This window comes from Streptomyces sp. NPDC046379 (assembly GCF_055587785.1).
In genome coordinates this window covers 1-115,343 of the sequence record NZ_JBVJFP010000002.1, presented here as the reverse complement: position 1 = coordinate 115,343, position 115,343 = coordinate 1, and the positions used below count along the sequence as shown (strand labels likewise).

The 115,343-nt window shown below is 72.7% G+C and carries 90 protein-coding genes, 1 tRNA gene, 1 rRNA gene and 1 riboswitch (1 of these 93 running past the window's edge); of the genes, 32 read left to right on the top strand and 60 right to left on the bottom strand.

All coding sequences use genetic code 11. The features are described 5' to 3' along the window. On the top strand, positions 1-144 hold the 3' portion of the coding sequence (locus tag ACZ6KF_RS04520; protein ID WP_356633209.1) for a VOC family protein. It extends 660 nt beyond the left edge of the window; only the last 144 of its 804 coding nucleotides appear in the window; its start codon lies beyond the left edge, outside the window; its stop codon occupies positions 142-144. A 24-nt stretch (positions 145-168) separates the two neighbouring features. Here ACZ6KF_RS04520 and ACZ6KF_RS04515 read toward each other — a convergent pair whose 3' ends face one another. Further along, entirely contained in the window at positions 169-636 is a 468-nt protein-coding gene (locus ACZ6KF_RS04515; protein WP_469158338.1) for an ATP-binding protein, read from the bottom strand. Between the two features lie 148 nt (positions 637-784). Between ACZ6KF_RS04515 and ACZ6KF_RS04510 the strand changes: the two genes are divergently transcribed. Genes ACZ6KF_RS04510 through ACZ6KF_RS04500 form a run of 3 tightly spaced genes read left to right on the top strand, consistent with a single transcriptional unit; the run spans position 785 to position 2,833 of the window. After that, positions 785-1,714: a helix-turn-helix domain-containing protein gene (locus ACZ6KF_RS04510; protein ID WP_469237258.1), complete on the top strand. Its 930-nt coding sequence runs from the start codon at positions 785-787 to the stop codon at positions 1,712-1,714. Further along, positions 1,711-1,920: a DUF397 domain-containing protein gene (locus ACZ6KF_RS04505; protein ID WP_469237256.1), complete on the top strand. Its 210-nt coding sequence runs from the start codon at positions 1,711-1,713 to the stop codon at positions 1,918-1,920. Before ACZ6KF_RS04510 ends, ACZ6KF_RS04505 begins: the two co-directional genes overlap by 4 nt. Positions 1,921-1,957: 37 nt before the next feature. Next, entirely contained in the window at positions 1,958-2,833 is an 876-nt protein-coding gene (locus ACZ6KF_RS04500; RefSeq protein WP_356633201.1) for a PhzF family phenazine biosynthesis isomerase, read from the top strand. A 115-nt stretch (positions 2,834-2,948) separates the two neighbouring features. Here the strand turns inward: ACZ6KF_RS04500 and ACZ6KF_RS04495 are convergent, their stop codons facing one another. From ACZ6KF_RS04495 to ACZ6KF_RS04480, 4 genes are all read right to left on the bottom strand, one after another. After that, complete coding sequence (locus tag ACZ6KF_RS04495; protein WP_356633199.1) at positions 2,949-3,596, bottom strand: thymidine kinase; 648 nt, start codon at positions 3,594-3,596, stop codon at positions 2,949-2,951. A gap of 40 nt (positions 3,597-3,636) precedes the next feature. Next, positions 3,637-4,830, bottom strand: a complete 1,194-nt coding sequence (locus ACZ6KF_RS04490) for an alkaline phosphatase family protein (protein WP_356633197.1) — start codon at positions 4,828-4,830, stop codon at positions 3,637-3,639. Continuing rightward, positions 4,830-5,426: a DUF5998 family protein gene (locus ACZ6KF_RS04485; RefSeq protein WP_356633195.1), complete on the bottom strand. Its 597-nt coding sequence runs from the start codon at positions 5,424-5,426 to the stop codon at positions 4,830-4,832. Before ACZ6KF_RS04485 ends, ACZ6KF_RS04490 begins: the two co-directional genes overlap by 1 nt. Before the next feature lie 136 nt (positions 5,427-5,562). Then, entirely contained in the window at positions 5,563-8,490 is a 2,928-nt protein-coding gene (locus tag ACZ6KF_RS04480) for a bifunctional acetate--CoA ligase family protein/GNAT family N-acetyltransferase (RefSeq protein WP_469237254.1), read from the bottom strand. Between the two features lie 191 nt (positions 8,491-8,681). Between ACZ6KF_RS04480 and ACZ6KF_RS04475 the strand changes: the two genes are divergently transcribed. Next, entirely contained in the window at positions 8,682-8,963 is a 282-nt protein-coding gene (locus ACZ6KF_RS04475; RefSeq protein WP_356633191.1) for an HPr family phosphocarrier protein, read from the top strand. 221 nt (positions 8,964-9,184) lie between these two features. Here ACZ6KF_RS04475 and ACZ6KF_RS04470 read toward each other — a convergent pair whose 3' ends face one another. The 4 genes from ACZ6KF_RS04470 to ACZ6KF_RS04455 all read right to left on the bottom strand — a co-directional run bounded on the left by ACZ6KF_RS04470 (position 9,185) and on the right by ACZ6KF_RS04455 (position 14,056). Continuing rightward, complete coding sequence (locus ACZ6KF_RS04470; RefSeq protein WP_469158343.1) at positions 9,185-9,880, bottom strand: GntR family transcriptional regulator; 696 nt, start codon at positions 9,878-9,880, stop codon at positions 9,185-9,187. Between the two features lie 190 nt (positions 9,881-10,070). Continuing rightward, positions 10,071-10,835, bottom strand: coding sequence for a M23 family metallopeptidase (locus ACZ6KF_RS04465; RefSeq protein WP_356633187.1), 765 nt, complete (start codon positions 10,833-10,835; stop codon positions 10,071-10,073). A 12-nt stretch (positions 10,836-10,847) separates the two neighbouring features. After that, positions 10,848-11,015: riboswitch (cyclic di-AMP (ydaO/yuaA leader) on the bottom strand. Between the two features lie 273 nt (positions 11,016-11,288). After that, the gene (locus ACZ6KF_RS04460) at positions 11,289-12,677 is read right to left on the bottom strand and encodes a M16 family metallopeptidase (protein WP_469237252.1); all 1,389 of its coding nucleotides are present in this window, start codon (positions 12,675-12,677) and stop codon (positions 11,289-11,291) included. Beyond that, positions 12,674-14,056: a M16 family metallopeptidase gene (locus ACZ6KF_RS04455; RefSeq protein ID WP_469237244.1), complete on the bottom strand. Its 1,383-nt coding sequence runs from the start codon at positions 14,054-14,056 to the stop codon at positions 12,674-12,676. The genes ACZ6KF_RS04460 and ACZ6KF_RS04455 overlap by 4 nt, the downstream gene beginning before the upstream one ends. Before the next feature lie 632 nt (positions 14,057-14,688). Between ACZ6KF_RS04455 and ACZ6KF_RS04450 the strand changes: the two genes are divergently transcribed. Further along, a complete protein-coding gene (locus ACZ6KF_RS04450) occupies positions 14,689-17,145 on the top strand; it encodes a DNA gyrase/topoisomerase IV subunit A (RefSeq protein ID WP_469237242.1) in 2,457 nt (818 codons plus the stop codon). On the opposite strand, the gene ACZ6KF_RS04445 is transcribed toward ACZ6KF_RS04450, so the two are convergent. Further along, the gene (locus ACZ6KF_RS04445) at positions 17,142-18,245 is read right to left on the bottom strand and encodes a CobW family GTP-binding protein (RefSeq protein ID WP_356633179.1); all 1,104 of its coding nucleotides are present in this window, start codon (positions 18,243-18,245) and stop codon (positions 17,142-17,144) included. The two genes, ACZ6KF_RS04450 and ACZ6KF_RS04445, sit on opposite strands and share 4 nt — an antisense overlap. Before the next feature lie 320 nt (positions 18,246-18,565). Here ACZ6KF_RS04445 and ACZ6KF_RS04440 point away from each other — a divergent pair, with 320 nt between their 5' ends. Then, a complete protein-coding gene (locus ACZ6KF_RS04440; protein ID WP_356633177.1) occupies positions 18,566-19,123 on the top strand; it encodes a DUF6082 family protein in 558 nt (185 codons plus the stop codon). A 319-nt stretch (positions 19,124-19,442) separates the two neighbouring features. Next, positions 19,443-19,679 (top strand): hypothetical protein, encoded by a 237-nt coding sequence (locus ACZ6KF_RS04435; RefSeq protein ID WP_356633175.1) that lies wholly within the window; start codon positions 19,443-19,445, stop codon positions 19,677-19,679. 182 nt (positions 19,680-19,861) lie between these two features. Here the strand turns inward: ACZ6KF_RS04435 and ACZ6KF_RS04430 are convergent, their stop codons facing one another. After that, positions 19,862-21,043: a citrate synthase gene (locus tag ACZ6KF_RS04430; protein WP_469237240.1), complete on the bottom strand. Its 1,182-nt coding sequence runs from the start codon at positions 21,041-21,043 to the stop codon at positions 19,862-19,864. A gap of 109 nt (positions 21,044-21,152) precedes the next feature. Between ACZ6KF_RS04430 and ACZ6KF_RS04425 the strand changes: the two genes are divergently transcribed. The 4 genes from ACZ6KF_RS04425 to ACZ6KF_RS04410 all read left to right on the top strand — a co-directional run bounded on the left by ACZ6KF_RS04425 (position 21,153) and on the right by ACZ6KF_RS04410 (position 25,918). Continuing rightward, positions 21,153-22,412, top strand: a complete 1,260-nt coding sequence (locus ACZ6KF_RS04425) for a citrate/2-methylcitrate synthase (protein WP_356633171.1) — start codon at positions 21,153-21,155, stop codon at positions 22,410-22,412. 64 nt (positions 22,413-22,476) lie between these two features. Continuing rightward, positions 22,477-23,436, top strand: a complete 960-nt coding sequence (locus ACZ6KF_RS04420) for a sucrase ferredoxin (protein WP_356633169.1) — start codon at positions 22,477-22,479, stop codon at positions 23,434-23,436. Positions 23,437-23,537: 101 nt separating this feature from the next. Further along, positions 23,538-25,223: an ATP-binding protein gene (locus ACZ6KF_RS04415; RefSeq protein WP_469237238.1), complete on the top strand. Its 1,686-nt coding sequence runs from the start codon at positions 23,538-23,540 to the stop codon at positions 25,221-25,223. Further along, entirely contained in the window at positions 25,220-25,918 is a 699-nt protein-coding gene (locus tag ACZ6KF_RS04410; RefSeq protein ID WP_469237236.1) for a response regulator, read from the top strand. The genes ACZ6KF_RS04415 and ACZ6KF_RS04410 overlap by 4 nt, the downstream gene beginning before the upstream one ends. A gap of 115 nt (positions 25,919-26,033) precedes the next feature. Here ACZ6KF_RS04410 and ACZ6KF_RS04405 read toward each other — a convergent pair whose 3' ends face one another. The 3 genes from ACZ6KF_RS04405 to ACZ6KF_RS04395 form a co-directional block, all read right to left on the bottom strand. Continuing rightward, entirely contained in the window at positions 26,034-27,626 is a 1,593-nt protein-coding gene (locus ACZ6KF_RS04405) for a solute symporter family protein (RefSeq protein ID WP_469175205.1), read from the bottom strand. Then, positions 27,623-28,138 carry a DUF485 domain-containing protein gene (locus ACZ6KF_RS04400; protein WP_469237234.1) on the bottom strand — a complete coding sequence of 172 codons (516 nt, stop codon included), beginning with the start codon at positions 28,136-28,138 and terminating at the stop codon, positions 27,623-27,625. Before ACZ6KF_RS04400 ends, ACZ6KF_RS04405 begins: the two co-directional genes overlap by 4 nt. Before the next feature lie 93 nt (positions 28,139-28,231). Beyond that, complete coding sequence (locus ACZ6KF_RS04395) at positions 28,232-30,355, bottom strand: DNA gyrase/topoisomerase IV subunit B (protein WP_356633159.1); 2,124 nt, start codon at positions 30,353-30,355, stop codon at positions 28,232-28,234. A gap of 441 nt (positions 30,356-30,796) precedes the next feature. On the opposite strand from ACZ6KF_RS04395, the gene ACZ6KF_RS04390 reads away from it, so the two are divergent. Then, positions 30,797-31,024 (top strand): DUF7455 domain-containing protein, encoded by a 228-nt coding sequence (locus ACZ6KF_RS04390; protein ID WP_356633157.1) that lies wholly within the window; start codon positions 30,797-30,799, stop codon positions 31,022-31,024. A 249-nt stretch (positions 31,025-31,273) separates the two neighbouring features. On the opposite strand, the gene ACZ6KF_RS04385 is transcribed toward ACZ6KF_RS04390, so the two are convergent. From ACZ6KF_RS04385 to ACZ6KF_RS04360, 6 genes are all read right to left on the bottom strand, one after another. Continuing rightward, positions 31,274-32,101, bottom strand: a complete 828-nt coding sequence (locus ACZ6KF_RS04385; protein WP_356633155.1) for a S1 family peptidase — start codon at positions 32,099-32,101, stop codon at positions 31,274-31,276. Positions 32,102-32,316: 215 nt separating this feature from the next. Beyond that, positions 32,317-33,864 (bottom strand): RNA polymerase sigma factor, encoded by a 1,548-nt coding sequence (locus ACZ6KF_RS04380; protein WP_356633153.1) that lies wholly within the window; start codon positions 33,862-33,864, stop codon positions 32,317-32,319. A 1,001-nt stretch (positions 33,865-34,865) separates the two neighbouring features. After that, positions 34,866-35,753: a FadR/GntR family transcriptional regulator gene (locus ACZ6KF_RS04375; RefSeq protein WP_356633151.1), complete on the bottom strand. Its 888-nt coding sequence runs from the start codon at positions 35,751-35,753 to the stop codon at positions 34,866-34,868. 161 nt (positions 35,754-35,914) lie between these two features. Then, positions 35,915-37,816, bottom strand: a complete 1,902-nt coding sequence (locus ACZ6KF_RS04370; RefSeq protein ID WP_469237232.1) for an ABC transporter ATP-binding protein — start codon at positions 37,814-37,816, stop codon at positions 35,915-35,917. A 69-nt stretch (positions 37,817-37,885) separates the two neighbouring features. Beyond that, positions 37,886-38,644, bottom strand: a complete 759-nt coding sequence (locus ACZ6KF_RS04365; RefSeq protein ID WP_356633147.1) for an NUDIX hydrolase — start codon at positions 38,642-38,644, stop codon at positions 37,886-37,888. A gap of 175 nt (positions 38,645-38,819) precedes the next feature. Next, entirely contained in the window at positions 38,820-40,394 is a 1,575-nt protein-coding gene (locus ACZ6KF_RS04360; RefSeq protein ID WP_469237230.1) for a DUF4192 domain-containing protein, read from the bottom strand. A gap of 118 nt (positions 40,395-40,512) precedes the next feature. Here ACZ6KF_RS04360 and ACZ6KF_RS04355 point away from each other — a divergent pair, with 118 nt between their 5' ends. Together ACZ6KF_RS04355 and ACZ6KF_RS04350 are read left to right on the top strand one after the other, a co-directional pair. Continuing rightward, positions 40,513-42,678 (top strand): RecQ family ATP-dependent DNA helicase, encoded by a 2,166-nt coding sequence (locus ACZ6KF_RS04355; RefSeq protein WP_469175197.1) that lies wholly within the window; start codon positions 40,513-40,515, stop codon positions 42,676-42,678. A gap of 254 nt (positions 42,679-42,932) precedes the next feature. Next, on the top strand, positions 42,933-43,568 hold the full coding sequence (locus tag ACZ6KF_RS04350; RefSeq protein ID WP_356633141.1) for a hypothetical protein: 636 nt from the start codon (positions 42,933-42,935) through the stop codon (positions 43,566-43,568). A 471-nt stretch (positions 43,569-44,039) separates the two neighbouring features. On the opposite strand, the gene ACZ6KF_RS04345 is transcribed toward ACZ6KF_RS04350, so the two are convergent. The 5 genes from ACZ6KF_RS04345 to ACZ6KF_RS04325 form a co-directional block, all read right to left on the bottom strand. Then, a complete protein-coding gene (locus ACZ6KF_RS04345) occupies positions 44,040-44,681 on the bottom strand; it encodes a hypothetical protein (protein WP_356633139.1) in 642 nt (213 codons plus the stop codon). Between the two features lie 68 nt (positions 44,682-44,749). Then, positions 44,750-45,451: a ribonuclease HII gene (locus ACZ6KF_RS04340; RefSeq protein WP_356633137.1), complete on the bottom strand. Its 702-nt coding sequence runs from the start codon at positions 45,449-45,451 to the stop codon at positions 44,750-44,752. Positions 45,452-45,865: 414 nt separating this feature from the next. Beyond that, complete coding sequence (locus ACZ6KF_RS04335) at positions 45,866-46,768, bottom strand: ADP-ribosylglycohydrolase family protein (protein ID WP_469237229.1); 903 nt, start codon at positions 46,766-46,768, stop codon at positions 45,866-45,868. 12 nt (positions 46,769-46,780) lie between these two features. After that, on the bottom strand, positions 46,781-47,440 hold the full coding sequence (locus tag ACZ6KF_RS04330) for a histidine phosphatase family protein (protein WP_356633133.1): 660 nt from the start codon (positions 47,438-47,440) through the stop codon (positions 46,781-46,783). Between the two features lie 73 nt (positions 47,441-47,513). Next, positions 47,514-48,119 carry a YdbC family protein gene (locus ACZ6KF_RS04325; protein WP_469175194.1) on the bottom strand — a complete coding sequence of 202 codons (606 nt, stop codon included), beginning with the start codon at positions 48,117-48,119 and terminating at the stop codon, positions 47,514-47,516. 147 nt (positions 48,120-48,266) lie between these two features. Here ACZ6KF_RS04325 and ACZ6KF_RS04320 point away from each other — a divergent pair, with 147 nt between their 5' ends. Further along, on the top strand, positions 48,267-48,800 hold the full coding sequence (locus ACZ6KF_RS04320; RefSeq protein WP_356633129.1) for a TerD family protein: 534 nt from the start codon (positions 48,267-48,269) through the stop codon (positions 48,798-48,800). Positions 48,801-48,915: 115 nt separating this feature from the next. On the opposite strand, the gene ACZ6KF_RS04315 is transcribed toward ACZ6KF_RS04320, so the two are convergent. Beyond that, the gene (locus ACZ6KF_RS04315) at positions 48,916-51,810 is read right to left on the bottom strand and encodes a vitamin B12-dependent ribonucleotide reductase (protein ID WP_469237226.1); all 2,895 of its coding nucleotides are present in this window, start codon (positions 51,808-51,810) and stop codon (positions 48,916-48,918) included. Between the two features lie 160 nt (positions 51,811-51,970). Then, complete coding sequence (nrdR, locus tag ACZ6KF_RS04310) at positions 51,971-52,558, bottom strand: transcriptional regulator NrdR (protein ID WP_356633125.1); 588 nt, start codon at positions 52,556-52,558, stop codon at positions 51,971-51,973. 561 nt (positions 52,559-53,119) lie between these two features. Here nrdR and lexA point away from each other — a divergent pair. Next, positions 53,120-53,899, top strand: coding sequence for a transcriptional repressor LexA (gene lexA, locus ACZ6KF_RS04305; RefSeq protein ID WP_356633123.1), 780 nt, complete (start codon positions 53,120-53,122; stop codon positions 53,897-53,899). A gap of 174 nt (positions 53,900-54,073) precedes the next feature. On the opposite strand, the gene ACZ6KF_RS04300 is transcribed toward lexA, so the two are convergent. Genes ACZ6KF_RS04300 through ACZ6KF_RS04290 form a run of 3 tightly spaced genes read right to left on the bottom strand, consistent with a single transcriptional unit; the run spans position 54,074 to position 58,674 of the window. Next, positions 54,074-56,047, bottom strand: coding sequence for an ATP-dependent DNA helicase (locus ACZ6KF_RS04300; RefSeq protein ID WP_469158357.1), 1,974 nt, complete (start codon positions 56,045-56,047; stop codon positions 54,074-54,076). 47 nt (positions 56,048-56,094) lie between these two features. Next, positions 56,095-56,883 carry a GNAT family N-acetyltransferase gene (locus tag ACZ6KF_RS04295; RefSeq protein WP_469237225.1) on the bottom strand — a complete coding sequence of 263 codons (789 nt, stop codon included), beginning with the start codon at positions 56,881-56,883 and terminating at the stop codon, positions 56,095-56,097. 21 nt (positions 56,884-56,904) lie between these two features. Beyond that, positions 56,905-58,674 carry an IucA/IucC family protein gene (locus ACZ6KF_RS04290; RefSeq protein ID WP_469237223.1) on the bottom strand — a complete coding sequence of 590 codons (1,770 nt, stop codon included), beginning with the start codon at positions 58,672-58,674 and terminating at the stop codon, positions 56,905-56,907. A 1,088-nt stretch (positions 58,675-59,762) separates the two neighbouring features. Between ACZ6KF_RS04290 and ACZ6KF_RS04285 the strand changes: the two genes are divergently transcribed. Then, positions 59,763-60,986, top strand: coding sequence for a trypsin-like serine peptidase (locus ACZ6KF_RS04285; protein ID WP_356633117.1), 1,224 nt, complete (start codon positions 59,763-59,765; stop codon positions 60,984-60,986). Between the two features lie 87 nt (positions 60,987-61,073). Here ACZ6KF_RS04285 and hflX read toward each other — a convergent pair whose 3' ends face one another. The 9 genes from hflX to ACZ6KF_RS04240 form a co-directional block, all read right to left on the bottom strand. Next, on the bottom strand, positions 61,074-62,567 hold the full coding sequence (hflX, locus tag ACZ6KF_RS04280) for a GTPase HflX (RefSeq protein ID WP_356637014.1): 1,494 nt from the start codon (positions 62,565-62,567) through the stop codon (positions 61,074-61,076). 154 nt (positions 62,568-62,721) lie between these two features. After that, complete coding sequence (locus tag ACZ6KF_RS04275; RefSeq protein ID WP_469237221.1) at positions 62,722-64,218, bottom strand: M1 family metallopeptidase; 1,497 nt, start codon at positions 64,216-64,218, stop codon at positions 62,722-62,724. 202 nt (positions 64,219-64,420) lie between these two features. Beyond that, entirely contained in the window at positions 64,421-66,691 is a 2,271-nt protein-coding gene (locus ACZ6KF_RS04270) for a RelA/SpoT family protein (protein WP_469237219.1), read from the bottom strand. A gap of 229 nt (positions 66,692-66,920) precedes the next feature. Beyond that, entirely contained in the window at positions 66,921-67,808 is an 888-nt protein-coding gene (gene dapF / locus ACZ6KF_RS04265; protein WP_469237217.1) for a diaminopimelate epimerase, read from the bottom strand. 256 nt (positions 67,809-68,064) lie between these two features. Then, on the bottom strand, positions 68,065-68,568 hold the full coding sequence (locus ACZ6KF_RS04260) for a hypothetical protein (RefSeq protein WP_356637049.1): 504 nt from the start codon (positions 68,566-68,568) through the stop codon (positions 68,065-68,067). A 108-nt stretch (positions 68,569-68,676) separates the two neighbouring features. Continuing rightward, positions 68,677-69,615, bottom strand: a complete 939-nt coding sequence (gene miaA / locus ACZ6KF_RS04255; protein WP_469158362.1) for a tRNA (adenosine(37)-N6)-dimethylallyltransferase MiaA — start codon at positions 69,613-69,615, stop codon at positions 68,677-68,679. Between the two features lie 177 nt (positions 69,616-69,792). Continuing rightward, positions 69,793-70,506 carry a class III extradiol dioxygenase subunit B-like domain-containing protein gene (locus ACZ6KF_RS04250; RefSeq protein ID WP_356637024.1) on the bottom strand — a complete coding sequence of 238 codons (714 nt, stop codon included), beginning with the start codon at positions 70,504-70,506 and terminating at the stop codon, positions 69,793-69,795. A 259-nt stretch (positions 70,507-70,765) separates the two neighbouring features. Continuing rightward, on the bottom strand, positions 70,766-72,298 hold the full coding sequence (gene miaB, locus ACZ6KF_RS04245) for a tRNA (N6-isopentenyl adenosine(37)-C2)-methylthiotransferase MiaB (protein WP_356637026.1): 1,533 nt from the start codon (positions 72,296-72,298) through the stop codon (positions 70,766-70,768). Between the two features lie 48 nt (positions 72,299-72,346). Continuing rightward, positions 72,347-73,114 (bottom strand): SDR family oxidoreductase, encoded by a 768-nt coding sequence (locus tag ACZ6KF_RS04240; protein ID WP_469237215.1) that lies wholly within the window; start codon positions 73,112-73,114, stop codon positions 72,347-72,349. Positions 73,115-73,240: 126 nt separating this feature from the next. Here ACZ6KF_RS04240 and ACZ6KF_RS04235 point away from each other — a divergent pair, with 126 nt between their 5' ends. Both ACZ6KF_RS04235 and ACZ6KF_RS04230 read left to right on the top strand, forming a co-directional pair. Continuing rightward, positions 73,241-73,849: a TetR/AcrR family transcriptional regulator gene (locus ACZ6KF_RS04235; protein ID WP_356637030.1), complete on the top strand. Its 609-nt coding sequence runs from the start codon at positions 73,241-73,243 to the stop codon at positions 73,847-73,849. 74 nt (positions 73,850-73,923) lie between these two features. Continuing rightward, positions 73,924-74,919, top strand: a complete 996-nt coding sequence (locus ACZ6KF_RS04230) for a TAXI family TRAP transporter solute-binding subunit (protein ID WP_356637032.1) — start codon at positions 73,924-73,926, stop codon at positions 74,917-74,919. On the opposite strand, the gene ACZ6KF_RS04225 is transcribed toward ACZ6KF_RS04230, so the two are convergent. Continuing rightward, positions 74,909-76,315 (bottom strand): sensor histidine kinase, encoded by a 1,407-nt coding sequence (locus ACZ6KF_RS04225; protein ID WP_356637034.1) that lies wholly within the window; start codon positions 76,313-76,315, stop codon positions 74,909-74,911. The two genes, ACZ6KF_RS04230 and ACZ6KF_RS04225, sit on opposite strands and share 11 nt — an antisense overlap. Before the next feature lie 9 nt (positions 76,316-76,324). Continuing rightward, positions 76,325-77,011: a response regulator transcription factor gene (locus ACZ6KF_RS04220; protein ID WP_356637036.1), complete on the bottom strand. Its 687-nt coding sequence runs from the start codon at positions 77,009-77,011 to the stop codon at positions 76,325-76,327. Positions 77,012-77,298: 287 nt separating this feature from the next. Between ACZ6KF_RS04220 and ACZ6KF_RS04215 the strand changes: the two genes are divergently transcribed. The 8 genes from ACZ6KF_RS04215 to ACZ6KF_RS04180 all read left to right on the top strand — a co-directional run bounded on the left by ACZ6KF_RS04215 (position 77,299) and on the right by ACZ6KF_RS04180 (position 84,105). Next, the gene (locus ACZ6KF_RS04215; protein ID WP_356637038.1) at positions 77,299-78,075 is read left to right on the top strand and encodes an amino acid ABC transporter ATP-binding protein; all 777 of its coding nucleotides are present in this window, start codon (positions 77,299-77,301) and stop codon (positions 78,073-78,075) included. Between the two features lie 86 nt (positions 78,076-78,161). Then, positions 78,162-79,010: a glutamate ABC transporter substrate-binding protein gene (locus ACZ6KF_RS04210; RefSeq protein WP_356637040.1), complete on the top strand. Its 849-nt coding sequence runs from the start codon at positions 78,162-78,164 to the stop codon at positions 79,008-79,010. A 126-nt stretch (positions 79,011-79,136) separates the two neighbouring features. Next, positions 79,137-79,814: an amino acid ABC transporter permease gene (locus tag ACZ6KF_RS04205; RefSeq protein ID WP_356637043.1), complete on the top strand. Its 678-nt coding sequence runs from the start codon at positions 79,137-79,139 to the stop codon at positions 79,812-79,814. Next, the gene (locus tag ACZ6KF_RS04200) at positions 79,811-80,719 is read left to right on the top strand and encodes an amino acid ABC transporter permease (RefSeq protein WP_356637045.1); all 909 of its coding nucleotides are present in this window, start codon (positions 79,811-79,813) and stop codon (positions 80,717-80,719) included. The genes ACZ6KF_RS04205 and ACZ6KF_RS04200 overlap by 4 nt, the downstream gene beginning before the upstream one ends. Positions 80,720-80,896: 177 nt before the next feature. Beyond that, on the top strand, positions 80,897-82,750 hold the full coding sequence (locus tag ACZ6KF_RS04195) for an FAD-dependent monooxygenase (RefSeq protein ID WP_469237212.1): 1,854 nt from the start codon (positions 80,897-80,899) through the stop codon (positions 82,748-82,750). Between the two features lie 176 nt (positions 82,751-82,926). Continuing rightward, positions 82,927-83,013, top strand: coding sequence for a putative leader peptide (locus tag ACZ6KF_RS04190; protein ID WP_469237579.1), 87 nt, complete (start codon positions 82,927-82,929; stop codon positions 83,011-83,013). Positions 83,014-83,098: 85 nt separating this feature from the next. After that, positions 83,099-83,689: a cupin domain-containing protein gene (locus ACZ6KF_RS04185; RefSeq protein ID WP_356636807.1), complete on the top strand. Its 591-nt coding sequence runs from the start codon at positions 83,099-83,101 to the stop codon at positions 83,687-83,689. Beyond that, positions 83,686-84,105: a rhodanese-like domain-containing protein gene (locus tag ACZ6KF_RS04180; protein WP_356636809.1), complete on the top strand. Its 420-nt coding sequence runs from the start codon at positions 83,686-83,688 to the stop codon at positions 84,103-84,105. The genes ACZ6KF_RS04185 and ACZ6KF_RS04180 overlap by 4 nt, the downstream gene beginning before the upstream one ends. A 19-nt stretch (positions 84,106-84,124) precedes the next feature. On the opposite strand, the gene recX is transcribed toward ACZ6KF_RS04180, so the two are convergent. The 4 genes from recX to ACZ6KF_RS04160 form a co-directional block, all read right to left on the bottom strand. Beyond that, a complete protein-coding gene (gene recX / locus ACZ6KF_RS04175) occupies positions 84,125-84,904 on the bottom strand; it encodes a recombination regulator RecX (protein WP_356636811.1) in 780 nt (259 codons plus the stop codon). A gap of 3 nt (positions 84,905-84,907) precedes the next feature. Beyond that, a complete protein-coding gene (recA, locus tag ACZ6KF_RS04170) occupies positions 84,908-86,035 on the bottom strand; it encodes a recombinase RecA (protein WP_356636813.1) in 1,128 nt (375 codons plus the stop codon). A 226-nt stretch (positions 86,036-86,261) separates the two neighbouring features. Continuing rightward, complete coding sequence (locus ACZ6KF_RS04165) at positions 86,262-87,560, bottom strand: AI-2E family transporter (protein ID WP_356636815.1); 1,299 nt, start codon at positions 87,558-87,560, stop codon at positions 86,262-86,264. 60 nt (positions 87,561-87,620) lie between these two features. Beyond that, complete coding sequence (locus ACZ6KF_RS04160) at positions 87,621-87,815, bottom strand: DUF3046 domain-containing protein (protein WP_356636817.1); 195 nt, start codon at positions 87,813-87,815, stop codon at positions 87,621-87,623. An 82-nt stretch (positions 87,816-87,897) separates the two neighbouring features. Here ACZ6KF_RS04160 and ACZ6KF_RS04155 point away from each other — a divergent pair, with 82 nt between their 5' ends. Continuing rightward, positions 87,898-88,842, top strand: a complete 945-nt coding sequence (locus ACZ6KF_RS04155; protein ID WP_469237209.1) for a hypothetical protein — start codon at positions 87,898-87,900, stop codon at positions 88,840-88,842. 12 nt (positions 88,843-88,854) lie between these two features. Here the strand turns inward: ACZ6KF_RS04155 and ACZ6KF_RS04150 are convergent, their stop codons facing one another. The 3 genes from ACZ6KF_RS04150 to ACZ6KF_RS04140 are packed head-to-tail and all read right to left on the bottom strand — an operon-like array spanning position 88,855 to position 90,754. Continuing rightward, entirely contained in the window at positions 88,855-89,163 is a 309-nt protein-coding gene (locus ACZ6KF_RS04150) for an AzlD domain-containing protein (RefSeq protein WP_356636821.1), read from the bottom strand. Continuing rightward, positions 89,160-89,888 carry an AzlC family ABC transporter permease gene (locus ACZ6KF_RS04145; RefSeq protein WP_469237208.1) on the bottom strand — a complete coding sequence of 243 codons (729 nt, stop codon included), beginning with the start codon at positions 89,886-89,888 and terminating at the stop codon, positions 89,160-89,162. Before ACZ6KF_RS04145 ends, ACZ6KF_RS04150 begins: the two co-directional genes overlap by 4 nt. Beyond that, the gene (locus ACZ6KF_RS04140; RefSeq protein ID WP_469158373.1) at positions 89,858-90,754 is read right to left on the bottom strand and encodes an AraC family transcriptional regulator; all 897 of its coding nucleotides are present in this window, start codon (positions 90,752-90,754) and stop codon (positions 89,858-89,860) included. Before ACZ6KF_RS04140 ends, ACZ6KF_RS04145 begins: the two co-directional genes overlap by 31 nt. Positions 90,755-90,874: 120 nt before the next feature. Here ACZ6KF_RS04140 and ACZ6KF_RS04135 point away from each other — a divergent pair, with 120 nt between their 5' ends. Further along, positions 90,875-95,845, top strand: coding sequence for an ATP-dependent helicase (locus tag ACZ6KF_RS04135; protein ID WP_469158374.1), 4,971 nt, complete (start codon positions 90,875-90,877; stop codon positions 95,843-95,845). A gap of 28 nt (positions 95,846-95,873) precedes the next feature. Then, entirely contained in the window at positions 95,874-96,680 is an 807-nt protein-coding gene (locus tag ACZ6KF_RS04130) for an Fpg/Nei family DNA glycosylase (RefSeq protein ID WP_356636827.1), read from the top strand. A gap of 11 nt (positions 96,681-96,691) precedes the next feature. Here ACZ6KF_RS04130 and ACZ6KF_RS04125 read toward each other — a convergent pair whose 3' ends face one another. The 9 genes from ACZ6KF_RS04125 to ACZ6KF_RS04085 form a co-directional block, all read right to left on the bottom strand. Then, the gene (locus ACZ6KF_RS04125) at positions 96,692-96,955 is read right to left on the bottom strand and encodes a hypothetical protein (RefSeq protein WP_356636829.1); all 264 of its coding nucleotides are present in this window, start codon (positions 96,953-96,955) and stop codon (positions 96,692-96,694) included. 391 nt (positions 96,956-97,346) lie between these two features. After that, positions 97,347-97,727 carry a helix-turn-helix domain-containing protein gene (locus ACZ6KF_RS04120; protein WP_356636831.1) on the bottom strand — a complete coding sequence of 127 codons (381 nt, stop codon included), beginning with the start codon at positions 97,725-97,727 and terminating at the stop codon, positions 97,347-97,349. A 109-nt stretch (positions 97,728-97,836) separates the two neighbouring features. After that, entirely contained in the window at positions 97,837-98,382 is a 546-nt protein-coding gene (locus ACZ6KF_RS04115; RefSeq protein WP_356636833.1) for a CinA family protein, read from the bottom strand. Then, complete coding sequence (pgsA, locus tag ACZ6KF_RS04110) at positions 98,379-99,185, bottom strand: CDP-diacylglycerol--glycerol-3-phosphate 3-phosphatidyltransferase (protein WP_469158375.1); 807 nt, start codon at positions 99,183-99,185, stop codon at positions 98,379-98,381. Before pgsA ends, ACZ6KF_RS04115 begins: the two co-directional genes overlap by 4 nt. After that, positions 99,182-100,699, bottom strand: coding sequence for a 30S ribosomal protein S12 methylthiotransferase RimO (rimO, locus tag ACZ6KF_RS04105; RefSeq protein WP_356636837.1), 1,518 nt, complete (start codon positions 100,697-100,699; stop codon positions 99,182-99,184). Before rimO ends, pgsA begins: the two co-directional genes overlap by 4 nt. Positions 100,700-100,792: 93 nt before the next feature. After that, the gene (locus ACZ6KF_RS04100) at positions 100,793-101,635 is read right to left on the bottom strand and encodes a helix-turn-helix domain-containing protein (protein ID WP_356636839.1); all 843 of its coding nucleotides are present in this window, start codon (positions 101,633-101,635) and stop codon (positions 100,793-100,795) included. Positions 101,636-101,885: 250 nt separating this feature from the next. Beyond that, complete coding sequence (locus ACZ6KF_RS04095) at positions 101,886-104,630, bottom strand: DNA translocase FtsK (RefSeq protein ID WP_356636841.1); 2,745 nt, start codon at positions 104,628-104,630, stop codon at positions 101,886-101,888. Between the two features lie 139 nt (positions 104,631-104,769). Further along, positions 104,770-105,450, bottom strand: coding sequence for a response regulator (locus ACZ6KF_RS04090; RefSeq protein WP_356636843.1), 681 nt, complete (start codon positions 105,448-105,450; stop codon positions 104,770-104,772). Between the two features lie 237 nt (positions 105,451-105,687). After that, positions 105,688-111,159, bottom strand: a complete 5,472-nt coding sequence (locus ACZ6KF_RS04085) for a HAMP domain-containing protein (protein WP_469158377.1) — start codon at positions 111,157-111,159, stop codon at positions 105,688-105,690. 393 nt (positions 111,160-111,552) lie between these two features. Between ACZ6KF_RS04085 and ACZ6KF_RS04080 the strand changes: the two genes are divergently transcribed. Continuing rightward, a complete protein-coding gene (locus ACZ6KF_RS04080; protein ID WP_356636847.1) occupies positions 111,553-114,303 on the top strand; it encodes a SpoIIE family protein phosphatase in 2,751 nt (916 codons plus the stop codon). A 43-nt stretch (positions 114,304-114,346) separates the two neighbouring features. On the opposite strand, the gene ACZ6KF_RS04075 is transcribed toward ACZ6KF_RS04080, so the two are convergent. From ACZ6KF_RS04075 to rrf, 3 genes are all read right to left on the bottom strand, one after another. Continuing rightward, a tRNA-Thr gene (locus ACZ6KF_RS04075) sits at positions 114,347-114,419 on the bottom strand. 41 nt (positions 114,420-114,460) lie between these two features. Continuing rightward, entirely contained in the window at positions 114,461-115,138 is a 678-nt protein-coding gene (locus tag ACZ6KF_RS04070) for a DegT/DnrJ/EryC1/StrS family aminotransferase (protein ID WP_356636851.1), read from the bottom strand. A gap of 114 nt (positions 115,139-115,252) precedes the next feature. After that, positions 115,253-115,343 (bottom strand): 5S ribosomal RNA (rrf, locus tag ACZ6KF_RS04065); the annotation flags it as partial.

The window sequence follows — 115,343 nt, the reverse complement described above, 5'->3', positions numbered from 1 at the left end:
GCCGACCCGGACGCCGCGGCGGACCTGGTGACCGACCTGGGCGGACAGGTGCTGGATCCGCCGCACGAGACGGGGCGGGGCAGGACGGCGACGGTGACCGATCCGGCGGGGGCGCGGTTCTCCCTGATCCGGAGCGGGCGGTAGCGCTCTCCGCTCGGCCGCCCGGCGTCAGCCCGTGACCGGCCGGGACCCGAGCGCGTACTCCGCCCACACCGTCTTGCCCGGCCCGTCCGGGCGCGGATGCCAGTCCCAACGGGCCGCGAGCTCCGACACGAGGAGCAGCCCACGGCCGGTTTCCCCGTCACCGGCGTCCCCCTCCCGGAGCGCGGGGCGGCGGGGAACGCGCTCCGCGCGGGCGTCGGTGACCTCGACACGGACGGCTCCGCCGTGGGGCGCGGCCTGCAACCGCAGGCGGAAGTCCCGGCCGGGGACGTGTCCGTGCCGCACGGCGTTCGCGGCCAGCTCCGCGACGATCAGGGTGATTTCCTCGTGCGGCTCGGTGCCGTACGGAATTCCCCACTCGTCCAGCCTGACGGCAGCCAGTCTCCGGGCGAGGCGCGCCCCGCGCGGTGTGGAGGTGAAGCACATCGCGAACGTGCGCGCCGCGGTCGGGGCCGCCATGGGGTTCGTCGTCATGCCGACCAAGATGCCGCCGGTCGCGTAGCGTTACCATCGGTCACGCTACGACAGGGGGCGGCTGTACGCGCGGTGTCGGCGCGTGTCTGCGCCGCGGATCGTGACGGCGTCCACTGCGGGGCGTTGGTTCGAGGAGGCGGTGATGCGGATGGCCGAGCGCAAGGGTGCTACGGGGGCCGGTGAAGTGCCGGGACAGCGTGAGAACGACGGCACCGGGTCGGTCGTGGGGCTCGGGGACGGCTGGGACGACGACGGGGCGGGGCGGCGTCCGGAGGACGAGGCCGGGCACGGAGTGGTCGTCGCCTTCGGGCAGACGATGAAGGCGCTCCGGGTGCGGGCGGGGCTGGAGCGCGAGGAGTTCGGGCGGCTGCTCGGGTACTCCGCGTCCACGGTCGCGTCGTTCGAGCAGGGGCGGAGGATTCCGTCGCCGAGGACGATCGACCGGGCGGACGAGGTGCTGGGGGCCGGGGGGTTGCTGTGTCTGTGGAAGGAGGAGGTGGAGCGGGCGCAGTATCCGACCTTCTTCCAGGGGATGGCGGCGCTGGAGAAGACGGCCGTCGAGCTGCTCTCCTACGACACCCTCGTGGTCAAGGGACTGCTTCAGACCGAGGAGTACATGAGGGCGTTGCTGGGCATGCGACGCCCTCCTCTGGACCAGGAAATCATCGAGCAGCGGGTGGCAGCGCGGCTGGTCCGGCAAGCCATCTTCGACCGACGGCCCGCCCCGTTGTTCAGTTCTGTGATGGACGAGTCGGTGCTGCGACGTTGCTACGGCGGTCGGGGCGTGCTGCGTGGGCAGTTGGAGCATCTCCTCCTGATCGGTCAGAAGCCCCACGTCGAGATCCAAGTCATGCCGCTGTGCAGCGAGGAAAGCGCTGGCGTGGACGGGCCGTTCACCGTCGTCACGCAGAAGGGCGGCAAAAAGTTCGTGTATCTCGAAGCCCAGGGCACCAGCACTCTTCAGACCGACCCGGATCACGCGGCTCTCGCCGCCGCCCGCTATGGGATCATCCGATCGCAGGCTCTCACTCCGCGAGAGTCACTGAGGTTCATCGAAGGGTTGCTGGGAGAGCTATGAACAACGCCGAGTCCTCAACCGCCTCCGGCCTCGTCTGGTTCAAGAGCAGCTACAGCGGAGCCGAGGGCGGCGATTGTGTCGAGGTCGCTGACGCCACGGCAGTCGTGCACGTCCGCGACTCCAAGGCCATAACCGGCCCCGTCCTCACCGTCTCGCGCCAGGCGTGGGCGGAGTTCGTCGGGCCCGTCTCAGCGGGGCGTCCGTAGCCGGAATAGGCCCGCCCCACCCCGCGTTGCCGCGATCATGACGACGAGCGCATCCAAGCCCGAGGTACTGAAGTACACCGCCTTCTCCGGCGATCCCGAGGGCGGGAACCCCGCCGGTGTCGTGCTGGACGCCACCGGGCTGGGCGACGAGGACATGCTGGCCATCGCCGCGGACCTCGGTTACTCGGAGTCCGCGTTCCTGACCGCTCCCCCGGAAGGGCTCGGCGGTCAGGAGGGGCGGGCGTTCGGGATCCGTTACTTCAGTCCCAAGGCCGAGGTGCCGTTCTGCGGGCACGCCACCGTCGCGACCGCCGTCGCGCTCGCCGAGCGGATCGGGCCCGGGGAGCTGGTGTTCGCGACGCGGGCGGGCACCGTGCCGGTGGAGGTGGCCGAGGTGGACGGGGCCCTCCGGGCCACGCTCACCAGCGTCGAGCCGCACGTCGAGGGGATCGCCGACGCCGACCTCGCGGAGGCGCTCGCCGCGCTAGGGTGGCCGGCTGCCGATCTCGATCCTGCCTTCCCGCCCCGGATCGCGTTCGCCGGCGCCCGTCATCTCGTGCTGGCGGCGGCGACGCGCGCCCGCCTCGCCGATCTGGCCTACGACTTCGCGCGGCTGGAAGCACTGATGCACCGCTTGGACCTGACCACCGTCCAGTTGGCATGGCGGGAGTCGGCCACCGTCTTCCACGTCCGCGACCCGTTCCCCGTGGGCGGTGTCGTGGAGGACCCGGCGACCGGGGCCGCGGCCGCCGCGTTCGGCGCGTACCTCCGGGAGCTGGGCCTGGTCCCCGAGGATGCCGTGCTCACCCTGCATCAGGGCGAGGATCTCGGCCGGCCCGGCGAGCTGACGGTGACGCTGCGCGCGGGCGACCGACGGGTCCGGGTCGGCGGCGCCGGGGCCCGCATCGGCTGATCAACTGCCGGGCGAGGCCCATCGTTCAGGTGTCGGCCGGACGGCGGCCCCCTCGTCCGGCCGACCGGGCGGCGGGTCGGGTCGGCCGTCGTCCCCGTGCCGGCCGGGCCGCGGGTCAGGCCGAGGTGATCGGCAGGACGTCCGGCGACAGCGCCGCAGCGCGGGCCGATGCGGCCGTCATGCGGCGGCGGTGGTGACGCCGGCACAGGACCTCGTAGCCGATCGTGTCACCCTGGTCGACGTCCCCCACGACCACCTGCGCGCCCTCGACCACCATCACCCCGCCCACCGTGCGGGCGTTGTGGGTGGCGCGGGCGCCGCACCAGCACAGGGCCTCCACCTGGAGCACCTCCACCCGGTCCGCCAGTTCCACCAGCCGCTGGGAACCGGGGAACAGCTTGGTGCGGAAGTCGGTCGTGATGCCGAAGGCGTAGACGTCCACCTCCAGGTCGTCCACCACGCGCGCGAGCTGGTCGATCTGTGCCGGGGCGAGGAACTGCGCCTCGTCGGCGATGACGTAGTCGGCGCGGCGGCCCCGGGAGAGGTGGTCGACCAGATACGCGTACAGGTCCATGCCGTCCTCGACCTCGACCGCGTCGGTGACCAGGCCGAGCCGTGAGGACAGTTTGCCCTCGCCGGCGCGGTCGTCGCGGGTGAAGATCATGCCCTGGAGTCCGCGCGCGGAGCGGTTGTGCTCGATCTGCAGTGCCAGCGTCGACTTCCCGCAGTCCATCGTTCCGGAGAAGAAGACCAGCTCGGGCATGGGGGGTTGAGCACCTTTCGGCATCACGGGTCGGGAAACGTCAGGAGCGTACTTCGAGCAGCGGGACCAGCTGCTCGGCCGGGGTCATCGAGCCGTGGTTGCCGACCATGGACGACTCCTTGGGCTCCCGCTCGGAGGCGATGAGCAGCACGTCGTCCCGCGCGGCGGCCACCACGTCGCCGATCCGGGCGTACACCCGCTCGTCGATGTGCGGACCGAACCAGCCGGCCGCGATCGCCTCGTCCCTCGAAGCCACCCAGAACTGCTCGCCGAGCACCTCGCGCCAGCAGGTCAGCACGTCGTTCGCGGCGCCCGGCACCGCGTAGACGTGACGGGCCCGGCCCTCGCCGCCGAGCAGGGCGACGCCGGCGCGCAGCTCCCAGTCCTCGTCGAAGTCGATGCGGTGCTGCTCGTCGAAGGGCACGTCGATCATGCCGTGGTCGGCGGTGATGTAGAGGGCACTGCGCGGCGGCAGCTGCTCGGCCAGCCGCTGGGCGAGCCGGTCGACGTACATGAGCTGGCCGCGCCAGGTGTCCGACTCGACGCCGAAGCGGTGCCCGGAGCCGTCGACCTCGGCGTAGTACGTGTAGACCAGGCTGCGGTCGGCGGCGGCGAGCTGCTCGGCGGCGACGTCCATGCGCTCCTCGCCGGACAGCCGCCCGAGGAACGTTCCGCCGCTGAGCGCGACCTTGGTCAGCGGGGTGTTCTGGAAGGTCGGGGAGGTGACCTGGGCGGCGTGCACACCGGCGGCGTCGGCCAGCTGGAAGAGGGTGGGGTACGGCTGCCAGGCGTCCGGGGCGGTCCACGGCTGCCAGCGGAGCTGGTTCATCAGCTCGCCGGTGTCGGGGTTGCGCACCGTGTAGCCGGGCAGGCCGTGCGCGCCCGGCGGCAGTCCGGTGCCGACGGAGGCGAGGGAGGTGGCGGTGGTCGCCGGGTAGCCGGCGGTGATCGGGCGGCCGGTGCCGCCGCGGGAGCTGCCGAGGAGGGAGTGGAGGAAGGGAGCCTCGTCGGGGTGGTCGCGCAGCTGTTCCCAGCCGAGGCCGTCGATCAGGAAGACGCAGGCGCGGTCGGCGGGGGCCAGCTCGGGTATCGCGGCGGTCACGCCGGGCACGCCCATGCCGGCGGCGAGGGTGGGCAGCAGGTCGGCGAGCGATCCGGCGCCGTACTCGGGCACGGGCGCGGAGGCGACGGCGAGGGGTTCCGGGTGGGCGTCCCAGGCGGTGGGGTGCGCCATCAGCGGCCGACGTTCGCGGTCGCCTCGGAGATGGCCTGCGCGAAGGCGAGGGCCTGGCGCACCGTCTCGGGACCGTCGCCGGCCTCGCTGACGCGCAGGCTGAGGTCGTCGGCCGTGGAGTTGCCGGTGTAGCCGTGGTCGGCCTCGCAGTTGGGGTCGCCGCAGGCGGCGGGCTCCAGGTCGATGCGGGAGACGGCGCCCCAGCCGATGGTCAGCACGACCTCGCGCGGCAGGGTGCCGGGCGTGTACGACTCCGGGTTGGCGACGACGCGGCTGAGCACGACCGAGGAGATCCGGCCGAGCTTGACGGATTCGGTGGACGTCGTGGCGTACGGGGACGGGGAGGTGTCGTCGGCGGCCTGCTCGTCGGTGTGGCTGACGATGAAGCGGTTGTCCGTGAGGACCAGCACGGTGACGTGCCGGCGGACCTCGTTCTGGTCGAACGTCGTCTCCTGGTGGACCAGGTACGACCGGATGGGCTCGCCGCCCACGGCGGTCTCCACCGCCTCGGCCACGAGGGCCGGGTAGTAGCCGCTGCGCTCGATCGCCGCACGCAGCCCCTGGGTCGTCGTACTGGTCTTGGCCATGCGGTCCATCCTACGGGGGCCCACCGACTGCGAGGCACCGCTCGCGCCACCCGCCCGCTCGCGCCGGTCCGGGGTGGGCGGGCGGGGCACCGGGCTGCGGGGGCTGTGCTCGGGTGTCGTGCTCGGCCGACGGGCGGGGCGGGGCTCAGTAGGCGGGCAGGGTGCGCGGGCCGAGGTCGCCGCGGGCGGGCGGGGGCGCCAGCCGGACGGAGGCGCCGAGGACGCTCAGGCCGTGCGGGGCGACGACGACCGGCTCCAGGGTGACCGCGACCACCTCCGGGTGGTCGTCGACCAGGCGGGACACCCGCAGCAGCAGTTCCTCCAGGGCGGGGGTGTCGACGGGGGTCGAGCCACGCCAGCCGAACAGCAGCGGCGCGGTCCGGATGGAGCGGATCAGCGAGGCCGCCTCCCGGTCGGTGACGGGGACCAGCCGGTGCGCCATGTCGCCGAGCAGCTGGGACGCGGCTCCCGCGAGCCCGAAGGAGAGCACCGCTCCGGCAGCGGGGTCGATCACGGTCCGTACGACGGTGTCCACCCCGCGCGGCGCCATCCGCTGCACGACCGGCCGCAGCTCCCCGGGGTCGCCGAACAGCTCCGTCAGCTCGGCGAAGGCGCGGCGCAGCTGCTCCTCGTCGGCGAGGTCGAGCCGTACGCCGCCGAGGTCCGCGCGGTGACGCAGATGCGGGGCGGTGGCCTTGAGGGCGACGGGGTAGCCGAGCGTGCGGGCGGCGGCGACGGCGTCGTCCGGGGCGGGTGCGGGCAGGGCGCGGTGGACGGCGATGCCGTACGTGCCGAGCAGGTCGCAGGTCTCGTCCGTGCCGAGGGTGAGGCCCTGTCCGCGCGCGAGGAGGCCGCCGATCAGCTCGGCGGCGGCGCGCTCGTCGATGTCCTCGTACTCGGGGACCTTGCCGGGGTCGGCGTTGTCGCGCCGCCACTGCGCGTACTTGACGGCTTCGGCGAGGGCGCGGACGGCCCGCTCGGCGGCGGGGTAGGCGGGGATGAGGCGGCCTTCTGCGGGGGACGGGGTGGGGGTCGGGTGCGTGGCAGGGGCTGTGGCAGGGGCTGGGGTCGGCTCAGGGGCCTGCGGGCCGGTCGGCGCGGCCGGTGGCGGTACTGCGGGCGCCGGCGGTGATGCCGCGGGCGCCGGCGGTGGTGGCGCGGGCGCCGGCGACTGCGGGACCGCAGGCGCGGCCGGCTGCGGCGCCGTGCCGGCCGCCGCGGAGAGCGCCGCCGCCAGGCCGCCCAGCTCCACGTGCACGACCAGCACCGGCTTGGACGGCACCGCGGCGGCGGCCGACCGGAGCGCCTGCGCCAGCGCCGCGTCCTCGGCCGGCGCCTCCCCGATGGCCGGGATCGCCGTCACCACGACCGCGTCGCAGGCCTCGTCGGCCAGCGCCCGGGACAGGGCCGCGCGGAAGTCCTCCGGTGACGCGCCCGTGGTCAGGTCCAGCGGGGGCAGCGGACGCAGCCCTTCGGCGAGGCAGGCGTCGTACGACAGCAGGCCGAGCGACTCGGAGTTGCCGAGGATCGCCACGCGCGGGCCGGCGGGCAACGGCTGGCGGGCGAGCAGCAGGCCCGCGTCGACCAGCTCGGTGATCGTGTCCACGCGGATCACCCCGGCCTGCCGCAGCAGCGCGGAGACCGTGGCGTGCGGGAGCCGGGTCGCCCGGACGGCGTGTCCCTGGGGGGCGGCTCCGCCGTGGCGCGCGCCCTGCACCACGACCAGCGGCTTGACGGCCGCCGTGCGCCGCGCGAGACGCGTGAACTTGCGCGGATTGCCGATGGACTCCAGGTACATCAGGGCGACGTCGGTGTCCGGGTCGTCGTACCAGTACTGGAGGACGTCGTTGCCGGAGACGTCGGCGCGGTTGCCGGATGAGACGAAGGTCGACACACCCGTGACGCCGGTGACTCCGCCGCCGCGCCGGTGCAGCCGGGACAGCAGCGCGACGCCGATGGCCCCGGACTGGGCGAAGAGACCGATCCGGCCGGGGCGCGGCATCTCGGGCGCGAGCGAGGCGTTGAGCCGCACCTCCGGGGAGGTGTTGATGACGCCGAAGGCGTTGGGGCCGATGATCCTCATCCCGTACGCGCGCGCGTGCCGCACCAGTTCGCGCTGGCGCTCGCGGCCCTCGGGCCCGCTCTCGGCGTACCCGGCGGAGATCACCACGAGCCCCTGCACGCCGTGTTCGCCGCACTCCGCGACCACCTCGGGCACGTGCCGCGCGGGCACCGCGACGACGGCGAGGTCGACGGGCCCCTCGATGTCGCGCACCGAGCGGTGGGCGGGGACGCCGTCGATCTCCTTCCGCCCCTCGGGCAGGGCGCGGTTGACGGCGAACAGCGGGCCGGTGAAACCGGCCTCCTTGAGATTGCCGAGGATGTCGCGGCCCACGCCTCCGGGGGTGCGGCCGACGCCGACGACGGCGACCGAGCCGGGCGCCAGCAGCCGCCGTACCGACCGTCCCTCGGCGCGCTGCTCCCGCGCCCGCTGGACGGCGAGCGACCGGTCGGTGGGTTCGAGGTCCAGCTCCAGGCGTACGACGCCGTCCTCGAAGCTGCGCTTCTGGGTGTACCCGGCGTCCGTGAACACCTTGATCATCTTGGTGTTGGCGGGCAGCACCTCGGCGGCGAAGCGGCGGATGCCGCGTTCGCGGGCGACGGCGGCGATGTGCTCCAGCAGCGCGGAGGCGACGCCCCTGCCCTGGTGGGCGTCCTGGACGAGGAAGGCGACCTCGGCCTCGTCGGCGGGCGCGGAGGCCGGCATGCCGTCGGCGCCGATGCGGTCGTAGCGGACGGTGGCGATGAACTCGCCGCCGACCGTGGCCGCGAGGCCCACGCGGTCCACGAAGTCGTGGTGGGTGAAGCGGTGGACGTCCTTGGCGGACAGGCGCGGGTAGGGGGCGAAGAAGCGGTAGTACTTCGACTCGTCCGACACCTGCTCGTAGAAGCTCACCAGGCGGTCGGCGTCGTCGACGGTGATGGGGCGCACGCGCGCGGTGCCGCCGTCGCGGAGCACCACGTCGGCCTCCCAGTGGGCGGGGTACGCGTGCCGGTCCGACGGGCTCTGCATGGGCCCCAGGGTACGGCTCGCGCCCGGTGGCGGCGCGGGGCAGTCTGGGGCTGCCGGGCCGCGCGGCGGTCCGGGGGCCGGCAGACCGTGGGCCGGCCCGGGGGTCGGACCCGGCAGGCCGCGCGCCGGGCAGGGCTCACCGTATGGGAAACTGGTCTAGACAACCCTGAACACCTGAAGGGCAGCATCGCATGGCTGAGCGCCGCGTCAACGTCGGCTGGGCCGAGGGTCTCCACGCCCGCCCCGCCTCCATCTTCGTCCGAGCCGCCATGGCCGCAGGCGTCCCGGTGACGGTCGCCAAGGCGGACGGCAACCCCGTCAACGCGGCCTCCATGCTGGCCGTTCTCGGTCTGGGCGCACGGGGCGGCGAGGAGATCGTGCTGGCTTCGGACGCCGAGGGCGCGGACGCCGCCCTGGACCGGCTGGCCAAGCTGGTCGCGGAGGGACTCGAGGAACTGCCCGAGACGGTCTGAGCCCTCGGTGATACCTCGGGAATCCCTCGGGGGCAATGCCATGAACCGCGTCGCCCGTTCCGGGTGGCGCGGTTTCTGCTCTGCGCCCGGCGCGACTTTCTCTCCGCCCGGCGCGACTTCCACTCTCCGCGACGGGCGTGCGGGAAGAATTCGACGCACCCGGAAAGGGCAGCGGAAATACGCCTCCGCCGAATTGCTTCTCTTTGTATACGGCCCTCTTGTTAATATCGGAGGCCCGTCACGTTTACGGGATGTTGCGAAGTCCTCACACGCTCCGCGCGGTCGGCGCCGCCCGAGAAGCGCAGCCGGTGCGCACCGGTCGCGCGCTCGGTGTGCAGCGCCGTGAGCGCCCGCGCGCGCTCGCTGTCGCCGCGCGCCACGGCGTCCACGATCGCCCCGTGCTCCGTCCAGGACTCCAACGGGCTGGCGGGCGCGTCCACCGCGTACATCCAGGCGATCTTGTGCCGCAGCTGGGTCAGCATGGAGGTCAGGGCGGGGCTGCCGGAGGCCTGGGCGAGCGTCTCGTGGAACCAGCCGCCCAGGGAGCGCAGATCCTCGCTGCTGCCGCGCCGGGCCCGTTCCTGGCCCAGCCGGACCAGCCCGCGCAGCACCTTCAGATGGGCCTCGGTGCGGCGCTGGGCGGCGCGGGAGGCGCCCAGCGGCTCCAGCAGCATGCGCATCTCCAGCAGGTCGGCGGCCTCCTGCTCGGTGGGTTCCGCGACGCACGCGCCCGCGTGCCGCCGGGTCACCACGAAGCCCTCGGCCTCCAGCGTGCGCAGGGCCTCGCGGACGGGGACGCGGGAGACGCCGTAGCGGCGGGCGAGGAGTTCCTCGGTGAGCCGGCTGCCGCGCTCGTAGACACCGGCGACGATGTCGTCCCGGATCGCCGTGCATACCGAGTGCGCCGGAATACGCATGACCGACCTCCGCCTTAATCCCCGTGAAACGTCGACGATTGACGTGTGTTCAGTGACTCTATGGCAGCGGGCCGGAATTTCCGATGGCAGGCCGGAATCCAGGGATATTTTTTGGACAACGCACGTCCGAAAAGACCGAAAGCCCCGGCTCGGGGAGCCGGGGCCGCGGGTGTTTCGGGTTGGGGCGCCGTCAGAGGCTCACGCCGTGCGCGCGGAGGTACGCCAGCGGGTCGATGTCCGAGCCGTACTGCGCGCTCGTGCGGGCCTCGAAGTGCAGGTGCGCTCCGGTGACGTTGCCGGTGGCACCGGACAGGCCGATCTGCTGCCCCGGTGTGACGCTCTGGCCCACGGACACGGCGACGGAGGACAGGTGGCCGTACTGGGTGTAGGTGCCGTCGTTCATCCGGAGGACCACCTGGTTGCCGTACGCACCTCCCCAGCCGGCCTCCACGACGGTGCCGGAGCCGACCGCGCGGACGGGCGTGCCGCTCGCGGCGTGGAAGTCGATGCCCGTGTGGCTGCCGGAGGACCACACCGCGCCGCCCGCCCGGTAGGCGGTGGAGACGTAGGAGCCGGCGATCGGCGCCACGTAGGTGTTGAGGCGCAGCCGCTCGGCCTCGCGGGCCGCTCGGGCCCTCTCCGCGCGGGCCTGCTCGGCCCGGGCCTCGGCCCGCTTCTTCGCGGCGGCCTCCGCCTTCGCCTCGGCGGCGGCGCGCTCGGCGGCCTGGTGCTGCGCGGCGGCCTGGGCGTCGATCTGCTCGGCGACCGAGTCGCCGATGGTGACGACCGGCAGCAGGCCGGTCTGCCCGGCGGCGGGTTCGGCGGCGCCCGCGGGGGCCGCGAGGATGCCCATGACGCCGCTGGTGGTGAGGGCGGCGGCGCCGGCCATACGGGCGGTGGTGCGCTGCATACGGCCGGGACGACGGTGCTTCCCGGTGGCGCAGGTGAACGCCATGGAGTGGCTTGTCCTTTCCTTCCCTCTCGCCTACCGGGTTAGCTGACGGGTTCGGAGCAGGAAGGTCTCCTACGGACTCCCTCGCCGTGCGCGCGGGCGTCCGATTCACCCCAGGGACTTGGTGGTTGGGTCCCCGGCTCCCCTGGCTCGCGCCGTACGGGGACTCGGCGATGACTGTCCGGTGCCGCGGGTGCGGCGCACTGCCTGACGGACAGCCCGCAAGACGCTAAGCGCGGCTGTCTTCAATTCTCAAACGCAGCCGGGGGTTTGTAGCGCATCCCACAGGGCAGAGCGGCATCTCCTGGATCAATTCGGGCATACGTCGGCCCTGGTGACACTCGGGGCGTCCCGGGTCACCAGGGCCGTCACGCGCTTGCGTGCCGTCGGGCGGGCCGCACGCGCGGTCGTACCGCGCAAGCCGCCCGGCGCGGTCGTCGCGTCCGCCCGGCGCGGTTACTCGGCCGACACGACGGTGACCGGACCGATGCCGAGGGCCTCGACGGGCGCCTTGATCTGCGCGGCGTCGCCGACCAGGATCGTCACCAGCCGGTCCACCGGGAAGGCGTTGACCACCGCCGCGGTGGCCTCGACGGTGCCGGTCGCGGCCAACTGCCGGTAGAGGGTGGCCTGGTAGTCGTCCGGGAGGTGCTGCTCGACCTGGTCGGCGAGGGTGCTCGCCACGGCCGCCGCCGTCTCGTACTTCAGCGGCGCGACGCCGACGAGGTTCTGCACGGCGACGTCCCGCTCGGCGTCGGTCAGGCCCTCCGCGGCGAGCGTGCGCAGCACCTTCCACAGGTCCTCGAGCGCCGGGCCGGTGTTGGGCGTGTCCACGGAGCCGCTGATGGCGAGCATCGCGGCGCCCGAGCCGTCGGGCGCCGAGCGCAGCACCTGGCCGAAGGCGCGCACCCCGTAGGTGTAGCCCTTCTCCTCGCGCAGGACGCGGTCCAGACGGGAGGTGAGGGTGCCGCCCAGGCAGTAGGTGCCGAGCACCTGCGCGGGCCACACGCGGTCGTGCCGGTCGGCGCCGATCCGGCCGATCAGCAGCTGCGTCTGGACGGCGCCGGGCCGGTCCACGATCACGACGCGGCCGGTGTCGTCGGCGGTGACCGGCGGCACCGGGCGGGGCTGCGCCATGGAGCCGGTCCAGGCGCCGAGGGTGTCGCCGAGCAGCCCGTCCAGGTCGACGCCGGTGAGGTCGCCGACGACCACGGCGGTGGCGGTCGCGGGGCGGACGTGCTTCTCGTAGAAGGCGCGCACGGCCGCCGCGTCGATGCCGGAGACCGTCTCCTCGGTGCCCTGACGGGGGCGCGACATGCGTGAGGTGGCCGGGAACAGCTCCTTGGACAGTTCCTTGGCGGCGCGGCGGGAGGGGTTGGCCAGCTCGTGCGGGATCTCGTCGAGGCGGTTGCGCACCAGGCGCTCGACCTCGCTGTCGGCGAACGCGGGCGCCCGCAGCGCGTCGGCGATGAGGCCGAGGGCCTTGGCCAGGCGCGAGACGGGGACCTCGAGGCTGAGGCGGACGCCGGGGTGGTCGGCGTGCGCGTCGAGGGTGGCGCCGCAGCGCTCCAGCTCGGCGGCGAACTCCTCGGCGGAGTGCTTGTCGGTGCCCTCGGAGAAGGCCCGCGCCATGATCGTGGCGACGCCGTCGAGGCCGGTCGGCTCGGCTTCCAGGGGGGCGTCGAGGAGGACCTCCACGGCGACGACCTGCTGGCCGGGGCGGTGACAGCGCAGGACGGTCAGGCCGTTGTCGAGGCTGCCGCGCTCGGGGGCCGGGAAGGCCCACGGCTTGGGCTCGCCCGCGCGGGGCTGGGGGTGGAATTCCATGGTGGCGAGCTCGGTCACTTGGCCGCCTCCTCGTTCTCGTCGTCGGACTCGGCGGCTTCCGCGGCATCGGCGGCATCGGCCGGGGTCTCTGCCCCGGGGGTGGGCTCGTAGACGAGCACCGCGCGGTTGTCGGGGCGCAGGCGGGCCTCGGCGACCTCCCGGACCTCCTCCGGCGTCACCTCCAGCACGCGCTGGACGGCGGTCAGGGCGAGCTGCGGGTCGCCGAACAGGACGGCGTACCGGCACAGTTCGTCGGCGCGGCCCGCGACGGTGCCGAGCCGGTCCAGCCACTCGCGCTCCAGCTGGGCCTGGGCGCGCTCCATCTCCTCGGCCGTAGGGCCCTCCTCGGCGAACCGGGCGAGCTCGTCGTCGATCGCGGCCTCGATGACCGGCACCTCGACGTCGCCGGAGGTCTTCACGTCCAGCCAGCCCAGGGAGGGCGCGCCGGCCAGCCGCAGCAGGCCGAAGCCGGCCGCCACCGCCGTACGGTCGCGGCGCACCAGCCGGTTGTAGAGGCGGGACGACTCGCCGCCGCCGAGGACGGTCAGGGCGAGGTCGGCCGCGTCGCACGCGCGCGTGCCGTCGTGCGGGAGGCGGTAGGCGGCCATCAGGGCGCGCGCCGGGACCTCCTCCTCGACGACCTCGCGCAGCTGCTCGCCGATGACGTCGGGCAGCGAGCCGTCGCGCGGGGCGGGCTTGCCGTCGTGGGCCGGGATGGAGCCGAAGTACTTCTCGATCCAGGCGAGGGTCTGCTCGGGGTCGATGTCGCCGACGACCGACAGCACGGCGTTGTTGGGCGCGTAGTAGGTGCGGAAGAACGCGCGGGCGTCCTCCAGCGTGGCCGCGTCCAGGTCGGCCATGGAGCCGATCGGCGTGTGGTGGTACGGGTGGCCCTCGGGGTAGGCGAGGGCGGTCAGCTTCTCGAAGGCGGTGCCGTAGGGGACGTTGTCGTAGCGCTGGCGGCGCTCGTTCTTGACGACGTCGCGCTGGTTCTCCATCGACTCGTCGTCGAGGGCGGCGAGCAGGGAGCCCATGCGGTCGGCCTCCAGCCAGAGCGCGAGCTCCAGCTGGTGGGCGGGCATGGTCTCGAAGTAGTTGGTGCGCTCGAAGCTGGTGGTGCCGTTGAGCGAGCCGCCGGCGCCCTGCACCAGTTCGAAGTGCCCGTTGCCCTTGACCTGGGCGGAGCCCTGGAACATCAGGTGCTCGAAGAGGTGAGCCAGGCCGGTGCGCCCCTTGACCTCGTGACGGGAGCCGACGTCGTACCAGAGGCACACCGCCGCGACCGGGGTCAGATGGTCCTCGGAGAGCACCACCCGCAGCCCGTTGGCGAGGCGGTGCTCGGTCGCTGTCAGGCCGCCGGAGCCTGCCTCGGCTGTGGCCGTGTGACCCATGGGCATGTACGTCCCTTCGATCGCGATGCGGTCGTGAAACCGCGGATTTCCTGCCGGTCCTGCCACTGTATGCAAGCGGCGCGACCCCCTGCGAAGTTCCCGGCCCGGGTACGCCGAGAGCGAGAAACGCGACGGGACGGGTGGACGGAGGCGCGCGGGGAGCGCGGATCGCCCGCGGGGGGTGCGCGTCGCCCCAAGGGGCGCGCGGCGGACCGAGGCGCGCCCGCCCTCACCGGCGGACGACCGACAACCGACGGACGGACGGCGGACGGCGGACGGCGGACAACCGACGGACGGACGGCGGACGGCGGACAACCGACGGACGGCGGACGGCGGACGGCGGACGGCGGACAACCGACGGACGGCGGACGGCGGACGGCGGACAACCGACGGACGGCGGATGGGCGACGGACGGGCGACGGCCACGGGCGGACGACGGCCCACCACGCACCGCGCACACGCGCCCGCCGCGGCCCGTAGGCTGCGGGCGGCGCGAGGTCCGACGGCGACGGCGCGTAGCCTGCGGGCAGCGTGGGGTCGGGTGGCCGACGTCGGGTCCTGGGTCCGCGTTGTCAGTGCCGCGGTCCACAATGGTCCGCGTCAGATCCGTCCAACGCTTCAGCAAGGAGCCGGCAGCGATGGCCCGCCGCAGCACGAAGACCCCGCCGCCCGACGACTCGTACGAGGAGAAGATCCTCGACATCGACGTCGTGGACGAGATGCAGGGCTCCTTCCTCGAGTACGCGTACTCGGTCATCTACTCCCGCGCCCTGCCGGACGCCCGTGACGGACTCAAGCCCGTGCACCGCCGCATCGTGTACCAGATGAACGAGATGGGCCTGCGCCCCGACCGCGGCTACGTCAAGTGCGCCCGCGTCGTCGGCGAGGTCATGGGCAAGCTGCACCCGCACGGCGACGCGTCGATCTACGACGCCCTGGTGCGCATGGCCCAGCCCTTCTCGATGCGCGTGCCCCTGGTGGACGGCCACGGCAACTTCGGCTCGCTCGGCAACGACGACCCGCCCGCGGCCATGCGGTACACCGAGTGCCGTATGGCCGAGGCCAGCAGCCTGATGACGGAGTCGATCGACGAGGACACGGTCGACTTCAACCCCAACTACGACGGCCAGGAGCGCGAGCCGGTCGCGCTGCCCGCCGCGTTCCCCAACCTCCTGGTCAACGGCTCGTCGGGCATCGCCGTCGGCATGGCCACCAACATGCCTCCGCACAACCTGCGCGAGGTCATCGCCGCCGCCCGCCACCTGATCAAGCACCCGAACGCCGACCTGGACGCCCTGATGCGGCACGTCCCGGGCCCCGACCTGCCCACCGGCGGCCGGATCGTCGGCCTGGCCGGCATCCGCGACGCCTACGAGACGGGCCGCGGCAGCTTCAAGATGCGGGCGACGGTCTCCGTGGAGGACGTCACGGCCCGCCGCAAGGGCCTGGTCGTCACCGAACTGCCCTTCGCGGTCGGCCCGGAGAAGGTCATCGCGAAGATCAAGGACCTGGTCGGCTCGAAGAAGCTCCAGGGCATCGCCGACGTCAAGGACCTCACCGACCGCGAGCACGGGCTGCGCCTGGTCATCGAGGTCAAGAACGGCTTCGTGCCCGAGGCGATCCTGGAGCAGCTGTACAAGCTGACGCCGATGGAGGAGTCCTTCGGCATCAACAACGTCGCGCTGGTGGACGGCCAGCCGCTCACCCTCGGCCTGAAGGAGCTGCTCGAGGTCTACCTCGACCACCGCTTCGAGGTCGTCCGCCGCCGCTCGGAGTTCCGCCGCGGCAAGAAGCGCGACCGGCTGCACCTGGTCGAGGGCCTGCTGACGGCCCTGGTGGACATCGACGAGGTGATCCGCCTGATCCGCTCCAGCGAGAACTCCGCGCAGGCCAAGGAGCGCCTGATGGAGGCCTTCTCACTGAGCGAGGTCCAGACGCAGTACATCCTCGACACGCCGCTGCGCCGGCTGACCAAGTACGACCGCATCGAGCTGGAGGCCGAGAAGGACCGGCTCACCGCGGAGATCGAGGAGCTGACGCGGATCCTCGACTCCGACGCGGAGCTGCGCAAGCTGGTCTCCGCCGAACTGGCGGCAGTGGCCAAGAAGTTCGGCACCGAGCGCCGTACGGTCCTGCTGGAGTCGGCGGCGTCCACGACGGCCACCGTGCCGCTGCAGGTGGCGGACGACCCGTGCCGGGTGCTGCTGTCCTCGACGGGACTGCTGGCGCGTACGGCCAACGCCGAGCCGTTCGCGGAGGACTCCGACGGCCGCCGCACCAAGCACGACGTGATCGTCTCGGCGGTGCCGGCCACCGCGCGCGGGGAGATCGGCGCGGTCACCTCGGCCGGCCGGCTGCTGCGCATCAACGTCGTCGACCTGCCCCAGCTGCCGGACACGGCCGCCGCGCCGAACCTGTCCGGCGGTGCGCCGCTCGCCGAGTTCGTCTCCCTGGAGGACGACGAGACGGTCATCTGCCTGACCACGCTGGACGAGTCCTCCCCGGGCCTGGCGATCGGCACGGAACAGGGCGTGGTCAAGCGCGTGGTCCCGGACTACCCCGCCAACAAGGACGAGCTGGGGGTCATCGGTCTCAGGGAGGGCGACCGGATCGTGGGCGCGGTGGAGCTGCGCACCGGCGAGGAGGACCTGGTCTTCATCACCGACGACGCGCAACTGCTGCGCTACCAGGCGGCGCAGGTCCGCCCGCAGGGCCGCCCGGCCGGCGGCATGACGGGCATCAAGCTGGCGGAGGGGGCGAAGGTGATCTCCTTCACGGCCGTGGACCCGGCGGCGGACGCGGTCGTCTTCACCGTCGCCGGCTCGCGCGGCACGCTGGACGACTCGGTCCAGACGACCGCCAAGCTGACCCCCTTCGACCAGTTCCCGCGCAAGGGCCGGGCCACGGGCGGGGTCCGCTGCCAGCGGTTCCTGAAGGGCGAGGACTGCCTGTCGTTCGCCTGGGCGGGCGCCGCCCCGGCCCGCGCCGCGCAGAAGAACGGCACGCCGACGACCCTGCCCGAGATGGACCCGCGCCGCGACGGCTCGGGCGTGTCCCTGGCCAAGCCGGTGGGGGCGGTGGCCGGGCCGGTCTAGACGGGCGGTTCCTCGGAATCGGGGTCCTGCGTGTCGCGTACGTAGCGCAGGACGCCCCACATGCCGTGTTCGTCGGCGTGGCGGGCGTCCTCCTCGCACGCCCGGAGTTCCTTGTGGAGGGCGTCGGCGTCGATGCCGGAGCCGATGAGGACGAGCTGGGTGAGGTGCTGCTGCCCGGCCCCTCCCCACGGCTCGGGGGAGAAGCGCAGGAACCGGCCGACGGCGTGCACGCCGTAGCGGTTGCGGGGGTCGTGGACGCCGAAGTCGACGTATCCCTTGATCCGGTACAGCCCGTCCGGCCGGCTGTCCAGGAACGCCATCAACCGCCTCGGGTCGAGCGGCACTTCGGAGACGTACGACAGGCTGTCGTACCCGGTGTGCAGGTGACCGGCGTGGCCGTCCTCGCCGTCCTCGTGGACGTGCAGGTCGTCGAAGGACAGCTGTCCGATGCGCTCGCGCGACGGCCTGCAGTCGAAGAGGAACTCCGGGTCGATCCGGCCGTAGGCGGCCGGTACGACGGCCGCGCGGTCGGCGAGGGAGCGTACGGCGGCGAGCACGCCGTCGGCGTCCGGCGCGCGGTCGGTCTTGTTGACCACGACGAGGTCGGCCAGGGCGAGATGCCGGTCGATCTCCGGGTGCCTGGTGCGCGTCGCGGCGAACTCCGCCGCGTCCACGACCTCCACCAGGCCGCCGTACACGATCTCCGGATTCTCACTGGCCAGCACCATGCGCACCAGTTCCTGCGGCTCGGCGAGCCCGCTGGCCTCGATGACGACGACGTCGATGCCCGCCTCGGGCCGGGTCAGCCGGTCGAGGTAGACGTCCAGTTCGCCGGCGTCGACGGCGCAGCACAGGCAGCCGTTGCCGAGCGAGACGGTGGAGTCCCCGAGCGCGCCGGCCACGGCCATCGCGTCGATCTCGATCGCCCCGAAGTCGTTGACGACGGCGCCGATACGGCTGCCTCCGCTGTGGTGGAGGAGATGGTTCAGCAGGGTCGTCTTGCCGGAACCCAGGAACCCGGCGAGGATCACGACCGGGATCTGCCGGGCCGGGGTCCGCCGTCGGCCCGGATCCTGCTGCGGAGTCGGGCTCTGCCCCACTGTGCGACCTCTCTCACGCCTACGCGTGCACCGGTTCGCGGTCCGGCGCACGTACCGGGATGGGAATGCCGTCCCAGGATACGAGCCCGAAGAATCACCGCGAAGTGAACGATTGTTAGCAGCGCTCGCGGGGCAGACGTTGGGCATGGCGCCGGTTTGTGCGACCCCGCTTCCTTCCGTGCGCCTTCTCTCCGCCTCCCCGCCGATCAGAGCCGCTCGGCACCCTGGGAGACGCCCAGCGCCACCCACCGCTCGCCGGTCCCCTCCCCTCGGCCCGCACCCCGACGACCGGCGGACGCCGCCCTGAACCGGGGGTTGACATGGCCACACGGAAGTTCCGCGCGAGGTTCGGCTCCGCCGCGCTCGCGCTCTTCGCCGCCACCACGGCCACGGCCGCCGCCACCCTGGCGGCACGCCAACGCCGCTACGGCGACGCGCGCCTGCACGAGCGGCGGCTGGAACTGGAGGAACTGGCGATCCGGCGCACGGCGCTGGCCCACCAGCAGCGCATGCAGTGGGAACTGCTGACCCGCGCGATCGACGACCCCTCGCTCGCCGCGGTGATCGACACCTACGACAAGAGCATCCCGGCGGAGCGCCGCCGCCAGTTCTTCTACGCCAACGCCTGGTACGTCCACCTCTATCACCTGCACCGCGCGGGGCTGCTGGACAGGGAGGAGCTGTACCGGCATCTGCGGGAGTTCTTCCAGAGCCCGGTCTTCCGCGAGTACTGGGAGGCGTCCCGGCACATGCGCGCCTCCCTCAACGAGTCGTCCGAGGAGGCCCGGCTCGGCGTCATGGTCGACGGTCTGGTCCGTGATCTGGACGAGGCCGACACGGACGAGTGGTGGGTGGTCGGCAACCCGCCGAGCGACTGACCTGCCGGTCGACTGCTTCCGCCGGCCGGCCTTTCGACCGCTGCCCCGTCGGCCGGCCGACCCGCGGACCGGCCGACCTGCCTGCGGACCCATCCGCGTCCCGATCGCCGGACCTGCCTGCCTGCCGACCTGCCTGCCGACCTGCCTGCCTGCCGATCTGCCTGCCTGCCGATCTGCCTGCCGACCGGGTGAGACGACCGATTGAGACGACCGGGTGAGACGACCGGTGACTTTCGCGATCCCGTCACACCGGCCTCTCCCGCACCAGTAGCGTTCTCCCCACCACTGTGGCCAGTCTTCTGCATAAGGATCGGTACCTTTGAAAATCGTGCGCCGCATCGGTGTGCCTCCCAGCGCCCGGGGCAGTAACTCCGGAGCCACCTGCCCGGACGTCTTCGAGCTGAGCGACGGCAACTTCGCCGTGATCGGCACCGAGGCCACCGAGGCGCTGGAGCATGAGTTGCCCGCGGACGCCGCCCGCGCCGACTACGAACGCATCGTCATCGTCAGCCGGGAGACGCTGATCCGAGCCAAGGCGGACATCCCCGACGCATGACCGCCGCACGCGCACGCGTCCACCCGGAGCGTCCGTCCCGCAACCGCCCGGCCGTACGCCCACCGTCACCCGGGCCGGAGCCGGGCCGGCGAGCAGCCACCCCGACCCCGCTCGACGCCCCGCCGATGAGGCCTGGCGCCAGAACGGCTCCAGGCCACACGCATGTCCGGCCCCCGCCGGGCTCAGGCCGCCGGCGCCGCCCCGGCGCGGGGCACGTCCACCGGCGCCTCGGGGCCCACGTACCGCGCCGCCGGGCGGATGATCTTCGAGTCCTCGGCCTGCTCCAGGATGTTGGCGCTCCAGCCCACCGCGCGCGCCGCCGCGAAGGTCGGCGTGAACATCTCGCGCGGGATGCCGCACAGTTCCATGACGACGCCCGCGTAGAACTCGACGTTGGTGTGCAGTGCGCGGCCGGGCTTCAGCTCGGCGAGGATCGCCTCGACGCGCCGCTCCACCTCCACCGCGAAGTCCACCAGCGGGCCGCCGAACTTCTGGGCGATGCCGCGCAGCATCCGCGAACGCGGGTCCTCCGTCCGGTAGACGGGGTGCCCGAAGCCCATGATGCGGTCGCCGGCGAGGACCCGTTCCCGGATCCAGGGATCGATGCGGGCCACCGTGCCGATCGCGTCCAGGGTGTCCAGCGCCCGGCTCGGGGCGCCTCCGTGCAGCGGCCCGGACAGGGCGCCCACCGCACCGGCGAGACAGGCGGCGACGTCGGCGCCGGTGGACGCGATCACCCGGGCGGTGAAGGTTGACGCATTGAATCCGTGGTCAATGGTTGAGATGAGGTATTGCTCGACGGCCCGCGTCCGCTGGGGATCGGGCTCCTCGCCGGTCACCATGTACAGGTAGTTGGCCGCGTACGACAGGTCCTCGCGCGGCGGTACGGGCTCCAGCCCCTTGCCGAGCCGGTGCAGCGCGGTGAGGAGGGTGGGCACGGCGGCCGTCGCGGCGACGGCGTCCGCGCGGCGCCGGTCGGCGCCGATGTCGTACACGGGGCGGAAGCCCCGGGCCGCGCCGAGCAGGGACAGGGCCGTGCGCAGCCCGGCGAGCGGACCGGAGCGCGCGCCGGCCGCGGCGATGACCGGCAGCGCCGCCGACACCTCGTCGGGCAGCCGGCGCAGTGCGGCCGTCTCGGCGGTGAAGGCGGCGGCACGCGCGGCGTCGGGCAGTTCGCCGTGGACCAGCAGGTGCCAGACGTCCTCGAACCCGCGGGTCTGCGCGAGCTCGACGGCCGAGTACTGGCGGTAGTGGTAAAAGCCCTCCAGTCCTCGCACATCACCGATTCGGGTGTCGGTGACCACGACGCCCGCGAGCCCCCGCGGCACGTCGACAGAGGTGGCTGCTGACCTGTTGACGGACATGTTTTCCTCCCTGGGCTTGATTCGACTGTCCATGGTTGACTCAATCTCTGTCAACATTGATTGAATCAATGTTCAGTCAATGCATCCTCTAGGCCGATACGGTGAGCCCATGCGCGATCAAGAACCCGACCCGGCCCGGCCGGGCCGGCGGCTGAGCACCAGGGAGGCCGCCGAACTCCTCGGCGTGAAGCCCGAGACGGTGTACGCCTACGTCAGCCGCGGTCAGCTCAGCAGCAGGCGCGAACCCGGCGGCCGGGGCAGCACCTTCGACGCGGAAGAGGTCGAGGCGCTCGCCCGGCGCAACCGCCGGGACGGCGGCGGCGGTCAGGCCCCGGCCGCCGAGCCGTCGGTGCGCACACGCATCACGTTCATCGACAAGGACCGGTACTACTTCCGCGGCGTCGACGCGACGGAGCTGGCCACCCGGCACTCCTACGAGGAGATCGCCGAGTGGCTGTGGACCGGCGTCCTCTCCCCCGGCGTCACGTTCACCGCGCCGAAGGCCGCCGTCTCGGCCGCCCGGCGGGCGGTCGGCGCGCTGCCCGAGCACAGCGGCCCCACCGACCGGCTCCGGGTCGCCGCGATCGCCGCCTCGGCGGTCGACCCGCTCCGCTACGACCTGTCCGAACAGGCGGTGCTCGGCACCGCGCGGACCCTCATCCCCACCCTCGTCGCCGCCCTGCCCCCGGTCGGGCGCGACGGGAACCAGGACGAGGGCCCGCTCGCCGACCGCCTCTGGGCGCGCCTGAGCGTGCGCCCGCCGGACGAGGCGGGGCTGCGCGCCCTCGACATGGCTCTCGGTCTGCTGGTCGACCACGACCTGGCCGCCTCCACGCTCGCGGTCCGCGTCGCCGCGTCGGCCAGGGCGCACGCCTACGCCGCCGTCTCCGCCGGACTCGGCGTGATCGAGGGCCCCCTGCACGGCGCGGCGAGCGGACTCGCCCACCGGCTGCTCACCGAGGTGCTGGACCGCGGCGACGCGATGCCCGTGGTCGCCGAGGAACTGCGGGCCGGCCGGCGCATCCCGGGCCTCGGCCACCGGCTGTACGCCGGCGAGGACCCCCGCGCGACGGCCCTGTTCACCCGTCTGGAGGCCATCCCCGCCGCCCAGCCCGCCCTCGCCGCCGCCCGGCACGTCGTCGAGACGGCCGCCCGGCACACGCCGCTGCACGCCAACGTCGACCTGGCGCTCGCCGTGCTCACCGCGTCGTTCGGAATGGACCCCGCGGCGGGCGAGACGATCTTCGCCGTGGCCCGCACGGCGGGCTGGATCGCGCACGCCCTGGAAGAGTACGCAGAGCGCCCGCTGCGCATGCGCCCCAGCGGTCACTACGTGGGCCCCAGGCCTCCACAGCCCCTGCCGGACTAGAACACGCGCCCCGTCCGTCCCATTCGAAAGGCGCGTCGGAAAAACTCAGGTTAGGCTCACCTTCGTGAGTACGTGTGCGACCGTCTCGCGGGACCTCGACGAGCCCGTTTCCGGAACCGCGGCCACCGCCAGGACCTGGCTCCTGCTGGAGCAGCCGGGTCCCTGGGGCGCGCGGGCGCTCACCTCCAGCCACCTGGACCCCCGCTTGGGCCGTGCGCTGGAGGCCGCCGCCAAGGGCACGGGCGTCCGCATCGCGCTCATCCGCCGCGCGGGGCGGCACGCCGACAGCCGCACCCCCGAGGTACGCAGGGTGTACGCCGCCCACACGACGCCCGGCAACGCATGGGTGCGCACCGCCACGACCACCGACCCGAGCGGGCTGCTCGACCTCGACTTCACCGCCCTCGGCATGGGTGACTCTCACACTTTCGACACCCGCCTCGGTGGCCTGCCCCACACCGGCGATCCCCTCGCCCTGGTCTGCACCAACGGCAAGCGCGACCGCTGCTGCGCCCTGCTGGGCCGCCCCCTCGCGGCCGAGCTGGCCGCCTCGGGCGTGGAGGGCGTCTGGGAGGTCACCCATCTGGGCGGCCACCGTTTCTCGCCGACCGTGCTCGTCCTGCCGTACGGCTACGCCTACGGCCGGGCCGAGGCCCACACCGTCAAGGAGGTCCTCCAGGGCGTGCGGGAGGGCCGGATCGTGGTGGACGGCTGCCGCGGCAGCTCCGCCTGGGAGCGGCCCGGCCAGGCGGCCGAACTGGCCGTCCGCGCGGCCGCCGGGGAGTACGCCGCGCAGGCGCTGACCGTCGTACGGACCGCGCCCGCGGCACGGACGGACGGCCCGGCCCGCCACTGGGAGGTGACCGTCGCCCACGCCGACGGGCGCCACTGGCGGGTCGTCGTGGCCCAGACCGCGTCCGAGCCGCCCCGGGCCGAGAGCTGCGGGACGTCCGTGCTGGGCGCTCCGGCGCGCATGGACGTGGTGGCGGTGCGCGAACTGCGGCACGCGGCGCTCGCGAGCTGACCTTCGCGCTCGCACGCCGGGGCTCACGCCGTCGCGCGCGCCCCGTGGGCTCCCCGTCCGGGGTCTTCGGCCTCGGGGCGCGCCCACGTACCGTCGTGGGTATGCGCACCACCTCCCACGCCCGCCGCCTGCGTCTCGGTCTGCCCCGCCGGGCGTTCTCGCAGGTGCTGCTGATGCAGGTGGCGATCGCCGCGGGCGTCGCGGTGCTCGCGACCGGGCTGTTCCTCGCGCCGCTCGGCGACCAGCTGGACGACCAGGCCATGCGCCGCGCACTCGCCATCGCCCAGACCACCGCGGCCCGGCCCCGGCTCGCCGAGGACCTCCGTGCCACGCCGGCGACGGCGGACGGTCCGGTCCAGCGGGAGGCGGAACGCATCCGCAGGGCCGCCGGCGCCGAGTACGTCGTCGTGATGGACCGGCGGGGCGTGCGCTGGTCGCACCCCGACCGCGCGCGGATCGGCCGCCATGTGTCGACCGATCCCGGTGCCGCGCTCGCCGGCCGGGAGGTCATGGAGATCGACGAGGGCACCCTGGGCCGCTCCGCGCGCGGCAAGGTGCCGTTGCGCGACTCGGGCGGTCGGATCGTGGGCGCGGTCTCGGTCGGCATCGCCTACGACAGCGTCCGCGCGCGGCTTCTGCACGCGATCCCCGAGCTGCTGGCGTACGCCGGCGGCGCCCTCGCCGTCGGCTCCCTGGCGGCCTGGCTGATCGCGCGCAGGGTCCAGCGGCAGACCCGCGACCTGGCGTTCTCGGACATCGCGGGGCTGCTCGCGGAGCGCGAGGCGATGCTGCACGGCATCCGGGAGGGTGTCGTCGCCCTGGACTGCTCCGGCCGCATCCGCCTGCTGAACGACGAGGCGCGGCGCCTGCTGGACCTCGGCGACGAGGCCGTGGGCCGCTCCCCCGACGAGGCGCTCGGCGCCGGACGCGCCGCGGACGTGCTGGCCGGCCGGGTCACGGGCGCCGACCTGCTCACGGTCCGCGGCCGGCGCGTGCTGGTCGCCAACCGCATGCCCACGGACGACGGCGGCGCCGTCGCCACCCTGCGCGACCGCACCGAACTGGAGCGGCTCGGCCGGGAGCTGGACGCCACCCGCGGCCTGATCGACGCCCTGCGCGCCCAGGACCACGAGCACGCCAACCGCATGCACACGCTCCTGGGCCTGCTGGAGCTGGAGATGTACGACGACGCGCTGGAGTTCGTGGGGGAGGCGGTCGGCGAGCACCGGGCCACCGCGGAGGAGGTGACCGAGAGGATCGGCGACCCGCTGCTCGCCGCGCTGCTGGTGGGCAAGGCGACCGTGGCGGCCGAGCGGGGCGTGGGTCTGCGGATCTCCGACGGCTCGCGGCTGCCGGACCGGCTGGTCGACTCCAGGGAGCTGGTGACGATCGCCGGCAACCTGGTGGACAACGCGCTGGACGCGGCGGCCGGTGCGCCGCACGCGCGCGTGGAGGTCGATGTGCACGCCGAGGGGCGGGGCGTGGTGCTGCGGGTGCGCGACTCGGGACCGGGCGTCCCGGCCGACCGGCGTGAGGTGATCTTCACGGAGGGGTGGTCCACGAAGGCGCCGCCCGCGCACCGTGAGCGCGGCCTCGGGCTGTCCCTGGTGCGCAGGCTGGCCGAGCGGCAGGGCGGCGCCGTGACGGTGGGCGAGGCGGCGGGCGGCGGCGCGGAGTTCACCGTCGTCCTGCCCGAGGCGCTGACCGAGCCGGGGCCGTCGGGGGGCCCGCAGCCGGCGCTCGCCGTGCCGGCCGCCCGACCGACCGGCGAGGAGGGGGCGCGATGACCGGGACGATCGAGGTCTTGGTCGTGGACGACGACACCCGGGTCGCGCGGGTGAACGCCGCGTACGTCGCGAAGGTGCCCGGCTTCCACGTCGCCGGGGAGGCGCACAGCGTGGACGAGGCGCTGCGGCGGCTGGAGACGCTGCCCCGGGTCGATCTGGTGCTGATGGACCACTACCTGCCCGACGGCACGGGTCTGGCGGTCGTCCGGGAGATGCGCCGGCGCGGCCTCGGGACCGACGTGATCATGGTGACGGCCGCCCGTGACGTCGCCACCGTGCGGGAGGCGATGCGGCACGGCGCGCTGCAGTACCTGGTCAAGCCGTTCGCCTTCGCGGGCCTGCGCGCCAGGCTGGAGGCGTACGCGCACCTGCGCCGCACCCTGGACGACGGCGGCGAGGCGGAGCAGGCGCAGGTGGACCAGATCTTCGCCGCCCTGTCCACGCCCTCCGAGCCCCAACTGCCCAAAGGCCACTCCCCCACCACGGCGGAGATGGTACGGCAGTGCCTGATCAACGCGGAGGGACCGCTGTCGGCCCAGGAGATCGCCGAGCGGACGGGGGTGAGCCGCCAGACCGCCCAGCGCTATCTGAAGCTCCTGGAGCGCACGGGACGCGCCACGCTGAGCCTGAGATACGGCGACGCGGGCCGCCCGGAGCACCGTTACGCGTGGGCGACCCGCGGCCGGGCCGGGTAGACCCCGGACCGGCCGGAACACCCCGCGCGGTCCGCCCCCTGTCGGTCCCCGCCCGAACCGGCCCGGGCAGCCCCGGCCGGGACCGGCCTTGCGGACCCGCCCGGACCGGCGCGCCCTACACGGCCCCCGCCCCCGTCAGCGACCGCACCTCCGTCTCCGCGTGCCTGGCCTCGTCCGGCTCCTCGTCGGACGTGACCGTGCCGAGCCAGCCGGCGAGGAAGCCCAGCGGGACGGAGACCAGGCCGGGATTGTTCAGCGGGAAGCACTGGAAGTCGACGCCGGGGAAGAGCGCGTCGGGGCTGCCGGACACGACCGGCGAGAGCAGGACGAGGGCGACCGCCGGGACGAGGCCGCCGTAGACGGACCACACCGCGCCCCGGGTGGTGAAGCGGCGCCAGAACAGCGCGTAGAGCAGCGCGGGAAGGTTCGCGGACGCGGCGACGGCGAAGGCGAGGCCGACCAGGATGGCGACATTGAGGTCGCGGGCGAGCAGGCCGAGGGCGATGGCGGCGACGCCGGTGCCGACGGCCGCGGCGCGCGCCACCGCCACCTCGCCGCGCGGCGCGGTGCCCCGGCGCCGCAGGGACGCGTACAGGTCGTGGGCGACGGACGCCGAGGAGGCGAGGGTGACCCCGGCGACCACGGCGAGGATGGTGGCGAAGGCGACGGCCGCGACGACGGCGAACAGCACGGCGCCGCCCGTCGAGTCCGCGCCGCCGCCCAGGTCGAGCGCCAGCAGGGGTACGGCCGTGTTCCCGGCGGCGTTGGACTCCCGTACGGCGTCCGGTCCGACGACGGCGGCGGCGCCGAGACCGAGGACGATCGTCATCAGGTAGAAGCCGCCGATGAGTCCGATGGCCCAGACGGCCGACCGGCGGGCCGCCCGCGCGGTGGGCACGGTGTAGAACCTGGAGAGGATGTGCGGCAGCCCGGCGGTGCCGAGCACCAGGGCGAGACCGAGGCTGATGAAGTCCAGGCGGGCCGTCCAGTCACCGCCGTACTTCAGGCCCGGCGCGAGGAACGCCTCGCCGTGGCCGCTGCGTGCCGCCGCCGAGCGCAGCAGCTGGTCGACGTCGCCGTGGAAGCGCGCCAGGACGAGCACGGTGAGCGTGATGGCCCCGCCGATCAGCAGGACCGCCTTGACGATCTGGATCCACGTGGTGGCCCGCATCCCGCCCAGCGACACGTAGACCACCATCAGCGCGCCGACGCCGACGACCGTCCACGACCGCGCCGCCTCGCCGCTCCCGCCCATCAGCAGTGCGACCAGACTGCCCGCGCCCACCATCTGCGCCACCAGGTAGAGCAGGGACACGACGACGCAGGAGGTACCGGCAGCGATCCGCACCGGCCGCTCCCGCATCCGCGCGGCGACCACGTCGGCCAGCGTGAACCGGCCGCAGTTGCGCACGAGTTCGGCGACCAGGAGGAGCACGAGGAGCCAGGCCACGAGGAAGCCCACCAAGTAGAGCAGCCCGTCGTAGCCGAACAGGGCGATCAGCCCGGAGACGCCCAGGAAGGAGGCTGCGGACATGTAGTCGCCCGCGATGGCGAAACCATTTTCCATCGGCGAGAACAGACGTCCACCGGCGTAGAACTCCTCGGCCGAACCCTGTCGGTTGCGGCTGGCCCAGGTGGTGATGGCGAGGGTGGCGGCGACGAACGCGGCGAACAGGAGCAGCGAGAGGGTGTGGTGACTGCCCGTCATGAGGTGCCGCTTCCCGCGGTCCTGGTCAGTTCCTGGGTGTCCCAGCGCAGTTCCAGGGCGGCACGGTCCCGGCGAAGGCGGGCGTGCCGGGCGTACGCCCAGGTCAGCAGGAACGTGGTGAGGAACTGGCCCAGCCCGGCGAGCATCGCCACGTTGACCGCGCCCGCCACGGGCCGGGCCATCAGCCGCGGCGCGCTGGTGGCGGCGACGACGTACGCCAGGTACCAGAGGAGGAATCCGGCCACGGCGGGCACGACGAACCTGCGGTACCGGCTGCGCACCTCGCGGAAGGCCGCGCTGCGCTGGACCTCCAGATAGACGTCGGCCGCGGTGACCGCCCCGCGCGCGGGCCCGCGAACGGCCGCGCGGGGCGTCGGTACGGCGGTCGCGGGCGCCGTCGTGCCGCCGCCCGCGTCACCCCGGCCGGAAGCCGGTGCGTCGCACCCGGTGGCCAGTGCGTCGTCCTGGGAGACCGGTGTGTCGTGCCAGGGATCGTCGTACTCGATGCTCATGCCCCAGCATGGACAGAACGGGAAGATCCAGGACTTATCTTCCCCGTCCCCTTCACCCCATCCAGTGACCCGGCGCCCTGGCCGCCGTGGCCCTCACGCGTCGATGCGCGACCGGTCCAGGGTCGCCGCCGAGTTGGAGATGAACTCCTTGCGCGGGGCGACGTCGTTGCCCATGAGGAGGTCGAAGACCTGCTCGGCGGCCTCCAGGTCGGACAGGTTGATCCGGCGCAGGGTGCGGTGGCGCGGGTCCATGGTCGTCTCGGCCAGCTGGTCGGCGTCCATCTCGCCGAGGCCCTTGTAGCGCTGGATCGAGTCCTTGTACCGGATGCCCTTGGTCTGGAATTCCATGAGCCTGTCGCGCAGTTCGCGGTCCGAGTACGTGTACACGTACTTGTCCTGGCCCTTCTTCGGCTGGACCAGCTCGATGCGGTGCAGTGGCGGCACCGCGGCGAAGACCCGGCCGGCCTCGACCATGGGCCGCATGTAGCGCTGGAACAGCGTCAGCAGCAGGCAGCGGATGTGGGAGCCGTCCACATCGGCGTCGGTCATCATGATGATCTTGCCGTACCGGGCGGCGTCGATGTCGAACGTCCGGCCCGATCCCGCTCCTATGACCTGGATGATCGCCCCGCACTCGGCGTTCTTGAGCATGTCCGTGACGGACGACTTCTGGACGTTGAGGATCTTGCCCCGGATCGGCAGCAACGCCTGGAACTCGGAGTTGCGGGCGAGCTTGGCGGTGCCGAGCGCGGAGTCGCCCTCGACGATGAACAGCTCGCTGCGGTCCACGTCGTCGCTGCGGCAGTCGGCGAGCTTGGCGGGCAGCGAGGAGGACTCCAGGGCGGTCTTCCGGCGCTGGGCGTCCTTGTGCTGGCGGGCCGCGATGCGGGTGCGGGCGGCGGCGACGACCTTCTCCATCACCACGCGCGCCTGCTGGGCGGCGTCACGCCTGGTGGCGGTCAGGAACGCCTTGAGTTCCTTGGCGACGACGGTGTTCACGATCCGGCGGGCCGCCGAGGTGCCGAGCACCTCCTTGGTCTGCCCCTCGAACTGGGGCTCGGCGAGACGGACGGTGACGACCGCGGTGAGGCCCTCCAGGGCGTCGTCCTTGACGACGTCGTCCTCGGCGACGCGCAGCAGCTTCTTGGCGCGCAGCACCTCGTTCATCGTCCGCGCGATCGCCTGCTCGAAGCCGGCGACGTGGGTGCCGCCCTTGGGGGTCGCGATGATGTTGACGAACGACCGGACCGTGGTGTCGTAGCCGGTGCCCCAGCGCAGCGCGACGTCGACGCCGAGTTCCCGGGTGACCTCGGTGGGGGTCATCTGGCCGTGCTCGTCGAGGACGGGCACGGTCTCCTTGAAGGAGCCCTGGCCGGAGAAGCGGAGGACGTCGCAGATGGGCTTGTCGCTCGCCAGGTACTCGCAGAACTCGCTGATGCCGCCGTCGAAGCGGAAGGACTCCTCACCCTTGCTGCCGCCGTCGCCGAGGCCGTACTCGTCGCGGACGACGATGGTCAGGCCGGGGACGAGGAAGGCGGTCTGGCGGGCGCGCTGGTGCAGGTTCTCCAGGGAGAGCTTGGCGTCCTTCAGGAAGATCTGCCGGTCGGCCCAGTAGCGCACACGGGTGCCGGTGCGGGTCTTGGGGATTCGCCTGGTCTTGCGCAGGCCGCTGCCGGGGGCGAACTTCGCGTCGGGGCCCAGGGCGGCGAATTCGCCGGGGACGCCGCGCCGGAAGCTGATGGCGTGGGTGTGGCCGCCGCGGTCCACCTCGACGTCGAGCCGCGCGGACAGGGCGTTCACCACGGAGGCGCCGACGCCGTGCAGACCGCCGGAGGCCGCGTAGGAGCCGCCGCCGAACTTGCCGCCGGCGTGCAGCTTGGTCATCACGACCTCGACGCCGGACAGGCCGGTCTTGGGCTCGACGTCGACCGGGATGCCACGGCCGTTGTCCCGCACCTCGACCGACGCGTCGTCGTGCAGGATCACCTCGATGTGGTCGCAGTATCCGCCGAGGGCCTCGTCCACGGAGTTGTCGATGATCTCCCAGAGGCAGTGCATCAGGCCACGGCTGTCCGTGGACCCGATGTACATGCCGGGGCGCTTGCGGACGGCCTCGAGCCCTTCGAGGACGAGCAGGTGCCGCGCGGTGTAGTTGGAACCGTCCCGGTCTGCTCCTGCCAGCAGCGCTGTGGACGGCACGGACGTCTCGGCGGTCACGCGGTTCGCTCCTCGCTGAATTTTGTCTCGGCCCCGGAAGGGTAAGGGCGCGGCTCGGGTAGCCGCTCAGAGGGTACCCAGCCCTGGTAGAGCCGTTGTAACGCCACCCTCGTGCGGAAACACAGACTAGTCCACGGTCGCATGCTTGTTCGATCCCTCGTTGGGGTGAAGCACATATCACGTTCCCTTCGAGGCATGAACCATTTAGGCTCCGGGCACGTCCTCATGAACACACCGGCAACCCAGCCGGGAGGACCGGACCGACCATGAGTGCGAACCCGTAAGACACATAGACACGCAATACGGCACATTCGCCGCCAACCGGCAGCAGACAGCCGACTCGGAAAAAATTTTCGAGGAGAAGCCACGAGCGGGAACGTTTTGGGGCTGGTTGGATGTTGACCCTGGTACGACAGCTCGTCGAGCTAGAGAAGAGGCGACGTGACTACTGTTCTGACCCCCGCGAGCCCGCTGACGGCCGCTGATCGCTGCGACCGCTGCGGCGCCCAGGCATACCTGCGCGTCGTCCTGCTGAGCGGCGGAGAACTGCTCTTCTGCGCCCACCACGGTCGCAAGTTCGAGCCGGAACTCAAGAAGATCGCCGCTGAGATACAGGACGAGACGGAGCGGCTCACGTCCGCTCCGGCCGCTCCCGAAGAAGAGCGCTGACACCTCGCGTCCACGACGAGCCAGCTCCGTACAGACGGATGCCGTACAGACGGATGCCGCGCAGACGGACTCCGTAGAGATGGGTTCCGCACAGGCGGGCCCCCGACGAGGGGACCCCGGACAGGAGGAACCCCTGCAGATGGACTCCGCACCGGCGGACTCCTTACCAGCGGATGAGAGCGGGCGGCCGTCCCTCCCAGAGGGGCTGCCGCCCGTCCTCGTGCCCGCAGGACCGCGGTCCTGCGGGGCTCAAACCCAGCCGAGCTTGCGCATGACGTCGGACACCCGGGTGTAGACGCCCGGACTCCCGGCCCGCCCGCAGCCGCTCCCCCAGGACACCAGGCCGATCAGCTTGCCCCGGGCCACCAGCGGCCCCCCGCTGTCCCCCTGGCAGGCGTCCCGGCCGCCCTCCTGCCGCCCGGCACAGAGCATGGCGGCCGCCTTGTAGGTGCCGCCCCCACCGCCCGGGTACGCCTTCGCGCACACCTTGTCGGCCAGCACCCGCACCCGCGCGGCCCGCAGCCTGTCCGAGTACGCGCCCGTGCCCGTCGCATCCCCCCACCCGTAGACCGTCGCCTCGGTGCCGACGGCGTAGGCGGGGTCCCGCGGCGGGGCCATCCGGATCACCGCGCGCTTCTCGAGCCGCTTGGCGAGGGTGAGCACGGCGAAGTCACCGGCGTTGCTGAGTTCGTCGTAGCCCGGATTCACCCAGACCTTGCGCACGGGGATCTCCCGTCCCTTGGACGAGCGCAGATCCGTGCGGCCCGCGACGACCTTGAGGTCGGCGACCCGCTTCGGGGGCGCCCCGAGAACCTCCTCGGACAGACAGTGGGCCGCGGTGAGTACGGTGCTGCGGCCGACGACGACGGCGCCGCAGAACTGCCCCGACCTCGTGCCCCCGAACCGGGCACGGCTGGCCAGCGCCACCGTCCAGGGACTGTCGGACGCGTCGGCGGCGAACCCGCCGACGACGACGCGGTCGGCGGCGGCCGGGGTGGCGGAGGCCAGCGGTATCGCGGTCACCACGGCCGCCAGCACCAACGGCCGGGACAGCGCACGGGCAACGGAACCTCTCATGCGCGCTCCTCACTCTGGGGTGGTCATGAGAAACCTAGGGTGATCCACCCCACCGATGCCCGCACCCGCGCGGCGCGGCGTGCGGGACCGCCGCCACGACGCGCGCCGGCAGGACGTCCACAGCGCGAAGGCCCGGCCCCGCGTCGTCACACGAGCGGGGGCCGGGCCTTCGGCGTGGTGCGGTCCCGGAGCCGGCGCGACCCGGGGACTGCGGATCAGTCGAGGTAGTCGCGCAGCACCTGGGAGCGCGACGGGTGGCGCAGCTTCGACATGGTCTTGGACTCGATCTGGCGGATGCGCTCACGCGTCACGCCGTAGACCTTGCCGATCTCGTCCAGGGTCTTCGGCTGGCCGTCGGTGAGACCGAAGCGCATGGAGACGACGCCCGCCTCGCGCTCGGACAGGGTGTCGAGGACGGAGTGCAGCTGCTCCTGCAGGAGCGTGAAGCTGACCGCGTCGGCCGGCACGACGGCCTCGGAGTCCTCGATCAGGTCGCCGAACTCGCTGTCGCCGTCCTCGCCCAGCGGAGTGTGCAGCGAGATGGGCTCGCGGCCGTACTTCTGGACCTCGATGACCTTCTCCGGGGTCATGTCGAGCTCCTTGGCCAGCTCCTCCGGGGTGGGCTCGCGGCCCAGGTCCTGGAGCATCTGGCGCTGCACGCGCGCGAGCTTGTTGATGACCTCGACCATGTGCACCGGGATACGGATGGTGCGGGCCTGGTCGGCCATCGCGCGGGTGATCGCCTGGCGGATCCACCAGGTCGCGTACGTGGAGAACTTGTAGCCCTTGGTGTAGTCGAACTTCTCCACCGCGCGGATCAGACCGAGGTTGCCCTCCTGGATCAGGTCCAGGAAGAGCATGCCGCGGCCGGTGTAGCGCTTGGCCAGGGACACCACCAGACGGAGGTTGGCCTCCAGGAGGTGGTTCTTGGCGCGGCGGCCGTCCTCGGCGATGATCTCCAGTTCGCGCTTGAGCTTGGGCGCGAGCTTGTCGGAGTTGGCCAGCTTGTCCTCGGCGAACAGACCGGCCTCGATGCGCTTGGCGAGTTCGACCTCCTGCTCGGCGTTGAGCAGCGGGACCTTGCCGATCTGCTTGAGGTAGTCCTTGACCGGGTCGGCCGTGGCGCCGGCGGCGGCGACCTGCTGGGCGGGCGCGTCGTCCTCGTCCTCGTCGGACAGTACGAACCCGGCGCTCTCGGTGCCCTCCGGCTCGTCGCCGGCCTTGGGCGCCTCTTCGAGCACCTCTTCCTCGAGAAGCTCGACGTCGTCCTTCTTGGCGGCGGTCTTCTTCGCGGGCGCGGCCTTCTTGGCGGCGGCGGTCTTCTTCGCGGGCGCCGCCTTCTTGGCGGTCGTCTTCTTGGCTGCGGCCTTCTTCGCGGGCGCGGTTTCCTCTGCCGGATCGTCGGCGGCGGGCGCGGCCGGGGGGGCGGCCGAGGCGGCGGCGGTCTTGCGCGTGGCCACCGTCTTCGCCGCCACCGTCTTGGTGGCGGTGCGCTTGGCCGGACTCTTCGCTGCGACGCTCTTTCGGGTGCGCTTGGGTTCCGCGGCACTGACCATCAGCGTCACACCCTCTTCCTCGAGGATCTGGTTGAGGCTGCGCAGTACGTTCTTCCACTGAGTGGCCGGAATCTGGTCAGCTTCGAAGGCCCGACGCACGTCATCGCCGGCGATCTGCCCCTCAGCCTTTCCCCGCTCAATGAGCGCCATGACAGAGACGGACTCGGCGATCTCCGGCGGGAGCGTACGGGATGTGCTGGCCGACACGAACAACCTCTCGGAACGTTGGAAAACGACTTCCGGCCCCGTCCATGACGGACAGGAGCCGACCGCCGGCTTGGGGATGGGCCGACGGCGCGGGCGGGGGCCGGGAAGATGCACAGCGCCGTTGACGGCGTCCGTATTCCCTCCGCGGCTGTCACCTCTTAGGTCATCGCGTTGTTTCCACGAGCGTTACGCCCAATCTGCGTGGCCCGAGTCACACCCCGTAAGCGGTCTAAACCGATCAGACACGGACACAAGGGGTCTACTTGTGGCCCTGGGGAGCCTTCGGGGGTGCCCTGCGGGCATACGGGGAGCGTACGGGGAGCGCCGTCGACCGTCCTCGGCACGCCGTCAGCCGTCCTCGAAGCGGCTTCGGGCCGCACCGGAGGCCGCCGCGGCGCTCCCTCGCCGATGCCGCACGCCTCCGCCGAGGCCGCCAGGCCGCCGATGCTGCCCGGTCCGGTCCCGGGGTGACGGGGCCGGTGTGGAGGCGGTTGGCGTGGTGCGGGCTGCCGTCCGGCCGCCGGCGGCGACGGAGGGGGTGAGGGGACGGCATTGGCGCCCGGCCGGCCGGTGGGCGGTGCGGCGAGGTCCGACCGAGCGGTGACGGCATCCCTCCGGTGACGGACGTTCCCCGGCCGAGCGCGGACGGCGGTCCTTCGCCGCCGCGACGACCCCGTACCGGACCGAACCGGCCCTGCCCCTCGTACGACGACCGCCGACCGGACGGCACCGGCGGCTCCCGGTCGTACGACGGCCGCCGGCCGGGCGGTGTCGGCAACCGTCCGGTAGTACGGCCGTCCCCGACCGGGCGTGGTACCGCCCCGACCGGGCGGGGCACCCGGCCCTGCCGAGGGTGACTGATTCCCTGCCTCACGGTGACGACTGCCTGTCGTCGGCTGCCGATGCGGTTCCGGACCGGGGAGGGGACCCGGGGCCGGGAAGGTCGACGGCGTGGCCGTGCGGCGGGAGGCGTCCGGGGCCATGGCACGCGGGGTGCGCGGTCAGTGTTCGCGTGGCGCGGGGACCACTCGCTCGACCTCGGGGTGGACCGTCAGCAGCTGGCGCATGGCCGCCTCCGCAGCCGGGCCGTCGCCCGCGACCACGGCGTCGACGATCCGGGCGTGGTGCGCGAGGGACGCCTCGGTCGGCCGGTCGCAGCCGGTGACCGGGCCGCCGGAGACCTGGAGCGCGGCGGAGACGATGCCGGAGAGGTGCTCCAGCATGCGGTTGCCGGCGATCTGGATGAGCAGCGAGTGGAACTCGGAGTCGGCCCGGGAGAAGGTGAGCGCGTCCCCCTGTCCCAGGGCGTGGCCCATGATCTCCACCATGTCGTTGAGCCGCTGCTGCACGTCCTCGCGCCCGTGTCCGGCGGCCAGGCGCGCGGCGAGCGGCTCGATCGTCCAGCGCAGCTCGCTCAGCTCACGGCGCTGATCGTCGCGCTGCGGCCCGAAGGCCCGCCATTCGATGATGTCGGGGTCGAGCAGATTCCAGTCGCTGACCGGCCGCACCCGCGTGCCGACGTTGGGGCGGGCGCTGACCAGGCCCTTGGCCTCCAGCACGCGCAGCGACTCGCGGACGACGGTGCGGGAGACCTCGAACCGCTGGCCGATCTCCTCGGGCACCAGCGGGCGGTCGGCGCCCAGGTCGCCGGAGACGATCATCTGGCCCAGCTGCTGGACGAGTTGGCCGTGCAGTCCGCGGCCGCGGCTGCCGGCGGCGCGCCGGCTCACCCGGCCCAGCTCGGGGTCCGCGCCCTCCCAGGAGGGGGCGGCGACGCGGTCGGGAACGGGAGCCTCCGCGAAGGGGTATCGGTCGAGATCGCCCGGGCCGGCGAGGCCGGAGTCCGCGGAACGGGCGGGGGTCATCATGGTGTGCGCAAGGGTACTCACGGATCCTTTGTCGGCGTCGCTCCGAACTCCCTTGAGGTCTTTGGTGAAAAGCACACGAAAGGGTGATCGCTCACCCCGTCGCAATTGACGCCTTATCGGAAAGAAATGAGCGTCCCCAAGGGAGTTGTGCGCACTCCCCGACCGGAAGGGTGCGCAGGGCGTCATCGGAGCCTCCCGCGCAGGGTGGTGAACAGATAAGCGCAGAGCAGAGCGGTCAGCGACAACGTCAGCGCGCCCCCGACGGGTTGACCGATCACCCGCGCCGCGGCCTCGAGATAGCGCTCTCCCCCGAAGGGCCACTGCGACAGCAGCACCTCGCGCATCCGCCCGTGCATCCCGGCTGCCGTCCGCACAGACGGTCCCTCCCAGAGCTTATGTACGAGGGGTACGACGACGATCGGCACGGCCGCCACGGCGGCGAGCCCGGCGGTCGTGGACCGGAAGACACCGGCCGCGAGGACCCCGGCCCAGGCGCACCCGACCATGAGCGCGAACCAACTCGCGCCCAGCGACAGCCAGTCGGCGGGAACCTGGGCGAGTTCCCGCCCGTAGACGAGATAGAGCACCTCGGCGTCGCAGCCCACCGTGAGGACGGCGAGGATCAGCGCGACGGCCCCGGTGACGAGGAGTTTGGCGGTCAGCAGCCCCAGCCTGCGCGGCACGGTGCCGCGGTCGGCCGCCAGCGCGGGGTGGCGGAACTCGTCCCCGAAGGCCAGCGCCCCGAGCAGACCCGCGCCGAGCGCGGCGGGCGGCAGCGGCAGCTCCCTCGGCCAGGCGGTGAGCAGCCGGTGCTGCGGGGTGTGCCCGACGCGGGCGAGGAACACCGCTGTCAGCGCGGAGACGACGAGCACGGCGGCCGCGGTGACGAACCCGGTGCTGATCCCGGCGGCCCGGCGCAACTCGTAGCGCAGCGGGCGGAGCGGGCTGGGGGCGGGGCGGACGGAGATGGGGGGCGGGAGCGGGGGGAGCTGCGCGGTACGGCCTGCCGTCGCCTCTTCCGTCGTCGCTGCCGTCACATCTTTCGTCGTCGCTGCTGCCGTCCCTTTCGTCGTGGCTTCCGCCGCCCCTTGATCGGTTGCTTCCTGAGCCTCTTCGTTCGCCCCTGTCTTCTTGGCCTCCTGGTGTCCCCTCCCCGGCCAGTCCTCCCTGCCTTCCCTGCCCTCCCTGTCCGTGGGGTCCCCCGCTCCGGGCCCCATGTCACCGATCTCGTCGGCGAGTTGAAGGACGAGGATGCCGTGCCGGAACGCCGTCTCGCCGACGTCGGCGCAGGTACTGCCGTACACCGACAGGCGGTTGCCGCCCTCCTGGACGACCTCGACGGAGCGGTGGGCGTTGCGGGCCTCCCTGGTGAGCAGGGCGGCGAGGCGAGGGGCGTGCGGGGTGCGGACGGCGACGCGTGGCCGCAGCCGGGTGCGGGCGAACTCCTCGGCGTCCTGTTCGGCCACCAGCCTGCCCCCCTCCAGCGTGACGACCCGGTCGGCGATGCGCGCGGCCTCCTTCGGGTCGGCCGTGGTGAGCAGCACCGTGCCGCCCTGGGCCGCGTGCGCGCGGAGCATGTCGTGGAGCCAGCGGCTCTCCCGTCCCGAGAGTCCGTCGGCGGGGTCGTCGAGCAGCAGGGTGTGCGGGTCGGGAAGCAAGGCGCAGGCGAGGCCGAGGCGGCGGTCCATGGCGCGGGAGAGGGTGCCGAGGCGTTCGTCGCGCAGGCTGACGAGGCCGACGGTTTCCAGGACTTCGTCGGCTCGCCGGGCCGGGACGCCCGCAGCGGCGCACAGCATCCTCACATGGCCGCGGACGGTACGGCCCGGATGCCCCGGCAGGTCGCCCAGCAGCACACCGACCTCGCGCGACGGATGGGCGATGCGGTGCAGGGGGCGGCCCCTGAAGTAGGTGATGCCCCGGCCCTGTTGGAGCTCGAGCATCAGCCTGAGCGCCGTGGTCTTGCCTGCGCCGGACGCCCCGAGGAGCACGGTGACGTCGCCCGCGCGGGCTTCGAAGGAGACGTCGTCGAGGGCGGGCGGAAGGCCCTTGCGGGGATTGCTGGTCAGTCCGAAGGCCTGGATCACCCGTAGCAAGATAGCGTGCCATATCCGGTTTTTCGGGCATCGGGGCGCTGCCGGTGACGTGCCTCGGCGTCACACCTCGGGGCGCAGCATCGGGGGGTTGAGGAGCGTGGCCCCGCCGGCCCGGAACAACTGGGCCGGACGGCCGCCCTGGCGCGTGGTCGTGCCGCCGGTGGGCACGAGGAAGCCGGGCGTCCCCGTGACCTTGCGGTGGAAGTTGCGCGGGTCGAGCGCCACGCCCCACACCGCCTCGTAGACCCGGCGCAGCTCGCCCACGGTGAACTCGGGCGGGCAGAACGCCGTCGCCAGCGACGAGTACTCGATCTTGGAGCGGGCGCGCTCCACCCCGTCCGCGAGGATCTGCGCGTGGTCGAAGGCGAGCGGCGCCACGGGTTCGCCGTCCCGGTCGTAGCCGCCCTGCTGCAGCAGTTCCTCGACCGGCGCCCAGCGTGCGTTGGCCGCGTCTCCGCCCGCGCGGGGGGCGGGCAGGTCGGGGGCGAGCGCGAGGTGGGCGACGCTGACGACGCGCATGCGCGGGTCGCGCTTGGGATCGCCGTAGGTCGCCAGCTGTTCCAGGTGCGCGCCGTTGTCCTGGGCGGGGACGGACGGGTCGTGCACGGTCAGTCCGGTCTCCTCGGCCAGTTCGCGCGCCGCGGCCTGGGCCAGGTCCTCGTCGTCCCGTACGAAGCCGCCGGGGAGCGCCCACCGCCCCTGGAAGGGGGGTTCGCCCCGGCGCACCGCCAGCGCGCACAGGGCATGCCTGCGCACGGTCAGCACGACCAGGTCCACGGTCACGGCGAAGGGCGGAAAGGCTGACGGGTCGTAGGGCATGCCGCGATCATAGTCGTCTGCCTGACGATAAACACTCCCTTCGTCGGCCGCATCGTGGCCGGTCCGGCATGGTTCGGCTCACGCTTCTCCCCCGGCGCCGCTTCCCTCGGCTACCGGGCCGGGCCACCGGGCGCCACGCCGACGCGTCGCCCTCTTGCCGATCACGTCTCGCCGCTCATCCCTCGCCCCCGACCGCCTCGCCGCCCCCTGCCTTCCCACCCACCGCCTTCCCGCCGACCGCCTCACCGCCGACCGTCTCACCGGTCGCCGCCCTGCCGGCCGGCCCGTTGCCGGACGGCCCCTTGCCGGACGGCCCCTTGCCGGACGCCCACGGACGCGTCCCTGCGCCGCGTCCGCTCCCGGGCCCGATGCCGGCTCCCGCTGCCGGTGTCGGGCGGCGGCGCCGCGGGGCCTTCCGCTCCGACGTGCACGACCGTGTCCCGCGGGACTGCGCCACCACCTTGGGGCCGTCGACGGCATCCGGCACCGCCGATTCTCCTGCCTGGCCCTCTCCGCTCCCGCCCTCCCCGCGCTCGCCCTCCCCGCGCTCGTCCTCCCCGCCTTCGCCCTCTCCTGGTTTGGCCTCTCCGGATTCGTCCGCCCCGGCCCGGTCGCGGTCGGGCCGTCCCGGGCGCAGGCAGCGGCGCAGGGCCTCCGGGTCCAGTCCCTCGTTGACGGCCTGGTGAAGGAGGCGGGCGAAGAGGTAGTCGGGGTCCGCGCCGAGGGCCATGGCGAGGGCCTCCCTGGCCTCCAGTTCGTCGCCGGTCGACCAGGCGACCCAGCCCGCCAGGGTCAGCGGCGCGGCGGCGTGCTCTCCGTAGGGTCCGACGCAGCGGCGGGCGAGGGCGCGCCAGAGGCGGAGGGCGGGGCCGGCCGCGTCGCCCTCCATCCACTCGGCCGCGCGGTCGCGTGTGGTGCGGTCCTGGAGTCCGATGATCAACGGGGCGGCTTCGTCGTGGGCGAGGAGTCCGTCGTCGCGCCGGTCGGCCGGGGCCGCGCCGGTGACGGCGGACGCCGCGGCGAGGCGGGCCATGGTCTGCCGGGCGAGTGCCAGCGTCTCCTCGGCCACGGCGCGGCGGCCCGCCTCGTCGAGCATCCTGGGGACCAGGGCGGCATTGGCGGCGTCCAGGGCGGCCTCCTGCTCCCGGACTCCGGCCGTCGTCTCCCACGGGAGCAGCCTCGCCCTCAGCTCGCGCAGCGTGCCCCGCACCTGCACACCGGCGTAGGTGGCCGCGGCGGCCAGCACGGAGGTGCCGGGCAGGCCCATGGGCAGCCCTTCGTCCGGGCAGCACGCCTGGTCGTCGCAGCAGTACGACCAGAAGCGGCCGTCCGAGATGCACAGGGCGTCGATCACCGGGATGTCGAGGAGTCCGCACTCGACGCGCAGGTCGTGCGCCAGCGGGCGCAGGCGTTCCATGACCTGCCGGCCCGTTTCCCCGGGTCCCGGCTCCTGACAGAGGTAGGCGACCATCTCCTCGGGCCGGGCGCCCCGCCGCTCGCTGCCGGCGACCAGGCCGTGCGTGAGCTGCCGGGCAGCGGAGAGCCAGTCCTGCGGATGGGTGGGAATGCCGAGCCTGGCCCGGCCGCCGAACCGGCCGCGCCCGCCCCTGTCGTGCAGGGCGACGAGCACGATGCTGTCCTCGGGCCGGTATCCGAGCAGGTAGGGCAGGGCGTCGACCAGTTCGGCGGGGGTCCGTAGCGTGACCTGGTGGGCGTCGGCGGATCCGGTGGTTTCGCTGTGATTCGTCATGCGGCGACGATCCCGCGAATCGCGCAATCCCGCTCGAACCTGTGGATAAGTCCGATCAGGGACACGTCACCCTGTGGAGAACCCGTCGTCCGTCCGTCGCGTCCTGTTGTATGGACGCATGGAGCACACGAGCAACGCGGATCTGCGCAGCGACGCCGACGCCGTCCTCGCCCGTCTGGTGGGGGACGCGACCGGCGCCGCACGGCTGCGCGAGGACCAGTGGCGGGCGATCGAGGCGCTGGTCGCCCACAAGCGCCGGGCTCTGGTGGTGCAGCGCACGGGGTGGGGCAAGTCCGCGGTCTACTTCGTGGCGACCTCGCTGCTGCGGGCCCGCGGCAGCGGACCGACCGTGATCGTCTCTCCGCTGCTCGCGCTCATGCGCAACCAGGTCGAGGCCGCGGCCCGGGCCGGCATCCACGCCCGGACGATCAACTCCTCGAACACCGAGGAGTGGGAGTCGGTCCAGGCGGAGATCGCCGCCGGCGAGGTCGACGTCCTGCTGGTCAGCCCCGAGCGGCTCAACAACCCGGACTTCCGCGACCAGGTGCTCCCCCGGCTCGCCGCCGCCACCGGACTGCTGGTGGTGGACGAGGCGCACTGCATCTCCGACTGGGGCCACGACTTCCGCCCGGACTACCGGCGGCTGCGCACCATGCTCGCCGATCTGCCGCCGGGCGTCCCGGTGCTCGCCACGACCGCCACGGCCAACGCCCGGGTCACCGCGGACGTGGCCGAGCAGCTCGGGACCGGCGGCTCCTCGGACGCCCTGGTGCTGCGCGGCCCGCTGGACCGGGAGAGTCTGAGCCTCCATGTGCTGCGGCTGCCGGACGCCGCGCACCGGATGGCCTGGCTCGCCGACCACCTCGACGAGCTGCCGGGCTCGGGGATCGTCTACACCCTTACCGTGGCCGCCGCCGAGGAGGTCACCGCGTTTCTGCGGCACCGCGGCCACACGGTCGCCGCGTACACCGGGAAGACGGAGAACGCCGACCGGCAGCAGGCCGAGGACGACCTGCTGGCCAACAAGGTCAAGGCGCTCGTCGCCACCTCCGCCCTCGGCATGGGCTTCGACAAGCCCGACCTCGGCTTCGTCGTCCACCTCGGGTCGCCGTCCTCCCCGATCGCCTACTACCAGCAGGTCGGACGTGCCGGACGCGGCGTCGAGCACGCCGAGGTCGTCCTGCTGCCCGGGAAGGAGGACGAGGCGATCTGGGAGTACTTCGCCTCCCTCGCCTTCCCCCCGGAGGACCTGGTGCGCCGCACCCTGGACGTCCTGGCGCACGCGGGCGCACCCATGTCGCTGCCCGCCCTGGAACCGCAGGTGGAGCTGCGCCGCTCCCGGCTGGAGAGCATGCTCAAGGTCCTCGACGTGGACGGGGCGGTGCGCCGGGTCAAGGGCGGCTGGGTCGCCACGGGCCGGCCGTGGACGTACGACGCCGAGCGGTACGACTGGGTGGCCCGGCAGCGGAAGGCCGAGCAGCAGGCGATGCGCGAGTACGCGACGACGACGGGCTGCCGGATGGAGTTCCTGCAGCGACAGCTGGACGACGAGGGCGCCAGGCCGTGCGGCCGTTGCGACAACTGCGCGGGCCCCCGATTCGCGGCGGGGACGTCTCAGGCGGCACTGGACGCCGCGCGGGGCGATCTGGGGCGGGCCGGCGTCGAGGTGGAGCCGCGCCGTATGTGGCCGACCGGCCTGCCGGCCATCGGGGTCCCGCTCAAGGGGCGCATTCCGGCCGCGGAGCAGGCCTCGCCGGGGCGGGCGCTGGGACGGCTGTCGGACATCGGCTGGGGCAACCGGCTGCGGCCCATGCTCACGCCGCAGGCGCCCGACGGACCGGTGCCGGACGACGTGGCGAGGGCCGTCGTGGGTGTCCTGGCCGACTGGGCCAAAGGGCCGGGCGGCTGGGCCTCGGGAGCGGCCGACGCCCCGCCGCGCCCGCTCGGCGTCGTCACCGTCGCCTCACGCACCCGGCCCCGGCTGATCGAGTCCCTCGGCGCCCACATCGCGCAGGTCGGCCGCCTGCCGCTGCTGGGCGCGGTCGAGTACGCGGCCGACGCGCCCCGGCTCTCGCGCAGCAACAGCGCCCAGCGGCTCAAGGCGCTCGACGGGGCGCTGACCGTCCCGCCGGCGCTCGCCGCGGCCCTGGCCGAGACGGCGGGCCCCGTGCTCCTCGTGGACGACTTCACGGAGACCGGCTGGACCCTGGCCGTCTCGGCGCGCATGCTGAGACGGGCCGGGGCGCGGGAGGTGTTGCCGCTGGTGCTGGCCGTTCAGGGCTGACCGCGCGTCCCGCCCCGCCCGTGCGGCGGCTTCCCGGGGCATTACCCGAGCCCCACCGGGTACGGATATAAGCCACAGACCTCCCGATAAGGGTCTGTGGCCCCAATTGCTCGTTGCCGCATTCAAGTTCGACAGGAAGAATTGAAGTCCGCTCCCCGCACGGCCCGCCCGTGACCAGGTAGGGCTCTGCTGTGGTGGGCGTCCCCCGAACCCGACCCCGCCCGCAGTGTGGGCGCGTAGCCGAAGGGAGGATCGTGACCTTCGGATTCGCTCCGTCCTCCGCGGCATCCACGTCGACGTCCGCCGACCTGTCCGCCGCAACCGCCAACCCCGTTGCCCGCGTGCTCGAACCCGCGGAATGGGCGGCCGCGGGCATCCCCCTGCTGCGCAACCCCAGGGAAGTCGTCGGCGGGCTGCACGCCCGGCACCGGCCCCGGCCGGCCACCGCCGTCGTCGCGGTCCTCGACCCGGAGGAACGGCTGATCGCCAGCGCCTCGTTCACCCGGCGCCAGGCGCCCGCCGACGGCTGGATGTTCCGCAACGCGCTGCTGGACCAGCTGCGCCGCGTCATCCCGCACGACCTGCGCCGGCGCACGCCGGTGCGCACGGCCGTGCTGCTCTACTGCCGTGAGGGGGACGCGCGTTGGACCGAGGAGGACGGCGCGTGGATGTGGGGACTGCGTGACGCCTGCACCCTGCACGGGCTGCGCTGCGGGGCGTACATCACGCTGACACGCGACGGCTGGCAGGTGCTCGGCGAGGGCCGGGGCGGTCGCCGCCCCCATTCCGCCTCGGCGCCCGAGCCGTTCAGCCTGTCCGAGGCGCCGGCCCCGCTGCCGCGCACCGGCGGAGCCGCCTCCGAGGTCCTGCGCCGCGCGGCTGCCCGCTGACGGCGGGGCATCCGCACACGCCGCCGGGCAGGCTGGGCGTGCTGGGGATGCACGCGGAAATCCGGGCGGGACGCACATCACCGGCGCGAGCGGAGAATCGCCGGCAACAGGCACGCAATCGCCCGCTCCGGCCGACCGTCGTCGGCACCGGCCATGGCAGGCACCGTCTCCCACGGCGGCTCCGGCCCCGTACGGCACGACGACCGGCAAGCCCCCGGATGACGGACGGCGAAGAACGGACTCGAACCACGGTCACCGAGCCGCTCGGTCACCGAACAGCCGACGCCGAACCACGGACCCGGCACACAGCTCCCCCCGGACAAATCACCAGCAGCCCACCGAGGCCGACCCACCGAGGCGCACCGGACGCGTGCGGATCCGCGCGCACGTCGAGCCGCCCTCCGTGCTCGCGCCGCCGCGGCGGCGTTCAGGCCGTCGCCGTGACCCGTCCCGGGCGGGCCGGGGAGCAGGTCAGACGCCCGCGCCCAGCACCGAGTTGATCTTCTGCGGGTCGCCGCAGACGATCAGCAGGGCGCCGGCCCGCCGGAGGGCGAGCGGCAGGGCGGTGGCGGCGACGGAGTCGGAACCGCCGTTGACGGCCACGACGACCACGGGCCGGGATCCTGCGCGGTCCGCCACGGCGGCGTCGGCGTAGAAGACGTCGTCGCGGGCGTCGTGCTGGGCCCAGTAGGACGTCTCGCCGAACGACAGCTCGTGGGCGGCCCACGGATGGAGTTCACCGGTGGTGATCACCAGTACGTCACCCGGAGCGCGGCCGGTCTCCAGCAGCAGGTCGACGGCTTCCTCGGCAGCGTCGAGCGCACCCTCGACCGAGGCCGGGATCAGCTGGATCTGCGGGGTCGCCGGAGCCTGGGCGGAGGCGGCGGCAGGGGCGGCCGGGCCCGAGGGCGCGGCGGTGGCGGTCACGTCGCGCGGCGCGCGCTGCGCCGGCGGCGTGGGCCGGAGAGGCCCGGGACGCCCGGGACGCGGCGGAGCCGCGGGGCGGGGGCCGGGTACGGGACGGGGGGTCGGCGCGGTGCGACCGGTGGCCGGCGTGGCGCGGGGACCCTGGGCACTCTCGTGAATCTGAGGCTCCTCGGGGATGAGAGGCATGAGGTGATGTCTATCAAACGCTGATTCGGCTCGCGCCGGTGGGTGGCACAAACGTGCGATCGGAATCGTCAGAAATCGAAGCCGAGCTGGCCCTCGATCTCCGGAACGTTTCCGTCCGCCCAGGTGCGGGCCTTCTTGAGGTGCCGCCACTGGGGCAGCGCATCAAGATACGCCCACGTGAGTCGGTGGTACGGGGTGGGGCCCCGCTCCGCCAGTGCGGCCTTGTGCACGGGCGACGGATACCCGGCGTTGTCCGCAAAACCGAAGTCTGCATGGTCGATGCCCAGTTCGGCCATCATTTTGTCGCGCTGAACCTTGGCGATCACCGAAGCCGCGGCCACCGCCACGCACGACTGGTCTCCCTTGATCACCGTGCGGACCTTCCACGGCGCACCGAGGTAGTCGTGCTTGCCGTCGAGGATCACCGCGTCGGGCCGGACCGGCAGGCCTTCCAGGGCCCGCACGGCCGCGAGCCGCAGCGCCGCCGTCATGCCGAGTTCGTCGATCTCCTCCGGTGAGGCATGCCCCAGGGCGTACGACGTGACCCAGGCGCGCAGTTCCTCGGCGAGCGCGGTGCGTCGTCTGACCGTGAGCAGCTTGGAGTCGGTGAGGCCCTCGGGGGGCCGACGCAGTCCGGTGACCGCCGCGCAGACGGTGACCGGGCCGGCCCACGCGCCGCGCCCCACCTCGTCGACACCGGCAATGACCTTCGCTCCGGTCGTGGCGCGCAGGGAGCGCTCGACGGTGTGAGTGGGTGGTTCGTACGGCATGGCGCCCTTAGATTACGCCGCTCGCACACCGCCGCGACACCCCGGTTCGCCGGATCCGCCCGGGGCCCCCGACTGGGCCGGAATCAGCCTCCGACGGGCGCGGCAGCGGCATGACCGACCGGTCGGCCGTCCCCCCGCTCTCCCTGTGGCCCGATTCGCTTGCGCACATCGTCGGCGGGCATACGGCCGCCGCCGGGACGGCGTAGCGGACTCGGGCGCCGCTCAGGCGTCCCCGCCCCCGCGCGCACCGCGCCGCCCGCGGTCCCCCGGTCGGTCTCCTCCCCAATGAGCCGGATCGCCGGCTCTGCCACATCGGTGAGGACGACCTCGTGGCAGCGCTCCGCCTGCGCGGTGTCGCATTCGTGAACGACGGGGCCGAGGGCCGTACCGGGTGCGCGTGCGTCGCCGCGCCGGTCAGGCGGTACCCCTCATCCAGCCTGGCAGCGGCTCCGTACGGGCGGTCCACTCCGCCGGCGGCGCCCCCGCCCGGTCCGCGGCGACGATCCCGCCCACGATCGCGCAGGTCGTGTCCACGTCGCCGCCGACCTGCGCGGTCGTCCAGAAGGCCCGCTCGTAGCCGCCGAGCGCCCGCGCCGCCGACCACAGCGCGAAGGGGACGGTGTCATGGGCCGTCGTACGCCGCCCGCAGCCCAGCACCGCGGCGACCGTGGCGGCGTCGCCGTAGTCGAGCATGTCCCGGGCCCGCCGCAGCCCGGCCGCGACGGCGCTCTTGGGGACCAGTGCGATGACGCCGTCCAGGAGCGCCTCCGCGCTCGGCGGGCCGCCCGGGGAGCCCGCCAGCGCGGCGGCAGCGGCGACGGCCATGGCGCCGACCACGGCCTCGCGGTGCTGGTGCGTCGGATAGGCGGAGATCTCCGCCTGATGCGTCGCCTGCTCGGGATCGCCCGCGTACCAGGCGCCGAGCGGGGCGATCCGCATCGCGGCGCCGTTCCCCCACGATCCCTGCCCGTTGAACAGCGCGGCGGACAGTTCGCGCCAGTCCCCGCCCTCCCGGACCAGCCGCAGCAGCCGGTTGACCGCCGGGCCGTAGCCGCGGTCGAAGTCGTGGTGCTCCGCGAAGGAGCGGGCCAGGGCGTCCTGGTCGATGCGCCGGTGGGCGGCGAGGACGGCGACGACCGAGCCGGCCATCTCCGTGTCGTCCGTCCACTGCCAGGGGGCGGGCGGCAGCTCGCGCCGCTGCAGCAGCGGGTAGTTCACCGGCACGAAGAACTGGGAGCCCAGCGCGTCTCCCACCGCGAGTCCGCGGAGGGCGGCCAGGGCACGCTCCAGGCGCTCCTGGGGAGAGGAGTCAGTCATCTTCCCGCCACCCTATCCGGTGATCCCGTACGGCTCGGGATCACGCCAGCGCTCGAACGGCCGGTCGAGCGTGTACTTGCCGTCGTCCCCGAGCAGGAGCATCCGCATCTCGCCGTTGTCCGGATTCGCCAGCGACTCGAACTCGGCGACCGTCCAGTGGAACCAGCGCATGCAGAACAGCCGCATCGCCAGCCCGTGGGTCACCAGCAGCACGTTCGGCGGGTGGTCCGGCGCCTCGAAGCTGCGGTACAGGCTCTCCAGGAAGTTGCCGACGCGGTCGTAGACGTCGGCGCCGCTCTCGCCCTGCGCGAAACGGTAGAAGAAGTGCCCGTACGCGTCCCGGTACGCCTTCTGCAGCCGTACGTCGTCGCGGTCCTGCCAGTTGCCCCAGTCCTGCTCGCGCAGCCGGGGCTCCTCGCGCACGCGTATCAGGCCGGGGTCGAGGTGGAGGGCGCGGAGCGTCTCGTGCGTACGGCGGTACGGGGAGACGTACACGCTGACGCGTTCGCGGCCGAACACCTCGCGCAGCCGTTTGCCCGTCTCCTCGGCCTGCCGCCATCCCCGCTCGGTCAGCGCGAGCGCGTGGTCGGGTTCGCGCTCGTACACGGAGTCGTCGACGTTGCCCGTGGACTCGCCGTGCCGGACAAGGACGATGCGCCGTGGTCGTGCCATGCCGAAACCCTAGATCGAGTGACGGCCCGTCGAGCACTCGTACGGGCCCCATACAGCGTAAGTCACACCCGGCTCACACCGTCCAGCTCGGCTCCAGCTCCACGATGTCGCCGGTCAGGGCCGCGACGTCGGCCTCGGTCTGGGCGCGCAGGGCCAGCCGTTCCACGCGTTCGGTGCGGTACTTGCCGTGCTCGGCGGCCGACCGCCACATCGACAGGACCATGAACTCGTGCCCCGGCGCCTCCGCGAACAGCCCGCGGATCATCCCGGGCGAGCCGGCCATCGCCGGGTTCCAGACCTTCTCCTGCATCAGCGTGAAGTTGTCCACGCGCTCCTCGTGGACCCGGCACAGGGCCACCCGCAGCAGGTCGGCGTCCGTGAACCGCGGTTCGAAGCCGGTCTTCACGTCGAAGCGGTGGTCGAACAGCCTGGCCTGCCGGTCCTTGAAGGTCCCCGACTGGGCCGCCGCGAGCCGGTCGTGCGAGCGGGCCATGAACGAGTCGTAGAACGCCCGGCTCTCCCAGAACGCGAAGATGTGGGCGACCGACGGACGGGCCCGGCTCCAGCCGCCGCCCTGTCCGCGAAACCCCGGCTCCCCCAGAAGCCCCGCCCACTTCCGCTGCCCGCGTTCGAAACCGCGGCGGTCGACCACGGTGCAGCGAATCCACTTGACCAGCACCGCGCCATCGTAAGGCCGCGGGGCGTGGCGCCGGTCACGGTCCGGCCGAGAGGTTGCGCGCGAGGGAGCCCACGCGCGTGGCAGGATGACAACCGGCTGTGAGCGCCCAGGAGTTCAGACAGCGGGCGAACGGGGAAGGGGCAGGCTGTGAACGGCATGAGCAAGGGCATCCGCAAGGTCGAGATCGCGCTCAGGTGGGACCCGAGCCCGGCGGGGCAGCCGCCCACCGATCTCGACATAGTCGCCGGGACCTACCTGGCCGACGACCCGTACGGCGATCCCGCCTACCTCGTGCACTTCGACAGCCGCTCCCCCGACGGGACGATCACCCTCAACCGGGACAGCAAGGACGGCAAGGGCTTCGGCTGGGACGAGGTCATGACCGTGGAGCTGGACCGGCTCGACGCCCGGTACGCGCGCGTGGTCGTCGGCGTCATCATCCAGCAGCGCCCCGGGCGCCGCACCTTCGTCAGCGTGCTCAACCCGGCGCTGCGCATTCGCGAGGGCTACACGGAGCTGGCCACCGACGACTTCGGCGGCGTCCTCGGGTCCACCGCGGCGCGGATCGCGGAGTTCGTCCGGGGCGAGGGCGGCGCATGGGACCTGCACGCGGGCGTGCACGGCTTCGAGGACGACCCGGTCGCCTTCACCCGCACGATGGGCGCGGCGCTCAAGCCCTGAGCCCGCGCACCGCGTTTCCGTCCCCAAGGAGACTCTCCAAGCCCTCCAGGGAGGATTCCCCAAGGAGAAGGGGGCGCCGGCAGTACGCCGGCGCCCCCTTCTCAGGTACTACGGGTCAGCTGCAGCCGCTGGTCGAGCCGCAGCCCTCGCAGATGTAGCAGGAACCGGCCCGCTGCATCTTCGTGCCGCAGGAGAAGCACAGCGGGGCGTCGGCCTGGATGCCCAGCTGCATCTCCACCAGCTCGGCGCTGGTGTGCGCCTGCTTCGGGGCCGGCTTGGCCGCCTCGACGTCGGCCTTCGGGGTGGCGACCGCCTTCAGCTCCTGGGCGCGCGGCGCCGACTGGGCCAGGCCCTCGACGTCGACGTCCTCGTCCAGCGGCTCGTACGAGCCGGTCTCCAGGTGGCGCTGGCGCTCCTCGGCGGAGTGGATGCCGAGCGCGGAGCGCGTCTCGAACGGCAGGAAGTCCAGCGCCAGGCGGCGGAAGATGTAGTCGACGATCGACTGCGCCATCCGCACGTCGGGGTCGTCCGTCATGCCGGCCGGCTCGAAGCGCATGTTGGTGAACTTCGAGACGTAGGTCTCCAGCGGCACGCCGTACTGGAGGCCGACCGAGACCGCGATGGAGAAGGCGTCCATCATGCCCGCGAGGGTCGAGCCCTGCTTGGACATCTTCAGGAAGACCTCGCCGAGACCGTCGTCCGGGTAGGAGTTGGCGGTCATGTAGCCCTCGGCGCCGCCGACGGTGAAGGACGTGGTGATGCCGGGACGTCCCTTCGGGAGGCGCTTGCGGACGGGGCGGTACTCGACGACCTTCTCGACGGCCTCGCGGATGGTCGCCTCGGTCTTCTCCGTGACCTCGGCCTTCTCCTTCTCCTTGGTCTTGGCGGAGAGGGGCTGGCCGACCTTGCAGTTGTCGCGGTAGATGGCGAGGGCCTTGATGCCCATCTTCCAGGCCTCGAAGTAGATCTCCTCGACCTCCTCGACGGTCGCCGTCTCCGGCATGTTGACCGTCTTGGACAGGGCGCCGGAGATCCACGGCTGGATCGCGGCCATCATGCGGACGTGGCCCATCGGGGAGATGGCGCGCTCGCCCATGGCGCAGTCGAACACCTCGTAGTGCTCGGGCTTGAGGCTTGGGGCGTCGATCACATTGCCGTGCTCGGCGATGTGGGCGACGATCGCCTCGATCTGCTCCTCCTGGTAGCCCAGGCGGCGCAGGGCCTGCGGCACGGTGCCGTTGACGATCTGCATCGAGCCGCCGCCGACCAGCTTCTTGAACTTGACCAGGGCGAGGTCGGGCTCCAGGCCGGTGGTGTCGCAGGACATCGCCAGGCCGATGGTGCCGGTCGGGGCGATGACGGACGCCTGGGCGTTGCGGAAGCCGTTCTTCTCGCCGAGGCGCAGCACGTCCTGCCAGGCCTCCGTGGCGGCGGCCCAGATCGGGGTGTCCAGGTCGTCCATGCGGACGGCCTCGCCGTTGGCGTCGGAGTGCTGCTTCATGACGCGCTTGTGGGCGTCGGCGTTGCGGGCGTAGCCGTCGTAGGGGCCGACGACGGCGGCCAGCTCGGCGGAGCGGCGGTAGGCGGTGCCGGTCATCAGGGAGGTGACGGCGCCGGCGAGGGCGCGGCCGCCGTCGGAGTCGTAGGCGTGGCCGGTCGCCATCAGCAGGGCGCCGAGGTTGGCGTAGCCGATGCCGAGCTGGCGGAAGGCGCGGGTGTTCTCGCCGATCTTCTCGGTCGGGAAGTCGGCGAAGCAGATGGAGATGTCCATCGCGGTGATGACCAGCTCGACGACCTTGGCGAACCGCTCGACCTCGAAGGACTGGTTGCCCTTGCCGTCGTCCTTGAGGAACTTCATGAGGTTCAGCGAGGCGAGGTTGCAGGACGTGTTGTCCAGGTGCATGTACTCGCTGCAGGGGTTCGAGCCGTTGATCCGGCCGGACTCCGGGCAGGTGTGCCAGTGGTTGATGGTGTCGTCGTACTGGATGCCCGGGTCGGCGCAGGCCCAGGCGGCCTCGGCCATCTTGCGGAACAGGGCCCTGGCGTCGACCTCCTCGATGACCTCGCCGGTCATCCGCGCGCGGAGGCCGAACTTGCCGCCCTGCTCGACGGCCTTCATGAACTCGTCGTTCACGCGGACCGAGTTGTTGGCGTTCTGGTACTGGACGGACGTGATGTCGTCGCCGCCCAGGTCCATGTCGAAGCCCGCGTCGCGCAGGGCGCGGATCTTCTCCTCTTCCTTGACCTTGGTCTCGATGAAGTCCTCGATGTCGGGGTGGTCGACGTCGAGGATGACCATCTTGGCCGCGCGGCGGGTGGCGCCGCCCGACTTGATCGTTCCGGCGGAGGCGTCGGCGCCGCGCATGAAGGAGACGGGGCCGGAGGCGTTGCCGCCGGAGGAGAGCAGCTCCTTGGAGGAGCGGATGCGGGAGAGGTTCAGGCCGGCGCCGGAGCCACCCTTGAAGATCATGCCCTCTTCCTTGTACCAGTCGAGGATCGACTCCATGGAGTCGTCGACGGACAGGATGAAGCAGGCGGACACCTGCTGGGGCTGGGGCGTTCCGACGTTGAACCAGACGGGGCTGTTGAAGCTGAAGATCTGGTGCAGGAGGGCGTACGCCAGCTCGTGCTCGAAGATCTCGGCGTCGGCGGGCGACGCGAAGTACCCGTGCTCCTCGCCGGCCTTCCGGTAGGTCTTCACGATGCGGTCGATCAGCTGCCGCAGGCTGGTCTCGCGCTGCGGGGTGCCGACGGCACCGCGGAAGTACTTGCTGGTGACGATGTTGACCGCGTTCACCGACCAGAAGCCGGGGAACTCGACGCCACGCTGCTCGAAGTTGACCGAGCCGTCGCGCCAGTTGGTCATGACGACGTCACGGCGCTCCCAGGTCACCTCGTCGTACGGATGCACGCCGGGGGTGGTGTGGATGCGCTCGATACGCAGCCCCTTGCTCGCCTTGGCGCCCTTGGCTCGGGAACCTCGTGCCGGACCGCTCGCCGTCTCTGTCATGCCGCCTCCCTGGTACGGGCGAAAACGCCCTGAAATGCCACGATGTTCCCGTGACACGGTGTTCTGTCCTGTGTTGCGGGGCCCTCGCCGCCACCGCAACAGACCTTCCTCGCCGCCGAGGCGGCCGGACCCGGATCTCGCCTCCGGCTCCGGTCCGCCGTCAGTCGGCGGCGGCCGCGGGCTGGGGGACCTGCCCGGTCCCGTCCGCCCCGCGGTCGTCCTTCCGGCTCCCCTCGCCGGTGTTCCCGCTGGTGTCTCCGCCGGTGTCCCGGCCGGCGCCCTCGTCGCCGCCGGCGAAGTCCTCCGGCCGCTGCCTGAGTTCCGCGATCGCCGCCTCGAAGTCCTCGAGCGACTCGAACGCCCGGTAGACGGACGCGAACCGCAGGTAGGCGACGAGGTCGAGCTCCTGGAGCGGGCCGAGTATGGCCAGACCCACGTCGTGGGTGGTCAGCTCGGCGCTCCCGGTGGCGCGCACCGCCTCTTCGACCCGCTGGCCGAGCTGGGCGAGCGCGTCCTCGGTGACGGGCCGGCCCTGGCAGGCCTTGCGCACGCCGTTGATGACCTTGGTGCGGCTGAAGGGCTCGGTGACCCCGGACCGCTTGACCACCATGAGCGAGCACGTCTCCACGGTCGTGAAACGACGGGAGCAGTCGGGGCACTGGCGACGTCTGCGGATGGACGTGCCGTCGTCGGTGGTCCGACTGTCGACGACGCGGCTGTCGGGGTGCCTGCAGAAGGGGCAGTGCATGGTTCCGAACCCTCCTCACAGCAGACTCAACAGCCTCAACAGACCCTTGGGCCCCTCGAAGCGAGCACCAGCATAGGCGATGACCTTCGGCCCGGAGACCATGGGGACCACAAGTTCTGGGCTGCTGTAGCCATCCAACCACTAGATGTGGGGATCGGCCCGTACGGGGGCGCTGTCCCGCGTGTCGCCGGGGCGACACGGGCCGCGACCGGTCACGCGATGTCGACGATCCGCCACGCGTGCGTAGGCAACGCGTGTGCGGTTGCGGAGATACGGTGAGCGCCGCAGGGAGGAGGCGTGGGAAATCCCGCGCTACGGGGGCCGGTGCTCGGTCCGCGCGACGCCTGATGGCAGACTGGGCGTCGCCCCCACGAGGGAGCGACCCGGCGGTGAAGAGTACAGCAATGGACGCATTTGTCCGCGGGTGCCGTCGGTAGCACATACACCCAGGCACGTGGTCACGTAAGCGAATTCGCGGTTTTTCACTCGAACGTGTGTTTGGCGCAACCTTTCGAAACCATCTACCGTTGTCCAGCAGGGAGACCATCGAGAGGGGCCGACGTGACCACCACCGCAGACAGTGCCGCCATCACCGCCCAGGACCGCTCCCAGGGCCGACTCGAGCCGGTGCATGCGATGAACGAATCCGTGAATCCCGAGGGGCACAAGCGCTCCCTGCCGGGCCGACCTCCAGGCATCAGGGCGGACAGCTCCGGGCTCACCGATCGGCAGCGCCGGGTGATCGAGGTCATCAGGGACTCCGTGCAGCGCCGGGGCTACCCGCCGTCGATGCGGGAGATCGGCCAGGCGGTCGGCCTGTCCAGCACGTCCTCCGTGGCGCACCAGCTGATGGCACTGGAGCGCAAGGGCTTCCTGCGCCGCGACCCGCACCGCCCGCGCGCCTACGAGGTGCGCGGCTCCGACCAGGCAGCCTCCGTGCAGCCCACCGACACCGCGGGCAAGCCGGCCGCGTCCTACGTCCCGCTGGTCGGCCGGATCGCCGCCGGTGGCCCGATCCTCGCCGAAGAGTCGGTGGAGGACGTGTTCCCGCTGCCCCGGCAGCTGGTCGGCGACGGCGAGCTGTTCGTGCTGAAGGTCGTCGGCGACTCCATGATCGAGGCCGCGATCTGCGACGGCGACTGGGTCACCGTGCGGCGCCAGCCCGTCGCCGAGAACGGAGACATCGTGGCCGCAATGCTCGACGGCGAGGCCACCGTCAAGCGCTTCAAGCGCGAGGACGGCCACGTGTGGCTGCTCCCGCACAACTCCGCGTACGAGCCGATCCCCGGCGACGACGCGACGATCCTCGGCAAGGTGGTGGCAGTCCTGCGGCGCGTCTGACGCCTGCAGCGGGCGGCCGTCGTCCCCTCGGCCGCCGCCCTCCCTGACCGGGCCCCGGGACCCCTGCGCCGGTTCCGGGGTCTGCTTTTGCGGCTGAACCGGCGCCGCTCCCGCGGACCTGTTTGACGGCCGTAGTGGTTGCTCAAGCGACGGGCGCGGAGGGCGCCGCCGCGTTCACTGCCCGTCAGCCGTTGCCTTGGCGTCGATCGCGGCCAGCGACTTCCGTACCTGGTTGGGGTCCGTCGTGTACCAGAAGTCGGGCAGGGACGCCTTGAGATAGCTGCCGTACCGGGCCGTGGCCAGCCGCTGGTCCAGCACCGCGACCACGCCGCGGTCCCCCGACGCCCGTACGAGACGGCCGGCGCCCTGCGCCATCAGCAGCGCCGCGTGGGTGGCGGCCACCGCCATGAAACCGTTGCCCCCGGCCTCCTCCACCGCCTTCTGGCGGGCGCTCATCAGCGGATCGTCCGGGCGCGGGAACGGGATCTTGTCCATGACGACCAACTGGCAGCTGGGCCCGGGCACGTCCACCCCCTGCCACAGCGACAGCGTCCCGAACAGGCACGTCCTGGGATCGGCCGCGAAGTTCTTGATCAGCTCACCTAGGGTCTCCTCGCCCTGGAGCAGGATCGGGTACTCCGGGATGCGGGTGCGCAGCTCCTCGGCCGCGAGCTGGGCGGCCCGCATCGAGGAGAACAGGCCGAGGGTCCGGCCGCCCGCCGCCTGGATCAGCTCCGTCAGCTCGTCCAGCATGTCGGCCCGGTCGCCGTCCCGCGCGGGCCGGGCCAGATGCTTGGCGACGTAGAGGATGCCCTGCTTGGGGTAGTCGAACGGCGAGCCGACGTCGACGCCCTTCCACTGCGGCAGATCCTCGCCCTCCATGCCCTCCGGGCCCAGGCCGAGGGAGGCGCCGACACCGTTGAAGTCGCCGCCCAGCTTGAGCGTCGCCGAGGTGAGGACCACCGAGCGGTCGGCGAAGAGCTTCTCCCGCAGCAGGCCCGAGACGGACATCGGGGCGACCCGCAGCGAGGCCCCGAAGCGGTCGTGCCGCTCGTACCAGACGACGTCCCACTCCGAGCCGTGGGTGATCCGCTCCGCCACGTCGTGCACGGACTCCACGGAGGCCAGCGCCTGCTTGCGGACCGCGTCCTCGTCCTGCACGGACCGGTCACGCGTCGCGCCGATCGCCGAGATCACCGTGCGACAGGCGTCGCGCAGCGCCGTGAGGGCGTAGCCGAGATCCTCGGGGATCTCCTCCAAGCGGCCCGGCAGGGCCAGCTCCATCAGCCGCTCGAAGCCCTCGGCGGCGGTCTGGAGCTGGTCGGCGGCCTTCTCGTTCACCAGCTTCGCCGCGCGCCGCACCGCCCGGTTGACCTGCCCCGGGGTCAGCTCGCCGGTGGCGACCCCGGTGACCCGCGAGACCAGCTCGTGCGCCTCGTCCACGATCAGCACCTCGTGCTGCGGAAGGACCGGCGCGCCCTCGATGGCGTCGATCGCGAGCAGCGCGTGGTTGGTGACGACGACGTCGGCGAGCTTGGCGCGCTCCCTGGCCGTCTCGGCGAAGCACTCGGCACCGTACGCGCATTTGCTTGCGCCCAGGCACTCGCGCGAGGAGACCGACACCTGCTGCCAGGCGCGGTCCGAGACGCCCGGCGTGAGGTCGTCGCGGTCGCCGGTCTCCGTCTCGTCGGACCAGTCGCGCAGCCGGAGCAGATCCTGGCCGAGCCTGCTGGTGGGCGCCGCGGCCTCGAACTGGTCGAACAGCCCTTCCTCCTCGTCCTGCGGGACGCCCTCGTGGAGGCGGTGCAGGCACAGGTAGTTCGACCGGCCCTTGAGCATCGCGAACTCCGGACGGCGGCGCAGCAGCGGGTGCAGGGCCTCGACCGTGCGGGGCAGGTCCCGTTCCACCAGCTGGCGCTGCAGCGCGAGGGTCGCCGTCGCGACGACGACGCGCTCCCCGTGCGCCAGGGCGGGCACCAGATAGCCGAGCGACTTTCCGGTGCCGGTGCCCGCCTGGACCAGCAGATGGGTTCCGTCGTCGATGGCCTGGCCGACGGCTTCCGCCATGGTCACCTGACCGGGGCGCTCCGTGCCGCCGACGGCTGCGACGGCGGCGTGCAGGAGTTCGGGGAGTGAGGGCTTCGTCATAGCTCGACCACCCTACGGCCCGCCACTGACAATGAGGTCATCGCGCGCTACAGGAGGTGCCGCAGGGACCGGTCGCGGATCATCAGCGCGGCCCGCTTGCCGGGCAGCTCGACCTCGGCGGCGAACCGGAAGCCGGCGCCGAGGAAGGCGGCCACGGACGGGACGTTGCGCACGTCCGGCTCGGCAAGGACGCGGGCGCACGCCGGCCGGTGCGCGAACACCAGATCGGCGACGGCCCTGAGCAGGCAGGCGCCCACGCCCCGCCCCCGGTCGGCGGCTTCCCCGATGAGCAGGTGAACGCCGGTGTCGTGCGGGCGGGCGGGGCAGTGCCGGGCGAGCGGGTCCAGGTCGGCGCGGTAGATCTCCCAGTAGCTCATCGGCGTGCCGTCGAGGACGCCGAGGCAGGGCACGCTGCGTCCGTCGCCGTCGAGCCGGGTCCGCAGGTGTTCCTCGGTCCGGCGCTCGGGCCCGGCCAGCTCCCAGAACTCGGCGACCGCCGGGTCGTTCATCCAGCGGGCGACGAGGGGGAGGTCGTCCGGGAGGCGTACGGGAACGAGGCGGAAGGCGCCGAGGGGGGTGGGGGCCGGGCTCCACTCGCCCACCTGGTCGAGCAAAGCCTCGGGGGCCGGCGGAAGGACCGGGAGGCCGCGGGGGACGGCGTACCGCGGCGCGCCGGCCTCGGCAGCCTCGGCGGCCTCCACGGCCTCGGTGGTCTCCACCGTCTCGGCGGTCTCGGTGGTCTGGGCGGCCTGCGCGGCGAGGAGGGCGGCGAGTTCGCCGGGCAGGCCCAGGTCCAGCGTGTCCTCGGTGTCGGGGCTCGCGTCGGTGGGGGGCACGGAGGGCTCCTCTCGAAGGGGTCAGGGACGGAGCGGGTTGGCGACGGCGACGTAGACGGACTGGGTGTCGACGGGGCCGACGAGTTCGTCGAGGCCGTGCAGCCGGGTCAGCAGGTTCGCCTTGCAGCGCAGGACCGGCGCGTCGAGCAGCCGGGCGGGCAGCGGGGTGCGCAGCCGTCGGGGCCCGGTGGCCGCCCCTTCGAGGAACCGTCGGAAGGCGGCGAGCAGCAGCCGCTCGTCGGCGAGTCGCTGCGCCCCGAACGCGCCGATCAGGCCGAACACGTTGTTGATCGCCAGGTAGTAAACGAACCGTTCGTCGGCGACCTCGTCCGGGACGAAGGTGTCGCTGCGGGCGCCGATGCCCGGCAGCCGGGACTCCAGGTCCGCGCGCCGGGACTCGCGGAAGTAGTAGCCCTGGTTGTCGCGGTAACGGCCGCCCACGGGCCAGCCGTCGCCGTCCAGCAGGACGAGGGTGTTCTGCTGATGGGCCTCCAGGGCGACGCCCGCCTCGGCGTCCAGCCAGAGAACGGGGCGGACGACCTGTTCCAGGTAGCGCAGGAACCACTCGGCCGCGACGGCTTCCCGTGGCCGCCCGGTCCGGGCCGCCAGCCTCGTCACCGCGCGGGCGAGCCGGGAGCCCGGTGAGGCGAGGGGGCCGGGGGCGGTGAGTGCGGCGACGCAGGTGACGTCGTCGGCCGGGGAAAAGGGGTTGTGCCGGATCATCACGTCGAGTCCGGGCACGGGGCCGCCGTCGGGTCCGTCGACGGCGAGCCACGCCGGGTCGCGCACGATGTCGAAGCCGGGGTGCGCGGCCCGCCACCGCCGGGACAGGCCGCCGCGCAGCAGCCGGTGGACCTCGACGCCCCGGTGCAGTTCCTTGCGCAGGTGCTCACGCCGGGAATTGGTGATGCGCAGCCCCAGGGAGAGCTTGAGCATGGCCGGGGCATGGGTCCGGTGGACGGTGCGGACCGAGGAGGTGGGGTGCCAGGGGGAACCGTGGGCGCCCAGGTCGCGGAGCAGCCCGGCGTCGAGGAGGGCGGCGGTCTCGGGGCGGTGCCGGACCTCGCGTGCCTGCCAGGGGTGCAGGGGCAGGGCGGCGTACCCGTCGGGCAGGGGGAGGCCGTCTCCGGCGAGGCGGGCGGTCAGGTCGGGGGCGGGGACGGTTCGGCCGCCCTCGGTCCAGGCCGAGTCGGTGGCGAGGGCGCCGGGTGCGACCGCCATCCAGTGCAGGGGGAAGGAGCCGCGCAGCTCGGGCGAGTACCGGCGGGCCTCGGCCTCGGTCAGGCCCTCCCGGCTCTTGGGCGCGGGGTGCAGCGGGTGGCCGAGCAGCAGCGCCTGTTCCGCCGCGAGGAAGCGGTCGACGGGGTCGGGTCCGCGGTCGCCGAGGAAGGCTGCCGTACGGCGGACCGAGTCGGCGACGCGGGCGACGAGGTCGGCTCCCGCACCGCCGTCCGGGCGCTCGCGGGCGAGCAGGGCGGCGAGGGCGACGGCGTCGAGCGGCGGGGCGCAGGCGGCGCCTGCCGGGGAGGGCGGGCCGAAGCGGTGCAGACCCGTGGGGGACCAGTGGCGCACCGGGACGCGCAGGGCGGTGCCGCTGGCGGGCAGGGGGACGTGCAGCACGCCGTCGTGCGGCGCGGGCAGACCGGTCTCGCGCACCCAGCAGCGCAGCAGGTTCTCCACGGCCGCCGCCTGGGCCGCGGCGTGTGCGTCGGCGCCGTCCGGACCGCTGCGCTGTCCGGGAGCCTGCCGGTCGGTGGCGGGTCGGGGGATCGGGGTGGCGGTGGTGATCAAGCGGGGTCCTTGAGGAGGTGGGGGGGTGGTCGGTGGTGAGTGGCCGCCGGTCGGCGCGCCACCGCGGCTGGGAGGTGGCCGGCCGATCCGGCGCCGTTGTGGCCTGCTCTTCGCCGATGATCGGGGCGGCAGCAGCGGTACGACGCCATGGCGCACTCCGACGACCGGGGCCCCGGCGCGGCGCTCCCGGTGGGCGGCGGCCGGCGTCGGAGCGTGCGGGGCAGGGGCAGTCCTGGCCGTCGTACCGGCAGCAGCGGCCGGCCGGCGGGCACGGCATGTGTCGACCGGCCGCACCGGCATCTGTGGACCGGTCGCCGCGGCAGACGCGTCGGACCGGCTGCCGCGCCGCAGGTCGGAACTGTCGGCGGGGCGGTCCGGTACGCGGTCGCCGCGCTGGACGACGACGGCATCCACCGCCTACGACGGCGACCACCGCAGCCGGCTCCCCCGCTCCCCCGACGCGCACGCGCGCACCCGGCGACCCCTCGCGCCGGCAACCTCGGCAGCCGCCCCGCGCGGGAGCCGCCCTCGCCCGGCGTCACCCGGTCGGGCACGCGCGAGCACGCGCGGATGTCCGGGACTTCGGGGACCGCGTCTCGTACGGCCGGGCGCCGATGGCCCCACCCCGAAGGTCCGGCGTCGCAGACCGCACGCGTCCGTGGGGCCGGTGCGGGCGCCGGTCGGCGACGGAGCGTCCCCTCGGTCACGTCACGGCTCCCGTCCTCGCGCTGCGGGGGCCGTGCGCCGGTCGCTCACGCCGCCCGGGCACGGGAGCGCGGCCCCGGGCCCCACCGCTACAACAGCCGTCCGCCCGCCGGGTTACGGGTGAGGACAAGATCCCCGGCCGAGGTCCCGACCGTGATCCCGGCCGGGATTCCGGCCGTCCGCCGCACGGACCGCCAGGTCAGACGGCTTGTATCCGAACCGTTGCCGTTCCGTCGGAAGTCCCCCACAGCGAGCGCATAGTGTGAGGTGCCGTTCCCGGACGGCCGTGTGTTCCGGCCGGAGCCCCATGGGTTCGGTCCGGGATCTCAACTGCCGCGCCTATCAGTCCACATCAGTTCGTCCACATCAGGGGGAGAAGCACCATGCGATCCACACGGCCGTCGTTCACCGCTCGCCGCGAGAGGGGCGCGCGCCGCAGAACCTCCCCCGTGCTGGGCGCCGTTGCGCTGGCCTCCGTGCTCGCGCTCACCGCCACGGCGTGCGACTCGGGCGGCTCCGAGGCGGACGCCCAGGCGTCGGCCTCCTCGGTGGCGGGGGGCGACGGCAAGATATCGATCCCCGACGACCTGAAGGACCGCCTCAAGGAACACGGGATCGACCTGGACAAGTGGCGGGACGGCGCCTGGAAGGACTGGGACCGGCAGGACTGGCTGCGCGAGGCCGAGGACTTCGTCAACCCGATCATCGAGGACCTCTGGGACCCGGACCGGATGCGCGAGGCCGAGGAGCCGGAGCAGGAGGTCGACGAGGGCGACATCTCCGGTGACCAGGGCGTGACCGACCCGGAGCCGCAGCCGGTGGAGGCGCAGCCCGTTCCGGCCTCGTACCACGCCAACGTCCCCGAGGCGGGCAAGGTTTTCTTCGACGCTCCGGGCGGGACGATGGTCTGCTCGGCGACGGTCGTGGCCGACCCCGCCAACCCGGGCAAGTCCAACCTGGTGTGGACGGCGGGCCATTGCGTGCACGCCGGCAAGAGCGGCGGCTGGTACCGCAACATCGCGTTCGTGCCGTCGTACAACGACTCGGGCATGACGGCCGAGCAGCTGCAGAGCGCGGCCAAGGAGCAGGTCGCTCCGCACGGCGTCTGGTGGGGCGACTGGGTGCAGACCTCCGACCAGTGGATCGAGCAGGGCGGCGCGACGGGCGGCGACGGCGCCGCGTACGACTTCGCCGTGCTGCATGTGACGCCGGAGGAGGGCAGCGGCGGCAAGTCGCTGGAGGAGACGGTCGGTTCGGCCCTGCCGGTGGACTTCGCCGCGCCGTCCGCCGCCGAGACGGACAGCGTGACCGCGACGGGCTACCCGGCGGCGGCGCCGTACGACGGGCAGACGATGTACCAGTGCCAGGACAAGCCGGGACGGCTGTCGCTGAAGGCGTCGGACCCGACGATGTACCGCATCGGCTGCACGATGACCGGCGGTTCCTCCGGCGGCGGCTGGGTCGCCACGGGCTCGGACGGCAAGCCGGCGCTGGTGTCCAACACCTCGATCGGCCCGGTGACCGGCGGCTGGCTGGCCGGTCCGCGCCTCGGCGAGGAGGCCAAGGGCGTGTTCGACGCGGTGAGCGGCAAGTTCGCCGGGCAGTGACCGGCCGACGGTGGCATGCGGAAGGGCCCGCCCCCGATCGGGGGCGGGCCCTTCCGCATGCACGGCGACCGGCGTGTGCGGCGCCGCCTAGGCGGCCGGCGCCGGGATGTACGGCGTCAGTTCCGCCGCGAGCTCCTCGTGCACCCGCACCTTGAGCAGCGTGCCCTCCGCGGTGTGCTCCTCGGACAGCACCTCGCCCTCGTCGTGGGCGCGGGCCACCAGCTTGCCGTGCGTGTACGGCACGAGCGCCTCGATCTCCACGGACGGACGCGGCAGCTCGTCGTCGATCAGCGCGAGCAGTTCGGCGATGCCCTGGCCGGTACGGGCCGAGACGGCGATGGACCGCTTCTCGATCCGCAGCAGCCGCTGGAGCACCAGCGGGTCGGCCGCGTCGGCCTTGTTGATCACGACGATCTCGGGGACGTCGGTGGCGCCGACGTCCCTGATCACCTCGCGCACGGCGGCCAGCTGCTCCTCCGGGACCGGGTGCGAACCGTCGACCACGTGCAGGATCAGGTCGGACTCGCCGACCTCCTCCATCGTGGAGCGGAACGCCTCGACCAGGTGGTGCGGCAGATGGCGGACGAAGCCGACGGTGTCGGCCAGCGTGTAGAGCCGGCCGCTCGGCGTCTCGGCCCGGCGGACGGTCGGGTCCAGGGTCGCGAACAGGGCGTTCTCGACCAGGACGCCGGCGCCGGTGAGGCGGTTGAGCAGCGACGACTTTCCGGCGTTGGTGTATCCGGCGATGGCGACCGAGGGCACCTTGTGGCGGCGGCGCTCCTGGCGCTTGACGTCGCGCCCGGTCTTCATCTCCGCGATCTCCCGGCGCATCTTCGCCATCTTCTCGCGGATCCGGCGCCGGTCCGTCTCGATCTTGGTCTCACCGGGACCGCGGGTGGCCAGCCCGCCGCCCTTGCCGCCGCCCATCTGACGGGACAGCGACTGACCCCAGCCCCGCAGCCTCGGCAGCATGTACTGCATCTGCGCGAGCGCGACCTGCGCCTTGCCCTCACGGGACTTGGCGTGCTGGGCGAAGATGTCGAGGATCAGGGCGGTGCGGTCGATGACCTTGACCTTGACGACGTCCTCGAGGTGGATCAGCTGGCCGGGGCTCAGCTCACCGTCGCAGATGACGGTGTCGGCGCCCGTCTCGAGCACGATGTCGCGCAGTTCCTCGGCCTTGCCGGAGCCGATGTAGGTGGCGGCGTCGGGCTTGTCGCGGCGCTGGATCACGCCGTCGAGCACGAGCGCGCCTGCGGTCTCCGCGAGGGCGGCCAGCTCCGCGAGGGAGTTCTCGGCGTCCTGCACGGTCCCCGTGGTCCAGACGCCGACGAGGACGACCCGCTCCAGACGGAGCTGCCGGTACTCGACCTCGGTGACGTCCTCGAGCTCGGTGGAGAGGCCCGCGACGCGGCGCAGAGCCGCGCGCTCGGAGCGGTCGAGCTGGTCGCCGTCCCGCTCACCGTCGATCTCGTGGCTCCAGGCGACGTCCTCTTCCATCAGGGCATCGGCCCGAAGACCGTCGGGGTAGTCGTGCGCGAAGCGCTTGGTGTCCTGGGAAAAGGAAGAAGAGGAGGTCATTGGATCCTTACGTCGATGTGCTGGAAGGGGGTGTCGGGTACAACGTACGAGTACCCCGGGACATTCCCCGTGACCCGTGCCGTGTCCCGGTGGCGGACCGCGCCGCCGACCCGACGATGGTCGCACGGCACGCCCCGTCTCGTCACCGCCTTATTCACCCGCCGGTCCTCCAGTCCGGGTGACCCGGCATCGGCGGGGTCTTCTCGCCGTACAGCCACCCCTCCAGGAACCGGGACAGGTCGCGTCCGGCGGTCTCGGAGGCGAGGGCGACGAAGTCGGCGGTGGTGGCGGTGGCGTCCCGGTGGCGGCTCGCCCAGGCCCGCTGCAGCCGGTCGAAGGCCGGGCGGCCGATCTCCTGGCGCAGGGCGTAGAGGATGAGGGCGGCGCCGTCGTAGACGTTGGGCCGGAAGATGCCGAGGCGGTTGCCGGGCTCGGGCGCCTTGGGCGCGGCGGGCGGTCCGCCGGCGGCGCGCCAGCGGTCGGAGGCGGCGTACGCGGTCTTCATCCGCGCCTCGACCGTGCGGCCCGACTTCTCCTCGGCGTACAGGGCCTCGTACCAGGTGGCGTGGGCCTCGTTCAGCCACACGTCGGACCAGCGGTGCGGGCTGACGCTGTTGCCGAACCACTGGTGGGCCAGCTCATGGACCATGATCGAGTCGACGTACCACGCGGGGTAGGCCGGATCGGTGAACAGTCCCCGCTCGAAGAGGGAGAGCGTCTGGGTCTCCAGGGCGAAGCCGGTGGCGGCGTCGGCGACCAGGACGCCGTAGGTCTCGAAGGGGTAGGGCCCGGCCTTGCTCTCCATCCACGCGATCTGGCCGGGGGTCTTCCGCAGCCACAGTTCGAGCGCGGCCCGGTGGCGGGTGGGGACGACGTCGCGGACGGGCAGTCCGTGCGGGCCGGTGCGGCGCAGCACGGTGGAGCGGCCGATGGAGATCTGGGCGAGTTCGGTGGCCATCGGGTGCAGGGTGCGGTACGTCCAGGTGGTGCTGGCGCCGTCGCGGTCGACGTCGGTCCGTACGCCGCCGGCGACGGCGGTGTGGCCCTCGGGGGCGGTGACGCGGACGGTGAACAGGGCCTTGTCCGAGGGGTGGTCGTTGCAGGGGAAGACCAGGTGGGCGGCGTCGGCCTGGTTGGCCAGGGCGAGGCCGTCGGCGGTGCGCAGCCAGCCGCCCTCGGGGCCCTTGCCGGGCAGGGGGTCGCTGGTGTGGGCGACGGTGATCCGCACCCGCTCTCCGGCGTCCAGCGGCTCCCGCGGGGTCACCACGAGGTCCTCGCCCGCCGCGGCGTGCGCGGCCGGCTCGCCGTCGACCTCGACCGAGTGGACCCGGCCGCGCGCGAAGTCGAGGTTGAGGCGGTCGAGCCGGGCGGTCGTCCGGGCGTCGATCACGGTGACCGCGCGCAGGGGCTTGTCGTTGCGGCCCGGGTAGATGAGGGAGAGGTCGTACGACGTCACGTCGTATCCCGGGTTCCCGAGGTGCGGGAAGAGGCGGTCTCCGACGCCGAGCGGGGCCGGCGGGGCGCTCGCGGCGACCAGGCAGGCGCAGGCGGCGCAGACCGCGGTGGCGAGCAGGGCGGGCCTGATCCGCCGCGGGGCGTTGGCGGGCGTGGTACGGGGCCGGGCGCCCCGGTCGGTGGAGGTGAGCGGCATGCATCACCGCTACCGCGCGGGCCGGGCAGCGGTGCGTGTCCCGCCTGGGTCCCACCCGAACGGGGTGGGGCGCGTTACGCCGTCGCCGTGGCGTGCGGTGCGGGTGTCGGCGTGGCGGCCGATGCCGCGGTCGCCGCGGCGCCCGGTACGGCCGTCACCGTGGGGTCCGGCGCGGCAGTCGCCGCGGTGCTCGGCGCGTCCGTCACCGCGCCGCCCCGCGTTCCTGGGCGCGACCCAGGTCGTAGCGGCCCACGTCGTAGACGCCCGGGACTTTGCGCATGGCGCGCATCAGGGCGGGCAGCGCGGTGGCGTCCGTGAGCTGGAGGGTGTACGTGTGCCGGACGCCCTGCCGGCTGGGCGGCTCCACGGTGGCCGAGACGATCTCGGCGCCCTCCAGGGCGATCGCCTCGGTGAGATCGGCGAGCAGATGCGGGCGGCCGAACGATTCGGCGACGAGCGTGACGCGGCACCCGGCGGTCTCGGCGGCGCCGTCGTTCCAGCGGACGCCGACCTCCGTGCGCCCCGCGGCCTTCATCCGCGCGACGGCGGCGCACCAGAGGCGGTGCACGGCGACCACTCCGCCGCGGACGAGGAAGCCGGTGACCACGTCGCGCGGTACGGGGGTGCAGCAGCCGGCGAGGCGGGCGCTCGCGCCGGGCCGGTCGAGGACCAGGGCGTCGGCGGTGCGGGCGGGGCGGTCCGAGGGCGCGCGGGCGGGCGCGGGGCGGGCGCCGGGGCCGTCGGGGAGGAAGCGCGGGGGCGCCTCGTCGGCCCGGGCCTCGCCAGGGGCCGGGCCGGGCTTTCCGTCGTCGTCCCCGGACGCCGTCGCATGGGCGGCGAGCCACCGCTGAATGGCGATGCGGGCGGCCGGGGTGTGCGCGTGCCCCAGCCACTGCTTGGAGGGCTCGGAGGCGGGGTCCTGGCCCATGAGCAGCTGCACGGTGTCGCCGTCCCGCAGGACGGTGCTCAGCGTCGCCAGTCGCCCGTTGACGCGGGCGCCGATGCAGGCGTGCGCGTCCTCGCCGTACTGCGCGTACGCGGCGTCCACGCAGGTGGCGCCGTCGGGCAGGCCGAGGGTGCCGCCGTCGGGGCGGAAGACGGTGATCTCGCGGTCCTGGGCGAGGTCCTCGCGCAGCGTCGACCAGAAGGTGTCGGGGTCGGGCGCGGCGCGCTGCCAGTCGAGAAGGCGGGAGAGCCAGCCGGGCCGGGTGGGGTCGACGCGTTCGCCGTCGGCCGGGGACTGCTCCTCGGGGGGCGACGCGTAGGGGTTGCCGAGGGCGATGACGCCGGCCTCGGCGACCTTGTGCATCTGGTGGGTGCGGATGAGGACTTCGCCGACCTGGCCGTCCTCGCGGGCGACGGCCGTGTGCAGCGACTGGTACAGGTTGAACTTGGGGACGGCGATGAAGTCCTTGAACTCCGAGACGACGGGCGTCATACAGGTGTGGAGTTCGCCGAGGACGCCGTAACAGTCGGCGTCCTCGTTGACCAGGACCAGCAGCCGCCCGAAGTCGGCGCCGCGCAGCCGGCCGCGTTTGCGGGAGACGCGGTGCAGGGAGACGAAGTGCCGTGGCCGGATGAGGACTTCGGCCTGGATGTCGGCCTCGCGCAGCACGCCGCGCATCTCCTCGGCCATCTCGGCGAGCGGGTCGTCGGGGCGGGAGGCGTTCTCGACGATCAACTCCCTTGTCTGCTCGTACTCCTCGGGGTGGAGGATGGCGAACACCAGGTCCTCCAGCTCGGTCTTGAGGGCCTGGACGCCGAGCCGTTCGGCGAGCGGGATGAGGACGTCGCGGGTGACCTTGGCGATGCGGACCTGTTTCTCGGGGCGCATCACGCCGAGGGTGCGCATGTTGTGCAGCCGGTCGGCGAGTTTGATCGACATCACGCGGACGTCGTTGCCGGTGGCGACGAGCATCTTGCGGAACGTCTCGGGCTCGGCGGCGGCGCCGTAGTCGACCTTCTCCAGCTTGGTGACGCCGTCCACCAGGTAGCGCACTTCCTCGCCGAACTGCTCCCGCACCTGGTCGAGGGTCACATCCGTGTCCTCGACGGTGTCGTGCAGCAGGGAGGCCGTCAACGTGGTGGTCTCCGCGCCGAGTTCGGCGAGGATCAGGGTGACGGCGAGGGGGTGGGTGATGTACGGCTCGCCGCTCTTGCGCATCTGGCCGCGGTGCGAGGACTCGGCCAGGACGTAGGCGCGGCGCAGGGGTTCGATGTCGGCGTCGGGGTGGTGGGCGCGGTGGGCGTCCACGACGTGGCCGATGGCGTCGGGGAGCCGGTCGCGGGCGGCGGGACCCAGGAGGGCGGCGCGGCCGAGGCGGCGCAGGTCGATCCGCGGCAGCGATCTCCTGCGGGGCATCGCGGGCGTCGCCCGGCCCGGCGCGGTCCCGGCGGCGGGCTCCGTGACGGCTCCGGCGACCGGGGCCGTCACGACGCCCGGACTCGGGGGGTTCGTGGCCTCCGCATTCATGGACACCTCCGGCTGCGTGGACCGGCGGACGGGGTGCCCCATGGCGGACACGGCTCAGGGACGGCGACATCTCCCCCGTCCACGCCGGTGCTTGATGCTACCGACCCCATCACGCGCGATCGGCCGCCTCTCGCCGAGCGTGAAACGGATCACCCAATCGAGCGACGATTTCGACGTTTACGGCCGAATACTGCATGCCCTGCGGGGGCGCCGACGCCCTGTCGGGCCGTCAGCGGGCCGCGGCGCGCAGCCAGTCGGCGTCGATCTCCCCCTCGGCGACGATCACGGCGGGACCGGTCATCTCGACCTCCCCGTCGGGCCGTTCGGTGATCACCAGCCGGCCGCCGGGGAGGTCGACGGTGTACGTCGTCGGGACGCCGGTGACCGCCGGGTCGGCGCCGTCGCGGCGGGCGGCGGCCACGGCGACGGCGCAGGCGCCCGTGCCGCAGGAGCGGGTTTCGCCGGAGCCGCGCTCGTGCACCCGCATCGCGACGTGCCCGGGGCCGCGGTCCACGACGAACTCGACGTTCACTCCGTCCGGGTAGGCGGCGGCCGGGCTGAACGGCGGCGGCGACAGCAGATCGCCGGCCTCGGCGAGGTCCTCGACGAAGGCGACGGCGTGCGGGTTGCCCATGTTGACGTTGCGCGCGGGCCAGCTGCGCTCCCCCACGGCGACCGTGACGTCGCCCTCCGGGAACAGGGCGCGGCCCATGCCGACGGTGATGTCGCCGTCAACTGCGCCGGCGCCGTCCTTGGCGATGTGCACGGTCTTCACGCCGGCGCGTGTGGCGACGGCGAGGTCTCCCCCGGTGGTGTGCCCGGCGCGCTGGAGGTAGCGGGCGAAGACGCGCACGCCGTTGCCGCACATCTCGGCGATCGAGCCGTCGGCGTTGCGGTAGTCCATAAACCATTCGGCCTCGGCGGCCATCTCCCGGGCCTCCGGGTGCGCGGCGGACCGCACGACGTGCAGCAGGCCGTCGCCGCCGATGCCCGCGCGCCGGTCGCACAGGGCGGCGACCGCGGCCGGGGGCAGGTCGACGGCGTTCTCCGGATCCGGGACGATCACGAAGTCGTTCTCGGTGCCGTGGCCCTTGAGGAAGGCGATCCGCGTGCTCATCCCCCGATCGTAAGGGGCGGCGCCGACAGCGCCGAAACCAGCGCCCCGGGTCAGGCGGATCGGCACCCGGCGGTCTGCGGTCGGCGGGGGTCGGCGGTGGGCGGCGCCCCGCAGCCCCGCCCCGGCGGATCAGCGCCCAGCGGTCCGCGGTCGGCCGGTGGGTCAGCGCCCCCGGCCCGTGGTCGGCCGGTGCGTCGGCTCTCCCGCTCTGTGGCCGGCCGGCGGCTCAACGCCCCACGATCCCGCCCGGCGGGCCTCAGCGCAGCCGCGCCACGCGCCACACGGCGAGCACGACGACCGCGGCCACGATCACCACGTAGGCCAGCACGACCCGCCAGTCCGGCCGCCGGCCCGATCCGCGCTGCGGCAGGCCCGGCCAGGTGGCGCCGACCTTGCGGGCGGCCATCAGGCCCCAGCCGGCCGCGCAGGAGCAGATCAGCAGCCCCAGCATGGCGATCACGGCCCCGCTGTCGCCGAAGTCGAAGGCGAGCGGGAAGGCGAACATCAGGGAGCCCAGCGCGGCCAGGCCGACGATGGGGGCGAGCTGCCACAGCCGCAGCCGGCGCTGCGGGCGCAGCTCGACCTCGACCTCGGGGCCGCCGACGTAGACCTCGTCGGGCTCGGGACCGTCGGCGGTCACGCCGTCCGGCGTCTCGTCCGGGCCGTCGGGGCTCAGACGGTCGTCGTCGCGTTCCGGTTCGCCACTGTCCGTGGTGGCGGGCTCGGTGCCTTGTGCGGTGTCGCGAGGGCCGGCCTCCATCGCCACGCGCCCTCCTGACTTGGACTCCACTTGGTCGATCGAAGCTCGATGATGGCACGCCGCCGGTTGCCCGGACGGCGGCCAGTGCGTCCCGATGCCATGACGTGATCAGGCTGTAACCGGTCGTTCGACCAACGTCAGGGCGAGCCGCGGAAGTTCCGCACGGTCCGCCGCGGCCCCACTGAGCCAGTGCACCCGCGGGTCGCGCCTGAACCACGAATCCTGACGGCGCGCGAAGCGCTTGGTGGCGCGCACGGTCTCGGCACGGGCCTCGTCCAGGGTGCACTCGCCGGCCAGCGCGGCGAGGACCTGCTGGTAGCCGAGGGCGCGTGACGCCGTGCGCCCCTCGCGCAGCCCCTGCGCCTCGAGTGCGCGCACCTCCTCGACGAGGCCGGCCTCCCACATCCGGTCCACGCGGCGCGCGATGCGCTCGTCCAGCTCCGGGCGGGCGACGTCGACGCCGATCTGCAGGGTGTCGTAGACGGAGTCGTGGCCGGGGAGGTTGGCGGTGAACGGCATGCCGGTGATCTCGATCACTTCCAGCGCCCGGACGATACGGCGTCCGTTGCCGGGCAGGATCGCCCGAGCGGCCTCGGGGTCCGCGGCGGCGAGGCGGGCGTGCAGGGCGCCGGGGCCGCGCAGGGCCAGCTCCTCCTCCAGGCGGGCCCTGACCTCGGGGTCGGTGCCGGGGAACTCGAGGTTGTCGACGGCCCCGCGCACGTACAGGCCGGAGCCGCCGACCAGGATCGGCCAGCGGCCTTCGGCGAGCAGGGCGTCGATCCGCGCGCGGGCGAGCCGCTGGTACTCGGCGACGGACGCGGTGACCGTGACGTCCCAGACGTCCAGCAGGTGGTGGGGGACGCCGCCGCGTTCCTCGGGGGTGAGCTTGGCGGTGCCGACGTCCATCCCCCGGTAGAGCTGCATGGAGTCGGCGTTGACGACCTCCCCGCCGAGCTGCTGGGCGAGGTGGACGCCCAGATCGGACTTTCCGGCCGCGGTCGGTCCGACGACGGCGATGACGCGGGGTGCGGGGGATGCGCTGCTCACCCGACCAGTCTCGCAAACTCGGCGGGCGGCGATCCCGGCGCACCCGGCGGCGCATCCGACGCTCCGGCACACCCGGCGCCTCCGGTCCGACGCCGCCGCCGGCCACCTGAGCGACGGCGAGACGCCACGTCACGCCGTCGCGAGTCGCCACGACCGCACCATCACGCCAAGACGCCGCTACGACCAGGCCGCGACCAAGTACCCCACCCCGTACGGCGCCTCCTCGGACAGCAGCGCCCCGGACAGCCCCGCGCCCTCCGCCGCGCCGGCGAGCACCTGCCAGGGCGCCCGCCCGGCCGCCTTGAGCTGCCGCGCGAGCCCGGCGTCCAGCGCCTTGAGCGCCGCGACGTCGGCCGTCCCGAGCGCCCGCGCGACGCCGGCGTCGAAGGGCTCGGCGCGCGCGTCGAGGTAGCCCGGCGCCTTGACGGTGCGGCAGGCGCTGCCGTCGCCCATCACCAGCATCGCCACCCGCCCGGCCCGCGCGGCGGCGTCCCGTCCGACGCGCGCGCACGCCTCGGCGTCGAGTTCCTCGCCGACGGCCAGACCTTCAACGGGGGCATCGGCCCACCCCGTCCGCCCCAGCAGCCACGCGGCGACGGCGAGCGAGGGCGGCAGCGGGCCGGCCGCCTCCCCCGCGTCGGGCCGCCCCAGCCGTACGTCGACGCCGACGCCGAATCCCCGGAAGGAACCGGGCGTGCCCTCGGGGTACGCGCGCGTGCCCGCCCCTTCGGCGGGTCCGACGACCACCAGCGCGTCGGGACGGGAGGCGGCGAGCACGCCGAGCGCGTCGGTGCAGGCCGCCCGCGTGGCGTCCAGTTCGTGCGCGGCCCCCGCGGCGACGGCGGGCACGAGGAGCGGCGGGCAGGGACAGACTGCGGCGGAGACAAGCATGATCGGCAGCGTATCGCCGCGGGGCGGCGCCGTCGGCATGTCACCCCTGCGCCGGGCCGGACCGAGCCCGGACGTGTCCCGCCGCCACAGGCCGGACCGGGGCTCGGCGTGTCACCCTCCGACAGGCGGGACCGGCACTCGGCCTGTCACCCGCACCGGACCGGGCCGGGAGCGAACGGACCACGGGCGCCCCGCAGCGCACCGCCCGGCACCCGCCCGTCCGCCCGGCAGCCCGCCCGTCCGGCAACCGGCCCGCGCGTCAGTCGCAGCCGCAGCCGCCGCCCGTGGCGACCGGCACAGGAGCCGGGGCGCCCACCTTCGGCAGGCCCAGGAGGACCCCCGCCGGCTTGGCCTGCTCGGCGGCGTTGCGCTTCTCCCAGGCGTCGCCCGCGCGCGTGCGGCGGACGTCGAGGACCGGGCCCTCGGCGAGGAGGTGGTGCGGGGCGGCGTAGGTGACCTCGACAGTGACCACGTCGCCGGGGCGCACCTCCTGGTCCGGCTTGGTGAAGTGGACCAGGCGGTTGTCGGGGGCGCGGCCGGAGAGGCGGTGGGTGGCGCCGTCCTTGCGGCCCTCGCCCTCGGCGACCATCAGCTCCAGGGTGCGGCCGACCTGCTTCTTGTTCTCGTCCCAGGAGATCTCCTCCTGGAGGGCGACGAGGCGCTCGTACCGCGCCTGGACGACCTCCTTCGGGATCTGGCCGTCCATGGTGGCGGCCGGGGTGCCGGGGCGCTTGGAGTACTGGAAGGTGAACGCCTGCGCGAAGCGGGCCTCGCGGACGACGTGCAGGGTCTGCTCGAAGTCCTCCTCGGTCTCGCCGGGGAAGCCCACGATGATGTCGGTGGTGATCGCGGCGTGCGGGATGGCGGCGCGCACCTTCTCGATGATGCCGAGGTAGCGCTCCTGCCGGTAGGAGCGGCGCATCGCCTTCAGGACCGTGTCCGATCCGGACTGCAGGGGCATGTGGAGCTGCGGCATGACGTTCGGCGTCTCGGCCATCGCGGCGATGACGTCGTCGGTGAAGTCGCGCGGGTGGGGCGAGGTGAAGCGGACCCGCTCCAGGCCCTCGATCCGCCCGCAGGCCCGCAGCAGCTTGCTGAACGCCTCGCGGTCGCCGATGTCGGAGCCGTACGCGTTGACGTTCTGGCCGAGCAGGGTGATCTCGCTGACGCCCTCGCCCACCAGGGCCTCGACCTCGGCGAGGATGTCGCCGGGCCGGCGGTCCTTCTCCTTGCCGCGCAGGGCGGGGACGATGCAGAAGGTGCAGGTGTTGTTGCAGCCGACGGAGATGGACACCCAGGCCGCGTAGGCGCTCTCCCGCCGGGTCGGCAGGGTGGAGGGGAACGCCTCCAGCGACTCGGCGATCTCGACCTGCGCCTCCTCCTGGACGCGGGCGCGCTCCAGGAGGACGGGCAGCTTGCCGATGTTGTGCGTGCCGAAGACGACGTCCACCCAGGGCGCCTTCTTCACGATGGTGTCGCGGTCCTTCTGGGCCAGGCAGCCGCCGACCGCGATCTGCATGCCGGGGCGCCGGGCCTTCTTCGGGGCGAGGTGGCCGAGGTTGCCGTACAGCCGGTTGTCGGCGTTCTCCCGGACGGCGCAGGTGTTGAAGACGACGACGTCGGCCTCGCCGTCGGCCCCTTCGGGGGCGCGGACGTAACCGGCGTCCTCCAGCAGCCCGGCCAGTCGTTCGGAGTCGTGGACGTTCATCTGGCACCCGTAGGTGCGGATCTCGTAGCTTCGGGTAACGCCCACTTCGTCCACCGCTCCGGCCCGGTCACTGCTGCTGGTCATGGTTCAAGAGTAAGGGCGCGCCGCCGGGCCCCGGTCCGGAGGCGGCCGTCACAGCATGGCCCCGCCCGTCGCGTCGACCACCTGCCCGGTCACCCAGCGCGCGTCGTCGGAGGCGAGGAACGCGACCACGTCGGCGACGTCCTGCGGTCGCCCCACCCGGCCGAGGGCGGACAGCTCGGCCGCCGACCTCTGCGCCGCCTCGTTCCCGCGGAGCCAGGACGCGTTCATGTCGGTGTCGACGATGCCGGGCGCGACCGCGTTGACCGTGATGCCGCGGGGTCCCAGCGCCTTGGCGAGGGTGCGGGTGAACGTGTCGACGGCCCCCTTGGTCATGGCGTAGGCGATGATGTCGGTGAGCGCGACCCGGGTCGCCCCGGAGGAGACGTTGACGATCCGGCCGCCGTCGCGCAGCCGCTTGAGCCCCTGCTGCACGAGGAAGAACGGCGCGCGCATGTTGACCGCGACGACCTCGTCGAACATCTCCGGGGTGGTCTGCTCGATCTCGCCGCGCGGTGAGATGCCCGCGTTGTTGACCAGGATGTCGAGGCCGGCGCCGTCGGCGTGTTCCAGGACCTCGCGGTCGTAGCCCTCCCACAGGGTTTCCACGTCGCCGGGGACGCCCAGCCGCGCCTGCAGCGCGAACGCCGCGCCGCCCCGCGCGCGGACGGCGGCGACCGTCTCCTCGGCGGCCGCCGCGTCGCGCCCGTAGTGCACGGCCACCAGCGCCCCCTCCTGTCCGAGCCGCTCGGCGACGGCCCTCCCGATTCCCCGGGCGCCGCCCGTGACCAGTGCCTTCTTGCCCGACAACGTACCCATGACGTCCCTCCCGAACAGACCCGAACAGGGGCTGCCGAATTCATAGTGATCACTACACAAACAGCGGTCACCACACAAACACGTCCCGCGCCCCGAATTCAATAGCGATCGTTGTAAAATTCGGCCGTGACGACGACGAGGCGCGGCCGCCCGCGGAGCTTCGACCGGGACACCGCCCTGGCCCGGGCGACGCTGCTGTTCTGGCGGCACGGCTACGAGGGCACGTCCATCGCGGACCTGACCGCGGCCATGGGCATCTCGCCGCCGAGCCTCTACGCCGCCTTCGGCGACAAGCGCACGCTCTTCGCGGAGGTCGTCGACCACTACGGCGACACGTTCGGCGCGTTCCTGCGCCGGGCGCTCGACGCGGCGGACGATCCGCGCTCGGGCTTCGCCCGCATGCTCCGGGAGGCGGCCGTCTCCTACACCGACCCGCGGCACCCCGGGGGCTGCCTGGTGATCAGCGCGGCGGCCACCTGCTCCCCGCAGAGCGCCGACGTCGAAACGGACCTGCGCAAGCGCCGGGAGGCGAACGTCGCCCTCCTCCGGCAGCGCCTCGACCAGGCCGTGGACGGCGGCTCGCTGCCACCGGGCACGGACACCCGCGCCCTGGCCGTGTACTTCGCCGCCGTGATGCAGGGCATGTCGCAGCAGGCCCGCGACGGCGCGAGCACCGAGGAGCTGCTCCGGGTGGCGGAGCACGCCATGACGGCGTGGCCCGCGACCTCGGCCTAGGCGCACTCGTCTCTCGGCCCGGGCAGACTCGCCGCCCTGGTCAGCACCGTGCGCCGGCTGGCAGGATCGCGCCCATGTCCAAGGTCTTCCGTTCTCCCGTCACGGGCCGGGCCCTGCGGGTCGCGGCGGCCGGGGTCGTCGTTCTCGGGCTGCTGCTGTGGTGGCTGCTGCCGCTGGGCGAGAAGCCGCCGAGCGGGACGATCACCTTCAGCACCGGCACCCCGCGCGGCGTCTACCAGAAGTACGGCGTCCTGCTGCGCGCCGAGCTGGCCAAGGACATGCCGGAGCTGGAGGTGCGGCTGAAGAACAGCGACGGCTCGCAGGAGAACGTGGCCCGGGTGGCGACCGGCGAGGCCGACTTCACCATCGCCGCGGCCGACGCGGTGGAGACGTACGCGATGGACAACGGGCCCGGCGCCGGGGATCTGCGCGGGGTCGCCCGCCTCTACGACGACTACGTGCACATCGTCGTCCCGCGCGACTCGGACATCCAGTCCGTCGCCGATCTGCGCGGCAAACGGGTCGCCATAGGGCCGACCCACTCGGGCGTGCGGCTGATCGCCACGCGGGTGCTCAGGACCGAGGACATCGACGCGCGGCGCGACATCACCCCGCTGTCCGACGGCATCGACACCGGGCCGGGCCGGCTGAAGCGGGGCGAGATCGACGCCTTCTTCTGGTCCGGGGGGCTGCCGACGGACGGTCTGTCGGAGCTGGCCGGGGCGTTCGACTTCCGGTTCGTGCCGATCGACGCCGAGTTCGTGGCCCGGCTGCACGGCCAGGGCGGCGGCGCCCACTACTACCGGGCCACCAACATGCCGGAGTCGGCCTACGAGACCGGGCAGACCGGCACGGTGCCCACGATGGCGGTGTCCAACGTGCTCATCACCCGCGCGGACGTGGACCCGGAGCTGACCGAGTGGCTGACCCGGACCGTGATCAAGAGCCGGGACGGCATCGGCGACACCGTGCACTCCGCCCAGCTCGTCGATCTGCGCACGGCGATCTACACCGACCCGCTCCCGCTGCACGCCGGCGCCCGGCGCTACTACCGCTCGGTCAAGCCGTAGGGCTGTTCCTCGGCACCCGCACCGTCACCTTCAGCCCGTGCGGCTCGTGGTGCTCGTAGCGGATGGAGCCGCCGGCCGCCGCGAGCAGGGCGCGGGTGATGGACAGGCCGAGGCCCGATCCCTTGACGTTCTGGTGGCGTCCGCTGCGCCAGAAGCGGTCGCCGATCCGGCCCAGCTCCTCGTCGGTCAGACCGGGGCCCCGGTCGGCGACCACGACGGTCGAGGTGTCGCCGTTGGACGCCACGGTCACCTCGACCCGCTCGCCCGCGGGCGTGAACTTCACCGCGTTGTCGATCACCGCGTCCAGTGCGCTGGACAGCGTGACGGGGTCGGCCCAGGCGGTGGTGGGCGGGCAGGCGCCGACCAGCGTCACGCCCTTGGCCTCGGCGGTGGGCGCCCAGGCGGCGACCCGCTCGGCGGCCAGCGCGCCGATGTCGGTGAGCCGGAGGTCCGCCTCGGCGTGCTCGGCCAGCGCCAGGTCGAGCAGGTCGTCCAGCACCCGCGCCAGCCGCTTGCCCTCGGCCTGCACGGAGGCGATCTCCTGGTTGCCCTCGGGCAGCTCCATCGCGAGCAGCTCGATGCGCAGCAGCAGCGCGGCGAGCGGGTTGCGCAGCTGGTGCGAGGCGTCGGCGACGAAGGCGCGCTGCTGCTCCAGGACGTCCTCGACGTTGTCCGCCATCTCGTTGAACGACCGGGCGAGCCGTCGCAGTTCCGGCGGCCCGCCGGCCACGGCGACCCGCGACTTGAGCCGGCCGGTGGCGATGTCGTGCGTGGTGGCGTCCAGCACCCGCACCGGCCGCAGCACCCAGCCGGTCAGCCGCAGCGCGGCGCCGACGGCCAGCAGCATCGCGGCCGTCTCGCCCGCGGCGATCACCAGCCAGCCCTGGAGGATCCGCGACCGCATCGGCCCGGTGGGCGAGTCGGTGACCACCACGGCCACCACGTCGCCGTCGCGGATGACCGGCGAGGCCACCACCAGTCGGCCCCGCTGCCATGGCCACACCTGCTCGGGATCGTCACTGCGACGGCTGAGCAGCGCCTCGTCGAAAGCCTCGCGCACCTCGCCCGTCTGAGGGAGGAACCAGTGCTGCGGCGCATGGGCCATGGGGGACTTGTCGGCGTAGAAGACGCCCGCCCGAATGCCGTAGACGTCGTAGTAGTCCTGCAGTTCCCGGCTGAGCGTCACCTGGCGCGGATCGGGCGCGGTCTGCCGCGAGCCGCCGGCCGGGGCGGTGACGAACTGGGCGAGGGCCGCGAAGAACGCCGTGTCGTCGATCCGGTCGACGACCACCTTCTGCTGCTGGGCGGCGGCCACGCTGACCGCGAGGGGGATGCCGAGCGCCAGCAGCACGGCCGCCATCAGGACGATGAGCAGCGGCAGAAGACGTGTGCGCACCCTGCCCCGCTACGCGCCGGGGGCGACGAGCCGGTAGCCCACGCCGCGTACGGTCTCGATGAGCGCCGGCATCCGCAGCTTGGCGCGCAGGGACGCCACGTGCACCTCCAGGGTGCGGCCGGTCCCCTCCCAGCTGGTGCGCCACACCTCGCTGATGATCTGCTCCCGGCGGAAGACGACGCCGGGCCGCTGCGCGAGCAGGGCGAGCAGGTCGAACTCCTTGCGGGTCAGCTGGACGGCCGTACCGTCCACGCTCACCTGGCGGGTGGGCAGGTCGATGCGCACGGGACCGAGGCACAGCGCTCCGTCGCCCGCGCCGGCGGCCTCCTCCGGGACGCTGCGCCGGCTGACGGCGTGGATGCGGGCGAGCAGTTCACCGGTGTCGTACGGCTTGACCACGTAGTCGTCGGCCCCGAGGTTGAGGCCGTGGATGCGGGAGCGCACGTCGGACCGCGCGGTGACCATGATCACCGGGGTGCTGGTGCGCTTGCGGATCTTGCCGCACACCTCGTAGCCGTCCTGGTCGGGAAGGCCCAGGTCGAGCAGGACGACGCCGAAGCCGGCGCCCTCCGGGACGAGCGCCTGGAGGGCCTCCTCGCCGCTGCGGGCGTGGGTGACCTCGAACCCGTGCCGCACCAGGATCGCCGACAGCGCGGCGGCCACGTGGTTGTCGTCCTCGACGAGGAGCAGTCTCATCCCGGCCCCCTTCGCTTCACCGGCCGTACGGTTCCCTCGGGTAGAAGTCGTGCACGCGCGCGTGCACCAGGGCAGTCACGCCGATGGAGGGGGACGGCGTCAAGGACATTCCGGTTGCGAGCGCCTCGAAGTTACTCGGCCGATACTCCCACCGGTCACCCCTGCTACGACAGGTGTCCGATTGCTATCGGATCGTGATGCTCAGATTCCCCTCAGATGTAATGACGCAGGTCGCGTAGGGTTATTACTGTCCTCCGAAACCGCGAGGAGGACGGAGTCCGATAGCGATGACCGAAGTATCGGTGGCCAAGCAAGACTCGGCCGCGACCGGCGAACTGGTCGTCCTGAAGAACGTCAACAAGCACTTCGGCGCGTTGCACGTGCTGCAGGACATCGATCTCACGATCGCCCGCGGCGAGGTCGTCGTGGTCATCGGGCCCTCCGGGTCCGGCAAGTCCACCTTGTGCCGCACGATCAACCGCCTGGAGACGATCGACTCCGGGTCCATCACGATCGACGGCAAGCCGCTGCCCGCCGAGGGCAAGGCGCTGGCCCGGCTGCGCGCCGACGTGGGCATGGTGTTCCAGTCCTTCAACCTCTTCGCGCACAAGACCGTGCTCGAGAACGTGATGCTCGGCCAGGTCAAGGTCCGCAGGGCCGACAAGAAGCAGGCCGAGGAGAAGGCGCGCGCCCTGCTCGACCGGGTCGGCGTGGCCTCGCAGGCCGACAAGTACCCCGCTCAGCTCTCCGGCGGACAGCAGCAGCGCGTCGCCATCGCCCGGGCTCTGGCCATGGACCCGAAGGTCATGCTCTTCGACGAGCCGACCTCCGCCCTGGACCCGGAGATGATCAACGAGGTCCTGGAGGTCATGCAGCAGCTCGCCCGCGACGGCATGACCATGATCGTCGTCACCCATGAGATGGGCTTCGCCCGCTCGGCCGCCAACCGGGTGGTGTTCATGGCTGACGGCCGCATCGTCGAGGAGGCTGTGCCGGACCAGTTCTTCAGCAATCCGCGCAGCGACCGAGCCAAGGACTTCCTGTCGAAGATCCTGCACCACTGACCGCGCCCGCCGCTCCCCCGCGGCGGTACCGCGTCACCCGCACTGGACGGCCCGCGTCCCCTTTCACCACGCAAAGGATGTTCACCATGAAGCTCCGCAAGGTCACCGCCGCGGCGGCCGCCGCGCTGGTTCTGTCCCTCACCGCGACCGCCTGTGGCGGCGACGACGGCGACAGCGAGGAGACCGGCTCGGGTTCCGGCGGCGGCGACAAGATCAAGATCGGCATCAAGTACGACCAGCCCGGTCTCGGCCTGAAGGAGCCCGACGGTTCCTTCTCCGGCTTCGACGTGGACGTGGCCACCTACGTGGCCAAGGAGCTGGGCTACGAGGCCGACCAGATCGAGTGGGTCGAGACCAAGAGCGCCGACCGTGAGAACGCGCTGGCCCGCGGCGACGTGAAGTTCATCGCGGCCACCTACTCGATCAACGACGAGCGCAAGCAGAAGGTCGACTTCGCCGGCCCGTACCTGCTGGCCCACCAGGACCTGCTGGTCAAGGCGGACTCGGACATCGCCAAGGGCACGGACCTCAACGGCAAGAAGCTCTGCTCGGTCACCGGCTCGACCTCCGCGCAGAACGTCAAGGACACCATCGCCCCCGAGGCCCAGCTGAAGCAGGTCGGCACCTACTCGGAGTGCATCGCCGGCCTCCAGAGCGGCGCCGTCGACGCGGTGACCACCGACGACTCGATCCTCGCGGGCTTCGCGGCGCAGGAGCAGTACAAGGGCCAGTTCAAGCTCGCCGGTCTGAAGCTGAGCAACGAGAACTACGGCATCGGCGTCAAGAAGGGCGACACCGAGACCGTCAACAAGATCAACGACGCGCTGGAGAAGATGGTCGGCGACGGCGCCTGGGACACGGCGGTCAAGGACAACTTCGGCCCGGCCAACTACAAGAACGAGCCGGCCCCGAAGATCGGCGAGATCGTCAAGTAACGCCGGGAACTCCACGACCGCCCAGTCGCGCGGAGTTCCACCGGCGCGCCGCCGCCCTGCGCAGTGCCCGGCGGCGGCGCGCCGCGTCCGCCAGGTACGCCACAGACCCCGGAAGCGCGGGAGACCGTGTTCGACTTTCTTTCTGAATATGACAATCCAACCCTGCTGGGTGCCTTCTGGGTGACGGTGCAGCTCACCGTGTTCTCGGCCGTCGGCTCCCTCGTCTGGGGCACTCTGCTGGCCGCCATGCGGGTCAGCCCGGTTCCGCTGATGCGCGGCTTCGGCACGGCCTATGTGAACCTCGTCCGCAACATCCCGCTGACGGTGGTCATCGTCTTCACCTCGCTCGGTCTCGCCGACATCTTCGGCATGACCATGGGCGCGCCGGACGACTTCGAGGTCCAGGGCTTCCGCCTCGCGGTGCTCGGCCTGGTCGCCTACACCGCCGCCTTCGTCTGCGAGGCGGTGCGCTCCGGCATCAACACGGTGCCCGTCGGACAGGCCGAGGCCGCCCGCGCCATCGGACTGAGCTTCAGCCAGGTGCTGTGGTACGTCGTGCTGCCGCAGGCGTTCCGCTCGGTGATCGGCCCGCTGGCCAACGTCCTGATCGCGCTGACCAAGAACACCACGGTGGCGGCGGCGATCGGCGTCGGCGAGGCGGCCCTGCTGATGAAGGAAATGATCGAGAACGAGGCGCAGACGGTGCTCATCGGCGCGATCTTCGCGTTCGGCTTCGTGGTACTGACCCTGCCCACCGGCCTGTTCCTCGGCTGGCTGAGCAAGCGACTGGCGGTGAAGCGGTGACCTCCGTTCTCTACGACGCCCCCGGCCCCAAGGCCAAGCGGCGCAATGTGCTCTTCTCGGTGGTCTTCTTCGTCCTGCTCGCCGCGCTGCTGTGGTGGATCTGGCAGGTCATGGACGACAAGGGCCAGCTCAAGTGGGCCCTGTGGAAGCCGTTCACCGAGTCCCAGGCATGGACGACCTATCTGCTGCCCGGCCTGGGCGACACCCTGAAGGCCGCGGCGCTCGCGATGCTCATCGCCCTGCCGCTGGGCGCCGTCCTCGGCATCTCACGCCTGTCCGACCACAGCTGGGTGCGGATCCCGGCCGGCGCGGTGGTGGAGTTCTTCCGGGCCATCCCGGTGCTGCTGCTGATGCTGTTCGCGAACGAGTTCTACGCCCGTTCCACGGACGTCTCCAGCGAGGACCGGCCGCTGTACGCGGTCGTCACCGGCCTCGTGCTCTACAACGCCTCGGTGCTCGCCGAGATCGTCCGGGCCGGCATCCTCTCGCTGCCCAAGGGCCAGACGGAGGCCGCCCAGGCGATCGGCCTGCGCAAGAGCCAGGTCATGCGCAGCATCCTGCTGCCGCAGGCGGTCACGGCGATGCTCCCGGCGATCGTCAGCCAGCTGGTCGTGATCGTGAAGGACACCGCCCTGGGCGGCGTGATGCTCGGCTTCACCGAGCTGCTGAACGCCCGCGGCACCCTCGCGGCCAACTACGCCAACGTCATCCCGAGCTTCATCGTGGTGGCCGTGATCTACATCGTCCTCAACTTCCTCCTCACCAGCTTCGCGAGCTGGCTGGAGGGCAGGCTGCGGCGCAGCAAGCGGAGCACGGGCGCGGTGCTCGGCGCCGAGGACGTGGACGACCTGAACGCCGCCGAGATCGGTGGGGCGCACGGGACCGGAGCGGCCGGAAAGACCTGATGGTCCTTCAATAACCTGCGGTGACACGGGGGGCAGTGGCATGATCGCCACTGCCCCCCGTCACTTGACGCAAGCACTGGCAATAGGTTGCATACGTTCTGTGATCGTGCACCCTGCTCCAACCTCCTGTTCACTCACGCCCCTCGGGGCGCCGCCGCGAACGGGGAGTGCCACGCCGTGGACCCGGTGATCATCGTCGGAGCGGGGCCCGTCGGGCTCACGCTCGCCCTGGCGCTCGCACGGCAGGACGTGCCGTCCGTGGTCCTCGACGAGGGGCCGGGCACGGACGAACCCCGACTCGCGCGCACGGTCGTCCTGCGCGACGACACCGCCGCCCTCGTGGAACGGCTGACGGGAGTGCCGCTCGTCGAGGCCGGGGCCGCGATGCGTTGGGCCGGATGGCGGTCCGTGCGGCGCAAGCAGGTGATGCGGGAGATCGGGTTCGGGGAGAGCGAGGGGGTCGAGGGCGCGGAGGGGGCCGGGGCCGGTGGATACGGGTCTGGCGGGGCCGGATCCGGTGGGTCCGCGTCCGGTTCCGGCGGGGTCGGTTTCGGTGGGGCCGAGGGGTACGGCGAGTACGGCGCAGGCGGCTTCGTCGGGCGCGGCGACGAGGCGCGGGCCGGTGCGGCCGGCCGGGGCGCCTCAAACCCGGCGGCCTCGTCCGGCGCCCCGGGTTCCGGGACCGGTGAGCCCGCCCTCACCGCCCCCGTGCACCTCGCCCAGCACGTTCTGACCGGCGCCCTGCGCGCCGCCCTCGCCCGGGAACCGCTCGCCGAGATCGCCGTCGACAGCCGCCTCGACGCGATCGAGCAGGAACGCTCCGGCGTCGCCGCCCGCACCCGCGGCCCCCGGGGCACCTGGTGGCGCGGCAGCTACCTGGTCGGCTGCGACGGCCCCCGCTCCACCGTCCGCAAGCTCCAGGACATCCGCTTCCCCGGCCGTACGGCGGTGGAGCGGCACGCCGTCGCCGCGCTGCGCACCGAGCTTCCCTGGCCCGGCCGCGCCCTGCTGCACCGGATGCCGCCGTGGCGCACGTCCGGCCCCTCGGCCGGCGAGATCGCCGCGCGCCCCCTGCCCGACGGCGTGTGGCGGCTGGACTGGCTGCTGCCGCCCGGCAAGGACCTGGTCACGCCCGAACTGCTCGTCACCCGCATCCGGGAGACCCTCACCGGCTGGACCCAGGACCCGACGCCGTCCTACGAACTCCTCGACACGGGCGTGCACACCGTCCACCACCGGCTGGCCCGCCGCTGGCGCGCCGGCCGGGTCTTCGTCGCCGGGGACGCGGCCCATCTGCTCGGCGCGCTCGGCACCCACGGGCTGGACGAAGGGCTCAGGGACGCCGACAACCTCGCCTGGAAGCTGGCGCTGGCCTGGCACCACGGCCCGCACGAGGCGCTCCTCGACAGCTACCAGTCCGAGCGGCGCGCCGTCGTCGCCGCCCGGCTGCGCGCCGCCGACCAGGCGTTGCCGCTGGTGCGCGGGGGCGGCGGGCTGCGGTCCTACGTGCCGGGAACGGCCCGCGGCCACGACGCGCTGCTGACGGACGGTCACTTGGGGCGCGGGCCGCTGGGCGCGCCGGGGGTGTACGCCGGCTCGCCGATCGCGCCGCCGCGCCTGGAGGCGGAGGCGTCCGTCGACACCGCGCCGGGAGCGCCGGTGACGGATGTGCGGGTCACGGCGGAGGACGGGTCGTTCGTACGGCTGCGGGACCGGCTGGGGCGCGGGGCGCTGCTGGTGCTGCTGATCGCGCCGGGGACGGGCGTGTGGGAGCGCAAGCACTGGGTGACCGCGGGGATCATGCCCCGGCTGGCCGCCGCGGTGACCGCGCTGCCGCACCCGGCGGAACTGCTCGTCGCCGAGAGCTATCCGGGCGCGGCCCCGCACACCGTCCTGCTGATCCGGCCCGACGGCCACCTGGTCACGGCACTGAACGGGGTCCGTCCCGCCGACCTGTACGCGGCGGCGGAGGCCACCCTCGGAGGGCGCGCGCAGGACGCGGAAGAGGCCGTTTCGTCGGCGTCCTCCTAGGACCGGGAGGCCCCCCGGGGACCGAGAGGACGGAGTCCTCTCGGTCCTCGTCTTACGTCCTTGAGCGCCTCTCGTCGGCCTCGTCCCACCCGCTCGTCGGCCTCACCCGGCCCGCTCGTCGGCCGCCTGGGGCCCGTCCCAGCGGTGCTCCGCGGCCGCGTGGTGTACTCCCGATCGTGATCGACACCGATGTGCGCCTGTGGCGGAGGGTCCACGTGGACCTCGTCCGCTATGCGGGCTGCGTGTGTCGTCCGCCCTGCTGATCTCGCATCCCTTTCTCCGTGCCCGCGCCGGCCGAACTCCTCGCCGTGCGCCGCACTTTCGCGAACGCTCACCAGGACGGTGCACATGTCTGTCTCCTCCCACGCCCCTTCGCCCGCCTCCTCCGCCGTCGCCGACGCCGACATCGGGTCCACTGGGGTCGCCGGGTCCACCGGGTCCGTCGACAGGGCCCCGACTCAGGCCGACCTCCTGGAGTTCGTCCGGCGCACCGCGGCCGACGCCGCGCTGATCGACTCCCTCCCGCTGGACCCCGAGGGCCGTACGTGGGTGCGTCTCGACGGGCCCGGCGGCAGTGAGGCCTGGCTGATCGGCTGGCCTCCCGGTTCCGGCACCGGCTGGCACGATCACGCCGACTCGGTGGGCGCCTTCCTCACCGCGCGCGGCGAGCTGCGGGAGTACTCGCTCGCCGCCCGGCTGCCCACCGACGGCTGGAAGACCCTGGAACTGACCGACGGCGTGGACCGGGAACGCCGGCTGCCGGCCGGGCAGGGCCGCGCCTTCGGCCGTCACCACGTCCACGAGGTGCTCAACGAGTCCGCCGTGCACGCGATCTCCGTGCACGCCTACTACCCGCCGCTGCCCCGCATCCGCCGCTTCAGCCGTACGGGGCAGGTGCTGCGGCTGGAGCAGGTCGAGCGCCCGGAGGACTGGCAGTGAGCGCCACGGCCGAAGGCCCGGTCGGCATCGACGAGTTGCTGGAGCGGGTTCGGCGGGGATACCGACGGGTCGAGCCGCCGGAGGCGTACGACGCCGCGCGCGCCGGCGAGGCCGTACTGGTCGACATCCGGTACGCCGCCCTGCGCGAGCGGGACGGCCTCGTCCCGGGGGCCCTCGTCGTCGAGCGCAACGAACTGGAGTGGCGGCTCGATCCGCTCGGCAGCCACCGGCTCCCCGAGGCGACCGGTCACGGGCTGCGCGTCGTGGTCCTGTGCAACGAGGGGTACGCCTCCAGCCTGGCGGCGGAGTCCCTGCACCGGCTGGGGCTGCACCGGGCCACCGATGTGGTGGGCGGCTTCCAGGCGTGGCGTGCGGCAGGGCTGCCGGTGGTGGCGCCCGCGCCGGGCAGCCGGTGATCCGGACGGCCGCCCGTCGCTAGAACCCGTCGTACCCCTCGTCCAGGGACTCCGTCTCCTCCCCCTCCGCGTCGAGGGCCTGCCGGACCACTCTCAGCGCCAGGCCCTCGGGGTATCCCTTGCGGGCGAGCATGCCCGCGAGGCGGCGCAGCCGCTTGTCGCGGTCCAGGCCCCGTGTGGAGCGCAGCTTGCGGGCGACCAGTTCGCGCGCGGTCGCCTCCTCCTGCTCGGAGTCGAGCCGGGAGACGGCCTCGTCGATCAGCGTGGAGTCGACGCCCTTGGTGCGCAGCTCCTGGGCGAGCGCCCGCCGCGCCAGCCCTCGGCCGTGATGCCGGGACTCCACCCACGCGTCCGCGAACGCGCTGTCGTTGATCAGGCCGACCTCCTCGAACCGCGACAGCACCTGCTCGGCCACGTCGTCCGGGATCTCCCGCTTGCGCAGGGCGTCTGCGAGCTGTTTGCGGGTGCGCGGGGTCCCGGTGAGCAGGCGCAGGCAGATCGCCCGTGCCCGCTCCACCGGGTCCCCCGGGGACTCCCCCTTCTCGGCCCTCGACGAGGAGGAGGCGCCCCCGTCCTGTGCGGACGGTTCTCCGAAGCCGCGCCGGCGCCGCCCACGTCCACCCCGTGGGCGGTCGTCACCGGCGTACGGGCTCGTGTCCGTCCGGTCGTGCCCGCCCCGATCCGGATCCTGATCGTGATCCGGGTTCCCGCCGAAGCCCCCCGTGCACACGCCCCCCGGGCCCGGCTCCCGTGGGGTGCCGGGGTACGCGTACTCGGCCCAGTCGGTTCGCCGTGTCACGGATCAGCTCTTGGCGACCGCGGCCTTGGTCCTGGCCGTCTTCGCCGCAGCCGGAGCGGGCACCGCCTTGGCGGTGTCGTCCGCGGCGGTGGCGACCGTGGCGTCCGGACCCGGCTCGGCGGCCGGCTCCTGCGGCCGCACTCCGACGCCCAGCTTCTCCTTGATCTTCTTCTCGATCTCGTTGGCCAGGTCGGGGTTGTCCTTGAGGAAGTTGCGCGCGTTCTCCTTGCCCTGGCCGAGCTGGTCGCCCTCGTACGTGTACCAGGCGCCGGCCTTGCGGACGAAGCCGTGCTCCACGCCCATGTCGATCAGGCCGCCCTCGCGGCTGATCCCGTGGCCGTACAGGATGTCGAACTCGGCCTGCTTGAAGGGCGGTGCGACCTTGTTCTTGACGACCTTGCAGCGGGTGCGGTTGCCGACCGCCTCCGTGCCGTCCTTCAGGGTCTCGATGCGGCGGATGTCGATGCGCACCGAGGCGTAGAACTTCAGCGCGCGGCCACCGGTCGTGGTCTCCGGCGAGCCGAACATCACGCCGATCTTCTCGCGGAGCTGGTTGATGAAGATGGCGGTGGTCTTGGACTGGTTGAGCGCGCTGGTGATCTTCCGCAGGGCCTGGCTCATCAGACGGGCCTGCAGACCCACGTGGCTGTCGCCCATCTCGCCCTCGATCTCCGCGCGCGGCACGAGGGCGGCGACGGAGTCGATGACGATGAGGTCGAGGGCGCCGGAGCGGACCAGCATGTCCACGATCTCCAGGGCCTGCTCGCCGTTGTCCGGCTGGGACAGGATCAGGTTGTCGATGTCGACGCCGAGCTTCTTGGCGTACTCGGGGTCGAGGGCGTGCTCGGCGTCCACGAAGGCGACCTGTCCGCCGGCCTTCTGGGCGTTCGCCACCGCGTGCAGGGTCAGGGTCGTCTTACCGGAGGACTCCGGTCCGTAGATCTCCACGACACGGCCACGCGGCAGGCCGCCCACGCCGAGGGCCACGTCCAGCGCGGTCGACCCGGTGGGGATGACCTCGATGGGCTCGTTGGTCCGGTCGCCCATGCGCATGACCGCGCCCTTGCCGAATTGTCGTTCAATCTGTGCGAGCGCGGCGTCGAGCGCCTTCTCGCGGTCGGTACCTGCCATGGGTTCCACCCGGTTTGCTTGAGTCGATCGCTTCACGTCAAAGACGCTAACGCCTGCCACTGACAATGCGCCCCGACGCCGGTCCGGCCTGTGGATAACTCGGGCACTTCACCATCAAACGCTGTGGAAAACCCCGTCGTAGGCCACGCCGGAGCCTCCATGAGAATGGATGTTCGATTTTTGAGTCAAGCGCACCACGCGGCACCTCCGAGACTACGCGGGCACGTCAGGACGAGGGCTCGTCCCTCTCCCCCGGCTGCCCGTCCTCCGGTCCCCGCGCCTGCGGCCCTCTCCCCTGCGGACCCGCCCGGCCGCCCCACAGATGCCGGGCGCGTGCGAACAGACCCGGCCCGACCGCCCGGCGCCGGTGGCCGTGGACCCGCGGGTCGTCGGTGACGTCGTACCGCTTCACGTACGCCCCGAGGAACGCCTGGAGCGTGGCGACGGCCGGGATGGCGATCAGCGCGCCGACCGCGCCGAGCAGGGCGGTGCCCGCGATGACCGAGCCGAAGGCGACGGCGGGATGGATGTCGACGGTCTTCGAGGTCAGCTTGGGCTGCAGCACGTAGTTCTCGAACTGCTGGTAGATGACGACGAAGATCAGCACCCACAGCGCGTAGAGGGGATCGACCGTGAACGCGATCAGCATGGGCAGCGCGCCCGCGAGATAGGTGCCGATGGTGGGGATGAACTGGGAGACGAGCCCCACCCACACCGCCAGCACGGGCGCATACGGCACGCCCAGGATCTCCAGCAGTATGTAGTGCGCGGCGCCCGAGACGAGGGCCATCAGGCCGCGCGAGTAGATGTAGCCGCCGGTCTTGTCGACCGCGATCTCCCAGGCCCGCAGCACCTCGGCCTGCCGGGCCGGCGGCAGCACGGAGCACAGGGCACGGCGCAGCCGGGGCCCGTCGGCGGCGAAGTAGAACGAGAACAGCGTGATCGTCAGCAGCTGGAACAGTCCGCCGAGGACCTGGGCCGAGACGTCCAGCACACCGGTGGCGCTGTTCTGCACATAGCCGCGCAGCCAGTCGGAGCGCAGCAGCCCTTCCTGGATGTCGACGCGCTTCAGGTCGGTGTGGAAGTGCGTGTTGACCCAGTTGATCACGGAGTCGAGGTAGTCGGGGAGCCCTTCGATCATGGTGATGATCTGCCCGGCGAGCATCGAGCCGAGCAGCGTGACGAACCCCGCCGCCACGATCATCACGGCGAGGAAGACGAGCCCCGTGGCCAGCCCCCGGCGCATCCCGCGCGAGGCCATCCAGCTCACCGCCGGCTCGATGGCCAGGGCGAGGAAGAACGCGATCAGGACGTTGATCAGCAGCCCGGTCATCTGGTGGAAGGCCCAGCTGCCCAGCTGGAACGCGGCCACGAGGGCGAGGGCGAGCACCATGGCCTTCGGCAGCCAGCGCGGCATGCGGTCGCCCGGCGCCGCGCCGCGGCCCGCAGGGGGCGGGGCGGGCGGCGTCGTACCGGGCGGAACTGCCTGCCGGGCCGTCTGCCCGGTCTCATCTGTGCGTGCCACGGTGCCAGTCTCGCCCACGCCGCCGACAACGGGCCCCGGCGGGGCGGTCTTCGTGACGGGTCAGCGACGCTCCTGCGGAACGTTCATGACGGAGCAGACCACCCGCCACACGTCCTTGGCCTCCCAGCCGGCGTCCAGCGCCTCGTCGACGGTGCGGCCGCCGAGCTCCGACATCACATGATCGCGCGCGAAGGTCTCGGCGTACCCCGCGCCGAAGTGCTCCGTCATCCGCTCCCAGAAGACCGTCAACCTCATGCCTTCAGTATCCCGCTCCGGAGAGTGGGTCCGGCGGGGGACCTCTCGCCGGGACCGCTCCCGGCGTCCTACGGTCTGACGCATGGCCGCAACCGGAGCTTCCTCCCTCTCCCCGACGCCCTCGGCGCGCTCACCGCTGTTCCGCGCCGAGCAGTTCGTCTGGCTCACCGCGCGCGTACTGGAGCAGCGCCTGTTCGCCCATCACTTCCTGCACGGCGACGCAGACCCGGTGGAGACGGCGCTGGACGCCTATCTGAACCAGGACGGCGGATACGGCCACGCCCTGGAGCCCGATCTGCGCGGCCCGGTCAGCCAGCCGCTGCACACCGCGCACGCGCTGCGCGTCCTGGACTCCATCGGGCGCTGCGGCGGGCAGCGGGTGGAACGCGTGTGCCGCTATCTGACCTCGGTGTCCACCACGGACGGCGCCCTGCCCGCGGTCCATCCCTCCCAACGGGGCTACCCCGCGGCCCCGTTCGTGACGGTCGCCGACGACCCGCCCGGCGATCTGCTCGCCACCGGCCCGGTCGTCGGCCTGCTGCACCGCAACGAGGTCTGGCACGCCTGGCTGTTCCGGGCGACCGACTTCTGCTGGCGGGCGGTCGAATCGCTGGAGACGACCCACCCCTACGAGGTCGAGGCGGCCGTGACCTTCCTGGACTCCGCTCCCGACCGTCCGCGCGCGGAGGCCGCCGCCGAACGCCTGGGCCGCCTGGTGCGCGAGCAGCGTCTCGCCGTCCTGGACCCGGAGGACGCCGGGTCCCATCCGGTGTCCCCCGGCTACGCCCCGGGCGAGCACCACTTCCCGTACGACTACGCGCGGACGCCGCACTCCCTCGCGCGCGCCTGGTTCACCGACGCGGAGATGGCGCGTTCCCTGGACTTCCTGGCCGGTCAGCAGCAGGAGGACGGAGGCTGGCCGATCCGCTGGCGGCAGTGGGCGCCCGCTCCGGCCCTGGAGGCACGCCCCATGGTGACCATCGAGGCGCTGCACACCCTGCGGGCGCACGGCCGGGCCTTCGGCTGACACCCCGGCGGTTCAGCCGCCCAGCGCCCGCACCCCAGCCGTGACCACCACGGCCGCCCCGACCACGAGCAGGAACGGCGCCCGCAGGAGCAGCGCCACGGCGGCCGCCGCGACGCCCGCGAGCCGCGCGTCCAGCACCAGCTCCCGGCCGTCGGCGAAGGTCTGCTGGGCCGTCAGCGCGGCCAGCAGGGCGACGGGCACGAGGGCGGCCAGCCGTTTGACCAGGGGTCGTTCGAGCACGCCGGCCGGGACCAGCAGCCCGGCGAGCTTGACGGCGTAACAGCCGACGGCGGTCGCACCGATCGCGAGCCAGACGTTCACAGCCCTTCCTCCTGCCCGCGGCGGCGTCCCTGGACGAACAGCACGGCCGGCGCCGCGAGCGCCGAGATCAGCACCGGCACGCCCGCGGGCAGCACCGGCAGCAGCCCCAGGCCGAGGACCACGGCGATCCCGGCGACGGCCCGCTCGGCCGCGGTCCTGAGCATCGGCGCGAGCAGCGCGAGGAAGACCGCGGGCCCGGCCGCGTCCAGCCCCCACGCGTCGGTGTCGCCGAGGGCCTCGGCGCCCAGCGCCCCGAGCAGCGTGGTCAGGTTCCACAGCACGTACAGGGAGAGCCCGGTCACCGCGAACCCGAGCCGGGCGGCGCGGCGCGTGGGCTGCGCGAGCGACACCGCCGTGGTCTCGTCGATCACCCACTGGGCGGCGAAGGGACGCACCGCGCGCGGGAGGGCCAGCAACTGCGACAGCCGCAGGCCGTAGAAGGCGTTGCGCACCCCGAGGAAGAACGCCCCCGCGGCGGCCGTGAGCGGGTTGCCGCCGGCGGCGAGCGCCCCGACCAGTGCGAACTGGGACGCGCCGGTGAACACCAGCAGGCTCAGCGCGCAGGTCTGCAGCACCGTGAGCCCGCCGCCGGCCGCGGTCACCCCGAAGGCGAACCCGGACAGCCCGACCGCGATGCCGACCCCGAGCGCGTCCCGTACGACGGCGGCGTCGGGCTTGGCTCCGCCGTCGTTTCCTATGTCTGCGAGTGCTGTCTGTTCTGCCACCCGCCGGACGATACGAGCATCCGGCGCGCGGCGTCTTGTACGTTCTTGCGCTCGCGCCGATAGGCGCCCGGCGGCACCCCGACGATCCGGCTGAAGTGCCGGTTCAGATGCGGCTGGTCGGCGAAGCCGACGGCGGCGGCCGCGTCCGCGATGCTCGTGCCGGCGTCGAGCAGACGCCGCGCGCGCCGGACCCGGGCGTCGGTCAGCCAGGCGTGCGGCGGCATCCCGTAGGCGTCGCGGAAGGCCCGCAGCAGGGCGAACGGGCTCACGCCGAGGTCGGCCGCGAGCTGCTCCAGAGTGGGCGGCGCTGCCAGCCGCTCCTCCAGCACGGCACGCGCGCGTACGGCGACCCGCGCCCCGGCGGTGCGCACCTCCCGGCGCGGCAGCGGCCCGCCGTTCAGGCGCAGCAGGCGGGTCACCGCGACCCGCAGCAGGGTGTCGGCGGCGAGCGCGTTGCCCTCGTCGGCGGCGCGCAGCACCCGGTGCACCAGCCCGGCCGCGTAGGGGTCGTCGAGCACGGGACTGACGAAACCGGGCGTGCCGCGCAGGGCGGTGGTCTCGGCGGCTATCTCGGCGACCAGGTCGGGCGACGGGTACACCGCCCCGTACCGCCACCCCTCGGGCACCCCCGCCCGTCCGGTGTGCGGGGTGTCGGGGTTGACCAGGGCGAGCGCCCCGGCGCCCACGTACTGGTCGCTGCCGCCGTGGTGGAACACCTCGACCCCGTCGGAGACGGCGGCGATGACGAAGTTCTCGTGCGTGTGCCGGACGAACGTCTTGCGGATGTACCGCGCCCGCAGCAGATCGACACCGGGCAGCTCCGCGTACTGCCAGTGCCGCGCCCGCTCCCCCGCCGAAACCGCCATGCCCCCATTCTCCGCCATGCCCGCCGCGACCGGCGTGCCGCCCCTTCCCGCCCCGCACCCCGGCAAGCGGCGTTTTCCCAGGTCAGCGCGAATGTCAGTGGCCGGGTGCAGGATGGATCCATGGCACGCTCCGCTCACCGGGCCCTCGACGGCTTCTCCCCCGCGACCCGCGGCTGGTTCACGGGGGCGTTCTCCGCGCCCACCGCGGCCCAGGCCGGCGCGTGGCAGGCCATCCGCGAGGGCTCGGACGTGCTCGTGGTCGCCCCCACCGGATCCGGCAAGACCCTGGCCGCCTTCCTCGCCGCCCTCGACCGGCTCGCCTCCACCCCGCCCCCGGCCGACCCCGGGAAGCGCTGCCGCGTTCTCTACGTCTCCCCCCTCAAGGCGCTGGCGGTCGACGTGGAGCGCAACCTGCGCAGCCCGCTGACCGGCATCCGCCAGGAATCCGTCCGCCTGGGCCTGCCCGAGCCGGAGGTCAGGGTCGGCATCCGCTCCGGCGACACCCCGCCCGCCGAGCGCCGCGCCCTGGCCACCCGCCCGCCGGACATCCTGATCACCACGCCCGAGTCCCTGTTCCTGATGCTGACGTCGGCCGCGCGGGACGCGCTGACCGGCATCGAGACGGTGATCCTGGACGAGGTGCACGCGGTCGCCGGCACCAAGCGCGGCGCGCACCTCGCCCTCTCCCTCGAGCGCCTGGACGAGCTGCTGCCCGGACCGGCCCGCCGCATCGGCCTGTCCGCCACCGTCCGCCCGGTCGACGAGGTCGCCCGTTTCCTGTCCCCGCGCGGCAAGGTGGAGATCGTCCAGCCGAAGTCGGGCAAGGAGTTCGACCTCTCCGTCGTGGTCCCGGTGGAGGACCTCGGCGAACTGGGCGGCTCCCCGGTCGCCGACGGCAACGAAGGCGCGGAGCGCCCCTCCATCTGGCCGCATGTCGAGGAGCGCATCGCCGACCTGGTCCAGTCCCACCGCTCCACCATCGTCTTCGCCAACTCCCGCCGGCTGGCGGAGCGCCTGTGCAACCGGCTCAACGAGATCGCCTACGAGCGCGCCACCGGCGAACCCCTGGACGAGCACCACTCCCCGGCCGACCTGATGGGCGGCTCCGGCTCCGCCCAGGGCGCCCCGCCCCTGCTCGCGCGCGCCCACCACGGCTCGGTCTCCAAGGAGCAGCGCGCCCTGGTGGAGGAGGACCTCAAGGCGGGCCGGCTGCCCGCGGTGGTCGCCACCTCCAGCCTGGAGCTGGGCATCGACATGGGCGCCGTCGACCTCGTCGTCCAGGTGGAGTCGCCGCCCTCCGTCGCCTCCGGGCTCCAGCGCGTCGGCCGCGCGGGGCACCAGGTCGGCGCCGTCTCCACCGGCGTGGTCTTCCCGAAGTACCGCGGCGACCTGGTCCAGGCGGCCGTGGTCACCGAGCGGATGCGCACCGGCGCCATCGAGTCCCTGAAGGTCCCCGCCAACCCCCTCGACGTCCTCGCCCAGCAGCTCGTCGCCATGACGGCGATGGACACCTGGCAGGTGGACGACCTGCTGGCCCTGGTCCGCCGCGCCGCTCCCTTCGCCTCGCTCCCGGAGTCCGCGTTCACCGCGGTCCTCGACATGCTCGCCGGCCGCTACCCGTCCGACGCCTTCGCGGAGCTGCGCCCGCGCGTGGTGTGGGACCGGGTCGCCGGCACGGTCACCGGGCGTCCCGGCGCCCAGCGCCTCGCGGTGACGTCCGGGGGCACGATCCCCGACCGGGGCCTGTTCGGGGTCTTCCTCGCCGGCGCCGACCCCAAGAAGGGCGGCGGCCGGGTCGGCGAGCTGGACGAGGAGATGGTGTACGAGTCGCGCGTGGGCGACGTCTTCACGCTCGGCACCAGCTCCTGGCGCATCGAGGACATCACCCGCGACCGCGTCCTGGTCTCCCCCGCGCCCGGCGTGCCCGGCAGGCTGCCCTTCTGGAAGGGCGACCAGCTGGGCCGCCCGCTGGAGCTGGGCCGCGCGCTGGGCGCGTTCCTGCGCGAGGTCGGCTCGCTGTCCAAGGAGGACGCCCGGCTGCGCCTGCTCGCCGCGGGACTGGACGCCTGGGCCGCGGACAACGTCCTGTCCTACCTGGACGAGCAGCGCGAGGCCTGCGGCCACGTCCCCGACGACCGCACCATCGTCGTGGAGCGGTTCCGCGACGAGCTGGGCGACTGGCGGGTCGTCGTGCACTCCCCCTTCGGCGCCCAGGTCCACGCCCCGTGGGCGCTCGCCCTCGGCGCCAAGCTGTCCGAGCGCTACGGCATGGACGCCCAGGTCATGCACGCCGACGACGGCATCGTGCTGCGCCTGCCCGACGCGGACCTGCTGAGCCTGGACCTGCTGGACCAGGAGCCGATGAAGGCCGGCACGGAGTACGACGCCGAACAGGCTCCCGTCGGCGCGGCCGACGTGGTCTTCGACAAGGGCGAGATCGACGGAATCGTCACCGACCAGGTCGGCGGCTCCGCCCTGTTCGCCGCCCGCTTCCGGGAGTGCGCCGCCCGCGCGCTGCTGCTGCCGCGCCGCAACCCCGGCAAGCGCACCCCCCTGTGGCAGCAGCGCCAGCGGGCCAGTCAGCTCCTCCAGGTGGCCGGGGAGTTCGGTTCCTTCCCGATCGTCCTCGAGGCGGTCCGCGAATGCCTCCAGGACGTCTTCGACGTCCCCGGGCTCGTCGAGCTGATGGGCGACCTGGAGTCCCGCCGGGTCCGCCTCGTCGAGGTCACCACCCCCGAGCCCTCCCCCTTCGCGCGCTCCCTCCTGTTCGGTTACGTCGCCCAGTTCCTTTACGAGGGGGACTCCCCGCTCGCCGAGCGCCGCGCCGCCGCCCTGTCGCTGGACTCCCGGCTGCTCGCCGAGCTGCTCGGCCAGGCCGAGCTGCGCGAACTGCTCGACGCGGAAGTGCTGACCGAGCTGGAGCGCGAACTGCAGTGGCTGACCGAGGACCGGCGCGTCAAGGACGTCGAGGGCGTCGCCGACCTGCTGCGCCTGCTCGGCCCGCTCACCGACGCCGAGCTGGCCGAGCGGGGCGCCGAACCCGGATGGGCGCAGGAGCTGGCGGTCGCCCGCCGCGCGATCCGCGTCCGCATCGGCGGCACCGGTCACTGGGCGGCGATCGAGGACGCCGGCCGCCTGCGCGACGCGCTCGGCACGGCCCTGCCGGTCGGCGTGCCCGAGGCCTTCACCGAACCGGTGAAGGACCCACTGGGCGACCTCCTGGCGCGCTACGCCCGCACCCACGGCCCGTTCACCTCGGTCACGGCCGCGGACCGCTTCGGCCTCGGCGTGGCCGTCACCGAGGGCGCCCTGCAGCGGCTGGGCGCGAGCGGGCGGGTCGTCCAGGGCGAGTTCCACCCCGCCGGCATCGGCCAGGAGTGGTGCGACGCGACCGTGCTGCGCCGGCTGCGCCGTCGCTCCCTGGCCGCCCTGCGACACGAGCTGGAGCCGGTGCCGCCGGCCGCGCTCGCCCAGTTCCTCCCGCAGTGGCAGCACATCGGCAAGGGCCACGCCCTGCGCGGCGTCGACGGCCTGGTGCGCGCGATCGAACAGCTCCAGGGCGCCTCCGTGCCCGCCTCGGCCCTCGAAAAGCTCGTCCTGCCCTCCCGCGTAGCGGGCTACACCCCCGCGATGCTGGACGAGCTGACCGCCGCCGGCGAGGTGGTGTGGGCGGGGGCGGGCGCGCTCCCCGGCAAGGACGGCTGGATCTCCCTGTACCTGGCCGACGCGGCCCCCCTGCTCCTGCCGTCCCCGCACCCGCTGGAGCCGACCGCCCTCCACCAGTCCGTCCTCGACGCCCTCTCCGGCGGCTACGGCCTGTTCTTCCGCCAGATCGCCGACCAGGTCCGCGCCACCACCCACCCCGACGTCACCGATCCCCAGCTCGCCGACGCGATCTGGGACCTGGCCTGGTCCGGGCGGCTGACGAACGACACGCTGGCCCCGCTGCGCTCCCTGCTCGGCTCCGGCCGCACCGCCGGCTCCACGGCCCACCGCGCCAAGCGCACCGTCCCGCGCGGGCGCTACGGCGCGCTCACCGCCGCCGCCCGCCCCGCCTCCCGCGGCGGCCCGCCGACGGTCGCCGGCCGCTGGTCCCTGCTCCCGGCCCACGAGGCGGATCCCACCGTGCGGGCCCACGCCCTCGCCCGTACCCTCCTCGACCGACACGGCGTGGTCACGCGCGGCGCGGTCCAGGCAGAGGGCGTCGAGGGCGGCTTCTCGGCGACGTACCGGGTCCTGTCGGTGTTCGAGGAGAGCGGTCAGGCCCGGCGGGGCTACGTGGTGGAAGGGCTCGGCGCCGCGCAGTTCGCGATGGACGGCGCCGTGGACCGCCTGCGCGCCGTGGCCAACGCCCGCGAGCGCGGCGAGAACCTCCCCGGCCCGGCGTCCGCCGCCGCGCAGGGAGCAGGCCCCGGTTTCTCCGCCGCCGACGGCTTCTTCGGCCCCTCCGACGCCCTCGGCCCCTTCGACGACCACGGCCACGCCTACGAGTCCGACACCGCGTTCGACCTCCCCGACGGCGACCCGTCCCTGCACCACCCCGCGCCGGGCGAGTACGTCTCCCCGCGGGACCACCCCGCGCCGGGCACGGCCGCCGCCCGGCCCGCCCCGGCCGGGCACAGCGGCGGCAACCGAGCCCCGTACACCCCGGGCCCGGGCCCTTTCTCCGGCAACCGCCACGGTGGACGTTCCGCGCCCGCCTCCCGTGCCGTCGTCCTGGCCGCCGCCGACCCCGCCAACGCCTACGGCGCCGCCCTGCCCTGGCCCGATCCCCCGACCGATGCCGGGCACAAGCCGGGCCGCAAGGCGGGCGCCCTCGTCGTCCTGGTCGACGGCGAACCGGCCCTGTACATGGAACGCGGCGGCAAGACCCTGCTGGCCTGGCCGTCCGAGCCCGACGCCCCGGCCGCCGACGACCCGCGCCTGCGCGCCGCGGCCGAGGCCCTGGCGGAGGCCGCCCGCGCGGGCTCGCTCGGCACGGTCACGGTGGAGCGCGTCAACGGCTCCCCGGCCCTGACCTCCCCCGTGGGCGTCCTCCTGGAGACGGCGGGCTTCGTCGCGACCCCGAGAGGTCTGAGGCTGCGGGCATGATCCCGCGCGCTCGTGCCACCCTGAACCCATGCCCGAAGGAGACACGGTCTGGCAGACCGCGAAACGGCTGCACGCGGCCCTCGCGGGCCAGGTGCTGACCCGCTCCGACCTCCGGGTGCCGAAGTACGCCACGGCCGACCTCACCGGCCGCGCCGTGCTCGACGTCACCCCCCGCGGCAAGCATCTCCTCACCCGCGTCGAGGGCGGTCTGACCCTGCACTCGCATCTGCGGATGGACGGTGCCTGGCAGGTGTACGCCGCCGGCCGGCGCTGGACCGGCGGCCCGGCGCACCAGATCCGCGCGATCCTCGGCACCCCCGACCGCACCGCCGTCGGCTACCGCCTCCCCGTCCTGGAGCTCCTGCGCACCGCCGACGAGGACCGCGCCGTGGGCCACCTCGGCCCCGACCTCCTGGGCCCCGACTGGGACCCCGACCGGGCCCTCGCCAACCTGCTCGCCGACCCCGCCCGCCCGCTCGGCGAGGCCCTGCTGGACCAGCGCAACCTCGCCGGCATCGGAAACGTGTTCAAGTGCGAGCTGTGCTTCCTGCTCGGCGCCACGCCGTGGCTGCCGGTCGGCGACCTCCCCGCCGACCGCGCCGCCAAGCTCCCGGACCTGGCCAAGAGGCTCCTGGAGGCCAACCGGGAGCGCCGGGTCCGCAGCACCACGGGCCGCCGGGGCCAGGATCTGTTCGTGTACGGCCGCGCGCCCCGCCCGTGCCTGCGCTGCGGCACTCGCATCCGCCTGGCGGACCAGAGCGACGGCTCGCGCGACCGCCCCACCTACTGGTGCCCGGCCTGTCAGACCGGCCCGGCCCCGACACGGCCCACCTGACGGCGGGCGCCTCACCCGCCGGACCCGCCCCCCACCTCACGCTCCCCGCCCACCGCACCCCGCCACGCCTCCCGCCACCGCCCCGCCCCGACGGCCCCCACCGCCCGCGCCTTGGCCACGCAGTGCACCGGCAGCAGGCTCAGCCCCCATCCCCCGGCCGCGACCGCCCCCTCCAGCACCCCCGCGTCCGGCGCCACCGCGAGTCTCAGCACGGCCCACCACCACACCGCGCCGAGCCCCAGACCGGCCCCCCAGCGCGCTATCCGCCCCGCCATGGCCCGGTCACCTCCCGCTCGACGCCGGCAGGGCGCACCACCGGCACAGGGCACGCCGCTCACCTGGTCCCCCCACGATGACGGTCCCGCCCCTGACCGGCAAACGGACCGGCCTGTGACGACGCCGGGCCGGCAAGCACCCCGGCCCTCGCCACCCCAGACAGTCAAACGCCCCGGCCCTCGCCACCCCAGAACGGGCAAGCACCCCCGCCCTCGTCACCCCAGACAGTCAAACACCCCGACCCACGCCGTCCCCGAACGGGCAAACACGCCGGCCCTCGCCGCCCCGGGCACGCAAAAACCCCGACCGCACCTCTCCGGATCTCCCCGGAGAAGCCCCGGCCGGGGCCTGACACTGTGCTCTCGGCGTTCTCCCGGCGTGAGCGTCAGCTCACGCGGCAACCACGTCCACCGCCTCGGCGGGCGCCTTGATGGTCACCCGCTCCGGTGGCACACCGGTCACCGACACGGAACCCAGCATCGGTCGAACCGACGTGGGCACGGGCTGACTGGGGGTGGCCGCTGCGGACTGGGCCAGCTCCGCGAGGGCGAGTTCGTCGCTCACTTCCCGCATGAGCTCGGACATCCGTACGTCCAGCGCGTCGCAGATGGCGGCGAGCAGCTCGGAGGAAGCCTCCTTCTGCCCCCGCTCCACCTCGGAGAGATAGCCGAGTGAGACTCGGGCGGACGAGGAGACTTCGCGCAGAGTACGGCCCTGGCGCTGGCGCTGCCGACGCAGCACGTCACCCAGCAGGCGACGGAGCAGAATCATCGGTGGCTCCCTCCTCGGACCGCGTAGCCGCATCCTTCTCGCCCCACCGTACCGCCTCGCGCCGCGGCCGTGCGGGGAGCGATGTCGTGTTCACTCAGGGCTGCAAACATCAAAACCCCCCGTTCCGTTCCGTATCCTGTGCCCGCTCATTTCCGGTCTGTTCGCCCGCAAGCTCCGTGAGAAGCAGTGCGAGCACGCTCCGTACACTCTCTCTACGAATTTCCGCACGCTCGCCGTTCAACCTCAGCGCCTCCACTTTTCCGCCACCGGCGGAATCGGCGCCCGCTGCGAACGGCCCGTCCAGGGCCACGTATACCGTGCCGACGGGCTGTCCGTCCTGGGGTTCGGGACCTGCGACCCCGGTGGTGGCCAGGCCCCAGTCGGCGCCGAGCAACTTCCGCACGCCGGCCGCCATCTGGGCAGCGACCTGCGGGTCCACCGCTCCACGCTGCGCCAGCAGGGTGGCGTCGACGCCGAGCACCTCCTGCTTCAGCGCCGTGGCGTACGCCGTGACGGAGCCGCGGAACGCCTTGGACGCCCCGGGGACCGCCGTGATCTCCGCGGCGACCAGGCCACCGGTCAGCGACTCGGCGACGGCGACGGTCTCGCCTCTCACCGTCAGTAGTCGCACCACGTCGGCGGCCGGGGAACTCACGCTTCCGTCTCCTCCAACACGGCCTTGCGCTCGGCGATTCCCCGCCTGCGCAGCACAATGGCCTGTCTCACATAGTCCAGACCGGTCACCACGGTCAAAACGACCGCCGCGGCCATGACCCAGAATCTCAAGGTGGCGAGCCAGCCTGTCAGCGCCAGCACGTACATCCCGACGGCGACGCCCTGGGTGAGCGTCTTCAGTTTGCCCCCGCGGCTCGCCGGGATGACGCCGTAACGAATGACCAGAAAACGCAGCAGGGTGATCCCGAGTTCCCGGCCGAGGATGACGGCCGTCACCCACCAGGGCAGGTCGCCCAGCGCCGACAGACAGATGAGCGCCGCCCCCATGATCGCCTTGTCGGCGATGGGGTCGGCGATCTTCCCGAAGTCCGTGACGAGGTTGTAGGTGCGCGCCAGGTGACCGTCGAACAGGTCGGTGATCATGGCGATGGCGAAGGCGGCCCAGGCGAGCGAGCGCCAGGCCGGGTCGTAGCCGCCGTCGGTCAGCATCAGCGCGACGAACGCGGGGACCAGCAGGAGCCGGAGCATGGTCAGCAGGTTGGCGATGTTCCACACGCTGGCCTGGTTGACGGCCGCCGCCGCGATCTTGCCGCCGCGCACCGGCTTCCCGCCGGGCTCACCGCCGGGGGCGGCCGGCGCACCCGGTCCCGACCGACCGGGAACCGGCCCCTGGGAGCCCGTCCCGCCGGGGGACCCACCGGAGGACGACGCCACCGCTCCAAGGGAGGCCGCCCCGTTCGCCTGGGCGGAGCCGTCCGCGGCGGACGCCGGAACTCCGGTCATCTGCCCGCCTCCTCACTGAGCCTGTGCCCGTCGGCGCGTTCCGCGGCCGGGCCGTCCGCCGCGGCGCCCGCGAGCGCCTCCGGCAACGGCTCGGCCACCAGGTCGACACCTTCCGTACCGACCACCTTCGCCTCGACCATACGACCGGGGCGCAGTCCTTCGCCGCTCGTGAGCAGCACCTGCCCGTCCGTCTCCGGCGCCTGGTGCTCGCCCCGCCCGAGGACGCCCTCGTCGTCCACCGACTCCACGAGCACGCGCACGACCTGGCCGACGCGCTCCTCGGCCCGCTGCGAGACCAGTTCCTCCGCGAGCCGGGAGACCCGCGCGAGCCGCTCGGCGACGACGTCCTCGGGCAGCTTGCCGTCGTAGGTCGCGGCCTCGGTGCCCTCCTCGTCGGAGTAGCCGAAGACTCCGATGGCGTCCAGCCGCGCGTGGTTCAGGAACCGCTCCAGCTCGGCCAGGTCGGCCTCGGTCTCGCCGGGGAAGCCCACGATGAAGTTGGACCGCACGCCGGCCTCGGGCGCCTTGCCGCGGATGGTGTCGAGCAGCTCCAGGAACCGGTCGGTGTCGCCGAAACGGCGCATCCGGCGCAGCACGTCGGGCGCGGAGTGCTGGAAGGACAGGTCGAAGTAGGGGGCGACCTTCGGCGTCGAGGTCAGCACGTCGATCAGGCCGGGCCGCATCTCGGCGGGCTGGAGGTAGCTGACGCGGACCCGCTCGATGCCGTCGACCTCGGCCAGCTCCGGCAGCAAGGACTCCAGCAGGCGGATGTCGCCCAGGTCCTTGCCGTAGGAGGTGTTGTTCTCGGAGACCAGCATGATCTCCTTGACGCCCTGCTCGGCCAGCCAGCGGGTCTCGTTCAGCACGTCGCTGGGGCGGCGGGAGATGAAGGAGCCGCGGAAGGACGGGATGGCGCAGAAGCTGCAGCGCCGGTCGCAGCCGGAGGCGAGCTTGACGGAGGCGACCGGGGAGCCGTCCAGCCGGCGGCGCAGCGGAGCGCGGGGGCCGGACTGCGGGGCCAGGCCCTCGGGCAGATCGGTGGGCGCGCCGTGCCCGGGCAGGGCGACGTCGGTCGCCGTCTGCCGCTCGGCCGGGGAGATCGGCAGCAGTTTGCGCCGGTCGCGGGGGGTGTGAGCGGCGTGGATGCCGCCGTTCAGAATGGTCTGGAGCCGGTCGGAGATGTCGGCGTAGTCGTCGAAGCCGAGCACTCCGTCGGCCTCGGGGAGCGCCTCGGCCAGTTCCTTGCCGTACCGCTCGGCCATGCACCCGACGGCGACCACGGCCTGGGTTCTGCCGTGGCCCTTGAGATCGTTGGCCTCCAGCAGGGCGTCGACGGAGTCCTTCTTGGCGGCCTCGACGAATCCGCAGGTGTTGACGACGGCGACGTCCGCGTCCTCGGCGTCCTCGACGAGCTCCCAGCCGTCCGCCTCCAAGCGGCCTGCGAGCTCCTCCGAGTCCACCTCGTTACGGGCGCAGCCAAGGGTGACGAGTGCGACGGTACGGCGTTCAGGCATGGGCTCAAGACTACTTCGTCCCGGCGACACCCCACGTCGACGGGGTTGGCCGGTCCCGGCCTCCCCGTCACCGTGGTGTGAACCTCGACCGGCTCAGCCGACCTGGGGGTCGCCCTTGGTGTAGGTGAGCCGCTCGACGGCGCCGGGCCGGAAGTCGTCGTCGATCTTCTTGCCGTTCACGTACAGCTGGATGGCGCCGGCGTCGCCGAGCACCAGGTTGATCTTCGAGCTGTCCTGGAAGGTCTTGCTGTCGCCCTGGTTGAGGAGTCCGTCGAACAGCAGCCGGCCGTTGTGGTCCTTGGCGGAGATCCAGCTGCGGCCGTCCTCGGCGCTGACCCGGACGGTCACCTTGTCCTGCGGCGCGGCGGCGATGGCGCTCTCGGTCGCGTCCGGCTTGGGCGCGGCGGGTTTCTTGGTCTTGCCGGGAGAGGCGGAGACGCTGGTCGAGGGCTCTGCGCCGCCTGCCTGCGCCTCGGCACCGGCGTCGGAGTCGCCGCCCTTGACGACGGTGAAGCCGACGAAGCCGACCACGACGACGATCGCGGCGACCATGGCCGCGGTCCAGTTCGGTCCCCGGCGCTCCGGGCGGATGCGCTCCGCCTCGAACAGGGGAGCCGCGGGCGTCGGCGCGGGGCGCCCGCCGTGCTCGGCGTCGTACTGGGCGATGAGAGGCGCCGGATCCAGGTGGACGTGCTTGGCCAGGGTCCTGATGTGCCCGCGGGCGTAGACGTCGCCGCCGCAGGGCGCGAAGTCGTCGGACTCGATCGCGTGCACGATGGCGACACGCACTCGGGTGGCGCTGCTGACGTCGTCGACGGTCAGGCCGGCCGCGGTGCGCGCCTGCCGGAGCACGGTGCCGATGGAGGGGCGGTCTTCGGACACGTCGCTTACATCTTCGAACGGACGCTCGTCTTCAGGGGAGTTGCCGATGGACACGGGGGCGCCTTTCGAGCGTGTAGCCACCTGTGCTGGAGGTTCAGTCTAGGGGGGGTGCGAAAGGGTCGGGCAACCGGGCGGTGGGATTTGTACGCCATCGGAATGGCCCGTCATCCCGATGGTGGGTTACGCGCTTTTCGCTTCCCTCACATTGACGTACGACCGGGGGAAACAGTTGCCCAATGATCGCTGACGGCCAGGTCACGATCGCGCAACCACGGTCGCGGGCGCACCGCCGGGCACCGTCTTCCTACGATTCAGACTCCCCACGGATGACGGCGAGCACGCCATCCAGCTCATCGGGTTTCACGAGAACGTCACGCGCCTTGGAGCCCTCGCTCGGGCCGACGATGTTCCGCGACTCCATGAGGTCCATCAGCCGCCCGGCCTTGGCGAAGCCGACGCGCAGCTTGCGCTGGAGCATGGACGTCGAGCCGAACTGCGTGGAGACCACCAGCTCGGCCGCCTGGCACAGCAGGTCGAGGTCGTCGCCGATGTCCTCGTCGATCTCCTTCTTCTGCTTGCTGCCGACGGTGACGTCGTCGCGGAAGACCGGCGCCATCTGGTCCTTGCAGTGCTGGACGACCGCCTGGACCTCTTCCTCCGTGACGAACGCGCCCTGCATGCGAATGGGTTTGTTCGCGCCCATCGGCAGGAACAGCCCGTCGCCCTTGCCAATCAGCTTCTCGGCACCGGGCTGGTCGAGGATGACCCGCGAGTCCGCCAGCGAGGACGTCGCGAACGCCAGCCGCGAGGGCACGTTCGCCTTGATCAGTCCGGTGACCACGTCGACGGAGGGCCGCTGTGTGGCGAGGACGAGGTGGATGCCGGCCGCGCGGGCGAGCTGCGTGATGCGCACGATGGCGTCCTCGACGTCGCGCGGGGCCACCATCATCAGGTCGGCCAGCTCGTCCACGATCACCAGCAGGTAGGGGTAGGGCTGGAGCTCGCGCTCACTGCCCTCGGGCGTCTTCAGCTTGCCGCTGCGCACGGCCTCGTTGAAGTCGTCGATGTGCCGGTAACCGAAGGCCGCCAGGTCGTCGTACCGCAGGTCCATCTCCCGTACGACCCACTGGAGCGCCTCGGCGGCCCGCTTGGGGTTGGTGATGATGGGCGTGATGAGGTGCGGAATGCCCTCGTAGGCGGTCAGTTCGACGCGTTTGGGGTCGACGAGGACCATGCGCACGTCCTCGGGGGTGGCCCGCATCATCACGGACGTGATGAGGCAGTTGATGCACGAGGACTTGCCGGACCCGGTGGCGCCGGCGACCAGCATGTGCGGCATCTTCGCCAGCGAGTGCATGACGTAGCCGCCCTCGACGTCCTTGCCGAACGCGACCAGCATCGGGTCGTCGTCCTCGGCGGACTCCGCGAGGCGCAGCACGTCGCCGAGGTTGACCATCTCGCGATCGGTGTTCGGGATCTCGATGCCGACGGCGGACTTGCCGGGGATCGGGCTGATGATCCGCACGTCGGGGCTGGCGACGGCGTACGCGATGTTCTTGGTGAGGGCGGTGATCCGCTCCACCTTGACGGCGGGGCCGAGTTCGACCTCGTAGCGGGTGACCGTCGGCCCGCGCGTGAAGCCGGTGACGCGGGCGTCGACCTTGAACTCGGTGAAGACGGTGGTGAGCGACGCGACGATGGCGTCGTTGGCGGCGCTGCGCGACTTGCCGGGGCCGCCGCGGGTGAGCAGGTCGAGCGAGGGCAGGGCGTAGGTGATGTCGCCGGACAGCTGGAGTTGCTCGGCGCGGGGCGGCAGTTCGCGCGGGGCGGCGGGCGGGGTCTTGGTGAGGTCGGGGACCGCGGCCTCGGGCTGCACCGGCTCGGGCCGCCGGGGCTCGGCCTGCCGCGGCTCGGGGCGGGCGGCCGGGACGGGCGTGGGGGTGGGCTCCGCGCGGTCGGCGACGCCGACGCCCTGGGTGAGGTCGGCGACGACCGGGGAGGGCGGCATGCCGTGCAGGACGGCCCCGTCGAGCGCCGCGGCGGCGGCAGCGGCGACGTCCACGGCGTCCGGCTGCCGGTCCATGTCGGGCTGCGGCACGGCGGAGCGGCGCGGCCGGCCACGCCGCCGGGCGAGCGCCTCCTGCTCCACCTCGTCCGGGTCGTACGGCTGCCGTGCCGGGCCGCGCCTGCCGCGGCGCGCCGGCAGCGACTCCCGCCACTGCTGTTCGTAGCGGTCGTCGTCCTCCTCCAGCCCGTCGTCGCCGAACGCGTCGGTCCCGGGGTCGCGGAGCAGGCCGAGCTTCACGCCGAGCAGCCGCAGCCGCTGCGGCACGGCGTTGACCGGGGTGGCCGTGACGACGAGCAGGCCGAAGACGGTCAGCAGCAGGAGCAGCGGTACGGCGAGCACCTCGGTGACGGTGTACGTCAGCGGGGTCGCCGCGCCCCAGCCGATGAGGCCGCCGGCGTCCCGTATGGGCTGCATGCCGTCGGAGCGGGCGGGCGAGCCGCAGGCGATGTGGACCTGGCCGAGGACGCCGATGACGAGCGCGGACAGGCCGATGACGATGCGGCCGTTGGCCTCGGGCTGCTCGGGATGGCGGATGAGGCGCACGGCGACGACCGCGAGCAGGATCGGCACGAGCAGGTCGAGCCGGCCGAAAGCGCCGGTGACGAGCATCTCGACCAGGTCGCCGACGGGACCGCGCAGGCTGGACCAGGTGCCGGCGGCCACGACGAGCGCGAGGCCGAGCAGCAGCAGGGCGACGCCGTCCTTGCGGTGGGCCGGGTCGAGGTTCCTGGCGCCCTGCCCTATGCCGCGGAACACGGCGCCGACGGCGTGCGCGAGGCCAAGCCACAGGGCGCGCACCAGCCGGTAGACGCCGCCGGTCGGGCTGGGAGCCGGCTTGGGGGGTGCGGCCCTCTTCGCCGCGGCCTTCTTCGCCGGAGCCTTCGCGGGCGCCTTCTTGGCGGCGGCCCTCCTCGCCGGAGCCTTCGCGGGAGCCGCCTTCTTCGCGGGCTGCTTCTTGGCTGCGGAGGGACGTGAGGCCATGGGTGTGAGGTTACCTGGGGAGACGCCGGTGGACACGCGTGCCCACTGCTTCACCCGTTCGTGTCGTTTCGGCGGAGGCGCGAAGCTGACGCCCGTTCACGGGCGCGCCGCCGGACGGCCAACCGGCCTCACCCGTGGGTCAGTTCTGCGACGGCACCGACGCCGGCCCGCCGGATCCCGGCTCCAGGGCGTCCAGGGCCCGCCGCAACCCGGTGAGCTTGCGCTCCAGATGAGCCGCCGTGGCCACCGCGGCGGCGTCCGCCGACTCGTCGTCCAGCTGCTTGGACAGCGCCTCGGCCTGCTCCTCCACGGCCGCGAGCCGCGCCGACAGCTCGGCCAGCAACCCGGCCGGCTCCTTGCCGCCGCCCACCGCGTCCTTGCCGCCGCCCTCCAACTGGAGCCGCAGCAGCGCCGCCTGCTCGCGCAGCTGGCAGTTCTTCATGTACAGCTCGACGAACACGGAGACCTTCGCCCGCAGCACCCACGGGTCGAACGGCTTGGAGATGTAGTCGACCGCGCCCGCCGCGTACCCGCGGAAGGTGTGGTGCGGCCCGTGGTTGATCGCCGTGAGGAAGATGATCGGGATGTCCCGGGTCCGCTCCCGCCGCTTGATGTGCGCGGCCGTCTCGAAACCGTCCATGCCCGGCATCTGGACATCCAGCAGGATGACCGCGAAGTCGTCCGTGAGCAGCGCTTTGAGCGCCTCCTCCCCGGACGATGCCCGCACCAGCGTCTGATCGAGCGCCGAGAGGATCGCCTCCAGCGCCAGCAGATTCTCCGGCCGGTCATCGACCAGGAGGATCTTGGCCTTCTGCACCATGGCCCGCCCTCCTCGCCCCGGCAGTGCACCGGGCGCCGCCCCGTGGGACGACTCCGTTGCGCCGCCCATCCTCGTGCCGGTCATCGTAGCCGTACCCCGCTCATCGCCACACCCTGTCACCGCGATGTCACTGTGCACATAGCAAAACGCAGCGGAGGATCAGAAGGTTCCCTCGATGGGGTACGTCTACACGACCGGGGACGCCCTCCGTCACCGCCTGCGCGCGAACGTCACCGTTCATTCTCCATGCATCCACTGCTCCATCACCGTCAGCAGGTGATCGGGGTCGACCGGCTTGGTCACGTAGTCGGAGGCGCCCGACTCGATCGCCTTCTCCCGGTCCCCCTTCATCGCCTTCGCGGTGAGCGCGATGATCGGCAGACCCGCGAACTGAGGCATCCGGCGGATCGCCGTCGTCGTCGCGTACCCGTCCATCTCCGGCATCATGATGTCCATCAGCACCACCGCCGCGTCGTCGTGCTGCTCCAGCACCTCGATGCCCTCGCGGCCGTTCTCGGCGTACAGCACCGACAGCCCGTGCTGCTCCAGAACGCTGGTCAGCGCGAAGACGTTGCGGATGTCGTCGTCGACGATCAGCACCTTCTCCCCGCCGAACCGCACCCCCGCGCGCGGCTGCGGCTGCGCCTCCGCCTCGCCGCCCGTCCGCTGCTCGGGCGCCAGCGCGCGCGGCTCCCCGAAGGCCGCCGACGATGCGGCCCGGCGACGGCGCCGGAACAGCGCGGCGGCGCCGTTCTGGGTCTCGTGGTACGACTTCACCTCCGCCGGCGTCTCCCCCGCCGCCTCGGACAGCTCCGGCCACTCGGCCGGCTCCCCGGACGGCGCCCCGGCCGGCAGCTGCTGGTAGCCGTGCGGCGGCAGCTCGCTCGGGTGCAGCGGCAGGTACAGCGTGAACGTCGAACCGCGCCCCGGCTCGCTCTGCGCGTGGATCTCACCGCCGAGCAGCTGCGCGATCTCCCGCGAGATGGACAGCCCCAGCCCCGTGCCGCCGTACTTGCGGCTGGTGGTGCCGTCGGCCTGCTTGAACGCCTCGAAGATCACCCGCATCTTGCTCGCCGCGATGCCGATGCCGGTGTCCGTCACCGAGAACGCGATCAGATCGGCGTCCGGGTCGGTCAGCGAACCGGCCTCCAGCAACTGCTCCCGGATGCCGTGCGGGACGTCGTCCCGGGCCGGCCGGATGACCAGCTCCACCGAACCTGAGTCGGTGAACTTCACCGCGTTCGACAGCAGGTTGCGCAGCACCTGCAGCAGCCGCTGCTCGTCGGTGTGCAGCGTGGCGGGCAGCTCCGGCGACACCCGCACCGACAGGTCCAGGCCCTTCTCCGCGGTCAGCGGCCGGAAGGTGGCCTCCACGTAGTCGACGAGCTGGACCAGGGCGATGCGCGTCGGGGAGACGTCCATCTTGCCCGCCTCCACCTTCGACAGGTCGAGGATGTCGTTGATCAGCTGCAGCAGGTCGGAGCCCGCCCCGTGGATCGTCTCGGCGAACTCGACCTGCTTCGGCGTGAGGTTGCCGTCCGCGTTGTCGGCCAGCAGCTTGGCCAGGATCAACAGCGAGTTGAGCGGCGTCCGCAGCTCGTGCGACATGTTGGCGAGGAACTCGCTCTTGTAGCGCATCGACACCGCGAGCTGCTCGGCCCGCTCCTCCAGGACCTGCCGCGCCTCCTCGATCTCGGTGTTCTTCACCTCGATGTCGCGGTTCTGCCGCGCCAGCAGCTCGGCCTTCTCCTCCAGTTCCGCGTTCGACGCCTGCAGCGCCTTCTGCCGGTTCTCCAACTCCGCCGACCGCTCCCGCAGTTGCTCGGTCAGCTCCTGCGACTGCTTCAGCAGCACCTCCGTCTTGGTGTTGACGGAGATGGTGTTGACGCTGGTGGCGATCATCTCGGCGATCTGGTTGAGGAAGTCCTTCTGGATCTGCGTGAACGGCGTGAACGACGCCAGTTCGATGACGCCGAGCACCTTGCCCTCGAACAGCACCGGCAGCACGATCACCTGAGCGGGCGGGGCCTCGCCGAGCCCGGAGGAGATCTTCAGGTAGCCGCTGGGCGCGTCCTCCACCAGGATCGTGCGCTTTTCCTTGGCCGCCGTGCCGACCAGCGCCTCACCCGGCCGGAACGACGTCGGCATCGACCCCATCGAGTAGCCGTACGACCCCAGCATCCGCAGCTCGTACTGGTCCTCCTTGTCCGCGCCCGGGTCCTTGCCGTCGGAGAGCGGCATCGCCAGGAAGAACGCGCCGTGCTGCGCCGAGACCACCGGCGTCAGCTCGCTCATGATCAGCGAGGCCACGTCGTCCAGGTCGCGGCGGCCCTGCATCAGCGCGGAGATCCGGGCGAGGTTGCCCTTGAGCCAGTCCTGCTCCTTGTTGGCCATGGTGGTGTCGCGCAGGTTGGCGATCATCTTGTTGATGTAGTCCTGGAGTTCCTGGATCTCCCCGGACGCGTCCACGTCGATCTTCAGGTTCAGGTCTCCGCGGGTCACCGCCGTCGCCACCCGCGCGATCGCCCGCACCTGCCGGGTCAGGTTCCCGGCCATCTCGTTCACCGACTCCGTCAGGTCCCGCCAGGTGCCGTCCACGTCCCGCACCCGCGCCTGACCGCCCAGCTGGCCCTCCGTGCCCACCTCGCGGGCGACCCGGGTGACCTCCTCGGCGAACGACGACAGCTGATCCACCATCGTGTTGATGGTCGTCTTCAGCTCCAGGATCTCGCCCCGCGCATCGATGTCGATCTTCTTCGTCAGGTCGCCCTTGGCGATGGCCGTCGTGACCATGGCGATGTTGCGGACCTGGCCGGTCAGGTTGGACGCCATCTGGTTCACCGACTCGGTGAGGTCCTTCCAGGTGCCGGCCACACCCGGCACATGCGCCTGACCGCCGAGGATCCCGTCCGTGCCCACCTCGCGGGCCACCTTCGTGACCTGCTCGGCGAACGAACTCAGCGTCTTGACCATCGTGTTGAACGTATCGGCGAGCTGCGCCACCTCACCGCGCGCCTCGATCGTCACGGTCCGCGTCAGGTCGCCGTTGGCGACCGCCGCCGCGACCTGCGAGATGTTCCGCACCTGCATGGTGAGGTTCTTCGCCATCAGGTTGACGTTGTCGCTGAGGTCCTTCCAGATGCCCGTGACGCCCGGCACGTGCGCCTGGCCGCCCAGGATGCCCTCGGTGCCCACCTCGCGCGCCACCCGCGTCACCTGGTCGGCGAAGGACGACAGCTGGTCGACCATCGTGTTGACGGTGGTGACCAGTTCGAGGATCTCGCCCTTGGCGTCGACGGTGATCTTCTTCGACAGGTCGCCCTTGGCCACCGCGGTCGTCACGTCGGCGATGCTGCGCACCTGCACGGTGAGGTTGTTCGCCATGAAGTTCACCGACTGGGTGAGGTCCTTCCAGGTGCCGGAGACCCCCTGCACCTCGGCCTGACCGCCCAGCTTGCCCTCGGTGCCCACCTCGCGGGCGACCCGGGTGACCTCCTCGGCGAACGACGACAGCTGGTCCACCATCGTGTTCAGGGTGTTCTTCAGCTCCAGGATCTCGCCGCGCGCGTCGACCGTGATCTTCTGCGACAGGTCACCGCGCGCGACCGCCGTGGCGACCTGAGCGATCTGCCGCACCTGGGCCGTCAGGTTGCCGGCCATGCCGTTCACCGAGTCGGTCAGGTCCCGCCACACGCCCGCGACGCCCGGCACCTGAGCCTGACCGCCCAGTCGGCCCTCCGTGCCCACCTCACGGGCCACCCGCGTCACCTGGTCGGCGAACGCGGAGAGCTGGTCGACCATCGTGTTGACGGTGTTCTTCAGCTCCAGGATCTCCCCGCGCGCGTCCACGGTGATCTTCTGCGACAGGTCACCGCGCGCGACCGCCGTCGTCACCTGCGCGATCTGCCGCACCTGCGCGGTGAGGTTGCCGGTGATGGAGTTGACCGAGTCGGTCAGCTCCTTCCAGGTGCCCGACACGCCGTCCACGCGCGCCTGACCGCCCAGCCGGCCCTCCGTGCCGACGTCCCGCGCCATCCGCGTGACCTGGTCGGCGAACGACGACAACTGGTCCACCATCGTGTTCACGGTGTTCTTCAGCTGGAGCATCTCGCCCGACACGTCCACCGTGACCTTCTGCGACAGGTCGCCGTTGGCCACCGCCGTCGTCACCTGGGCGATGTTCCTCACCTGACCGGTGAGATTCCTGAACGCCGTGTTGACGGAGTCCGTGAGGTCCTTCCACGTCCCCGCCGCCCCCGGCACCTGCGCCTGGCCGCCCAGCTCGCCCTCGTCGCCGATCTCCCGCGCCACCCGCGTGACCTCGGAACCGAACGCCGACAGCTGGTCCACCATCCCGTTGACGGTGTTCTTCAGCTCCAGCATCTCGCCGGCCACGTCCACCGTGACCTTCTGCGACAGATCACCGCGCGCCACGGCCGTCGTCACCGCGGCGATGTCCCGCACCTGCGTCGTCAGGTTCCGGAACACCGTGTTCACGGAGTCCGTGAGGTCCTTCCACGTCCCCGCCGCCCCCGGCACGTTCGCCTGACCGCCGAGCCGCCCCTCCGCGCCGACCTCGTTGGCCACGCGCGTGACCTCGTCCGCGAAGATCCGCAGCGTCTCGGTCATCTGGTTGATCGTCTCGGCGAGCTGCGCGACCTCGCCGCGCGCCTGCACCGTCACCTTGCGCGACAGATCACCGTTCGCGACCGCGGTCGTCACCTCCGCGATGCCGCGCACCTGGGCCGTGAGGTTCCCGGCCATGGTGTTGACGGAGTCGGTCAGCTCCTTCCACACGCCGGCCACCCCGGGCACCCGCGCCTGACCGCCCAGCTCGCCCTCGGTGCCCACCTCACGGGCCACCCGCGTCACCTCGGAGGAGAACGCCGAGAGCTGGTCCACCATCGTGTTGACGGTTTCCTTCAGCTCCAGCATCTCGCCGGCCACGTCCACCGTGACCTTCCGGGACAGATCACCCTTGGCAACGGCCGTCGTCACCAGCGCGATGTCCCGCACCTGCGCCGTCAGCCGGTTCGCCATGGTGTTGACGGACTCCGTCAGGTCCTTCCACGAACCCGACATGCCGCGCAGCCGCGCCTGCCCGCCCAGCTTCCCCTCGGTGCCCACCTCGCTGGCCACCCGCGTGACCTCGTCGGTGAACGTCGACAGCTGGTCGACCAGGTTGTTGACCGTCCGCCCGACCTTCAGGAACTCCCCGCGCAGCGGATGCCCGCTCCCGTCCGGGGCCTGCGTCCGCAGCTCCATCCGCGGCGACAGATCGCCCTCCGCCACCGCCGAGAGCACCCGGCCCACCTCGGACACCGGCCACACGAGATCGTCGACCAGCGCGTTCGACGCGTCGATCGCCGCAGCCCAGGACCCCTCGCAGGCCCCCGTCTCCAGCCGCTCCGTGAGCTTCCCCTCACGCCCCACCACCCGCCGCACCCGCGACAGCTCACCGGTCACGTGCAGATTGCGGTCGGCCACCTCGTTGAAGACGGCCGCGATCTCCGACATAACGCCGTCGCCGGACACCGTGAGCCGCTTGCGGAAGTTCCCGTCGCGCATCGAGACGAGAGCCGCCAGCAGCCGGTTCAGGGATGCAGTGTCCACCTCGGTGGTGCCGCTGGGGGGCACCCGCCTGCTGCTCGGGGACGGTCCGCCCTTCGCGCGCGGCTTCGTGCCCCGCGTCGCTGCGCCAGACTCCACTGTGTCCCTCCCGCGGGGATCGACCATTTCGCTGTGCTCTGTGCTCGGGTACAACGTCTGTGTACTGCTGTTACTTCTCTTACTTCTGTTCCGCACGCCCGCCGGACCGAACCGGACCGCGCCAGGGGCTGCTGCCCAGTTCCGGGGAACGCACTCGGCCTGCCCGGACCTCTCTCGACAAGCCTGCCCAGTGTTTCACCCCGGCTGAACCCGGCCATAACCGTTCGGCAGCTTCGCACATCGTCCGCACACCCTTCAGGGCGTAAACCACACGGACCGGCATCCGCACGGCCCGTGAAGGTAAGTAACCTTGCATGCGGCTGTCCAGCCACGCCGGTCCGTCCGGCCTGGGCGGTGGCACGGATACGAGCGGGCATCGGAGGGGCGGCCGCAATGACCACCGGACTGATCCCGGGGGGACAGCCCCCGGACCCCCGGCCGACGGACAGCATGCCGTCGCAGGCGCGACGCGAGCCGGTCGGCCCCGCAGCCCAGCACGTCGAAAGCAGGTCGAGGAGTTCCGTGATCACCGCGCGCGCGGCCGCCAGTTTCGAGCCCGTCGGGCGCTCGGTCGCCTCCGCACGCTCCTTCGTCCGCGACACCCTCCAGGGCTGGGGGTACGCCGACGTCGTCGACGACGCCGTGGTCCTCACCAGCGAACTGGTCACCAACGCCGTCGTGCACGCCGGCACCACCGCCGACGTCCTGTGCCTGCGCACCGAGTCCGGCGTACGCATCGAGGTCGCCGACCACTACCCGGAGCGCGAGGTCCCGCTCCAGTCCTCCGCCGTCAGCATGGGCAGCCCCGACCGCGAGGGCGGCCGCGGCCTCCAGCTGTGCGCGGCCCTGGCCGGCCACTGGGGCGTCGACTACACGCCCACCCACAAGAAGGTCTGGTTCCAACTCGACCTCCCCGAGCGCACCGTGGGCACCCGCGCCGCCGGTCCCTCCCTCCCGGCCGACCTCCTCCCGCTCGCCGACGGCCGCGTCCGCGTCGCCGTCGTCCAGGTCGACCGCGGCGGCGCCGTCGCCGCCTGGAACGAGGACGCCGAGGACCTCTTCGGCTACCAGGCCGAACAGGTCGTCGGCAAACCCCTCACCGACCTCGCCGCCTGGCCGCACACCCCCGGCACCGGCACCGGCATCGCCGAGGCGCTCCAACTGTCCCGCTGGGAAGGCAGTTACGGCATCCGCAACGCGGCCGGCCGCGTCGTCCCCGTCTACGCCTCCCACCTGCGCGTCCGCGACTCCGCCGGCGAACCCTCCACGGTCTGCCTCCTCGTGCGCGACCACGAACGCGCCGTGCTCCAGACGCCGATGCGCCTGGCCTCCTCCGACACGAGCGTCACCGCCGAGGGCCAAAGCACCGACCCCTTCGAGGTGTTCATCGGCTCCCCCGCCCCCGACGACCTCGACGGCCTCCTCCAGCGCACCGTCGAACGCGCCCGCGACATGCTCGACGGCGACGCCGCCTTCCTCCTCCTCGCCACCGACGACGAAACGGAGCTGGAGGTGCGCGCCTCGACCGGCCTGCCCTCCGCCCGCCAGCGTTTCGCCCGCGTTCCCGTCGAGGCCGGCCCCGGCCGCTACGGCTCCGCACGGATGCCGGCCGTCCACGACGACCTCACCGCGGTGCCGGGCGCCGTGCCCCTCCTCCACGGCACGGGCATGCGCTCCGTCGTCACCGTCCCGCTCAAGGTCGAGGGCCGCCTCACCGGCTCCCTCGGCGTCGCCGCCGAATCCCCCGGCCGCTACTCCAACGAAGAGGCGCTGCGCCTGCAGTTCGCCGCCGACCGCATCGCGCTGGCCGTCGAGTCGGCCCGCCTCGGCGAACTGGAACGGCTGCGCCGAGGCTCGCTCAGCTTCCTCGTCGAGGCCTCCGACCTCCTCGCCGGCACCCTGGACCGCGACCAGACCCTCGCCCTGATGGCACAGATGACGGTGCCGACCCTCGCCACCTGGTGCGCCGTCTACACCATCGCCGACCAGGCCTCGGAGCCCTACCTCTCCTACGTCCTGCACGAGGACGAGGAACTCATCGACGGCATCAAATCCCTCCTGGCCAAAATCCCCCCGCCCGACCCGGTACCCACCCCCGGAGCCCGCGTCTGGTCCGCCCCCTCCCGCGCCGCACACGACGCGGCACTGCGCTCCTCCATGCGCAGCCTCGGCCTCGACGAGCCCACCACGGTCAGCTCCGGCATCGGCACCACCCACGCCACCGCCTCCGCGGTCGGCGGCGAGACGGTCGTGCTGCCCCTGGTCGCCCGCAACCGCGTCATCGGCATGCTGACCCTCGGCAAGCCCACCGACGAACACTTCCGCCAGGAGATCCTCGAACTCGCCGAGGACCTCTCCCGCCGCGCCGCCCTGGCCCTGGACAACGCCCGTCTCTACTCCGAGCGCACGGCCATCAGCCAGTCCCTCCAGCGCAGCCTCCTTCCCCCGGAACTCCCCACGATCGAGGGCGTCGAGGTCGAGGTCATCTACCGCGCGGCCGGCGAGGGCAACGAGGTCGGCGGCGACTTCTACGACGTCTTCCCGATCAGCGACGGCGCCTACGGCTTCGCCATCGGCGACGTCTGCGGTACGGGCCCGAACGCGGCGGCCGTCACCGGCCTCGCCCGGCACGCGCTGCGTCTCCTGGCCCGCGAGGGCCTCAGCGGCCCGGCCGTCCTCCAGCGCCTCAACTCCGCCATCCTCGACGAGGGAGCCCGCAGCCGCTTCCTCACCCTCCTGTACGGCGAGCTGCGCCCCCAGGAGGACGGCAGCGCCGAACTCAAGGTCGTCTGCGCCGGCCACCCGCTTCCGCTGCGCCTGCGCCAGGACGGCACGGTGGAGGCGGCGGCCGAGCCCCAGCCGCTCCTCGGCGTCCTGGAGGACCTGGACCTCTACGAGGAGACGGTCACGCTCGACCCGGGCGACGTCCTGCTGTGCGTCACGGACGGCGTCACCGAACGCCGCGAGGGCTCCCGCATGCTGGGCGACGACGGCCTCGCCGACGTGCTCACCACCTGCACCGGTCTTACGGCGGGCGCGGTGGCCGCCCGCATCATGCGAGCCGTGGAACGCTTCGCCTCGGACGCCCCGTCCGACGACATGGCCATCCTGGCCATGCGCGTCCCGGGCCTCCAGAACGGCTGAAGGCCCCCGCCCAATCGGGCGGAGGCCTTCCTCTTCTTCGCTGAGCCCCCAAACGGAATCGAACCGTTGACCTTCTCCTTACCATGGAGACGCTCTGCCGACTGAGCTATAGGGGCCGGTCACCTTTTCGAGGTCTCCCTCGCGGCAACGAAATAGATCATACCCCGAACAGACTGGTGCTCCCAACCACGACCGTGCCGAGCGCATTGCAGGCGGAGACGATCCGCTGCATGTCCCGCTTGGTCAACGAGCCGTCCACCGGCAGCGCCAGCGTCTCGCCCGCAGCTCGCTCGGTCTCCGGCAACGACACGCACTGCCGGTACTCGGGCATCCGGTGGACCGGCGTCTTCACCGGCACCCGGCAGTCGACGCCCCGCGCCCGCAGGGCCTGCGCGAAGGCATCCCGATCGGGCCGCCCGTTGCCGGGCACCCGCACCACGTACTGCTGATAGGTGTGCCCCGCGGCCCCGTCGGGGGTCTGCACACCCTTCAGCTTCCCGTCCAGATAGGCAGCCCGCTGCCTGCGCTGCGCGACCTCGTCATAAGGAGCCTCGGACTCCCCCTGCTCCAGCACGAGAATCCCGTGCCGCTGCCCCACGGCACGCAGCCGCACCAGGTCCGCGGGCCGACCAAATCGGTGGACGACGACGACGGCCGCGGTACGCGGGCCGACGACCGCTTCGACGGCCGACGGGTCCAGGCAGTACGACACCGGGTCGATGTCGGCGAACACCGGGCGCGCACCGGCCAGGGTCACGGCCTCGGCGACTTCGACGTTCCCGAAGGCCGGCACGACGACCTCGTCACCGACTCCGACGCCGGCGGCCCTGAGCATTGCAGCAGTACCCATGTCGCGGATCGTGGTTGCGCAACGTGAACTCGAGGTGACGGACAATAAAAAAGGGCTGGACCCGGAACCGAAGTTCCGGGTCCAACCCTTTTAAAGATTGTTCGGCGGCGTCCTACTCTCCCACAGGGTCCCCCCTGCAGTACCATCGGCGCTGTAAGGCTTAGCTTCCGGGTTCGGAATGTAACCGGGC

Coding starts and splice junctions, on each gene's coding strand:
- ACZ6KF_RS04365 (WP_356633147.1), bottom strand. CDS start 38,644: ATGCCCTACGACCCGTCAGCCTTTCCGCCCTTCGCCGTGACCGTGGAC.
- ACZ6KF_RS04090 (WP_356636843.1), bottom strand. CDS start 105,450: ATGGTGCAGAAGGCCAAGATCCTCCTGGTCGATGACCGGCCGGAGAAT.
- ACZ6KF_RS04355 (WP_469175197.1), top strand. CDS start 40,513: ATGGAGCACACGAGCAACGCGGATCTGCGCAGCGACGCCGACGCCGTC.
- ACZ6KF_RS04080 (WP_356636847.1), top strand. CDS start 111,553: ATGACCACCGGACTGATCCCGGGGGGACAGCCCCCGGACCCCCGGCCG.
- ACZ6KF_RS04425 (WP_356633171.1), top strand. CDS start 21,153: ATGCGCGATCAAGAACCCGACCCGGCCCGGCCGGGCCGGCGGCTGAGC.
- ACZ6KF_RS04505 (WP_469237256.1), top strand. CDS start 1,711: ATGAACAACGCCGAGTCCTCAACCGCCTCCGGCCTCGTCTGGTTCAAG.
- ACZ6KF_RS04345 (WP_356633139.1), bottom strand. CDS start 44,681: ATGCCTCTCATCCCCGAGGAGCCTCAGATTCACGAGAGTGCCCAGGGT.
- ACZ6KF_RS04480 (WP_469237254.1), bottom strand. CDS start 8,490: ATGCAGAGCCCGTCGGACCGGCACGCGTACCCCGCCCACTGGGAGGCC.
- ACZ6KF_RS04495 (WP_356633199.1), bottom strand. CDS start 3,596: ATGCCCGAGCTGGTCTTCTTCTCCGGAACGATGGACTGCGGGAAGTCG.
- rimO (WP_356636837.1), bottom strand. CDS start 100,699: ATGCCTGAACGCCGTACCGTCGCACTCGTCACCCTTGGCTGCGCCCGT.
- ACZ6KF_RS04155 (WP_469237209.1), top strand. CDS start 87,898: ATGGCCGCAACCGGAGCTTCCTCCCTCTCCCCGACGCCCTCGGCGCGC.
- dapF (WP_469237217.1), bottom strand. CDS start 67,808: ATGAGCACGCGGATCGCCTTCCTCAAGGGCCACGGCACCGAGAACGAC.
- ACZ6KF_RS04135 (WP_469158374.1), top strand. CDS start 90,875: ATGGCACGCTCCGCTCACCGGGCCCTCGACGGCTTCTCCCCCGCGACC.
- ACZ6KF_RS04120 (WP_356636831.1), bottom strand. CDS start 97,727: ATGATTCTGCTCCGTCGCCTGCTGGGTGACGTGCTGCGTCGGCAGCGC.
- ACZ6KF_RS04095 (WP_356636841.1), bottom strand. CDS start 104,630: ATGGCCTCACGTCCCTCCGCAGCCAAGAAGCAGCCCGCGAAGAAGGCG.
- ACZ6KF_RS04230 (WP_356637032.1), top strand. CDS start 73,924: ATGTCCAAGGTCTTCCGTTCTCCCGTCACGGGCCGGGCCCTGCGGGTC.
- ACZ6KF_RS04455 (WP_469237244.1), bottom strand. CDS start 14,056: ATGCCCATGGGTCACACGGCCACAGCCGAGGCAGGCTCCGGCGGCCTG.
- ACZ6KF_RS04450 (WP_469237242.1), top strand. CDS start 14,689: ATGGCCCGCCGCAGCACGAAGACCCCGCCGCCCGACGACTCGTACGAG.
- ACZ6KF_RS04315 (WP_469237226.1), bottom strand. CDS start 51,810: ATGACAGAGACGGCGAGCGGTCCGGCACGAGGTTCCCGAGCCAAGGGC.
- ACZ6KF_RS04470 (WP_469158343.1), bottom strand. CDS start 9,880: ATGCGTATTCCGGCGCACTCGGTATGCACGGCGATCCGGGACGACATC.
- ACZ6KF_RS04490 (WP_356633197.1), bottom strand. CDS start 4,830: ATGGCGCACCCCACCGCCTGGGACGCCCACCCGGAACCCCTCGCCGTC.
- ACZ6KF_RS04405 (WP_469175205.1), bottom strand. CDS start 27,626: ATGACGGGCAGTCACCACACCCTCTCGCTGCTCCTGTTCGCCGCGTTC.
- ACZ6KF_RS04400 (WP_469237234.1), bottom strand. CDS start 28,138: ATGAGCATCGAGTACGACGATCCCTGGCACGACACACCGGTCTCCCAG.
- ACZ6KF_RS04300 (WP_469158357.1), bottom strand. CDS start 56,047: ATGACGAAGCCCTCACTCCCCGAACTCCTGCACGCCGCCGTCGCAGCC.
- ACZ6KF_RS04410 (WP_469237236.1), top strand. CDS start 25,220: ATGACCGGGACGATCGAGGTCTTGGTCGTGGACGACGACACCCGGGTC.
- miaB (WP_356637026.1), bottom strand. CDS start 72,298: ATGACCAGCAGCAGTGACCGGGCCGGAGCGGTGGACGAAGTGGGCGTT.
- ACZ6KF_RS04140 (WP_469158373.1), bottom strand. CDS start 90,754: ATGGCGGTTTCGGCGGGGGAGCGGGCGCGGCACTGGCAGTACGCGGAG.
- ACZ6KF_RS04430 (WP_469237240.1), bottom strand. CDS start 21,043: ATGTCCGTCAACAGGTCAGCAGCCACCTCTGTCGACGTGCCGCGGGGG.
- ACZ6KF_RS04385 (WP_356633155.1), bottom strand. CDS start 32,101: ATGAGAGGTTCCGTTGCCCGTGCGCTGTCCCGGCCGTTGGTGCTGGCG.
- ACZ6KF_RS04220 (WP_356637036.1), bottom strand. CDS start 77,011: ATGAGACTGCTCCTCGTCGAGGACGACAACCACGTGGCCGCCGCGCTG.
- ACZ6KF_RS04485 (WP_356633195.1), bottom strand. CDS start 5,426: ATGGACCGCATGGCCAAGACCAGTACGACGACCCAGGGGCTGCGTGCG.
- ACZ6KF_RS04210 (WP_356637040.1), top strand. CDS start 78,162: ATGAAGCTCCGCAAGGTCACCGCCGCGGCGGCCGCCGCGCTGGTTCTG.
- ACZ6KF_RS04415 (WP_469237238.1), top strand. CDS start 23,538: ATGCGCACCACCTCCCACGCCCGCCGCCTGCGTCTCGGTCTGCCCCGC.
- hflX (WP_356637014.1), bottom strand. CDS start 62,567: ATGACCTCCTCTTCTTCCTTTTCCCAGGACACCAAGCGCTTCGCGCAC.
- ACZ6KF_RS04160 (WP_356636817.1), bottom strand. CDS start 87,815: ATGAGGTTGACGGTCTTCTGGGAGCGGATGACGGAGCACTTCGGCGCG.
- ACZ6KF_RS04275 (WP_469237221.1), bottom strand. CDS start 64,218: ATGCCGCTCACCTCCACCGACCGGGGCGCCCGGCCCCGTACCACGCCC.
- ACZ6KF_RS04475 (WP_356633191.1), top strand. CDS start 8,682: ATGGCTGAGCGCCGCGTCAACGTCGGCTGGGCCGAGGGTCTCCACGCC.
- ACZ6KF_RS04240 (WP_469237215.1), bottom strand. CDS start 73,114: ATGGGTACGTTGTCGGGCAAGAAGGCACTGGTCACGGGCGGCGCCCGG.
- ACZ6KF_RS04250 (WP_356637024.1), bottom strand. CDS start 70,506: ATGCTTGTCTCCGCCGCAGTCTGTCCCTGCCCGCCGCTCCTCGTGCCC.
- ACZ6KF_RS04130 (WP_356636827.1), top strand. CDS start 95,874: ATGCCCGAAGGAGACACGGTCTGGCAGACCGCGAAACGGCTGCACGCG.
- ACZ6KF_RS04330 (WP_356633133.1), bottom strand. CDS start 47,440: ATGGCACGACCACGGCGCATCGTCCTTGTCCGGCACGGCGAGTCCACG.
- ACZ6KF_RS04260 (WP_356637049.1), bottom strand. CDS start 68,568: ATGGAGGCCGGCCCTCGCGACACCGCACAAGGCACCGAGCCCGCCACC.
- ACZ6KF_RS04465 (WP_356633187.1), bottom strand. CDS start 10,835: ATGGCGTTCACCTGCGCCACCGGGAAGCACCGTCGTCCCGGCCGTATG.
- ACZ6KF_RS04215 (WP_356637038.1), top strand. CDS start 77,299: ATGACCGAAGTATCGGTGGCCAAGCAAGACTCGGCCGCGACCGGCGAA.
- pgsA (WP_469158375.1), bottom strand. CDS start 99,185: ATGACCGGAGTTCCGGCGTCCGCCGCGGACGGCTCCGCCCAGGCGAAC.
- ACZ6KF_RS04340 (WP_356633137.1), bottom strand. CDS start 45,451: ATGCCGTACGAACCACCCACTCACACCGTCGAGCGCTCCCTGCGCGCC.
- ACZ6KF_RS04125 (WP_356636829.1), bottom strand. CDS start 96,955: ATGGCGGGGCGGATAGCGCGCTGGGGGGCCGGTCTGGGGCTCGGCGCG.
- nrdR (WP_356633125.1), bottom strand. CDS start 52,558: ATGCACTGCCCCTTCTGCAGGCACCCCGACAGCCGCGTCGTCGACAGT.
- ACZ6KF_RS04440 (WP_356633177.1), top strand. CDS start 18,566: ATGGCCACACGGAAGTTCCGCGCGAGGTTCGGCTCCGCCGCGCTCGCG.
- ACZ6KF_RS04335 (WP_469237229.1), bottom strand. CDS start 46,768: ATGACTGACTCCTCTCCCCAGGAGCGCCTGGAGCGTGCCCTGGCCGCC.
- ACZ6KF_RS04270 (WP_469237219.1), bottom strand. CDS start 66,691: ATGAATGCGGAGGCCACGAACCCCCCGAGTCCGGGCGTCGTGACGGCC.
- ACZ6KF_RS04360 (WP_469237230.1), bottom strand. CDS start 40,394: ATGACGAATCACAGCGAAACCACCGGATCCGCCGACGCCCACCAGGTC.
- recA (WP_356636813.1), bottom strand. CDS start 86,035: ATGGCAGGTACCGACCGCGAGAAGGCGCTCGACGCCGCGCTCGCACAG.
- ACZ6KF_RS04510 (WP_469237258.1), top strand. CDS start 785: ATGGCCGAGCGCAAGGGTGCTACGGGGGCCGGTGAAGTGCCGGGACAG.
- ACZ6KF_RS04515 (WP_469158338.1), bottom strand. CDS start 636: ATGACGACGAACCCCATGGCGGCCCCGACCGCGGCGCGCACGTTCGCG.
- ACZ6KF_RS04070 (WP_356636851.1), bottom strand. CDS start 115,138: ATGCTCAGGGCCGCCGGCGTCGGAGTCGGTGACGAGGTCGTCGTGCCG.
- ACZ6KF_RS04500 (WP_356633201.1), top strand. CDS start 1,958: ATGACGACGAGCGCATCCAAGCCCGAGGTACTGAAGTACACCGCCTTC.
- ACZ6KF_RS04185 (WP_356636807.1), top strand. CDS start 83,099: ATGTCTGTCTCCTCCCACGCCCCTTCGCCCGCCTCCTCCGCCGTCGCC.
- ACZ6KF_RS04285 (WP_356633117.1), top strand. CDS start 59,763: ATGCGATCCACACGGCCGTCGTTCACCGCTCGCCGCGAGAGGGGCGCG.